The sequence below is a fragment of the Mitsuaria sp. GD03876 genome, from assembly GCF_029840635.1.
Taxonomy (GTDB): Bacteria; Pseudomonadota; Gammaproteobacteria; order Burkholderiales; family Burkholderiaceae_C; genus Roseateles.
Window position 1 is genome coordinate 1 of record NZ_JAOCCU010000019.1, and the last position, 115,343, is coordinate 115,343.

General features: G+C 68.9%; 64 protein-coding genes and 4 pseudogenes (1 of these 68 running past the window's edge). 41 read left to right on the forward strand and 27 right to left on the reverse strand.

What is annotated here, in order from left to right:
• The 8 genes from N5D62_RS13730 to N5D62_RS13765 all read left to right on the forward strand — a co-directional run.
• The coding region (locus tag N5D62_RS13730) for a DUF4157 domain-containing protein (protein ID WP_279758391.1) at nt 1–1,870 on the forward strand (1,870 nt) is incomplete at its 5' end.
• 1 nt (nt 1,871) lies between these two features.
• Nucleotides 1,872–4,490 (forward strand): DUF4157 domain-containing protein, encoded by a 2,619-nt coding sequence (locus N5D62_RS13735; protein ID WP_279758392.1) that lies wholly within the window; start codon nt 1,872–1,874, stop codon nt 4,488–4,490.
• A gap of 8 nt (nt 4,491–4,498) precedes the next feature.
• Nucleotides 4,499–6,700, forward strand: a complete 2,202-nt coding sequence (locus tag N5D62_RS13740; RefSeq protein WP_279758393.1) for a DUF4157 domain-containing protein — start codon at nt 4,499–4,501, stop codon at nt 6,698–6,700.
• Nucleotides 6,697–7,236 (forward strand): hypothetical protein, encoded by a 540-nt coding sequence (locus N5D62_RS13745; RefSeq protein ID WP_279758394.1) that lies wholly within the window; start codon nt 6,697–6,699, stop codon nt 7,234–7,236. Before N5D62_RS13740 ends, N5D62_RS13745 begins: the two co-directional genes overlap by 4 nt.
• A 31-nt stretch (nt 7,237–7,267) precedes the next feature.
• Nucleotides 7,268–8,398 (forward strand): prolipoprotein diacylglyceryl transferase family protein, encoded by a 1,131-nt coding sequence (locus N5D62_RS13750; RefSeq protein ID WP_279758395.1) that lies wholly within the window; start codon nt 7,268–7,270, stop codon nt 8,396–8,398.
• A gap of 28 nt (nt 8,399–8,426) precedes the next feature.
• A complete protein-coding gene (locus N5D62_RS13755; protein ID WP_279758396.1) occupies nt 8,427–8,744 on the forward strand; it encodes a hypothetical protein in 318 nt (105 codons plus the stop codon).
• The gene (locus N5D62_RS13760; RefSeq protein WP_279758397.1) at nt 8,741–12,421 is read left to right on the forward strand and encodes a BadF/BadG/BcrA/BcrD ATPase family protein; all 3,681 of its coding nucleotides are present in this window, start codon (nt 8,741–8,743) and stop codon (nt 12,419–12,421) included. The genes N5D62_RS13755 and N5D62_RS13760 overlap by 4 nt, the downstream gene beginning before the upstream one ends.
• Complete coding sequence (locus N5D62_RS13765) at nt 12,418–13,902, forward strand: hypothetical protein (RefSeq protein WP_279758398.1); 1,485 nt, start codon at nt 12,418–12,420, stop codon at nt 13,900–13,902. Before N5D62_RS13760 ends, N5D62_RS13765 begins: the two co-directional genes overlap by 4 nt.
• A gap of 27 nt (nt 13,903–13,929) precedes the next feature.
• Here N5D62_RS13765 and N5D62_RS13770 read toward each other — a convergent pair.
• Nucleotides 13,930–14,115, reverse strand: a pseudogene (locus tag N5D62_RS13770) (carboxymuconolactone decarboxylase); the annotation flags it as partial.
• On the opposite strand from N5D62_RS13770, the gene N5D62_RS13775 reads away from it, so the two are divergent.
• Both N5D62_RS13775 and N5D62_RS13780 read left to right on the forward strand, forming a co-directional pair.
• Complete coding sequence (locus N5D62_RS13775) at nt 14,060–14,908, forward strand: AraC family transcriptional regulator (RefSeq protein WP_279758459.1); 849 nt, start codon at nt 14,060–14,062, stop codon at nt 14,906–14,908. The pseudogene N5D62_RS13770 and the gene N5D62_RS13775 sit on opposite strands and share 56 nt — an antisense overlap.
• Before the next feature lie 99 nt (nt 14,909–15,007).
• Nucleotides 15,008–16,108 (forward strand): beta-1,3-glucanase family protein, encoded by a 1,101-nt coding sequence (locus tag N5D62_RS13780; protein WP_279758399.1) that lies wholly within the window; start codon nt 15,008–15,010, stop codon nt 16,106–16,108.
• 11 nt (nt 16,109–16,119) lie between these two features.
• Here N5D62_RS13780 and N5D62_RS13785 read toward each other — a convergent pair whose 3' ends face one another.
• Entirely contained in the window at nt 16,120–16,572 is a 453-nt protein-coding gene (locus N5D62_RS13785) for a MarR family transcriptional regulator (protein ID WP_279758400.1), read from the reverse strand.
• Nucleotides 16,573–16,677: 105 nt separating this feature from the next.
• Here N5D62_RS13785 and N5D62_RS13790 point away from each other — a divergent pair, with 105 nt between their 5' ends.
• Nucleotides 16,678–17,784 carry an FAD-dependent monooxygenase gene (locus tag N5D62_RS13790; protein WP_279758401.1) on the forward strand — a complete coding sequence of 369 codons (1,107 nt, stop codon included), beginning with the start codon at nt 16,678–16,680 and terminating at the stop codon, nt 17,782–17,784.
• Here N5D62_RS13790 and N5D62_RS13795 read toward each other — a convergent pair whose 3' ends face one another.
• Entirely contained in the window at nt 17,785–18,273 is a 489-nt protein-coding gene (locus N5D62_RS13795; protein WP_279758402.1) for an Lrp/AsnC family transcriptional regulator, read from the reverse strand.
• 170 nt (nt 18,274–18,443) lie between these two features.
• Here N5D62_RS13795 and N5D62_RS13800 point away from each other — a divergent pair, with 170 nt between their 5' ends.
• Nucleotides 18,444–19,625, forward strand: coding sequence for a monodechloroaminopyrrolnitrin synthase PrnB family protein (locus tag N5D62_RS13800; RefSeq protein WP_279758403.1), 1,182 nt, complete (start codon nt 18,444–18,446; stop codon nt 19,623–19,625).
• Nucleotides 19,626–19,646: 21 nt separating this feature from the next.
• On the opposite strand, the gene N5D62_RS13805 is transcribed toward N5D62_RS13800, so the two are convergent.
• The 16 genes and pseudogenes from N5D62_RS13805 to N5D62_RS13870 form a co-directional block, all read right to left on the reverse strand.
• Entirely contained in the window at nt 19,647–20,651 is a 1,005-nt protein-coding gene (locus tag N5D62_RS13805; RefSeq protein WP_279758404.1) for an alpha/beta hydrolase-fold protein, read from the reverse strand.
• A 147-nt stretch (nt 20,652–20,798) separates the two neighbouring features.
• A complete protein-coding gene (locus N5D62_RS13810) occupies nt 20,799–21,881 on the reverse strand; it encodes a chitinase (RefSeq protein WP_347881813.1) in 1,083 nt (360 codons plus the stop codon).
• A gap of 15 nt (nt 21,882–21,896) precedes the next feature.
• Nucleotides 21,897–22,019, reverse strand: a pseudogene (locus tag N5D62_RS28275) (carbohydrate-binding protein); the annotation flags it as partial.
• 141 nt (nt 22,020–22,160) lie between these two features.
• Nucleotides 22,161–22,385 (reverse strand): annotated as a pseudogene (locus tag N5D62_RS28280) (carbohydrate-binding protein); the annotation flags it as partial.
• Nucleotides 22,386–22,627: 242 nt separating this feature from the next.
• Nucleotides 22,628–23,383 (reverse strand): 4'-phosphopantetheinyl transferase superfamily protein, encoded by a 756-nt coding sequence (locus tag N5D62_RS13815; RefSeq protein WP_279758406.1) that lies wholly within the window; start codon nt 23,381–23,383, stop codon nt 22,628–22,630.
• Nucleotides 23,380–25,797 (reverse strand): penicillin acylase family protein, encoded by a 2,418-nt coding sequence (locus tag N5D62_RS13820; protein WP_279758407.1) that lies wholly within the window; start codon nt 25,795–25,797, stop codon nt 23,380–23,382. The genes N5D62_RS13815 and N5D62_RS13820 overlap by 4 nt, the downstream gene beginning before the upstream one ends.
• Nucleotides 25,794–26,366 carry a GNAT family N-acetyltransferase gene (locus N5D62_RS13825; protein WP_279758408.1) on the reverse strand — a complete coding sequence of 191 codons (573 nt, stop codon included), beginning with the start codon at nt 26,364–26,366 and terminating at the stop codon, nt 25,794–25,796. Before N5D62_RS13825 ends, N5D62_RS13820 begins: the two co-directional genes overlap by 4 nt.
• Complete coding sequence (locus N5D62_RS13830; RefSeq protein WP_279758409.1) at nt 26,363–27,175, reverse strand: formyltransferase family protein; 813 nt, start codon at nt 27,173–27,175, stop codon at nt 26,363–26,365. Before N5D62_RS13830 ends, N5D62_RS13825 begins: the two co-directional genes overlap by 4 nt.
• Nucleotides 27,172–28,152, reverse strand: coding sequence for a TauD/TfdA family dioxygenase (locus N5D62_RS13835; protein WP_279758410.1), 981 nt, complete (start codon nt 28,150–28,152; stop codon nt 27,172–27,174). The genes N5D62_RS13830 and N5D62_RS13835 overlap by 4 nt, the downstream gene beginning before the upstream one ends.
• 21 nt (nt 28,153–28,173) lie before the next feature.
• On the reverse strand, nt 28,174–29,157 hold the full coding sequence (locus tag N5D62_RS13840) for a TauD/TfdA family dioxygenase (RefSeq protein WP_279758411.1): 984 nt from the start codon (nt 29,155–29,157) through the stop codon (nt 28,174–28,176).
• 51 nt (nt 29,158–29,208) lie between these two features.
• Nucleotides 29,209–30,003 (reverse strand): thioesterase domain-containing protein, encoded by a 795-nt coding sequence (locus N5D62_RS13845; protein ID WP_279758412.1) that lies wholly within the window; start codon nt 30,001–30,003, stop codon nt 29,209–29,211.
• 5 nt (nt 30,004–30,008) lie between these two features.
• Nucleotides 30,009–31,913, reverse strand: a complete 1,905-nt coding sequence (locus tag N5D62_RS13850) for an ATP-binding cassette domain-containing protein (RefSeq protein WP_279758413.1) — start codon at nt 31,911–31,913, stop codon at nt 30,009–30,011.
• Entirely contained in the window at nt 31,910–33,238 is a 1,329-nt protein-coding gene (gene ectB / locus N5D62_RS13855; RefSeq protein WP_279758414.1) for a diaminobutyrate--2-oxoglutarate transaminase, read from the reverse strand. Before ectB ends, N5D62_RS13850 begins: the two co-directional genes overlap by 4 nt.
• Complete coding sequence (locus N5D62_RS13860; RefSeq protein ID WP_279758415.1) at nt 33,235–47,778, reverse strand: non-ribosomal peptide synthetase; 14,544 nt, start codon at nt 47,776–47,778, stop codon at nt 33,235–33,237. The genes ectB and N5D62_RS13860 overlap by 4 nt, the downstream gene beginning before the upstream one ends.
• A 35-nt stretch (nt 47,779–47,813) precedes the next feature.
• The gene (locus N5D62_RS13865) at nt 47,814–58,301 is read right to left on the reverse strand and encodes a non-ribosomal peptide synthetase (RefSeq protein WP_279758416.1); all 10,488 of its coding nucleotides are present in this window, start codon (nt 58,299–58,301) and stop codon (nt 47,814–47,816) included.
• Entirely contained in the window at nt 58,298–70,060 is an 11,763-nt protein-coding gene (locus N5D62_RS13870) for a non-ribosomal peptide synthetase (protein ID WP_279758417.1), read from the reverse strand. Before N5D62_RS13870 ends, N5D62_RS13865 begins: the two co-directional genes overlap by 4 nt.
• Nucleotides 70,061–70,780: 720 nt before the next feature.
• Here N5D62_RS13870 and N5D62_RS13875 point away from each other — a divergent pair.
• From N5D62_RS13875 to N5D62_RS13940, 14 genes are all read left to right on the forward strand, one after another.
• Nucleotides 70,781–73,138: a hypothetical protein gene (locus N5D62_RS13875; RefSeq protein ID WP_279758418.1), complete on the forward strand. Its 2,358-nt coding sequence runs from the start codon at nt 70,781–70,783 to the stop codon at nt 73,136–73,138.
• 103 nt (nt 73,139–73,241) lie between these two features.
• Nucleotides 73,242–75,407 (forward strand): phage infection protein, encoded by a 2,166-nt coding sequence (locus N5D62_RS13880; protein WP_279758419.1) that lies wholly within the window; start codon nt 73,242–73,244, stop codon nt 75,405–75,407.
• Between the two features lie 56 nt (nt 75,408–75,463).
• Complete coding sequence (locus tag N5D62_RS13885) at nt 75,464–76,258, forward strand: DUF4145 domain-containing protein (RefSeq protein ID WP_279758420.1); 795 nt, start codon at nt 75,464–75,466, stop codon at nt 76,256–76,258.
• A gap of 111 nt (nt 76,259–76,369) precedes the next feature.
• Complete coding sequence (locus N5D62_RS13890; protein ID WP_279758421.1) at nt 76,370–76,870, forward strand: hypothetical protein; 501 nt, start codon at nt 76,370–76,372, stop codon at nt 76,868–76,870.
• 765 nt (nt 76,871–77,635) lie between these two features.
• Nucleotides 77,636–77,959, forward strand: coding sequence for a hypothetical protein (locus tag N5D62_RS13895; protein ID WP_279758422.1), 324 nt, complete (start codon nt 77,636–77,638; stop codon nt 77,957–77,959).
• A gap of 142 nt (nt 77,960–78,101) precedes the next feature.
• On the forward strand, nt 78,102–78,935 hold the full coding sequence (locus N5D62_RS13900; protein WP_279758423.1) for a WYL domain-containing protein: 834 nt from the start codon (nt 78,102–78,104) through the stop codon (nt 78,933–78,935).
• A complete protein-coding gene (locus tag N5D62_RS13905) occupies nt 78,917–79,144 on the forward strand; it encodes a hypothetical protein (protein ID WP_279758424.1) in 228 nt (75 codons plus the stop codon). Before N5D62_RS13900 ends, N5D62_RS13905 begins: the two co-directional genes overlap by 19 nt.
• 740 nt (nt 79,145–79,884) lie before the next feature.
• Nucleotides 79,885–80,022: a hypothetical protein gene (locus tag N5D62_RS13910; RefSeq protein ID WP_279758425.1), complete on the forward strand. Its 138-nt coding sequence runs from the start codon at nt 79,885–79,887 to the stop codon at nt 80,020–80,022.
• A gap of 168 nt (nt 80,023–80,190) precedes the next feature.
• The gene (locus N5D62_RS13915; protein WP_279758427.1) at nt 80,191–81,507 is read left to right on the forward strand and encodes a metallophosphoesterase; all 1,317 of its coding nucleotides are present in this window, start codon (nt 80,191–80,193) and stop codon (nt 81,505–81,507) included.
• Nucleotides 81,508–81,527: 20 nt separating this feature from the next.
• A complete protein-coding gene (locus tag N5D62_RS13920) occupies nt 81,528–82,565 on the forward strand; it encodes a GTPase-associated system all-helical protein GASH (protein ID WP_279758428.1) in 1,038 nt (345 codons plus the stop codon).
• A 2-nt stretch (nt 82,566–82,567) separates the two neighbouring features.
• The gene (locus N5D62_RS13925) at nt 82,568–83,614 is read left to right on the forward strand and encodes a hypothetical protein (protein WP_279758429.1); all 1,047 of its coding nucleotides are present in this window, start codon (nt 82,568–82,570) and stop codon (nt 83,612–83,614) included.
• Nucleotides 83,611–84,477: a hypothetical protein gene (locus tag N5D62_RS13930; RefSeq protein WP_279758430.1), complete on the forward strand. Its 867-nt coding sequence runs from the start codon at nt 83,611–83,613 to the stop codon at nt 84,475–84,477. Before N5D62_RS13925 ends, N5D62_RS13930 begins: the two co-directional genes overlap by 4 nt.
• A gap of 10 nt (nt 84,478–84,487) precedes the next feature.
• Entirely contained in the window at nt 84,488–86,545 is a 2,058-nt protein-coding gene (locus N5D62_RS13935; RefSeq protein WP_279758431.1) for a hypothetical protein, read from the forward strand.
• 194 nt (nt 86,546–86,739) lie between these two features.
• Nucleotides 86,740–86,946, forward strand: coding sequence for a hypothetical protein (locus N5D62_RS13940; RefSeq protein WP_279758432.1), 207 nt, complete (start codon nt 86,740–86,742; stop codon nt 86,944–86,946).
• 209 nt (nt 86,947–87,155) lie between these two features.
• Here the strand turns inward: N5D62_RS13940 and N5D62_RS13945 are convergent, their stop codons facing one another.
• The 4 genes and pseudogenes from N5D62_RS13945 to N5D62_RS13960 all read right to left on the reverse strand — a co-directional run bounded on the left by N5D62_RS13945 (nt 87,156) and on the right by N5D62_RS13960 (nt 90,834).
• A complete protein-coding gene (locus N5D62_RS13945; protein WP_279758433.1) occupies nt 87,156–87,464 on the reverse strand; it encodes a hypothetical protein in 309 nt (102 codons plus the stop codon).
• Nucleotides 87,465–87,627: 163 nt separating this feature from the next.
• Nucleotides 87,628–88,656, reverse strand: coding sequence for a DNA-binding protein (locus N5D62_RS13950; RefSeq protein ID WP_279758434.1), 1,029 nt, complete (start codon nt 88,654–88,656; stop codon nt 87,628–87,630).
• Nucleotides 88,657–88,955: 299 nt separating this feature from the next.
• Nucleotides 88,956–89,162: pseudogene (locus tag N5D62_RS13955) on the reverse strand (hypothetical protein); the annotation flags it as partial.
• A gap of 280 nt (nt 89,163–89,442) precedes the next feature.
• Nucleotides 89,443–90,834: an efflux transporter outer membrane subunit gene (locus N5D62_RS13960; RefSeq protein WP_279758435.1), complete on the reverse strand. Its 1,392-nt coding sequence runs from the start codon at nt 90,832–90,834 to the stop codon at nt 89,443–89,445.
• Nucleotides 90,835–90,912: 78 nt separating this feature from the next.
• Here N5D62_RS13960 and N5D62_RS13965 point away from each other — a divergent pair, with 78 nt between their 5' ends.
• From N5D62_RS13965 to N5D62_RS13990, 6 genes are all read left to right on the forward strand, one after another.
• Entirely contained in the window at nt 90,913–91,467 is a 555-nt protein-coding gene (locus tag N5D62_RS13965) for a TetR/AcrR family transcriptional regulator (protein WP_279758436.1), read from the forward strand.
• 19 nt (nt 91,468–91,486) lie between these two features.
• On the forward strand, nt 91,487–92,599 hold the full coding sequence (locus N5D62_RS13970; RefSeq protein ID WP_279758437.1) for an efflux RND transporter periplasmic adaptor subunit: 1,113 nt from the start codon (nt 91,487–91,489) through the stop codon (nt 92,597–92,599).
• Nucleotides 92,596–95,796 carry an efflux RND transporter permease subunit gene (locus N5D62_RS13975; protein WP_279758438.1) on the forward strand — a complete coding sequence of 1,067 codons (3,201 nt, stop codon included), beginning with the start codon at nt 92,596–92,598 and terminating at the stop codon, nt 95,794–95,796. Before N5D62_RS13970 ends, N5D62_RS13975 begins: the two co-directional genes overlap by 4 nt.
• Nucleotides 95,797–95,858: 62 nt before the next feature.
• Nucleotides 95,859–96,530: a DUF3313 family protein gene (locus N5D62_RS13980; RefSeq protein ID WP_279758439.1), complete on the forward strand. Its 672-nt coding sequence runs from the start codon at nt 95,859–95,861 to the stop codon at nt 96,528–96,530.
• A 93-nt stretch (nt 96,531–96,623) separates the two neighbouring features.
• Complete coding sequence (locus N5D62_RS13985; RefSeq protein WP_279758440.1) at nt 96,624–96,956, forward strand: SMR family transporter; 333 nt, start codon at nt 96,624–96,626, stop codon at nt 96,954–96,956.
• A gap of 237 nt (nt 96,957–97,193) precedes the next feature.
• Complete coding sequence (locus tag N5D62_RS13990) at nt 97,194–98,414, forward strand: patatin-like phospholipase family protein (protein WP_279758441.1); 1,221 nt, start codon at nt 97,194–97,196, stop codon at nt 98,412–98,414.
• A gap of 259 nt (nt 98,415–98,673) precedes the next feature.
• On the opposite strand, the gene N5D62_RS13995 is transcribed toward N5D62_RS13990, so the two are convergent.
• Both N5D62_RS13995 and N5D62_RS14000 read right to left on the reverse strand, forming a co-directional pair.
• Nucleotides 98,674–99,132 (reverse strand): hypothetical protein, encoded by a 459-nt coding sequence (locus N5D62_RS13995; RefSeq protein ID WP_279758442.1) that lies wholly within the window; start codon nt 99,130–99,132, stop codon nt 98,674–98,676.
• A gap of 37 nt (nt 99,133–99,169) precedes the next feature.
• A complete protein-coding gene (locus N5D62_RS14000) occupies nt 99,170–99,619 on the reverse strand; it encodes a hypothetical protein (protein ID WP_279758443.1) in 450 nt (149 codons plus the stop codon).
• A gap of 247 nt (nt 99,620–99,866) precedes the next feature.
• Here N5D62_RS14000 and N5D62_RS14005 point away from each other — a divergent pair, with 247 nt between their 5' ends.
• The 4 genes from N5D62_RS14005 (at nt 99,867) to N5D62_RS14020 (ending at nt 106,322) form a co-directional block, all read left to right on the forward strand.
• Complete coding sequence (locus N5D62_RS14005) at nt 99,867–100,832, forward strand: LysR family transcriptional regulator (RefSeq protein ID WP_279758444.1); 966 nt, start codon at nt 99,867–99,869, stop codon at nt 100,830–100,832.
• Complete coding sequence (locus N5D62_RS14010) at nt 100,829–102,121, forward strand: site-specific integrase (protein ID WP_279758445.1); 1,293 nt, start codon at nt 100,829–100,831, stop codon at nt 102,119–102,121. Before N5D62_RS14005 ends, N5D62_RS14010 begins: the two co-directional genes overlap by 4 nt.
• Nucleotides 102,122–102,151: 30 nt before the next feature.
• On the forward strand, nt 102,152–105,187 hold the full coding sequence (locus N5D62_RS14015; RefSeq protein WP_279758446.1) for a Tn3 family transposase: 3,036 nt from the start codon (nt 102,152–102,154) through the stop codon (nt 105,185–105,187).
• Between the two features lie 142 nt (nt 105,188–105,329).
• Nucleotides 105,330–106,322, forward strand: a complete 993-nt coding sequence (locus N5D62_RS14020; protein WP_279758447.1) for a DUF4238 domain-containing protein — start codon at nt 105,330–105,332, stop codon at nt 106,320–106,322.
• Between the two features lie 238 nt (nt 106,323–106,560).
• Here the strand turns inward: N5D62_RS14020 and N5D62_RS14025 are convergent, their stop codons facing one another.
• Together N5D62_RS14025 and N5D62_RS14030 are read right to left on the reverse strand one after the other, a co-directional pair.
• Nucleotides 106,561–106,836 carry a hypothetical protein gene (locus tag N5D62_RS14025; RefSeq protein WP_279758448.1) on the reverse strand — a complete coding sequence of 92 codons (276 nt, stop codon included), beginning with the start codon at nt 106,834–106,836 and terminating at the stop codon, nt 106,561–106,563.
• 79 nt (nt 106,837–106,915) lie between these two features.
• Complete coding sequence (locus N5D62_RS14030; RefSeq protein ID WP_279758449.1) at nt 106,916–107,950, reverse strand: DNA-binding protein; 1,035 nt, start codon at nt 107,948–107,950, stop codon at nt 106,916–106,918.
• 107 nt (nt 107,951–108,057) lie between these two features.
• Between N5D62_RS14030 and N5D62_RS14035 the strand changes: the two genes are divergently transcribed.
• The 5 genes from N5D62_RS14035 to N5D62_RS14055 form a co-directional block, all read left to right on the forward strand.
• Nucleotides 108,058–109,314, forward strand: coding sequence for a tyrosine-type recombinase/integrase (locus tag N5D62_RS14035; RefSeq protein ID WP_279758450.1), 1,257 nt, complete (start codon nt 108,058–108,060; stop codon nt 109,312–109,314).
• Between the two features lie 523 nt (nt 109,315–109,837).
• On the forward strand, nt 109,838–110,566 hold the full coding sequence (locus tag N5D62_RS14040) for a hypothetical protein (protein ID WP_279758451.1): 729 nt from the start codon (nt 109,838–109,840) through the stop codon (nt 110,564–110,566).
• 3 nt (nt 110,567–110,569) lie between these two features.
• Entirely contained in the window at nt 110,570–111,571 is a 1,002-nt protein-coding gene (locus N5D62_RS14045) for a hypothetical protein (RefSeq protein WP_279758452.1), read from the forward strand.
• Nucleotides 111,572–111,582: 11 nt separating this feature from the next.
• Nucleotides 111,583–114,552 (forward strand): Tn3 family transposase, encoded by a 2,970-nt coding sequence (locus N5D62_RS14050; RefSeq protein WP_279758460.1) that lies wholly within the window; start codon nt 111,583–111,585, stop codon nt 114,550–114,552.
• Nucleotides 114,553–114,651: 99 nt separating this feature from the next.
• Nucleotides 114,652–115,343, forward strand: the 5' portion of a protein-coding gene (locus N5D62_RS14055; RefSeq protein ID WP_279758453.1) for a hypothetical protein. 214 nt of this gene lie beyond the right edge of the window; 692 of the gene's 906 nt are visible here — the first part of the coding sequence; its start codon is at nt 114,652–114,654; its stop codon lies off the right edge, out of view.

Below are 115,343 nucleotides of genomic sequence, written 5' to 3' on the forward strand. Positions count from 1 at the left end.
CCGGCGCGCGCCGAAGGAGGAAGCGGCCGCGGCGCCGGGAGCGACGTCGGTCCAGGCGCCGGCGCCGGCGCCGGCGCCGGCCTCGGACACGGCGCGCGGCGGCGACCGGTCGGCGGCGCTGCTGACCGACGATCCCGCGACGGCGACGCCGGAGCAGATGCCCAAGGACGCGTTCCTCGCCCGCCTGCGCGCGGAGGTGTGCTCGGCGGTCGACGCGGCGCTGGCGGGCAGCGGCCGGGATTCGCAGGGCTGTCCCTGGATCGATCACTGGTTCGGCCACTACGAGGGCCGCAGCGCGGCGCAGGTCGAGACGGCGCTGCGCCGTTACGCGCCGGAGACCGCGGGCGCGACATCGGTGCAGGTCTACATCGCCGCGGTGGTGACGCGCGTGCGGGCGAGCGCCACGACCTTCCGCGAGACCGGCCAGGTCACCGGGCTCCCGGACGACCTGCCGGACAGCCCGATGGCCGGCGGCGGCGCGCTGGCGGTCTTCGGCGGCATGTTCTTCAAGGCGCGCCCCGGCGGCGCGCGATGGGCGGATCCGGCGTCGGTGCGCGCGGGGCTGGGCAGCGGCGAGCCGATGCCGGGCCCGGTGCGGGGACGGATGGAATCCGCGCTCGGCATGGGCCTGGGCCATGTGCGCCTGCACACGGACGCGACGGCCGCGCAGGCGGCGGACCGCCTCAACGCGAAGGCCTTCACCATCGGCCGCGATGTCGCCTTCGGCTCGGGCGAGTTCCAGCCGGGCACGCCGCGCGGCGACGCGCTGATCGCTCATGAACTGGCCCATGTGGCGCAGCAGGACGGCGCGCGGGCGCCGGACGCGGGCCGCGACAGGGGGGAAACGCCCGGCCTGGAGGAAGAGGCCGACCGCTCGGCGCTGGGCGCGCTGTCGACGCTCTACGGCAAGGGCAGCGCCGGCCCGCCGGTGCGCCATGGCGGCCCGGCCACGCGCGGCGGGCTGCGGCTGCAGCGCTGCAAGTCCGAGTCCGAGAAGGCGCGCGAGGCGGAGATCAACCGCCTGGGCGGCCTGCAGTACGACTTCCTCGAGAAGCAGCGCAAGGAAACCGAGGACCGCAAGCGCAAGGAGGCCGAGGAGGCGGCGAAGAAGTCGGGCCTGCCGCCGCCGGTCACGCCGCCGACGGTGACCGTCGACGACATCATCAAGAGCGAGACCAAGGCCGCCGATCCGCCCAAGCCGGCCGATGCCTGGACCAAGCTGGATCCCAAGGTGCAGGACGACTGGAAGAAGCGCGCCGATGCCGCCTGGAAGAAGGTCGTGGCCAGCGTCGCCGGCACCGAGCTGGAGACGGTGATGAAGGGCAAGAGCCTGAAGTTCGACCCCAAGGACGCGCTGGAGCAGGGCTACTTCGGCGCGCAGTTGGGCGACGAGCTCGAGGTCGGCATGCAATGGGTGGAACTGGCCGAGAAGGACGCGAAGAACGTGTGGCCCAACGTGGCGCACGAGCTCGGCGGGCACTTCGAGTACGGCAAGGCCTACGCGACCGAGATCATGAGCTCGGCGCTGGAGCGCATGCCCGAGGCCGAGCGCAAGAAGTGGAAGACCGATCCGGTGCTGCGGCAGAAGTTCTTCGACACCTACGAGTACGCGGAGACCGAGATCTTCGCGGAGCTGCGCGAGCGGCGTTACGCCCATCCCGAGACCGGCACCGCGCCGCCCAATCCCACCGACGATCCGGACGTGGACGTGCCGCGCCAGCTCAACGTGCTGAAGAAGGCGCTGCATCCGGAGGTCGCCAAGGCCGTGGTGGCGCACCTGAAGGCGCGCGTCGACGCGTCGCCCTCGCTCCTGGAACGCGACAAGAAGTTCTTCGCGGAACAGGTCAAGGCCGTGTTCGGCCCGCCCTGACATGGACGCGACCCGGGCAGCCGCGCAACCGGCGTCGGCCACCGCGCGCGTGCCGTCCCTCAAGGAGACGGTCGCACCGGCCAACGACCCCGCCGAGCACGAGGCCGACCGCATCGCCGACGCGGTGCTGCAAGGCCGGCGATGGCCGCTGCCCGGCCAGTCCGGCTGGTCCGCCGCCACCGATCCTGCCTCTCTTGCTCCCTCTCCCGCGGGGCGGGAGAGGGCAGGGGTGAGCCTCATCCAGCGCGCCGCCAAGCCCGGCGGCGAGCCGGCCGTGACGAGCGCCTCGCCGCTGCTGGTGGCCGACGACGCCAACGCTGCCCCCGGACAGATGCGCAAGGGCGAGTTCATGGCCGCCTTGCGCGCCGGCATCTGCGCCGCGGTCGACGCCTCGCTGGCGGGCACGGGGCGCGATTCGGAAGGCTGCCCGTGGATCGAGCACTGGCTCGGTTACTACGAGACCCGCAGCGCCGTCGACATCGAACGCGCGCTCCTGCGCTACGCCCCCGAGGCCGCCGGTGTCCCGACCGCCGCGCAGTACATCCGCGTGGTCACCGCGCGCGTCAGCCAGAGCGCGCAGCACTGGGCCCGCACCGGCGAGGTCACCGGCCTGCCCGACGAGATGCCCGGCGCAGCCGGCGGCGGCGGGTTGCTCGCCGGCCTCGGCGCGATGTTCTTCAAGCCGCGCTCCGGCGGCGCGCACGCGGCCGACCCGGTCTCGGTGCGCGAGCAACTGGGCCGCGGCGAATCGCTCGGCGGCGGCCTCCGCGCGCGCATGGAAGGCGCTTTCGGCACCAGCTTCTCCGCCGTGCGGCTGCACACCGACGGCACGGCGGCGCGCTTGTCCAACCAGCTCAACGCGCGCGCCTTCGCGATCGGCCCGCACATCGCCTTCGGCGGTGGCGAGTTCCAGCCCGGCACGCCGGCGGGCGACGCGCTGATCGCGCACGAGCTCGCGCACGTGGTGCAGCAAGGGCAGGGCGGCGAAGGTGCCGCAGGTGTCGCCCCCAGCGGCGCTCGCGGGCCCGTGGCCTCCGGCGCGACATCGACGGCGCTCGAGCACGACGCCGATGCGTCCGCCGCCGGCGTGGCGGCGACGCTGTGGGACGCCGGCTCGGTGTCCGGCCTGCATCGCGAGGCCCGGCCGCGCCTGCGTTCGGGGCTGAGCCTGCAGCGCTGCGCGAGCAAGCCCAAGACGGCGGTGCCTGGCGCGCAGGGCGCCCCGGCGAAGGTCAAGCTCACCCCGCTGCAGGAGCGCCAGCAATCGCTGTCCGGCGCCGGCGAGCGCCTGCGCGACGTCAGCGCCTGGGCCACGGGGCAGCAGAAGCAGCAGGGCGTGCCCGACATCAAGGGCGTGAAGGACCTGGCGCCGGCCGAGGCCGCCAAGGTGGCCGAGGCGATCGACCTGCTGACCAAGGCGAACGCGACCTTCGGCATCCAGGCGCTGGACGAGATCGGGCCGCAGCTCGACGAGGTCGTCGCCAAGACGAAGGCGGCGCGCTCGACCAGCGGCGCCACCGGCGGCGACAGCCAGGACCAGCGCCTGGCCGCCAACCAGACGCGGCTGTCGCTGAACCGCGCGATCGACGCGTCCAACGAGGTCAACACGCGGGTGACGGCCTTGAGCCAGACGCTGGACGTCGCCGCGATCAAGGAACACACCGATGCCATCGCCGCGGCGCTCGACGGGCTGCAGAACGACGCGAGCGCCATCGACGACGCCTACGACGCGATCCGCAAGCATGTGCGCTCGGTCAAGGAGCTGATCCGCGACCTGAAGACCCGGTCGTCTCAACTGCCGGCGGCGGTGGGCCGCATCCTCTTCGTGCTGCGCAGCTTCCTGGCGCTGAACGCGCCGGGCCGCGCCGCCGCGCCGACCGACGACGAGATCAAGGCCTACCTCGCCGGCACGCAGGGCAACCTGGGCCAGGACTTCAACCTGGTCTTCGGCGACGGCCGCGAGACGATGGGCTTCGATGTCTTCGTCATCTACGCGTCGGTGCTGGAGCAGCAGCTCGCGGTGCGGGCCAAGATGGCGGCGGCGCAGGTCAAGCCGGCCTCGCCGGTGCCGACGCTGGGCAATGCCGAGGACTTCTTCAAGGCGCTCAAGACCAAGGGCAACGCCGAGGTCATCGACGCCTACGACAGCTACGCCGGGGCCTACTTCTATCACCGCGTCATCGACAAGTTCGACGACATGAAGGTCAGCGGCGTGGCTGAGCTGTACACGCGGCCGCTGTCGATCTTCGGCCTGCGGCCGCTGGTCTGCACCGGCTTCGCGATGCTGGGCGCGCATCTACTGCAACAGGCCGGCGCGTCGCTGAAGGCCTTCCACGTGGCGGTGCGCGCCAGCGACGAGGCGATCGTCGAGAACCGCATCGACGCCGGCCATGCGCTGGCGCACCTGACGCGCAAGGGCCAGGACCTGTGGGTCACCAACGCCACCGTCGAGGCGTCCAAGGCCGATGCCGAGCGCACCGTCGGCTGGGACCCGAAGGACAAGACGCTGCGCGAGGCGACGGGATCGACGGTGCCGGGCGCCAACGCCAACTTGGAGAAGGCGCTGGGCGAGCGCGGCGACGCGATCCGCAACCGCGGCAGCGGCGGGCGGCGCAGATAGGCGGCAGCATGAAACGGACACCGACCGCTTCCAGGACCTCGTCGACCGTCGGCCGCGCGTCGCGCGGCGCGGGTGGACGAGGCCGGTTCACCGAGCCCATGGGCCCGCGCGCCGACGCGTTCGAGGCCGAGGCGGACCGCGTCGCGCGCGCGGTGGTGAAGGGGCCGGGCGGCGGTGCCGCCGCCGGCGCGGGGACGACGTGGTCCCTGGCCGCGCACGCGGCGCTTCGGGAGGGCACGACGATCCGGCGGGCGCCTCAGGAGGGCGCCGTGGGCGCGGTCGAGGCGGCCAAGGTGCCCGCGCCGGCCGAGGCGCCCCGACAGGCGGAAGCACCGTCGCGGGCGGAGCCGTCCTCGCCGACCGCGTCGTCCGGACGTGGCGCCTTGCTGGCGGAGGACGGCGTCGACGTCCAGCCGGGGCAGATGCGCAAGGGCGAGTTCCTCGACGCGCTGCGCGTGGACCTGTGCGCCGCCGTTGACGAGGGGCTGGCGGGCACCGGGCGCGACTCGCAGGGGTGCCCGTGGATCGACCATTGGCTGGGGTACTACGCCGACCGCGGCGCCGCCCAGATCGAGCGCTCCCTGACGCGGTACGCGCCGGAGACCGCCGGCGCGATGGACGCGCGCGACTACATACGGGCCGTGGCGGCGCGGGCCAGGCGCAGCGCGCAGACCTACGCCAAGACCGGCCAGGTCACCGGCGTGCCCGAGGACGTGCCCGACGGTGGCGCCATGGGGGGCGCGATGGGCGGTGGCCTGCTGGGCGCCTTCGGCGGCATGTTCTTCAAGGCGCGGCCGGGCGGGGCCCGCGAGGCGGATCCGGTGTCGGTCCGCACGCAGCTGGGCGGCGGACGCGCGATGCCGGGCGCGGTGCGCTCGCGGATGGAGTCGGCCTTCGGCGTCGACTTTGGCCAGGTGCGGCTGCACACCGATGCCCGGGCGGGCCGGACCGCGGAGCAGCTCAATGCCCGCGCCTTCACCGTCGGCCCGCACGTGGCCTTCAACACCGGCGAGTACCAGCCCGACAGCCTCGTCGGCCAGGCGCTGCTGGCGCATGAACTGGCGCACGTGGTGCAGCAAGGGCGGGGCGAGGCGCTGCAGCGTCACTCGCGCGCCCCCGGCGAAGGCGCCCAGGCGCTGGAGCAGGACGCCGACACCGCCGCCGTGGGCGCGGTGGTCTCGATCGCGACGGGCGCCCGCAAAGGCCTTGCGAAGGTCGCGCAAGGCGCCATGCCGCGGCTCAAGTCCGGACTTCGGCTGCAGCGCTGCGGCCGCCACGACCCAGTGCCCAAGGCCAGGCCGGAGATTCCGATCACGGAGGAGTCCCTCGGCGCGCACGCGGTGTCCTGCATGATCGCCGCCAACAAGGGGCCGCATACGAAGGACTCCGGCGTCTGGTACGCGCAGGGCTACGAGTCCGCCTTCCCCGACGAGTGGGAGAAGGGCTACGCCAAGGGCTACGCCAACCCCGACTACTGGGAGCGGATCGACACCTACCAATGGCGGCTGAAGAAGGGACGCAGCGCCTCGGCCGGCGTGAAGGCCTGGCTGAAGGGCCTGACGATCGCCGAGTGCTACGCCACCGCGATCGTCTCGGAGGTCGACGCGGTGCGCGCCGGCATCGGGGACGCCAAGTTCGACGAGCTCTTCGGATCGGAGGACACGCCCGGCGGGCTGTTGCTGGAGCTCGGCCAGAAGGGCTCGAACGCGCTGTCCGACGGTGTCCTGCGGCACAAGAACGATCCCGACATCGGCACGATGGGCAACCGGCCGGCGGTCGTCGGCGAATGGCACTACTTCTACAACCATCCGCAGTACCTGCTGAAGCATCCGGCCGGCGTCTACCAGGGCGAGAACGCGATGCTGCGCAGCGACCGCGCGCCCAATGGCGACCAGCTGTGGGAGGGTCTCGGCCAGAAGAAGGTGACCGAGCGGCAGATGTACCTGAACATGATGGCCGACTACAACCAGCCGCGGACGCAGTGGGACGAAGCGCGGCTCGACGGCATCCGCAAGGCCAACGGCGGCAAGCTCCCGGCGGCGTACGACCTCAAGAGCGGCGTCTTCCCGGAGACCTTGAAGTCCTACCAGGAGATCCTCGACGCCCCGCCGTACAAGATCCGGGGCACGGAGCGCAAGGGCGGCTACAGCCCCGGCGCCCGCAAGAACCTCGACCCCGAGAAGGTGCAGGAACTGAAGGACATGCCATGAGCGACGCGACCCTGGTCTTTCGCGGTTTCGAGCAGCGGCCCCCGCCGTTCGTCGATGCGCTGCTGGACGTGGCGCTGGCCAACACCGGCGCGCAGCCGCTCTGGTTCGTGCTGCCGCTGATCCTGGAGACGCCGGGCGCGCTTGGACCGCTGTTCGCCTCGGCGGTCGAGGTGATGGAACTGCCGGGCCCGGGCCGCGTGCGGATCGCGCGTTTCCTCGGTCCGGGCAGCTTCCAGCTGCTGCGCCTGGCACCCGGCGTCCGGGTGCGGGTGGCCGGGCTGCCGGTCACGCTGACCGGCGCGCGGCCACGCGACACGCTGACGATCCCGCTGCTGACCGCGCGGGAGCTGCGCCTGGAGGACCGGCTCATCGAGCATTGGCTCGGCATCGACCTGACGACCGCGTCGGACGCCGACGCCGTCTTCGAGGACGGCGGCATCGTGGCGAGCCAGGACACCGAGGGCGTCCAGGCGTTGCCGGTGCGGTCGTCAGGCGTGCAGTCGATGGCTCGGGTGCTCACCCTCGGCGGCAGTTGACGTCCGTCGCCACGCAGGAAGGAGTCGCGCCATGCCCACCCCACGCCCTGGATCCTGGCCCCCGCCACGGTTGACGATCCTCGGCCGCCGCGTGTCGAGCTTCCAGGTCTGCGGCGCCGTCGGGCTGGTGGTGGCCACGACGCTGGTGTCGGTGCTGACCTGGCATTTGCGGCTGCCGCCCTGGATCGTCCCGTGCCTGCTGGCCAGCGGCCTGGCCACCGCCTTCGTGCTGGCGATGGCGACCAAGGTCCTCACCGGCCAGGAGACGCTGGTCTTCTATCACCACGAGATCGCGATCCTGGCCACCAGCGCGTTGCTGCTGCAGGCGCTGGGCGCGCCGGTGCTGCGCGTGCTGGACCTCAACGCGCTGTGGCTCGGCGCCTTCCTGGTCTTCGGGCGGCAGGGCTGCCTGATGGTCGGCTGCTGCCACGGCCGGCCGCACCACTGGGGCGTGCGCTACAGCGAGTCGCACGCGGCCGAGGGCTTCCCCGCCTGCTACGTCGGCGTGCGGCTGTTCCCGGTCCAGGTGCTGGAGTCGGTGCTCGTCGCCGCCATCGTCGTCGCGGGCAGCGCGTTGGCCTGGCGCGGCGCCCCGGCGGGCAGCGTGCTCGCCTTGCACGTCGTCTGCTACTGCGCGGTGCGGATCTGGCTCGAGGAACTGCGCGGCGACGCCGCCCGGCCGTACTGGGGGCGCTTCTCGGAGGCGCAATGGACCTCGGCCGTGTTGATGGCGGCGGTGCTCGCCAGCGAATGGCTGGGCCGGCTGCCGCGCGCCGACTGGCACTTCGGCGTGGGGCTGGCGACGGCGATCGGCCTGGCCGTGCTGGCGCTGACCGGCCGCGCGCGGCATCGCATCCTGGCGCCGCGTCACGCGGACGAGGTCGCGCGGCTGCTGCGGTCGCTGCCACAGGCGCCGCACGGACCGATCGCGGTGCGGCGCACCTCGCAGGCCTTCGGTGTCTCATGCCAGGCACTGGGGCCGGTGGACGGCCGCCCATCGACGCTGTACGCGCTCTCGCACGCGGGACGGGCCCTGGACGACCGGGAGGCCCGCGTCCTGTCCGGATTGATCGCGAACCTGGTCGGCGCGCGCGGCGCGCGGGCCCCGCTGCGCGGCGCGCGTGGCATCTACCACCTGATCGTGCGGGACACCCCGCGCTGATCCCTTTTGCGGCTTTCGAGGAGACGCCATGCCGGACCTCAATCCCGTACCGCTCCGTCTCGCGGCACCGCCCGTGTCGTCGCGCGGCGGCCAGGCCGTCTGGGCCCGTTCGGTGCTGCGGCTGCAGCGCAGCGTGGGCAATCGCGAGGTGGTGAGGATGCTGGGGCTGTCGCAGAGCCTGCCGGTGGTGCCGGCGCCCGACGCAGCGGCGCAGGAAGCACCATTGGCCCTGGTGCCGGCGCCGGCGGCCGGGCCCTGGCGGCGTTGCCTGCAGCTCGCGTGGCGGCGGCTGCGCGGCCTGCCGCCGCCGGACGAGGCCGTCGTGCTGATCGAGGAACGGCGATGACGCGACCCGAGGTGCGACCTGAGATGCGACCCGACGTGCGATCCGAGGCACGGCCGGGGGCGCGCGTCCTGGGCATCGACATCGGCTCCACCACCGTCAAGACGGTGGTCGTCGACGCGGCCAGCCGCGAGATCCTCTGGTCCGACTACCGCCGCCACGAGACGCGGCAGGCCGACGCGCTGGACGCGCAGCTGGCCGCGATCGAGGCCCGCTTCGGCGAGCTGGACGCCGACACGACGCGCGCCTTCGTCACCGGTTCCGGCGGCCCGCCGCTGGCGCCGCTGCTCGGCGCGAAGTTCGTGCAGGAGGTCAACGCGGTCACGCTCGCCGTCGAGGCGTTGCATCCCGACGTCGGCAGCGTGATCGAGCTCGGCGGCCAGGACGCCAAGATCATCATCTACAAGCCGGCGCCGCCCGGCGCCTCGAACGCGGACCGGCGCGTGATCGCGTCGATGAACGACAAGTGCGCCTCCGGCACCGGCGCGACGATCGACAAGTGCGTGCTCAAGGCCGCGCTCGCGCCCGAGGCGCTGAGCGCGCTGGCCTGGGAGCCGGACAAGCTGCACCCGGTCGCGGCCAAGTGCGGCGTCTTCGCCGAGACCGACATCGTCGGCCTGCTCAAGGCGGGTATCCCGTCGGCCGAGGTCATGTGCTCGCTGGCCGACGCGATCGTGGCGCAGAACCTCACGGTGCTGACCCGCGGCCACACGCTGCAGCCGCGCGTGCTGCTGCTGGGCGGTCCCAACACCTACCTGCCGTTCCTGCAGGCCTGCTGGCGCCAGCGCATCGCCGAGCTGTGGGCCTCTCGCGGGATCGCGTTGCCGATGGGCGCCACGATCGAGGACCTCGTCGTCGTGCCCGGGAACGCCGCGCTGTACGCGGCCTACGGCGCCGCGGTGTACGGGATGCAGGAGGCGGCGGACATCGGCCGCTACGCCGGCGCCGGGGCGCTGCGCGCCTCGATCGCGCGCGGCCGCGGCGCGCGCGTGCTGCCGGCGCAAGGGCCAGGGCTCGTGGCCAGCGACGAGGAGCGCGACGCCTTCATCGAGCGTTTCCGCCAGGCGCCGTTCGTGCCGGCGGTCTTCTCGCCGGGCCAGCGGGTGCGCGCGTTCCTCGGCATCGACGGCGGGTCGACCTCGTCCAAGGCGGTGCTGGTCGACGAGGGCGGCGAGGTCCTGTTCAAGGACTACCAGCTCTCGCGCGGCAATCCGCTGGCCGACGTGCAGGAGATCCTGCGCCGCGTGCGCGGCTTCGTGGACGGGCAGGGCGCGGTGCTGGAGGTGCTGGGCGCCGGCGCGACCGGCTACGCGGCGGACCTGCTGGAGGAGACGCTCGAGGTCGACGCCAACATCGTCGAGACGGTGGCGCACATGATGTCGGCGCGGCAGGCCTTCGACGATGTCGACGTGGTCTGCGACGTCGGCGGCCAGGACATCAAGGTGCTGTTCATGGCCGGCGGCGAGATCCGCAACTTCCGCCTGTCCAACCAGTGCTCGGCCGGCAACGGCATGCTGCTGCAGGCAATGGCGAGCCAGTTCGGCATCGCGCTCCCCGACTACGCGGCGCTGGCCTTCCGCGCGCGGATGAGCCCGCGCTTCAACTACGGCTGCGCCGTGTTCCTCGACACCGACCGCGTCACCTTCCAGAAGGAGGGCTACGGCAAGGAGGAATTGATGGCCGGCCTCGCGCTGGTGCTCCCGAAGAACATCTGGCAGTACGTGGTGCAGCTGCCGCGGCTGGCGGAGCTGGGCCGCGTGTTCGTGCTGCAGGGCGGGACGCAGCACAACCTGGCCGCGGTGAAGGCGCAGCACGACTACCTCGTCGAGCGCGTGCCCGGCGCGGTCGTGCGCGTGCATCCGCACTGCGGCGAGGCCGGCGCCATCGGCGCGGCGCTGGAGGCGCGACGCGTCGTCGCGCGGCGCGGCCACAGCCGCTTCGTCGGCGTGGACGCGGCGATCGGCCTGGCCTGGACGTCCCGCAACGACGAGGGCACCGTCTGCCACTTCTGCGCCAACGCCTGCCGGCGCACCTTCATCGACGCGCAGACCCCGCAGGGCCGCTCCAGCCGCTACATCGCCGGTTTCTCGTGCGAGCACGGGACCGTCGAGTCCAAGGACGCGCTCAAGGCGCTGGTGTCGCACCGCAAGTCGCTGAAGGCGCAGTTCCCCAACCTGGTCGACTACGAGGCCGGCCTGGCCTTCAAGGCGGGGGCCGCGCCGCGGCCGCTGCCCGAGGCGGGCTCGCCGGTCGATCCGGGGCGGCGCTCGCGCGGATGGGGCACGGCGGCGCTGCTGCCCTGGCGCGCCCGCGCGGCGCGGGGCTTCGAGCGTTCGGACGGCGCGGCGCGGCGGGCCGGCCTGCGCATCGGCATGCCGCGGGTGCTGAACATGTACTCGACCGCGCCGCTGTGGCGCACCTACTTCGAGACGCTGGGCGTGCCCGCGCGCCAGATCGTGTTCTCCGACGTCACCAGCGAGGAGCTGTGGGAGGCCGGCAGCCGCTACGGGTCGATCGATCCGTGCTTCCCGTCGAAGGTGGTGCAGGCGCACATCCACGACCTGCTGAAGGTGAAGCACCGGGAGCGGCCGCTGGACTTCCTGTTCTTCCCCTGCCTGACGCATGTGCCGAGCTTCGTGCGCGGTCTGCCCGACACGACGGCCTGCCCGATCGTGGCCGGCGTGCCCAAGGTGATGCGCGCGGCCTTCACGCAGGAGGTCGACCACTTCGCGCGCGAGGGCGTGGTCTATGTCGACCCGGCGATCTCGCTGTGCGAGCCCCACTTCATGAAGCAGCAGATGTTCGAGGCCTGGGGCGAGCGCCTGGGCGTGACGCGGGACGAGAGCGACTTCGCCGTCGACGAGGGCTGGGCGGCGCTGCGCGCCTTCGACAGCGAGATGCAGCGCCGCGGCATGCAGCTGCTGGCGCAGCTCGAGGACGAGGGGCGGGTCGGCATCCTGTTGCTGGCGCGGCCGTATCACGCGGACCCGGGACTGCACCATGGCGTGCTCGATGAGTTCCAGGCGCTGGGTTATCCGGTGCTGTCGATCCGCTCGATCCCGAAGGACCCCCAGTGGCTGGCGCGCTTCTTCGCCGGCGAGGGCGGCGAACCGCTGGGCGTGGCCGATGTCTGGCCCGAGGCCTATTCGACCAACAGCGCCGAGAAGGTCTGGGCCGCCAAGTTCGCCGCCCGGCATCCCAACCTGGTGGTGCTGGACCTGTCGAGCTTCAAGTGCGGCCATGACGCGCCGACCTACGGAATGATCGACAACATCGTCGCGGCGAGCGCGACGCCGTATTCGGCGCTGCACGACCTGGATGCCAACAAGCCGTCGGGCTCGCTGAAGATCCGCGTGCGCACCTACGGGCACACGCTGCAGCGCCACGCCGAGCGGTTGCAGGACCTGCATGCGGCGAAGGACGAATTGGCGCGGCGCATCGAGGCGAAGCGGCGCGAGCTGCGCGCGCGGGCCCGGGCACGCGACGGCGAGGTCGACCACGTGGGGACGGGCGGCCTCGATGGCCTCGCGGCGCAGGATCCAGCTTCGGAGCGGGATTACGCGGCCTGGTTGGGCGAGGAGACGGTGCCTCGATTCGCGCCGCTGGAGCCGACCACCGGGCGGGCCTGCGACACCGCCGTGAAGTCGCATCCGATCACCATCTACCGGAGGGCCTCATGAGATCGATGGACGAGGGCGACCGCCCGGTGATCTGGCTGCGCGACGAACTGGCGCGGGCCGCCGAGATCGAACGCGAGCTGGAGGCCTTCGAGCGCGAGGAACGGGCGCGGCTCGGACTGACCGACGGGCCGGTGGCGCAGTGGCGGGATCCGGCGCCGCGGCCCTTCACGCGCGACGAGCGCGCCGGCACGACGCTGCTGTGCGGCGGGCTGACGCAGGCGCAGGACCTGCTGATCCAGGGCGCGCTGCGAGGCATCGGTTATCGGGTCGAGGTGCTCGGCACGCCAGACAACGAGGCCTTGCGCGTCGGACGCGAGTTCGGCAATCGCGGCCAGTGCAATCCCACCTACTTCACCGTCGGCAACCTGGTCCATTACCTGCAGCGGCTGCGCGACGAGCAAGGCCTGACCCCGCGCGAGATCGTCGAGCGCCATGTCTTCGTCACCGCCGGAGCCTGCGGGCCGTGCCGCTTCGGGACCTACGCGACCGAGTACCGCAAGGCGCTGCGCGATGCCGGCTTCGAGGGCTTCCGCGTGCTGCTGTTCCAGCAGCAGGGCGGGCTGCGGCAAGCGTGCGGCGATGGCGACGGGCTGGTGCTGGACCGGCGCTTCTTCTTCGCGCTGCTGCGCGCGGTGGTGGCCGGCGACGTGCTCAACGCGATGGGCTACCGGCTGCGGCCCTATGAGCGCGAGCCGGGCGCGACGGAGGCGGCGCTGGCCCGCTGCAAGGCGGTGCTGCACGACGCGCTGGCGGCGCGCGGCAGCGTCCTGGCGGCGCTGTGGCGATGCCGCCGGATGCTGGGCGCGGTCGAGCTGGACCGCGCGCGGGTCAAGCCCAAGGTGTCGGTGATCGGCGAGTTCTGGGCGATGACCACCGAAGGCGACGGCAACTACCGGCTGCAGGCCTTCCTCGAGTCCGAGGGCGCCGAGGTGCTGGTGCAGCCGGTCACCGCCTGGCTGCTCTACAACCTCTGGCAGATGCGCTGGGACACGCGGCGGCGGATGACGCTCGCGCGGGACGACGGCGGTCGCCACGGGCTGGCCGGCCGGTCGCCCTGGCGGCGGCTGGCGGCGGCGCGCGCGGCGGAGGCCGGCCTGCGCGGCTGCTACGCGCTGTACGCCGCGGTGCTGGGCCTGCCGGCGCGCCGGCTGTGCAACCTCGACGAGATCGCGACCCTGTCGCACCCGTTCTACGACAACCACCTGCGCGGCGGCGAGGGGCACATGGAGGTCGGCAAGCTGATCCAGAGCGTCACCGAGCGCAAGGCCCACATGGTGGTGAGCGTCAAGCCCTTCGGCTGCATGCCGTCGTCCGGCGTGTCCGACGGCGTGCAGGCGCTGGTGACGGAGAAGTACCCGCAGGCGATCTTCTGCAGCATCGAGACCACCGGCGACGGCGCGGCCAATGCCCACAGCCGGGTGCTGCGCGACCTGTTCAAGGCCAAGCGGCTGGCGGCCGCCGAGCGGGCGGCCGGCGCCTGAGGATGCCGCGCCGGCCTGGCGCCGCGCTCACGTCAGCGCGACCTTCGGGAAATCGACCGGCACGTCGAAGGCGACGTTCACGTAGTTCGTGAACAGGTTCAGCGCGACGTGCGCCATCACCTCGACGATCTGCTCGTCGCCGAAGCCGGCCTGGCGCATCGCGTCGACATCGCCGGCCTCCAGCTGGGCGCGCTGCTCGACGATCTTCAGCGCGCTGTGCGGGGTCAGCCACTTCGACGCGGGCGAGGGCCATGGCTACCTGCATGTGCTGCGGCGCGGCGAGTTGGAGGTCTTCCATCCGGTCGCCAAGGGCGTGCCGAAGACCTTGCGCTTCGACGAGCCGGCGCTGCTGCTGTACCCGTGCCCGCTGACGCACCACTTCCGCAACCACCCGGTGGAGGGTTCGGACTTCACCTGCGCGCGCCTGGCCTTCGAGGGCGGCCGCGCGCATCCGCTGGCGCGCGCGCTGCCGCCGTTGATCGCGTTGCCGCTGGCGCGGATACAGGGGCTCGACGCGGCGCTGGAGCTGCTGTTCGGCGAGACCGAGCGCGTGCGTTGCGGTCAGCGGCTGGTGGCGGACCGGCTGTTCGAGGTGGTGCTGCTGAAGCTGCTGCGGTGGTTGCTGGATCACCCGACGGAGGCGGGCGTCGAGCCGGGTTTGATCACCGGCCTGTCGGATCCGCGGCTGGCGCGGGCGCTGGTGGCGATCCACGAGTCGCCGGGCGAGCCGTGGTCGCTGCAATCGATGGCGGAGCGGGCCGGCATGTCGCGCACGGCGTTCGCCAACGCGTTCCGGGACATCGTGGGCCAGACGCCGGCGGACTACCTGACGGGGTGGCGGATGCTGGTCGCGCAGGGCCGCTTGAAGGAGGGCCAGCCGATCAAGACGATCGCGCAGGAGCTGGGTTACGCGAACGCCTCGGCGTTCTCGCGGACCTTCGCCGCGCGGACAGGCCTGCCGCCGCGGAGCTGGTTGGCGGAGGCGGGCGTCGACGACGCGTCGTGAGCGATTCGCCCGCATCCGCCAGCGATTCCACCAAGCGCCGGCAAGGCCGCGATGCCCCAATGGAGGCCCGAGGAACGACCTCGCCACCTGGAGCACCACATGGACGGCACTTTCCCGGTCACGTTCGTCAATGGCACGCAAGGCCAATGGACCGATGACCAGATCTACATCCTTGGCATCGCGGCCGATCCGGCCGGCGGCTATTGCTACCTGACGCCGGCGGGGGCGCTGCAGCCCATGGATCCCGCCGATGCCGACGCGCCCGGGCACCTGACCAGGAACGGCATCAACTACCCGGCGTACTCGTTCCCGATCAGCGCGGCAGGCGGGTTCCGGATGCCCGCCACCATCATCGGCGGGCGGTTCCTGATCTCCGTCGGGTCGCCGATCTACCTCACGGTCTTCCAGGACCGCCAGTACGCGGGGCCGGATCCGATGAACCCGGCCGATCCGAACATCGATACCGTCTACGGCTTGTTCGAGTTCACCTGGGCCTACGGCGAGACCCCGTTCGATTGCGACATCTCCTACGTCGACGGGTTCGGGCTGCCCTTCACGGCGACCCTCACGCGCGACGTCGACCCGTTCGACCAGACCATCGGCATCACCTTGTCGCGGGAGGACGCGGTCAGCCAGTACCAGGCCAGCGTCGGCGCGCCCTTCACCTCGCTCGTGACGGGCACGCAGATCCTGGCGCCGTTCAAGCTGTTCACGCCCGGCAGCCCGGGCGGCGACTACCTGCAACCGGCGATCGACGCGGCCTGGGCCCAGTACGCGTCGACGCCGTTCCACTACGACCTGCACGGCGTGCAGTTCGACGGGACGGTCGTCGATGGGCAGTTCAGGTTCACGAAGAACGGGCAGGGGGCGTTCGCCATCGACAAGCCCACCACCTACGACGTGCTGGCCGGCGCCTACACGATGGCCTCGGGCGACACGACGGAGCTGATGCTGGAGGCGCAGTGGGTCGCGGCCTTCAACCGCGGCGTGGCGCTGGACACCTCGAAGTGGCTGGATTCGACGGCCTATTACCCGCCGGGGACGCTCTGCAACGAGTACGCCGCCTTCCTCCATCGGGTGAGCCTGGATCACCTGGCCTATGCCTTCGGCTACGACGACGTGAACGAGCAGAGCAGCAACCTGAACCTGCCCGGCGCGGACCAACCGCCGACGTCGCTGACGCTGACCATCGGCGGGTGAGGCGGTCGGCGCTACACGCTCTGATCCGACGCGGGCTTGCGCAGGTTCTCGGTCATGCGCTCCAGGAACCGCATCAGGGCTTCGGCCTCCTCCGGCGTGAAGCCCTCCATCGCCAGGGCGTTGTCCTGCGCCAGCAGCGCGCGCGCCTTGGGCAGCAGCCGGGTCGCGTGCGCCGTGAGCTCGACGAATTGGTTCGTCCGGTGGTTGGGGTTTTGCCGCCGCTGGATGAGGCCGTCGCGCTCCATCCTCGCGAGCGCCTGCGCCATCGACGGTTGCTCGACCTTGAGCGCGCGGGCGAGATCGGCCTGCGTCATCGCTTCCCCGTTCTTCACGGCCACCAGGATCGGCAGGGTGGAGAAGCCGAAGCCCAGCGGCCGCAACCGGGCTTCGCCCCGGCGGATGAGCTCGTTGGCCAGCTGCTTGATCACGAACGACGGCATCCGCCGCGGGTCATGCTCGGTCATCAGGTCGCTCCCAGGTCGATGAATGCCCTCATCTTATAGGCGCCTATTGCATAGGCGCCTATTGGCGAGTAGATTGCGCCCATCTCAACCCAGGCGGAGCCCTTCATGTCGTCACGGATCCAAGTCGCCATCGTGGGAGCCGGGCCGGGCGGGCTGCTCCTGGGGCGGATGCTGCGCCAGTACGGCGTGGACTTCACGGTCTTCGAGCGCGAGACCTCCGCGGCGCAGCGCGACCAGGGCGGCACCTTGGACCTGCATGCCGGGACCGGGCAGCACGCGCTGCGGGAGGCGGGGCTCTTCGACGAGTTCCTCCGGTTCGCGCGCTACGAGGGGCAGCACACGCTGATGTACGACCGCCAGGGCGCGCTGATCCACGAGAAGCCGGTGGACGACGCGGAGGACCGGCCGGAGATCGACCGACGCCATCTGCGGGAGATCCTGCTCGGATCGATCCCGGAGCGAGCGATCCGTTGGGGACATCAACTGCAGGGTGTCGAACCCCGGGCATCCGGCGGCTTCGAACTCCAGTTCGCGGGCCGTGAGCCGATGGCCTTCGATGTCGTCGTCGGCGCGGACGGCGCCTGGTCGAGGCTGCGGCCGATGCTGTCGGACGCCGTGCCGGTCTATGTCGGCTCGACCCTGTACGAGCTCTCGATCGACGACGTCGACCAACGGCATCCCGAGATCGCGCGATTCGTCGGGCAGGGGACCGCGCTGATCGAAGGCGAGGACCAGGCGATCATCGTCCAGCGCAATTCGAACGGGAACGTGCGCGTGTACGCGGGCGTGCATCAGCGCGAGGACGTCGACCAGCGCGGGGCCAAGGGATCGACGACCAGCCGCGAGGCGATCGCCGCGCGCTTCGCCGGCTGGGGCCCGATCGTGCCCAAGCTCTTCGCGGCGGCGGGCGCCGCGGTGCGCCCGTGGCCGATCTACGCGTTGCCGGTGGACCACCGCTGGGACCCGCGCCCGGGCCTGACGCTGATCGGCGATGCCGCGCACCTGATGCCGCCGGCCGGGGAGGGCGCGAACCTCGCGCTGCTCGATGCGGTGGAGCTGGCGCGCGCGCTGGCCGGCGGCGCCGACCGGCACGCCGCCGTGCGCGCTCACGAGGAGGCGATGTTCACCCGCTCGGCCGCCGCCGCGCGGCGTGCGATGGCGATGATGTCGGGCGCGGTCGACATGCGGTCCGCGCTCGAACCCAGCGAGTGATCACTCGAGCGCCGCCTTGCGGATCGGCAGCCCCGAATAGGGCTTGATCGTCCGCAGCACGAAGGAGGACTGGATCTCCCGCACGCCGGGCAGCTTGGCCGCGACGCGGTTGACGAAGTCCGCGTAGGCGTCCATGTCCTTGGCCACCACGCGCAGCAGGAAATCGCCCCGGCCCGACACCATGTCGCAGGCGACGATCTCGTCGATCGTCGCCACCGCCTCGGTGAACTCGCGGATGTTGGTGTCGTCGTGCTGGTGGACGCCGATCGTCAGGAAGGCCTCGATGCCCAGGCCCAGCCGCCGGGCATCCACGTGCGCGTGATACCCCTGGATCAGGCCCGACTCCTGCATCTTCTTGATGCGCCGCCACACCGGCGTGTTGGACAGGTGGAGCTGCTCGGCCAGGTCCGCGCTGGACAGGCGGGCATCGCGCTGCAGGTGCTCCAGGATCACCACTTCGATCTCGGTCAGCGCCGTGTCTCGGCTCATCGGTCAGGTCCTTCCACTGGGTGGGGCAGCATAGCCAAACGAAACCGCAATGGTTTTGCCAAACGCGGGGTCGCCCGGGGCTCGAAACGCAAAACAAGTGCGCTGCTGTGTCGGAAGAATGTCGCCTGGACAACCGCCGGATTCCACGGCGAGCAAGAAGGACGTCACCGATGAGCATCCCGAGCGTGGACGACTTCGACCGCTGGATCCGCGACCGCTTCAAGGCGCACAACACCCGGCTCGAGACGCTGTACTTCGAGCAGGCGGACCGGGCGGACGTGGCAAGCGTCGGCGACGACATCAAGGCGCAGTTGCGCGACGAGGGCGCCGCGCTCATCGCGCGGGTGGCCGCGGAGCCACGGCTGCATGCCGACGACGCGCGGAACTACGACCTGCTCGGCAATGTCGGGCTCTACATGGCGGCGATGCGCCGGCACGAGCTGACGAATCCGGCCCGCGAGAAACGCTCGCCGTTCCCGGTTGCCAGTGCGCTCGCGCAGCGGCTGGCGGTGGGGCTGGGCGTGGCGCCGCGTTTCGCCACGGCGCACATCAACCTGAGCAACCTCGCACACGGCGTCGAGCACAAGAGCTTCACCCGGCTCGACGACGAGCTGCTCTTCATCGAATACAACTGCCTGAGCATCCTCGGCTACATCCGGGCCGCGGACACGCTGCGCCGGATCGGGCCGCTGGGCGTCGGGCATCCGGTCACGCTCGCGTTGCTGCGGGATGCGCAGGCGGCGTTGGAGCGCGTGGTCGCGGCGAACGCCGAGCTCGATCGCCGGCTCGATGTCGATCGCTTCTTCTACAACGTCCGGCCGTACTTCAAACCCTATCGGGTCGGGCGGACCGAGTACCGCGGCGCGAATGCCGGCGACTTCGCGGCGATCAACGAGGTCGACCTGATGCTGGGCCTGTGCGGCGTGAAGGACGCGGCCTACACCAGCATGCTGCTGGAGAAGCTGCCGTTCATGCCGAGGCAGGACCAGGGACTGCTCCAGGACGCCTGCCGCCAGGGCAGCCTGCTGGACGGCTTCATCGAGGCGACGGCCGCCGGGCCGCTGCACGACGGCCTGCGCCGGAACATGGCCGCGTTCCTGGACGTGTGCGCGGCCCACGGGCGCATCGCCGCGCAGCATCACGACCTCTTCGTGCGCCGCTTCATCGAGGAGCCGTCCACCGCGATGTCCGGCCGGCATCTGGCGCAGATCACCGCGAGCGGGCCGCCGCTGCAGGTGCTCGTCGGCGCCCTGGAAGTGCTGCGGGACAAGCGCCTGGCGGCGGACCGGCCGGGCATCGAGTCCCGCTTCGCCGACATCGCGCGGCTGAAGGCGGCGGCGCTGGCCTCGTGAGGCCCGCCGCCGCGCCAGGGATCAGGACAGCGCCTTCGCCAGCAGCGGCAGGCTGATGTCCATCCGGTAGTCGACGGCCGTGTGGTCGTCGGGGAACTCCTCGTAGACGTGGGCCACGCCCATCGCGCTCAGCCGCTGGTGCAAGCGCCGGGCGCCGTAGACCAGGCTGTACTGGTCGACATCGCCGCAGTCGATGTAGAGCGCCTTGAGCGCCGCGAGGCCCGGGCCGTGCGACTCGACCAGCGTCAACGGGTCCCAGGCCAGCCAGTTGGCCCAGCGCTCCGGGATCAGCTCGCAGGTGTCGAGGGTCACCGGCAGCCGCACGCCGTAGGGCGCAGTCGGATCGGGATCGAAGCTGGCCGCCTGGGCCAGCATCATGAGGATGTGGACGTCGCTGTCCTTGGGTTTCTTCGCGTTCCAGAACGCGTCCACCCAGCGGCCGATGTCCGGTTCCTTGGCCAGGGCGCGCAGCACCGGCACGAACTCGTGGCGATAGATCAGCTCGAAGCCCACGTCCCCGGAGTGCACCGCCGCGCCGGCCCAGAAGTCCGGATGCAGCAGCGCATGGACCATCGCGCCGTAGCCGCCGCTGGACTTGCCGAACAGGCCGCGCCGGCCGGCGCCGCCGCAGGCGAAGCGCTCCTCGACGAAGGGCACGACCTCGGCGCGCAGGAAGTCGTCCCAGCGGCCCATGGCGGCCGAGTTCACGTACTGGTTGCCGCCCAGCCGGGTGAAGCAGTCCGGGAAGGCGACCACGGCGGGCGGCATCTCGCCGGCGGCGATCAGCCGGTCGAGCCGCTCGGGCACGTTCTCCGAGAAGTTCTTCCAGTTGGTGTGGATCGGGCCGCCGGCGGTGAAGCCGACGATGTCCACCAGGAGGGGCAGGCCGCGGCCGTCATGGCCGTGCGGGACGTAGACGTCGACGAGGCGGCGGGTCGGGGCGCCGACGAGGTTGCCGGCGAGCACCTCGCTGTCGAGGGTCAGGCGGTGCACCGTGCCGGACGGCGTGTGGGGGTCTCTGTGCATGTCGATCCAATGCGGGCGGTGTGGCGAGGGCGCTGATCTTCGCCCGGAGCGCCTCCGCCGAAACGGCCGGGCCCGGGAACACCCTGGCCCCGGCCCCGGGATTTCCAACCCGGGAATCCCGACCCGCCGGCTTCGCGGGCCCCGCGCTCAGGGCAGGGCGTCGAGCGACGACCGGACGCCGCGCGAGAAGCCCAGCCCGTCGTGGCGGTCCCAGTTGATCGACCAGGTCATCACACCGCGCAGCGTCGGATAGGCCTGCGGCGGCTTGATCGCGCCGCACTGCGTCAGCCGGGTCAGGCAGTTGAGCGCCGCGGTGATGGTGGCCAGGCTCGCCTGGCCGCTGTTGGCCGAGGACGGGCCCGACGGCAACCCGAAGGCGACCTGGTCCGGCCGCAGCCCGCGGAACACGAAGGGCCCGGTGCCGTTGTTGGTCGTGAAGCCCTCGATCAGCATGCGGCTCGTCGCGACGAGCATGTCGGCGCTGCCCTCGGCCAGGCCCTGTGTCGCGTACGGCGTGTAGACGGCGCCGTTGTTGTAGTACTGGACGTGCAGCACGTTCAGCTCGTCGCGCAGGCCGTCGATGATGGGCAGGTAGGCGCCCCAGATGCCGCTGTAGGCGACGTAGCCGCCCTGGACGTATGGGTGCTCCGGCGCCATCGACAGGTAGAAGCCGCTGCCGATGCGCGCCTTGAGCTGCTTCACCGCGCTGACCAGGTTGGCCTGCACCGGCGCGCCGGAGGTGACGCCGGCGCCGCTCTCCAGGTCGATGTCGATGCCGTCGAAGCCGTAGCGCCGCATGATGGCCTCGACGCTGTCAACGAAGTTGGTCACCTGCGCCGCGTTGTTCAGCGTCACGGTGCCGTTCTGGCCGCCGAAGGACAGCACGACCTTCTTGCCCTTGGCGCGCGCGGCCGCGACGTCGGCGATGAAGCGGGCCTCGCCGCCGGCGCCCGCGTCGAGGTTGAACGCGATGCTGCCGTTGCCGGCGTCGTCCGCGAAGGCGACGACGATCACGTCGTAGTCGGCGGAGATCTCGCCGATCGGGAAGGTCGCGCCGGCCGGGTTGGTGAAGTTGTGCCAGTAGCCGATCAGCTGGTGCTTGCCGGGCGCGGGGGCCGGGCCCGGCGACGGTGCCGGGGTGGGCGCGGGACCGGGCGCTGGCGTCGGAGCGGGCGAAGGCGCGGGAGTCGGTGCCGGCGACGGGGCGGGCGGCGTCGTGCCGCCGTAGATCGTCCATGGCTGGCCTGTGCCGACCGGGCCGTTGCGCGTCGCGGGGTTGTCGCCTTGCGTCCACCAGTTGGCGCGGTAGATCACGCCTTGATAGCTGACGATGGCGCCGCCCGAGTAGGCGGTCGCCGCGTTCCACGCGCCCTGCGGAGCGGGGGCTGGGGACGGAGCCGGCGTGGGCGCTGGCGCGGGACTGGGGGCCGGGCTCGGCGTGGGGGCGGGGGACGGCGCGGGCGAAGGCGCCGGGCCGTTGGCGGGACCGACCAGCGTCCACAGCGACGCGTTGGTCGGGTTCCAGCCCGTGCTGGCGTAGTCGGTCTGGTTGACGGTGGCCCGGTAGAGCTGGCCGTTGTAGCTGACGACGGTGCCGGCGGCGTAGTAGGTGTCGGGTTTCCAGGCCGCGGCGGTCTGCGCGACCGCCTGCAGCGTGAGCGCGGCGGCGCCGAGGGCGACGATCAGGCGCAGCGGGGCGCGGGAGGCGGCGGGGCGTCGGACGGAAGAGGTCATGGCGAGGGTTCCAAGGTCGAGGGCCGATGCGGCATCCCGAGCCCGCACCCACGCCGCCGGAGGCCCGGAATTCGGGCCGGCCGGCGGGTCGCGTCGTCGGTGGATCTCAACTGGTATTCGAAAGAGTCCGTTTTATGACCACCGCTTGGATACCACTTTCCGAAATCCAGCCGATCGGACGCAGCGGGAAAACCCTGGTCGTGGTGACAAAGCGTGTGGGGGTCGATCGGCCCGCGGCGTCGTCAGCGCGCCAGCGCGGTGGCCGTATGCACCCGGACGCCCTCGCGGCGCACGTTGACGGTGAGGTCGTCGAACACGTCCGCGAGAGCGCTCGTGGACGCCGGCCGCAGCCGCAGCCATCGCAACTGCTCGCATCGATCGACCATCTCGACCTCGGTGAAGTCGACGAAGCGCCGGACCCGGGGATGGAGCGCCTTGTACAGGCTCTCCTTGGCGGAGAACAGCGCGGTCGCCAGTTCCGCCGCCGTCTCGGTTGGACACGATCGAAACCATCGCTCGCGTTCCCCAGGCGTGACGCAGACGGCGAGGATGTCGGCGAGGCCGGCGGCATCCACCACGACCTCCGTGTCGAGACCGAGGGTGCCGACCTCCGCCGATCGCCCGACGGCCGCCCAGGCCCCGCCACCCGCGTGCGTGATCGACCCGGAGACGCCGCTCGGCCAGAGCGGCTCGCCGGCCGGGCCCGTCGGCACCTCGCCGTCGGTGCCGGTCAGGGCCAGCAGTCCCAGCTCGGCGCAGTACCGACCCGCGGCATGGCTGAGCTGCCGTGGGCGCACCGCGTCGCGCAGCCGCGCCGGCAGCGCCGGCGGCGTCAGGCCGTCGAGCACCGCTTCCAGCGCCGCGAACTCGAGCCCGTGGCCGATCGCGCCGCCAGGCAGCGGATGCGGGGCCTCGCCGATCAGCCGCAGGACGCGCGCGTGGCGCTCCGGCGCGGCCCGGCTCAGCGCCGCGAGCAGGCCTCCCTGGCCCGCGCTCATCCCGGCGTGAAGGTCAGGACGTGGCGCGCCGGCCCCGGCAGCAAGGGCAGCGGCTTGCCCGCCACCCAGTCGGCATGTCCGGCCAGGAAGTAGTCGCTCAGCGGATGCCCGCTCTGCCCGCCGGGCATGTTGAACAGCCCGCGCTCCTCGCGACCCGGCGCGACGACCAGCCGCTCCGACTGCCCGAAGGCGGCGCCGCTGACGCGCGGCAGGTACTCGTCGCCCGGCATCTCGGTCTGCGGCGCCCGCAGCCACGCGTCCAGGCCGGGCAGCGCCATCGCGAGCGGGTGCTCGATGCGGCTGCGGTTGTAGTCGCCCCAGCGTCGCTCGGCCATCGGTCCCTCCTGCCGCAGCGTGGCGATCGCGCGATCCACCGCCGCCAGCTGGACGCTGTCCCAATCGACGCCCGGCCGCAGCCAGCCCGCCGGCCGCTCCGCGATCAGGCGCTGGGCCACGGCCGGCCAGCGGGGGACGGCCATCTGGTAGTCGAGGCTGCCAGGCAAGCGGGCCAAGGCTTCGCTGCCTCGCCCGAACAGCTCCACCCCCAGCGCGTCCATGTAGGCCCGCGCGAGGCGGTAGCCGACCGACGACGCGTCGGCCCGCCCGGTCCAACCGGTCTGCAGCAGGGACCGGAACTCGGCGCGCGGCGAGCCGGCCGGCGCCTGGCGCTCGTCCAGCACGGCCAGGGCCTGGGCGCGCCAGAGGGCCATGAACTCGGCGCGGTCGTCGAGCTGGAGGGCATGCAGCGCGGCTTCGTCGGGCTTCGACGTGGCGCGGAGCGCCGTCCGGATCTGGCGACCACGTGGTCCGAGGTCGGCGCCGCCGTCGCCGATCAGGGCCTGCGCCGGTCCCGCGAGCTGGCGCTGGTTCCCCGACGAGAGCACGCCATCGCCCGGGTCGACGCGCCGTGGATGCGCGTCGGCGGGCAGGCGCGCGAACGGCACCGCGTTCGCGGCGGCGCCGGCCTCGGCCCAGCGGTCCGGCAGCGCACCCGCCAGCGTCCATCCGACGCGGCCGTCCCGCGCGGCGATCAGGATGTTCTGCGCGGGAATGCCGGCAGTCGCCGCGCGGCTCAGGGCGTCGTCCAGCCCGGTGGCGGATTCCAGCCGCGACAGCCCCAGGTCCACGGCGCCGGGCAGCAGCGCGGTCCAGCGGACGACGACCTGCCGGCCCTCGATCTCCCGCAGGGGCAGGCCGTCGATCTCGCGGGTCGTCACCGTCACGGCGTCGCCGCCGCGGACCTCGATGCGTTGCTCGCGCGGCGTGGCCACGACCTCGCGGCCGGCCACCCGGAATCGTCCGGCCCCGGCATCGACCGGGGTGGCGTCCACGAGGTCCACGTAGCGGCCGTAGCTGTTGGTGAATCCCCAGGCGACGTCGCCGTTGCTGCCGGCCACCAGCATCGGCACGCCCGGCAGCGTCACGCCGACGAGTCGGCGGTCGTGTCCCGACGCGGGATAGCTCAGCGACAGCCGGTACCAGGTGTTGGGCAGGCGCAGTGTCAGGTGCATGTCGTTGGCCATGACGGCCGCGCCGGTGCTGGCGCGCGATCCCGCCACCACCCAGCCATTGCTGCCCACGGCCAGCGGACGGTCCTTGCGGACCAGCCACGGCGCCACCGGCGGCACCGTCGGCGGCAGGGCCGCGCGGGCCATCGGGCGCGGCGCGTCGCCGCCCGCCGGACCGAACCACGCGGGACCGCTGGCGGGCATGGCCGCCGGCACCGCCGCGACCTCGTCGGCATCCATCGGCGCGTCGAACGGCGACGACGGCGGCATCAGCACCGCGAGCTGTTCCGCCGTGGCATGGTCCCGCAGCCAGCGCAGCGCGACTTCCCGCGGCTCCTGCTCGCCCTGCAGGTCCAGGTACATCGCCCAGATCACCAGCAGGCTGTCGGCGGCCGTCCAGGGCTTGGGCGCCTCGCCCAGCACCAGGTACTCGAAGGGCCGCGCGCGCAGCGACGCGAGCCCGGCGTTGACGCCGCCCACGTACCGCGCCAGCAGCTCGCGCTCGGCCGGCGCCAGGGCGGCGACCGCCGCCTCGGCCCGGTCGCGGAAGCGGTACACCCGCGACGCGCGGTCCTGGTCCAGCAGGTTCTCGCCGAACAGCGCCGCGAGTTCCCCCGCCGCCGAACGCCGCAGCAGGTCCATCTGGAAGAAGCGGTCCTGCGCATGCAGGAAGCCGGTGGCGTAGGCCGCGTCCTCGCGGCTGCGCGCGACGATGGCGGGCACGCCGTGATCGTCGCGCGAGGCCACGACGGGCTGGGTTACCCCGGGCGATCGCAGCTCGCCGTCCAATTGCGGCAGGCTCGCGCGCATCAGCGCGACACCGGTCAAGGACAGCGCGAGCGTCAGGCCACCCGCGCCGAGCAGCCCCGCGACGCCGAACCGCCGCCAGCTCGACCAGCGCCTCATGCGGACCTCGCGCCGACCGTGCCGACCGTGCCGACCGCGTCCGCCGCTCCGGTCACCGCCACGTCCGCCGGTCCGTCGTTGACGATGAACTCGTGCAGGTCCGGGTCCTCCGACGGCACCTCTTCGCGCACCGACGAGAACGGCAGGCGCTCGAACGCCCGGCGCCAGAAGTCGAGCGCCTGGCGGTCCTCGCGGAACACGCAAATCAGCCACGGCTCGTTGGAGTCCAGCACGACCTGTTGGACCACCTCGCTGGCGATGCCGCGCCCGCGATACCGGGGCAGGATGTACAGGTCGGCGAACTCCATGATCGAGCGGCCGCGCAGGTTCTGGTGGCCCACCAGCAGCAGGCCGGCCAGCCGGCCCTCGTGCCGGATCAGGTAGGCCCAGTCGAAGCTGTCGGGATCGCCCAGCCGCTCCAGGAAGTCGGACAGCGAGTTGAACCGGGCCGACTCATCGATGTCCTCGCCGGACCAGAACGAGGATTCGAGCTCGTAGAACTGCCAGAGCCGGTCGAGGAGCGTGGCGTCGTCGCGCGTCACGCGGGAGAGGGTGATGGGGGCGCTCATGGCATGTCCTTGTACTTGATCAACGTGATGAAGCCGTCGCGCACGGCGAAGACGCGTTCCTGCTGCATCGAGGGGACTTCCTGGCCGGGGGCCAGGCCGTGCGGGTGGGTCCAGCCGTGCAGCTCGTCGACCAGCAGCAGCCGGTCGCCGTCCCGCAGCACCACCCCGTGGCCGTGGAAGGCGCGCGACATCCGCGTCGCCTGCGCCACCGAGCCCGCCAGGTCCAGCGTCCGGTCCGCGTCGACCGGCATGCGCCAGTAGGTGCCCGCGGACTGGGCCGCGCGCCGCTCCCATCGGGCCGGCAGGTCCGCCAGCACCGCGCCGATGAACGCCGCGGCGTGGTGCCGGGACTTGACCAGCAGCGTCGTCAGATTCTCGTCCGGCGCGAGGTCGAACCCTTGCCGCGCGACCACCGCGCCGCCGTCCCACTGCGCGGAGAGTTCATGCACGGTGATCGCCGATTGCGTGAAGCCCTTCAGGATCAGGTGGGGCAGCGGCGCCGGGCCGCGGCCCTCCGGCAGCGGGGAGGGATGGATGTTGATGCCGTAGGCGCAGTGGCCGCGCCAGTCGGGCACCTTGTGCGAGTAGGACGCCGACAGCACCAGGTCCACGCCCTTGGCCTGGAGGCGCGCCATGTCCTCGGGTCCGATCGGATCGAACTGGACCGGCACGCCGAGCGACCCGGCCAGTGCCGCGACCTGCTCGCCGTCGTCCTCCTCGGTGAAGAGCTCGACGAGCTCATGGCCGTCGCGCAGCGCGGCCGTCAGGACGTCGCCGAAGCTGTCGTCTCCCAGGTAGGCGAATCTCATCGGCCTTCTCCCGTCACGGCCTCGAAGCGCAGCATGCGCGAGGTGGGACTGGCGCGGTAGGCCATGGCCTCGGCCAGGTCCACCTTCACGTTGAAGCGGCGCAGCCAGCGATCGGCGCCGTCGAAGCGCGGCTGGAAGGACTTGCGGCCGTGCAGCCACTTGTAGTTGTCGATGAAGCACAGGTCGCCGTCGGCCAGCGGCACCTCCCGGCTGCGCGCCTGCAGTTCCTGGACCAGGCGCGACATCACCTGCGCGGCCTCGTCGTCGCCGGCGGCGGCGATCGTGAAGTCGAGGTCGAAGCGGATGTAGGGGGTCGTCGCGTGGCCGACCAGGATCGACTCCGCCGGCGGGCGCGCCACGTCCTCGGTGTGCGAGTCGTCGGCCAGGTGATGGAAGCGGGGTTGCGCCAGCACCGCCAGGTCGCGGTCGGACAGGCGCAGGTCGCGCACGGCGGCGATCAGCGTCGCGGTGTGGTCGGGATTGCGCACGCAATGCAGGCAGATGAAGTCCGCGCGCATCGGATGGAAGGTGTCCTCGGTGTGGAAGTTCAGCATCTGCAGGCTGTTGGCGCCTTCCTGGGCGTACTCGCGGCCCTTCATCGGCAGGATGTCGTGGATCAGCTTGCCGGCCTGCTGCGTCTCGAAGCCGAACGGTTCCCCGAACACCGAGGCCATCAGGATCGCGAGGTAGTCGCAGTCGAAGTCCGGGTGGTAGCTGTCTTCCTTGAACCAGGTCCGCGGCGTGGCGGGCATCGGCGCGCCCGGCGAGAAGCCGCTGACGACCAGCACGCCGGCATGGTCCTGCAGGTCCCGCAGCCGGTACAGCTCGCGCAGCAGTCCTTCGGGCAGGCGCGCGGCGACCAGCGGGGCGTCGCGGACGAAGTCCTCGTCCTCGGCCGACGGATGGGCGCGCCGGCATTCGTCGAGCAGCGCGCGCACGTGCTGGAGCTCGGAGGCGGTCAATTGGTACTTGTTCATGAGGTCTTCCGATCTGGCGCGTCAGCCGATCACGCGGGACTCGAGGCCCGCGCGCGTGGCGGCGGACTTGCGCAGGTTGGTGGTGATGTTGATCCGCTTGAGCCAGCGGTCCTGCCCGTCGAAGGCGGGGTCGAAGCGCCGCCGGCCGTGCACGACCTTGCGGTTGTCGATCAGGCAGAGGTCGCCGGCCCCGATCACGGTGTCGCGGGTCTTGCGCTCGATCTCCGCGCGCAGCAGGTCGTAGGCCTCGAGCGCGGCCGGGTCCATGCCGGCGAAGTCGGTGTAGGCGGGGTCGTAGCGCAGGAAGGGATGGGCCCGGTTGCCATACAAGGTCCGGATGCCGGTGGCTTCGTCCGCCGTCGCGCGCAGCGCCGCGTCGGACTGCTGCGCGGTGTCGAGGTGGGTCTCGTCGGGCTTGAGCGGGAAGACCGCGTCGAACAGCAGCGCCTGCGTCGCCGGCGGGAGCTCGAGTTCCCGCATCGAGGCCAGCGTCGTCGGCACGGCGGCATGGTTGCGGATGCCGTACATGCAGACGAAGTCGGCCCGGAAGTCGTGGAAGGAATCCTCGGTGTGCATCAGCAGCTCCGACGTGCTGCCGTAGCTGGTCTGCGCGCCGCCGCGGTGGGGCTGCGGAATCAGGTCGTGGACGATCTTGCCCTTCTGCTGGGTCGACCAGCCGAAGACATGGCCCAGGCAGGCCGACGCCAGCACCGCCAGGAAGTCCATCGCCAGGCGCGGGCGGTAGGACTCGGGGTAGTTCCAGGAGGACGGGGTGTCGCCGGGCGCCTCGAACGGGAAGCCCGTCACCAGCGTCATGCCCGTGTGTTCATGCGACACCCGGAGCTGGTGATAGAAGGCTACCAGCCGGGGCGGCAGCTGGCGCGAGAGGAAACCGGCCTCCTGCAGGAAACCGGGGTCGTCGGCGGTGTCGCAGACGGCCATGACGCGATCCAGCAGGGTCTGGATGTGGGCCACCTCGGCGGCGGTGAGGGCGAGTTGTTGCATGCGGTGCTCCGCGATCGGTTCAGGGTTCTGGAGGAGGAAAGGGCGGGCGCGCTAGCCGCGCGCGGTCGCCGCGGCCAGGGCCGTGGCGAGATGCGCGTCGATCAGCGCGGCCAGCGCGTCGAGATGCGTGTCGATGAAGAAGTGGCCCCCGTCGATCCGGTGGTGCGACACGGGCCCGTGGAACTCGCGGCGCCAACCGAGCAGGGCGTCCTCGCCCATGCAGGGGTCGTCGCGGCCGGCCACGGTCACCAGCGTCGTGGCCAGCGGCTCGCGACGGCGGTAGCGGTAGGTCTCGCTCAACGAGAAGTCGGCGCGCAGGACCGGCAGGTACAGCTCGACCAGGTCCGGATGCTCGAAGAACTCGGGCGGCGTGCCGCCCCGCTCGCGCAGCGCGTCCAGGAAGGCGGCGCGCGGCAGGGCGTGCAGGGGCGACCGCTCGTCGACGAGCCCCGGCGCGTTCTTGGCCGAGGCGAAGAACAGCGCCGGCAGGTGCCCGCGGTCGCGGAGCCGGTGAGCGATCTCGAAGGCCATCAGCGCGCCGTTGCTGTGCCCGAACAGCGCGAAGGGCCGGTCCAGCCAGGGCAGCAGGGCCTCGGCCAGCGCGTCGGCCAGGCGATGTGCGTCGCCCAGCGCCGGCTCGCCGAAGCGGGCGCCGCGGCCGGGCGGCTCGACGGCCACCACCTCCACCGGCGTGCGCAGCCGGCCGGGCCAGTCGCGGAACAGGGACGCGGCGCCGCCGGCATAGGGCAGGCAGAACAGCCGCATCGGCGCGTCGGGACGGGGCCGGGGCGAGAAGGCGGCGGCCGATGCGATGGCGCGCGGCGGCAAGGAGGCGGTCGGGGTCATCGTCATCACGGCGCGGAAGGGGCCTTCTCGGTGCCCGGGGTTGTTGCAGGGGCCGGTGCGACTGCGGCGGCGGGAGCCGGCCGGACCGGGGCCGGCGGGGTGGCCGGAGGGATGGCGGGAGCGGCGTTGGCGTTGGCGGCGACGTTGGCGGCGACGGGCGACGGCTGCAGCACGCCGGACTCGAACCGGCAGACGCGATCGGCCAGGTGGAAGTAGCGGTCGTCGTGGCTGACGACGACCAGCGTGCGGCCCTGCCGGCGCATCTCGGGCAGCAGGTGCTCGTAGAAGTGGGCGCGGAACTCGGGGTCCTGCTCCGCCGCCCATTCGTCCAGGATGACGACGGGCCGTTCGTCCAGCCAGGCCTGGATCAGCGCCAGGCGCTTGCGCTGACCCTGCGACAGCGCGATGTCGGACCAGCGCCCGTCCTCGCGCAGCGACACCCGGCGCGACAGCCCCAGCCGCTCCAGCGCCTCGGCCACCCGCGACGGGTCCGGCGGCTCGCCGTCGGCGTCGATGGGGGCCTCGAACACGTGCTGGTCCGCGTAGAGGGTGGAGAACAGGTCGCGATAGGCCATCGGCGCCTGGGCCGGGATGGGGATGCCATCGACGAGAATCCCGCCGCCGCTGCGTTCGACCAGGCCGTTCATCACCCTGGCGAAGGTCGACTTGCCGCTGCCGTTGCCGCCGACCAGGAAGAGCACCTCGCCGCGCCGCAGGGTCAGCGTCACCGGGCCGAGCACGAAGGCCTCGGGGTCCGCCGCGTCGGCGTGGTATCGGATCTCGTGGAAGTGGATCTGCCGCCAGTCCGGGAAGGCCGGGGGCGGGGGCGGCTCCTTCGCGCGCATCTCGTCCACGAATGAGAGACCGCGTGCTGCGCCGGGCGCCTCCGTCACTCCGGTCACTCCGGTCGCGGCGGTCACTCCGGTCGCGGCCGTCGCGGCGGTCGAGCCCGTCGCCCGCGTGTCGTCGGCCGTGACGCCGGAGGTCGTCAGGCGCAGCGACAGCGCGCCGATCGTGCGGGCCGACGTGGCGGCCTTCCAGAGCGCGGCCTGCGTGTTGACCACGAACTCGACCGACCCGGCCAGGAAGGTGATGCCGACGACGTAGCTCACCGTCAGCGCCTGGCTGCCGGCATGCAGCGCCTGGATGGCGCCGAGCGTGACGCCCAGCGCGATCATCAGCAGGGCCCGCATCCAGGTCTCGCTCAGGTGCCAGGACATGTCGTAGCCGAGCTGCGAGACCCGCAGCCGCGCCAGCGCCGGCGCCATCTCCCGCTCGCGGAAGTGGCGGCGGCGCTGCCGGTGCGTGGCCAGGTCGCGCGAGCCGTCGAACAGCGTCTGCAGGTGCTGGTAGTAGGCCGACTTGAGGCGGCGGTAGCCCTCGTAGGCCTGGCTGCCGCGGCGCGAGAACACGACGGCCAGCGTCACGCCGGCGGCGACGGTCGCCGCGAAGCACAGGAAGGCGGACGGTGACAGCCAGGCCAGGTAGACGCAGCAGCCCAGCACCGTCACGGCATGCAGCAGGAACTGCGGCGCGATGCTCAGCCCCTCGGACAGGTTGTCGACGTCGTCGGTCAGCACCGCCGTCATCGCGCCGCGGCCGGCGCGCTGGAAGTCGTCGTGGCGCATGGCCAGCAGCGCGGCGGTCAGGTCGGCGCGCAAGCCCGCGACGACCCGCGCCGAGACGCCTGCCAGCACCCGGTTGCCGGCCATCAGCAGCGCCAGCATCACGCCCACGCCCGCCAGGAACACCGGCAGCCAGCCCACGCCGGCGCCGGGCGCGGCGCTGGTGACGCGGTCGTTGAGGTAGGCCAGCAGCGCCACGTTCGCGGCCGAGGCGAGCGCGCCCAGCGCGCCCGCCGCCATGAGCGGGCCGCGATGGCGGCGCAGCAGGTCGGGGACCATGCTCATGCCGCCGCGGACATCGCGCTGGCGAGGCCGGCCTCCGGCACGCCGGCGTCGGCACCGGTGTCGGCGCTGGCCTCGACGGCCTGGCGGATCAGCCGCAGGGCCAGGGCCAGTTCCTCGTCGCTGACGGTGAGCGGCGGCAGCAGCTTCACCACCTCGTCGTTCGGGCCGGCGGTCTCGATGATGAGGCCCAGGCGATAGGCCTCGCGGGCGATGGCGTCGGCGCGCGCCGGGTCGCGGGCGTCGATGCCCACCATCAGGCCGCGGCCCTTGACCGTGGCGCCGGGGATGCCGGCCGCGATCGCGCGCAGGCCCGCGGCGAGCTCCCGGCTCACGGCCTGGACGCGCTCGCCCAGGCGCCGGTCGGCCCAGAACTTCTCCACCGCGACGGTGGCGGTGACGAAGGCGTGGTTGTTGCCGCGGAAGGTGCCGTTGTGCTCGGCCGGTCGCCACTGGTCGTGGTCCGGCCGGATCAGCAGCAGCGACATCGGCAACCCGAAGCCGGAGATCGACTTGGACAGCGTCACCAGGTCGGGCAGCACGTCGGCCGCTTCGAAGCTGAAGAAGTCGCCGGTGCGGCCGCATCCGGCCTGGATGTCGTCGACGATCAGCAGCGCGCCATGGCGGCGGGCGAGCGCCGCGACGCGGCGCAGCCAGGGCGCGCTGGCGACGTTCAGGCCGCCTTCGCCCTGCACGACCTCGAGCAGGATCGCCGCCGGCGCGTCGAGGCCGCTGGACGGATCGCCGAGCATGCGCTCCAGCAGGTCGGCCGTGTCGACCGACGCGCCCAGGTAGCCGTCATAGGGCAGCCGGGTGATGCCGGGCAGCGGCGCGCCCATGCGGTGGTACTGGTTGCCGGTGGCGGCCAGCGCGCCCAGCGACACGCCGTGGAAGCCGTTGGTGAAGGCGATCACGTTGTGGCGGCCGGTCACCTTGCGCGCGAGCTTGAGCGCCGCCTCGATCGCGTTGGTGCCGGTGGGGCCGGTGAACTGCACGCGGTAGGGCAGGCCGCGGCCCTGCAGCACGTGGCGGGCGAAGACCTCCAGGAAGGTGCGCTTGGCGTCGGTGTGCAGGTCCATGCTGGTGGCGACGCCGCCGCGACGGATGTGCGCGACCAGGGCCTCGCTCATGTCGGGGTCGTTGTGCCCGTAGTTCAGCGCGCCGCAGCCGGCGAGGAAGTCCAGGAAGCGGCGTCCGTCGCTGTCGTGCAGCCAGCTGCCGCCGGCCTGCGAGAAGACGGCGGGGATGCGCCGGCAGTAGCTCCGGGCGACGGATTCATGGCGGTCGAAGACCGTGGCGTGCGGGGTGTCATGCGCTGAGGTGTTCATGGGTGATCTCCCTGTCGGTCGGTGGGGGCGGCCACGGCCGCCGGGTGGGCGGTCCGCGCCGCGAGGGCCTCGCCGAGATGGGCGAGGACTTCGGGTTCATGGGTCTGGACGAAGAAATGGCCGCCGGGCAGCGCGGCGAAACGGGTGGCGCCGGTGACCTCGCGTGCCCAGGCGTCGCGCTGCGCCGCGTCGAGGCAGGCCTCGTCGCGTCCGTCGAGCAGCAGCAGGTCGCAGCGCAGCGGATCGCCGCCGCGCGGCCGGTAGCCGTCGACCAGCGCCAGGTCGGCGCGGAAGGCCGGCAGCACGCGCCGCGCGAAATCGGGACTGCGCAACGACGCCTCGCTGGCGAGGCCTTCCGCGCGGATCAGCGCGATGAACGCGTCGTCGTCGATGCCGTGTTGGTGCGCCAGCGCGTCCACGTCCTGGTGGACGAGCGAGGGCGCGTGGCGCGCGGCCGCGATGAGCAGGCTCGGCACGGCGCCGCGCGCCTGCAGGCGGCGGGCCACCTCGAAGGCGACGAGCGCGCCGTTGCTGTGGCCGAACAGGCTGAAGGCGCCGCTCGCCTGGGGCAGCAACTCGGCGGCCAACTGGTCGGCCAGGACGTCCATCGCGTGCAGCGCCGGTTCGTCGGCGCGGGCGCCGCGACCGGGCAATTCCACCGGCACGACGTCGACATCGGGCAGGCCGGCTGGCCAGCCGAGGTAGACATCGCTGCTCGTGCCCGCGGGCGCGAAGCAGAACAGGCGGTGCCGCGGCTCTGCCGCGGCGGCCAACGCAGTTACTTCAGTCGCGGTCGCCGTCGCCGTCGCTGCGGACGCGGACGCTGCGGACGTGGTGGCGATCGCCGGTGGCGCCGTCCGCGACGTGACCGAGGCCAGGGCGCGCAGCGTCGGCTGGACGAAGACGTCCCGTGGCGAGAGCGCCAGGCCCGCCTCGCGGCAGAGCGTCAGCAACCGCATGGCCAGTAGCGAATGGCCGCCCAGCGCGAAGAAGTTGTCCTGCGCCGAGACCGGCCGCGCGGGCTTCAGCAAGGTGGTCCAGAGCTCGGCCAGCGACTGTTCGACGCCCTTGGCCGGAGGATCGAAGGCCGCGGTGGGCGCGTCGTCCACTGGCGGCAGCGCGCCGGCATCGAGCTTCCCGTTGGGCGTCAGCGGCAGCGCGTCCAGGCGGACCAGCGACTGGACCCCCATGTAGTCGGGCAGGACCTGGCGCAGCGCGTCGCGGATCCGCTCGGGGTGCCAGTGCGCGGCGTCGGCGACGACGTAGGCGGCCAGCCGCCGATCGTCCGGCCTCGGCTCGTGGACCCGCACGACGGCCTCGCGGACACCGGGCTGGCCGCGCAGCGCGGCCTCGATCTCGCCGAGTTCGATGCGGAAGCCGCGGATCTTCACCTGATGGTCGCGGCGCCCCACGTACTCGAGCTCGCCGTCGTTGCGCCGGCGCGCGAGGTCGCCCGACCGGTACAGGCGGCCGGCATGAGCCGGGTGCTCGACGAAGCGGGCCGCGGTCAGCGCGTCCTGGCCGAGGTACCCCGCCGCGACACCGGGACCGCCCACGCACAGCTCGCCCACCACGCCGACCGGCACCGGTTCGCCGTGCGCGTCCAGCAGCCAGAGCGTCAGGTCGGGGATCGGGCGCCCGATCAGGCTGCCGGTCGCGGCCTCCGCGTCCTGCCGCCGGATGGGTCGGTAGGTGACGTGCACCGTGGTCTCGGTGATGCCATACATGTTGACCAGCTGGATCGCCTGGTCGTCGTGGCGCTCGAACCAGGGCCGCAGCCGGTCCAGCGCCAGCGCCTCGCCGCCGAAGATGACGCTGCGCAGCGCCAGCTCGCCCGGCGACTGGCGATCCTGCTCGATGAAGGCCTGGAAGGCCGAGGGCGTCTGGTTCAGCACGGTGACCCGCTCCCGGCGCACCAGCGCATGGAAGTCCGGCGTCGACTGCGCGACCTCGCGCGGCACGATCACCAGCCGGCCGCCGTGCAGCAGCGCGCCCCACATCTCCCAGACCGAGAAGTCGAAGGCGAACGAGTGGAAGAGGCACCAGCAGTCCCCCGGGCCGAACTGGAACCAGGGCTGGGTGCGCTCGAACAGCCGCATCACGCTGGCATGCGACACCATCACGCCCTTGGGCCGGCCGGTCGAGCCGGACGTGTAGATCACGTAGGCCAGCGCGGCCGGCGAGACCGGCAACCCAGGGGCCGTCGACGGCATTCCATCGAGGGCGCCCGCCGCGTCGATCGCCAGGAGGCGGTGTCCCGCCATCCCCGGCGCCGTGCCGGCCTGCACGACCACCAGGTGGACACCCGCGTCGTCGACCGTGCCGCGCAACCGCTCGGTCGGATGGACGGGATCCAGCGGCACGTAGCTCGCGCCGGCCTTCAGGATCGCCACGATGGTCATCACTACCTCGGCCGAGCGCTCCAGGCACAGGCCGACCCGCGCGCCCGGCACGACGCCTTCGGCTCGCAGCCGGTGGGCGAGCTGGTTGGATCGGTCCTCGAGCTCGGCGTAGGTCCACTGGCGCGCGCCGTCGACCAGCGCGATCGCCAGCGGCGTGGCGGCGGCCTGGCGGCTGAAGACCTCGTGCAGGCAGGCTTCCGGGGCGGGGAAGGACTGGCCGCGCCCGTCCTCGAGCAGGCGCTCGCGGGCCTCGGGCGACAGCAGCGGCAGCTCGTCGAGGGGTCGGTCCGGCGCGGCGATCGCCGCCTCCAGCAGTTGCTCGAAGCTTTCAGCCAGGCGCGCGATCGTCGCGGCGTCGAACAGGTCGGTGCTGTACTCCCAGTTCAGGTCGAGGGCATCGCCGTCCTCCTCGACATCGAGCAGCAGGTCGAACTTGGCCGTGCCGCCGGTGCCGTCCAGCGCCGTCACCTCGATGCCGGGCAGCGCCAGCGTCCCGTCCCCGGTGTTCTGCAGGACGAGCATGACCTGGAACAGCGGCGTGTGGCTCATCGAGCGCCGCGGCTGCAGCACCTCGACCAGCCGGTCGAAAGGCAGTTCCTGATGGGCCTGGGCGTCGATGGCCGTCTGGCGGCAGCGGGCCAGCAGCGCGCGCAGGCCGGGCCGGCCCGACAGGTCGGTGCGCAGCACCAGCGTGTTGACGAAGAAGCCGATCAGGCCGGCGATCTCCGCCTGCTCGCGATTGGCGCTCGGGGTGCCGATCACGATGTCGAGTTCGCCGCTGTAGCGGGAGAGCAGCGCGCTGAAGGCCGCGTGCAGGCCCATGAAGAGCGTGGCGCCTTCCTGCAGGCACAGGGCGCGCAGGCCGCGCGTCGCCGTGGCGCCGAGCCGCCGCTGGTGGGTGGCGCCGGCGAAGCTTTGCGCCGGCGGACGCGGGCGGTCGAGCGGCAGGCCATGGACGTCGGGGATGCCGGCGAGCTTGCGGCGCCAGTAGTCGAGCTGCGCGTCCTGGATGGCGCGCTGCGCTGGCAGGTGCTGCCAGGTCGCGTAGTCCGCGTACTGGATCGGCAGCGACGCCCGGTCCGGCGCGAGGCCGCGGCTCAAGGCGCCGTAGGCCTGGCAGAGGTCCTCCACCGCGATCGATCCGGACCAGCCGTCCGAGGCGATGTGGTGCAGCACCAGCACCAGCACGTGCCGGTCCGCCGAGCGCCGCAGCAGCCGGGCGCGCAAGGGCAGGTCGCGACGCAGGTCGAAGGGGCGGGCGATGTCGGCGTCGACGATCGCGGACAGGGCGGTTTCGTCGTCGCCGACCTCGGTGACCGGCAGGGCCACGCGGACCGACGCGTGGACCTCCTGCCAGGCGGAGGACGCGTCGCTGCCGTAGGTGGTGCGCAGGACCTCGTGCCGCTGGACGACGAGGTTCAGCGCGGCTTCCAGGACCTGGGCGTCGATCGGGCCGTCGAGCGCCAGGACCGTCGGCATGTGGTACTGGACACTGCCGCCGTCGCCCATCTGGTCGATGAGCCACAGACGCTGCTGACCATGCGACAGCGGGGCGCGCGAGGCGCCGGCGGGTCGTGCCTCGATGGGCGGCCGGGCGACGGCGCCTGTGGAGCCGTCGATCCAGGCGGCGAGCGCCTGCAGGGTCGGGGTTTCGAACAGCGCGCTCATCGGGCAATCGATGCCCCGCTCGCGCAGGCGCGCCACGAGCCGCATCGCCAGCAGCGAGTGGCCGCCCAGGGCGAAGAAGCTGTCGGTGGCCGAGATCGCGCGAGCCGGCGACAGCAGGTCCATCCACTGCGCCGCCAGCAGTCGTTCAGTCGGCGTGGAGGGCAGAACCTGCACCGAGGCGGGTGCGAGGGTTGGCGCGGGCAGCGCGCCGCGGTCGAGCTTGCCGTTGGGGGAGGTGGGCAGTTGCGGCAGGCGCATGAAGGCCGCAGGCACGAGGTGCTCGGGCAGGTGGCGCCGGGCGTGCGCGGCGACCGCGGCCTCGTCGGCCTCGCCGACGTGGTAGGCCACCAGCGCCTTCTCGTGGGCGTCGCTGCCGCGCACGACGACGACGACATCGCGTACGCCCTCGCACCGCGCCAACACGGTTTCGACCTCACCGGGCTCGACCCGGAAGCCGCGCACCTTGGCCTGGAAGTCGGCCCGTCCGATGAACTCGAGTTCACCGTCAAGGCGCCAGCGCACGAGGTCGCCGGTGCGGTACATGCGGGCCTGCGGCTCGCCGGTCAAGGGCGCATCGGTCAAGGGCGCATCGGCCGATGGCTCGTCGGCCGAGGAGTTGCCGGCCAAGGGATCGGTGACGAAGGGATCGGTGACGAAGCGCTCGGCGGTGAGGTCAGGGCGGTTCAGGTAACCGCGCGCCACGCCGACGCCGCCGACCCACAGCTCGCCCGGCACGCCTGCCGGCACTGGCGACATCGCCGCGTCCAGCACATACAGACGCGTGTTGGCGAAGGGCCGGCCGATGCTCACGCGCGCGCCTTGCTCGGCATGGCGCACGTAGGCGGCGCTGCACGAGACCGTGATCTCGGTCGGACCGTAGGTGTTGACCAGGCGAGGACGCAGCGAAGGCTCGTCCCACAGCGTCGCCAGCAGCGCCTCCCACTGCGCGAGCTTGTGCAGCGAGATCGCGTCGCCGGTGACGTTGACGGTGCGCACGCCGCGCAGCTGCACGGCCGCGCGCGACGGCGCCTGGCTCCATTCACCCACCAGCGTGTGCCAGTGCGCGGCCGTGAGGTGCACCATCGACGCGATGCCGGGTTGCTCGCGGGTGCCCAGCGGCTCGCGTCCCGGCGTGAGCGCGGCGCCCGCCAGCAGGGCAGGGACGATCTCCTCGATAGAGAGGTCGAAGTTCAGCGAGTTCTGCTGCAGGACCACTGAATCGGCGTTCAGGTCGAACCAGCGCGCGGCGTCCAGCGCGTAGTTCAGCAGGCCGCGATGCTCGACCATCACGCCCTTGGGCCGGCCGGTGGAGCCGGAGGTGTACATGACGTAAGCGAGCCGGGACGGCGCGGGAGCGGCCAGATCAGGTTCGAGCGACCAAGACTCGAGTGCTGCGAGGACCGCGTCGTTCGACGCGTTGGACGGGGCACGGACTAGCGCATCGGCCGGAGTACTCGACGACTTGTTGGCCTGCGCGTTGTTCAGCGCGTTGTTCAGCGCACCGGCCCGGACGTCGGTCTGCGCGTCATCTGCAAGCGCTCCGTCAGCCAGCAGTTCCGCCAGGTCGAAGCTCGCCACGGGCCAGTCGCGCACCGCGGCGGGCACCTCGCCCAGGCGCAGCACCGCGCGCGGTTCGGCGTCCTCCAGCATCTGCGCCAGGCGCTCGGCGGGATAGCCGGGGTCCAGCGGCAGGTACGCGCCGCCGGCCTTCCACACGCCCAGCAGCGCGGCAATGAGCTCGGGCGAGCGCCGCGCACAGACGGCCACGCGGTCCTCGGCGCGCACGCCGGCACGGCGCAATGCCAGCGCCACGTGGCGGGCGCGGGCCTCCAGGTCGGCGTAGCTCCACCGCAGTTCGCCGTCGATGACCGCCGGCGCGTCCGGGCGAGCTGCCGCCACGCGGGCGATCGCACGGTGCACCAGGCCATCGGCCGGCAGCTCGAACGATGCCGGCTCGGCGGCGATGAGGGCTTGGCGTTCCTCCTCCGTCAGGACCGGCAGCAGCGCCGGCGTGCCGGCGCCTGCGTCGTCCGCTTCCAGTCCGTGCAGCAACTCCGCGAGCGCGCAGTCCAGATGCGCCATCACGCGCGCGGGGTCGATCTCATGCAACGCCTGCACGGTCACCAGGAACTCCTGGCCGTCGTCATCCACGTCGACGCTGAGCGGGTAGTTGGTCCGCTCCTCGCTCTTCAAGGCCTGCACGCCTGGCCACAGATCGGTCTGGGTGTCCGCGCCGCGCGGACCCAGCAGATTGGCGTGGCGGTAGTTCAGCAGCGCGGTGAAGAGCGGCAGCGACGCTTCCAGCCCGGTGGCCCGGCGCACCGTCTCCAACGTGGCTTGCTCGTGGCGCATCAGCGCGGCCAGGCCGGCGGCGGTCTGCGTGACCGCCTGGTCCAACGTCTGCCCGTGCAGGGCGACGCGAAGCGGCAGCGTGTTGATGAACAGGCCCATGGCCTCGGACAGGCCGGGCTCGTTGCCCTGGCGACCCGAGACGACGGTGCCGATCACGGCATCGGGCGTGGCGCTGGTGCGCGCGACCAGAGCCGCGAAAGCGACGTGGAAGAGCGCGGCGGGCGAGACCGAGAGCCGGCGCGCCGCGTGGCGCAGTCGGGCGGAGCGGGCTGCATCGAGCGTGAGTTCGGCTTGGCCGATGTCCTCGGCGCGGCACTGCACGTCGAGCAGCCCGTAGGGCGCGGTCGGGGCCTCCATCGGACCGATGGCGTCGCGGAAGTAACGTTCCTGCGCCGCGGCATCCACCGCCAGCGCACGGGCGACCTGGCGCGAGTAGGGCCATACGCGTGGGGACAGCGGCTGGCCGTCGAGCTGGCGCCGGATCTCGTCGGAGATGAGTTGCAGGGTGTAGTTGTCGGAGATCAGGTGGTGATCGACCAGCGCGAGCAGCCAGCGGTTGCGGGGGGCGTCGTGAATGGTCCAGGCACGCAGCAGCGGCGCGGCGCTGAGATCCAGGCGCAACTGGTGCGGGTCGCTGGCGGCCTCCAGCGCTTCAAGCGGATCGACGGTCCCGAAGGACTTGTCGCCCGATCCGACGCCCGATCCGACGCCCGATCCGACGCCCGATCCGACGGTCGATCCGACGATCGGGTTGTTGTGAGCATCGGTGTTCGAGTCGTTTGAGAGCTCAACGATCGGCACGACCGCGCGGCGCATCACGACTTGCTGCGGACGGTCCAGCGCTTCCCAGTGGAAGGCGGTGCGCAGGATCGGATGGCGATCCACGACGTGCTGCAGCGCGGCGAGGAACCGCTGCATCAGGGCGTGGTCGTCGAAGGCGAACACGGCGCGGTTCAGGTACACGTCACCGGCGTCCTGCAGCGTGTGCTGCACGAGCATGCCGGTCTGAAGCGGCGTCAGCGGGTAGATGTCCTCGATGACGGCGGCGCCACCCGGAACGCGAGCCACGAGGCGATCCAGTTCGTCCTGATCCAGCGCCGCCAGGAGCACCATCTCGGGCGTGATGCGCTCGCAGCCCGGCGGGATCGCCGTGACGCCGGCACCTTCAATCGCGCGATCGAGGCCATCGCGGCCGTGGGTACGGCCATCGATGCCGCCGGCCACCTCGCCGGTCGCAGAGGTCGAGCCATCCGCTGGCGTCGCGGCCGTCGCGGGCCGCAGCGAGGCCGCCATCTCCGCGAGCGTGCGAGCGGCGTAGACGCTGCTCAGGTCCAGCAGCCAACCGTGCTCGCGCAGCCGCGCGGCCATGCGCACCAGCAGCAGCGAGTGACCGCCGCGCTGGAAGAAGTTGTCACCGCGGCCGACGCGGGGCAGCTCCAGCTCCTCGCGCCAGACCTCCGCGAGCATCTCCTCGCGCTCGCCCACGGGCGGCTCATGCGCGTGCTCTTCAAGCTCGGGAGCCGGCAGCGCCGCGACGTCCAGCTTGCCGTTGGTGGTCAGCGGCCAGGCCGCCACGCGGGTTACGGTGGCTGGCACCATGTACTCGGGCAATTGCCGCGACAGCGCGTCGCGAATCGCGGCGATGTCGAGCACCTCGGACGACTCTTGTCCTTCGCCTACCACCACGTACGCAGCAAGCCGGGTGGGGCGCACCCTCGGAACGCCCAGCACGCAGGCGTCCTCGATGCCGTCCATCCCGCGCAGGAGCGCTTCGATCTCTCCGGCCTCGATGCGGAAGCCGCGGATCTTCAGCTGATGATCGCCACGCCCCAGGTACTCCAGCTCGCCGTCGTGGCGCAGTCGCGCCAAGTCGCCGGAGCGGTACAGCCGCTGTGACTCCGGCAGCGCCGGGTGCGCCACGAACCGCTGCGCGCTGAGCTCGGGGCGGCGCCAGTAACCGCGCGCCACGCCGGGTCCGCCCACGCACAACTCGCCCACGACGCCGCGCGGCACGGGCTCACCGGCCGCGTCCAGCACCCACAGGCTCAGGTCCTCGATGGCGCGGCCGATGACGCTGCCGCTCTCGCCTAGCGCGTCGCCCGGCGTCACGTCGCGATGCGTGACATGCACCGTGGTTTCGGTGATGCCGTACATGTTGACCAGCCGCGCGCGCTCGCCGTGGCGCTCGAACCACGGGACCAGGCGGCGGAGGTCCAGCGCCTCCCCGCCGAAGATCACCAGGCGCAGCGCCAGCGCGCGCGGCGAGCGGCGGTCCTCCTCCATGAAGGCCTGGAAGGCCGAGGGCGTCTGGTTGAGCACGGTTACGCCGTGCTCGGCCACCAGCGCGTGGAACAGCGGCGTGGAGCGCGCCGCGTCGTGGTCGACTACCACGAGGCGTGCGCCATGCAGCAACGCGCCCCACATCTCCCACACGGAGAAGTCGAAGGCGAAGGAGTGGAACAGCGCCCACACGTCGCCGGCTCCGAAACGGAACTCCCCGTCGGTGCGCTCGAACAGGCGCAGCACATTCGCGTGCGAGACCATCACGCCCTTGGGCTGGCCCGTCGAACCCGAGGTGTAGATCAGATAGGCCAGGTCTTCTGGGCCTGCGTCGACTTCGTCGACCGCCTCAATCTCGCTGGAGTCGCCAGTGCCAGTGCCAGCATCACTGGCTCCGACTCCGCTCTTGGCATTGGCATTGGCATTGGCGTCATTGCCGGCATCGAGGTTGATGTCGATGTCGAGAACCACATCGGCCCGGACGTGCTCACGTGCGCCAAGCCGCGGAGCGGTGACCGCATCCGCGACCACCGTGCGCACTTGCGCGTCCTCGAGGATGCCGGCAACGCGCTCGTCCGGATACATCGCATCCAGCGGCACGTAGGCCGCGCCGCGGCGCAGCACCGCCAGCAGTGCCACCACCACGTGCGCCGAGCGAGACATGAACACGCCCACGCGATCGCCACGCCCCACGCCGCGCTCGCGGAGCCGGGCTGCCAGCGCGGCGCTGGCCTTTGCCAGCTCGTCGTATCGCCATTGCCGCTGGCCATCGACCAGCGCGACTGCCTCGGGCGTGCGCGCGGCCTGCGCCAGGAAGCGCTGCGCCAGTGATCCCTGAACCGGCGTGGGCGCCACGCGCGCCTGGCCCAGCGCCAGCAGCGCCTGGCGTTCCTGCGGCGACACCAGCGCGAGCGCCTGCACCGGCCGGTCCGGCGCCTGCACCGCCGCGGCCGCGAGCCAACGCAGTCCCTGGGCGAAGCCCTGGATGCTGGCCTCGTCGAAGAGGTCGGTGTCGTAGCGCCACAGCAGCTCCAGCGCGCCATCCGCGCCGCGATCCGCCTCCAGCGCCAGGTCGAACTGCGCCGACTCGACCGGCACCTCCAGCGCGTCCAGCTGGACCCCGTCCAGCTGGGCGGGCGCTTGATCGTCCTCCTGCATCGCCAGCAGGATCTGGAACAACGGCGAGTGGCTCAGCGAGCGGGCCGGACTCAGCGCTTGAACGAGCCGCTCGAAGGGAAGCGCCTGGTGCGCTTGCGCCTCCAGCACGGTGCGCCGGCTTTGCGCCAGCAGCGCTTCGAAGTCCTGCTCCCCGTCGACGCGCACTCGCAGCACCAGCGTGTTGACGAAGAAACCGATGAGGTCGGACAGCTCGGGCCGCTCGCGGTTCGCGCTGGGCGTGCCCACGACGATGTCGGACTCGCCGCTGAAGCGCGCCAACAGCGCGGAGAACACCGCGTGCAGTCCCATGAACAGCGTCGCGCCGCGGGCGCGGCACAGCGCCTCGAGCGAAGCTGTAAGGGATGCGTCCAGCGTGGTGCGCAGTGCGGCACCGCGGTGGCGCCGGCGGGCCGGGCGGGGCCGGTCCAACGCCAGGCCGTGGATCTCGGGCAGCTGCGCGAGCTGCCGTGTCCAGTAGGTCAACTGGTCTTGCAGCCGCGCCTGCTGCGTCGGTCCGTGCTGCCAAGCCGCGTAGTCGGCGTACTGGATGGGCAGCGCCGGCCATGCGGGCGCCTCGTCGCGCCCCAGCGCGTCGTAGGCGGCCAGGAAGTCGCGCACCAGCACGCCGGTGGACCAGCCGTCGCTGGCGATGTGGTGCAGCACCACCACCAGGACGTGCTCGCGCGGGGACAGCCGCAGCAGCCGCGCGCGGATCGGCAGCGCGGACGACAGCGCGAAGGGCTCGTCAACGACGCGGGCCACCGCTGCGCGTATCGCTGCCTCGCGTACCGCGGCTTCGGGCGTCGAAGCGCCGTGCGGGGCGTCCCGCTGCGCGGTCTTGCCCACCGGGGTGGCACGCTCCCCGTTGTCGACATCGCCGGCGTCCACCGGCACGTCCTCACGCTCCAGCGCAAAGGACTCATCCCCGCGCACGCGCTGAACCGGCTCACCGTCCACCTCCGCGTACACCGTGCGCAGCACCTCGTGACGCCGCACCACCTCCCGCAGCGCGGCCTCCAGCCGCGCGTCGTCGAGCTCGCCGGTGAGCGTCAGCGCCACCGGCATGTGGTACTCCAGGCTCCGTCCGCCGCCCAGTCCATCGATCAGCCACAGCTGTCGCTGGCCGAAGGACAGCGGCGCGGGATCCGTCGTGCCCCTCGGCGGGATGACCTCCAGGCCATCCTCGCCGCCGTCGCCCAGGCGGGTCTCCTCGACCGCGCGCGCCAGCGCCGCCAGCGTCTGGCTGTCGAAGATGCGCCACATCGGCAGCGCCACCCGCATCTGCTGCTGGATCGCCGTGGCCAGCCGCATGGCTTGCAGCGACTGGCCGCCGAGCGCGAAGAAGTTGTCCTGCCGCGACACGGCGCGTCCCGGCGCCAGCAAGGCCGTCCACAGCGCGGCCAGGACCGTCTCGACCTCGCCCCGCGGTGCCTCGAACGCGTCGATCGCCTGGACAGCGTCATCCGCCCGCGGCAACGCGCGGCGGTCGATCTTGCCGCTGCCGGTGCGAGGCCAGTCGTCCAGCCGCACGATCGCGGCGGGCACGAGGTGGCCGGGCAGGCGGGCCGCCAGTTGTTCGCGCGCCGCGGCGGCATCGAGCGCCGCCGCCACCACGTAGCCGACGAGGCGCTGACCCGCGGCGTGGTCGTCGCGAAGGACCAGCGCGTCGCGCACGCCCGGCAGCTCGCGCAGCGCGTGCTCGATCTCGGCCGGCTCGATGCGGTGCCCATTGACCTTGAGCTGCTCGTCGCGTCGGCCGACGAAAACCAGCGCGCCATCCGCGCGCCGATGGGCCAGGTCGCCCGTGCGGTAGAGCGGCGTGTCGTGCCGCTCGAAGCGCACGAAGCGCTCCGCCGTCAGCGCCGGCTGGTCCAGGTAACCGATCGCCAGCGGCCGGCCACCGATGCAGATCTCGCCGGTGACGCCGGCGGGCACCGGCTCGCCGTGGCGGTCCAGCAGATGCACCGCCGCGTTGTCGATGGCCTGGCCGATCGGCGTGGCCAGCAGCCCGAGCTCGGCATCGGAATCGGCACCTGCATCGCCGGCGTCCTCGGCCGCGCCGCGGCAACGCCAGCTCGTGGCGTCGATGGTGGCTTCCGTGGGGCCATAGAGGTTGACGACGGCCTCCGTCGCGACGGCGCGCGCACGGCGGACCAGGTCACCGGACAGCGGCTCGCCGCCGCAGAACAGCAGGCGGCATTGGAATGGCGCGGTGTCCGCGCCGGTGCCTTGCAGCAGCACGTCGAGCAGGCTCGGAACGAACTGGGCGATGCTGACGCTTTCCTCGCGGATCAGCCGGCAGATCGCCGCGGGATCGCGGTGCGAGGCCGCCGGCAGGATCACCATCCGGGCGCCCAGCGCCAGCGGCGTCCACAGTTCCCAGACCGATGCGTCGAAGGCCAGCGAGGTCCGCTGCAGGAAGACGTCGTCCGCGCTCAGGTCGAAGCGACGGGTCTGCCAGCCGATGTGGTTCACCAGCGCCGCATGGGGCACCACCACGCCCTTGGGCGTGCCGGTGGATCCCGACGTGTACAGCACATAGGCCGGGTGCTCCGGCGTCACGCCGGTCGTTTCGACGGCCAACGGGTCGGACGATTCGCCATCCCACGCCCGCGTGTCGTCGAGGGCGAGGATCTGCGCCTCGAGCGCGACGCCCGCGATGCCCGCGATACCCGCCACGACGGCGGCTCCGGCCGGATCAACGAGGACGACTGCCGGCTTCGCGTCACCCAGTTGCCAAGCGACCCGCGCCGGCGGATAGGCCGGATCGACCGGCACGTAGGCGCCGCCGGCTTTAATGACGGCCAGCATGGCGATCAGCGCCTGGGGGCCGCGCTCGGCGCACACCGCCGCGCGGGTGCCAGGCCCGATGCCGCGGGCACGCAGATGCCGCGCCAGGCGGTTGGCGCGGGCATGGAGCTCCGCGTGGCTCAGCGACTGCCCGCCGAAGCGTGTGGCGATCCGTTCCGGATGCGCCGCGGCGGCGGCCTCGGCCAGCTCATGCGTGCACAGCGGCGGCACGTCCACCACCGGGCCGCGGCCCAGGTCCAGCAGGCGCTCGCGCTCCTGGGCATCGAGCAGCGGCCAGGCGTCGCACGGACGGTCCGGCGACTGGAGGGCGCCGTCGAGCTGCGCGAGGAACGCATCGGCCATCCGCGCCACCGACGTGGCGTCGAACAAGGCCACGTCGTACTGCCAGGTCAGCGCCAGGCCGTCCTCATCCTCGGCGATGTCCAGCAGCAGGTCGCATTGCGCCACCGTCTGGCCCGAAGGCAGCGGCCGCACCGTCAACCCGGGCAGCGCGACGGGCGCGTCCTCGGCCTGGTGTACCGACAGCATCACCTGGAACAGCGGTGTGTGCGCCGCCGAGCGGCGCGGCCTGAGCGCCTCGACCAGGCGGTCGAAGGGCAGGTCCTGGTTCGACAAGGCGTCCGTGCCAACGGCGCGCGCCCGGCTCATGAGCTCGTCGAAGTCCGGCGCGTCCGACAGGTCCAGCCGCAGCACCAGCGTGTTGACGAAGAAGCCCACCAGCCCGGCGAGTTCCGTCCGGTCGCGGTTGGCCACCGGGGTCCCGACGACGATGTCCGTCTCCCCGCTGAAGCGCGACAGCAGCGCGGCGAACAGCGCGTGCAGGCCCATGAACAGGGTCGCTCCGCGACTGCTGCAGGCGGAGCGCAGCGCCGCGGCGCGGCCGGCGTCGATCCTGCGGCTGACCAAGGCGCCGACGAAACGCTGTCGCGCCGGGCGCGGACGGTCCAGCGGCAGGCCATGCAGCTCGGGCAGGTCGCGCAACTGCTCGCGCCAATAGGCGATCTGGCGCTCATGGACGCGCTGCTGCGCCTCGGAACGCTGCCAGGCGGCGACATCGGCGTACTGGATCGGCAGCGGCGTCCAGTCCGGCGAAGCTCCGCCCGCCAGCGCCGCGTAGGCCTCGCAGCACTCCTCGACGATCACTGCGTTGGACCAGCCGTCCGAGGCGATGTGATGAAGGATGAGGATGAGCACGTGGCGCTCGGGACCGCGGCGCACGAGCAGCGCGCGCACCGGCGGTTGCGCGTCCAGCGCGAACGGCCGGGACTCTTCCGCCGCGATCAGCGCGGCGAGCGCTTCGTCCGGCGCGCGGCCGTCGTCGCCACGGGTCTCACCGTCGGCGTCGGCGTCGGCGTCGGCGTCGGCGTTGCTGTTGCCACCGACGGCCTCGGGTGCTGGCAAATCCAGCACCGGCAGCGGCAGGTCGACCCGCTCGAGGATCTCCTGCCACGCCTGCGTGCCGTCGCTCCGATAGATCGTGCGCAGCACCTCGTGGCGATCGATGACCGCCGCGAGCGCGCCGCGCAGATGTCCGGCGTCGAGCGGTCCATCGAGCGCGAGGACGGTGGACATGTGGTACTCGGGGCTCGCACCGCCGCCGAGCCGGTCGATCAGCCACAGCCGCTGCTGCCCGAACGACAGCGGCGGCCGCGGATCGGCGGCGCGCCGGGCGATGCCCTCGGTCGAGGCGGACGCCGCCGTCGCGGCCTCGATCAGTCCGACGATCTGGTCGCGATGGGCGCGGATCGCCGCGCCCAGCTGGTCGTCGATGACGCCCGGACGCGCCGCGGTCTTCAACCGCCCGTTCTCCACCGACACCTGGACCCCACGGCCACGCAGTTCGCTCAATACCTGGATCGCGTCATTCATGTTGCTGTCGAAGATGTGTTCTGGGGAGGACCGGCTCACCACTCGGTCACCGTCAGGGCCTCGTCGTGCGCGGGGCCGTCGTCGTCCCGGCCGTCGGGGCCGACGCGCGGGCCGGATCCGGCGGCGGGCTCGCCCGCGGCCGGCGCCAGCGTCCGCGCCAGGTCGATCACCGCCGCGATCTGGGCGACGGTCCGTTGCGTGAAGACGTCCCGGATCGCCGGCGCCAGTCCGAGGCGCTCCCGGCACTGGGTGACGAAGCGCGCCGCGACCAGCGAATGGCCGCCGATGTCGAAGAAGTCGGCGTTGCGCTGCGGCTCGAAGTCCAGCCGCAGCAGCTCGCGCCAGAGCGCGGAGACCTGCGCCTCGGTCGGGGTGGCCGGCGGGCCGCCGTCGTCGCGGGTGTCCTGCTCGGGCGGGGGCAGCGACCTGCGGTCGACCTTGCCGCTCGCCAGCTGGGGCAGCTGCGGCGACAGCATCACCACGGTCGGCACCATGTGCTCGGGCAGCCGGTCGCGCAGGGCCTGCCGGATCGCGCGCGGCGTGGCGTCGTCGCGCGCCGCGGCGGCCGGCAGCAGCTCCACGTGCGCGACCAGTTGCCGGTCGCCCGGCGCCCGCTCATGCGCGACCACCGCCGCGCATCGCACCTGCGGCAGCGCCAGCAGGGCGGCCTCGACCTCCTGCAGCTCGACGCGGAAGCCGCGGATCTTCACCTGGCTGTCCGCCCGGCCCAGGAAGTCCATGCCGCCGTCGGGCATCAGCCGGGCCAGGTCGCCGGTGCGGTACAGCCGCCCGGGTCGCGCGCCCGGCGCGGCTTCCAGGAAACGGGCCGCGGTCTGCTCGGGCAGGTTGCAGTAGCCGCGCGCCAGGCCAGGTCCGCCGATGTGCAGTTCGCCGGTCACGCCCCAGGGCAGCACCGCGCCGCGCCGGTCCAGCACCAGCAGCTGCGTGTTGGCCAGCGGGTCCCCGATCGGTACCACCTCCGCGCGTTCCACCGCCAGGGCGGTCACGTCGCAGATGCTCACGTCGACCACCGATTCGGTCTGGCCGTAGACGTTGTAGCAACGCGCCGACGGCGGCAGCACCGCGCGCAGGGCGTCCAGGTCCGCGCCGTACCAGGCTTCCGAGCCGACCATCACCTGGCGCAGGTGCCGCAGCGTCTGGCCGGTGCTTCGCGCATGGCGGGTGAGCTCGCGCAGGACCGCGGGCACGAAGTCGCCGAAGCTCGCCTGCGAGCGGTCCAGCAGCTCGAACAGCAGGGCCGCGTCGAGCAGGTGCTCCTCCGGGCACAGCACCACGGTGCCGCCGGTGCTCAGCGCCTTGAGCAGGTCGCCCAGGCAGATGTCGACCGACATGCGCGCCATCTGCAGCACGCGCGGCGGCTGCTCGTCGAAGCCGAAGCGGCGGATCCAGCCCTCGACGCGGTGCTGCATCCCCAGGTGCTCGACCTCCACGCCGCGGGGCATGCCGGTCGAGCCGGAGGTGTAGACGACATAGGCCAGTTCGCGCGCCAGCGACGCGTCGTCCGGCAACGCAGCGGCGGCCGCGGCCGGCTCGTCCAGCAGCCGGTCGATGCTCAGGCGGTTCAGCGTCGCGAGCGGTCCGGTCACGGGCGAGCCGTCCGCCTCGTCGGCGAGCACGACCGCGGCCGGCCTGGCGTCCTGCAGCACGAAGGCCAGGCGCTCGTCCGGCAGGTCCGCGTCCAGCGGGACGTAGGCCGCGCCGGCGCGCAGGATCCCCAGCATCGCCGCGGGCAGGCGCCAGCCGCGCGGCAGGCGCAGGGCGATCCGGTCGCCGCGGCCGAGGCCCAAGGACGCCAGGTTCGCGGCGATCCGGCCGGTCATCGCGTCCAGCTCGGCGTAGCTGAAGGTCCGGTCGCCGTCGACCAGCGCGGTCGCCGTTGGGCGCACGCGCGCCTGCCGGCCGATGCGGGCGTACAGGCCGCCCGGCTCGACCGGGAGCGACTCGCCCGTGCCCTGCGCGACGATGCGCGAGGCCATCGCCTCGGGCAGGATGGCCAGGTCGGTGACCAGGCCGGCCCCGCCTTGCGCCATCGCCGTCACCAGCGACTCCAGCGCGGTGCGCAGCAGCGCGAGGATCATCGCGGGGTCGTGCGGTCGCGCGACCTGCACGGTCAGCGACCATCCGCCGCCGTCCTCGCCCGCGACGCGGGGGCCGTGGTCGTCGATGTCGACGTTGAGCGGGTAGTTGCTGAACTCGTCGGAGGACAGCGCCGCGATGCCGGCCATCTCCCGGTCCCGGATGCCGTTGTCGGCCGAGTGCCGGTAGTTGAACAGCGCGGAGAACAGCGGTGTCTGCGCCGGCACGCGGCTGTGGCGGCGCGCTTCGGCCAGCGGCGTCAGGTCATGCGCCAGCAGCCCGGTCAGGCGCGCCTGCACTTGGGAGAGGGCCTCGCGCACGCTGCGTCCCGACAGCTGCACATGCAGCGGCAGCGTGTTGACCATGAGGCCGACCGCTGTGGCGTCCGCCAGCGTCGAGCGGGTGCGGCCGATCAGGACCGTGCCGAACACGACGTCGTCGCGGTCCGCCAGGGTGGCGAGGACGCGCGCCCAGGCGAGGTGGAAGAGCGTGCCGGCACTGACGCCGGCGTCGATCGCGGCGCCGCGCAGGCGCGTGTCGAGTGCCGCGTCCAGCGGCGCGGTCGCGACCCGCAGGTCGCCGATGTCGTCGACCTCGGCGGGCAGGCCCAGCGGCAGGGTCGGCTCCGTCACCTCGCCCAGGAGCTCGTCGAAGGTCCGCGCGCGCTCGACGGAGTCCGCCGCCGCATCGCGGGCCGCGGCCACCAGGTCGCGGTAGGGCAGGGACGGCGGCAGCTCGGCCTCGCGTCCTGCGAGGATGGCGCCGACCTCGTCCATCACGATGGCCAGCGTCGAGTGGTCCAGCACCAGGTGATGCGCGAGCAGCAACGCGAGCCAGCGGCCCCGTTCCGGATCGAACGCCGTCCAGATGCGCACCAGCGGGGACGCGGTGATGTCGAGCCGGCAATGGGCCGGATGGAAACGGGCGCGCAACTGGTCGGCGGCGTCGCCGGCCTGCAGGTCGGTCACCGGCTCGACGACCAGGTCCACCTGCCGGTGCACGACCTGCACGGGGTGCGGGAGATGCTCCCAGTGCACCGAGGTGCGCAGCGCGTCGTGACGGGCGATCACTCGCCGCAGCGCGCCGAGGTAGGCCTCCAGGCGCTCGGGGCCGTCGAAGGCCAGCACCGTCTGGAGCAGGTAGGCATCGCCTTGCTGGTCGGCCAGGTGGTGGTAGAGCAGCCCTTCCTGCAGGCCGGTCAGGGGCAGGATCTCCTGCACGTTGTCCTGGCCGCCGGGCAGGCTGGCGACCAGCCGGGCGACGGCGGCGTCGGGCAGGCCGCCATTGCCGTCCATGCCGGGCGCCTCCGGACGCTCCGCCGCTGGCGCGCTGTCCAGTGCATCGTCCAGCACGCGGGCCAAGGCGGCCGGCGTCGGGTGCGCGTACAGCTGAGCCACGGAGCAGGGAATGCCCCGCGCGGCCAGGCGCGCGACGACGCGGATCGCCTGCAGCGATTGCCCGCCCAGGCGGAAGAAGTGGTCGTCGCGCGAAACGGCGGCCAGGCCGAGGAGCTCCGCCCAGGTCTCGGCGATCGCCTGTTCCAGCGGGGAACGGGGCGTCGCCTGTTCGGCCTCGGGCCGGGCCTGCGCGCGCGCGGGGCGTGGCAGACGGGCACGGTCGAGCTTGCCGTTCGGGAGCAGTGGCAGTTGGTCGAGCACCAGGAGATGCGCCGGCACGAGCGCGGCCGGCAGGCGGCTGGCGAGGATCTCCCGCAAGTGCTCCTCGGCGGTGTCTCCGGTCTGCTGCATGTCGTCACCGGCTTCCGGCGCATCGTCGGGATCGAGGCACAGGTAGCCGACCAGGACGGACGGTCCGTCGGGTTGGGCGATGCATTCGGCGGCGGCCTGGCGGACGCCGGGCAGCGCGCGCAGTTGGTCCTCGACTTCGCCGAGCTCCAGCCGGATGCCGTTGACCTTCACCTGGCGGTCATTGCGGCCCAGGAAGAGCAGGGCGCCGTCGGCGCGCTCGCGCACCCGGTCACCGGTCCGGTAGAAGCGGACCGGCGGCTGGCCAATCTCGATGAAGCGCTCCGCGGTCAGGTCGGGGCGATGCAGGTAGCCGCGCGCCAGGCCGGCGCCGCCGATGTGGAGCTCGCCTTCGGCGCCAGGCGGCACCGGATCGCCCGCCGCATCCAGCACGGCGAGGACGGTGTGGTCGATGGGCCGGCCGATCGGCACGCTGCCGGAAGCGTCGTCGGCGCAGCGCCAGAACGTGGCGTCGATGCAGGTCTCGGTCGGGCCGTAGAGGTTGACGAGCGCGTCGGTGGCGAGCGCGCGGGCGCGGGTCGCCAGCGCGGGGCTCAGCGCTTCGCCGCCGCAGAAGAGCAGCCGGCATTGGAAGGGCGGCGGGTCGCCGGCAGGCGGCAGCAGGGCCTCCAGCAGGCTGGGGACGAACTGCGCGATGCTGACGGACTCCGAGCGGATCAGCGCGGTCAGCTGGGCCGGTTCCCGGACGCTGCGTTCCGGGACGAGGACCAGCCGCGCGCCGGTCGCCAGCGGGGTCCACAGCTCCCAGACCGAGGCGTCGAAGGACATCGGCGTGCGTTGCAGCACGGCGTCGTGTGCGTCGATGGCGAATTCGCGGATCTGCCAGCGCAGGTGGTTCAGCAGCGCGCCGTGCGACACCATGACGCCCTTGGGGCGGCCGGTGGAGCCGGAGGTGTAGATGACATACGCCAGGTCCCGAGCCTGCACGGCGCGGAGGGGGGGCTCGCGGTCAACGGTGGCTTCGGCGTCGGTGCTGATGCGGTCATCGACGCGGGCGTTGGAGTTGGCGTTGGCGCGAGCGTCGAGGTTGCTGGCGGCAGCGGCGCTCGAGGGATCGCGTTGTCCGGCCGGCGTCAAGTCCGCCAAGGTCCGCAGCGACAGGTGCTCAAGGCCTCCGACAGGCTCGTTGGGCAGTAGCCCGGCGAGCGCCTCGTCACCCGCCGCGTCCGTCACGATGAGGCGTGGGCGCGCGTCGTCGAGCAGCAAGCGCAGGCGCTCGGCCGGATACGCCGGATCCATCGGCAGGTAAGGCGCGCCGGACTTGAGCACCGCGAGCAGCGCGACGATCTGCGCGACGCCACGGGTGGCGCAGACGGCGATCGGCTCGTCGGTGGAGGCGCCGTGACGGTGCAGCAGGGCGGCGACGCGATCCGCGCGGACGTTGAGGTCGGCGTAGTCGACCGAGGTCCCCTCGAAGCGAAGGGCCGTCGCGTTCGGGCGCAGGCGGGCCTGGCGTTCGAACAGTTGGTGCACGGCGGTGGCCGACTCGTCCCAGTCCGCCGGGGCTGGCGCGCGGTCGGTGGCGGCGAGGCACGCGGCGCGCTGCGCCTGCGTGAGCACCGGCAGCAGCGCCGGCGTGCCGGCGCCCGCGTCGGCTGTCTCCATTCCCTCCAGCAGGTGCGTCAGCGCGCAGTCCAGGTGCGCGGTCACGCGCGCGGGGTCGATCGCATGCAGCGCCTGCACGGTCAGGAGGAAACCTTGGCCGTCGTCGTCCACGGACACGGCAAGCGGGAAGTTCGTGCGTTCCTCGCTGCGCAGCAGGTGCACGCCCGGCCACAGATCGGCTTGGGTGTCCGCGCCGCGCGGACCTAGCAGGTTGGCGTGGCGGTAGTTCAGCAGCGCGGTGAACAGCGGGAGCGAGGCCTCCAGCCCGGTGGCCCGGCGCACCGTCTCCAGCGTGGCTTGCTCGTGGCGCATCAGCGCGGCCAAGCCGGCCGCGGTCTGCGTGACCGCCTGGTCCAGCGTGTGCCCGTGCAGGGCGACGCGCAACGGCAGCGTGTTGATGAACAAGCCCATGGCCTCGGACAGGCCGGGCTCGTTGCCCTGGCGACCCGAGACGACGGTGCCGATCACGGCATCGGGCGTGGCGCTGGTGCGCGCCACCAGAGCCGCGAAAGCGACGTGGAAGAGCGCGGCGGGCGAGACCGAGAGCCGGCGTGCCGCTTGACGCAGCCGCGCGGAACGCTCGGCATCGAGCGTGAGTTCGGCTTGGCCGATGTCCTCGGCGCGGCACTGCACGTCGAGTAGCCCGTAGGGCGCGGTCGGGGCCTCCATCGGTCCGATGGCATCGCGAAAGTGCTGCTCCTGCGCCGCGGCGTCCACCGCCAGTGCGCGAGCCACCTGGCGGGAGTAAGGCCAGACCCGAGGGGACAGCGGCTGGCCGTCGAGCTGGCGCCGGATCTCGTCGGCGATGAGCTGCAGCGTGTAGTTGTCGGAGATCAGGTGGTGGTCGACCAGCGCGAGCAGCCAGCGGTCGGACGCGGCGTCGTGAATCGTCCAGGCGCGCAGCAGCGGCGCGGCGGTCAGGTCCAGACGCAGCTGGTGCGGGTCGCTGGCGGCTTCCAGCGTTTCGAGGGTCTCATCGTGCTGGTCGCTCTGGAGCTCGACGACCGGCACGACCGCGTGGCGCATCACGACCTGCTGCGGCCGATCCAGTGCTTCCCAGTGGAAGGCCGTGCGCAGGATCGGATGGCGATCCACGACGCGCTGGAACGCAGCGAGGAATCGCTGCATCAGGGCGTGCTCGTCGAAGGCAAAGACCGCGCGGTTCAGGTACACGTCACCGGTGTCCTGCAGCGTGTGCTGCACGAGCATGCCGGTCTGAAGCGGTGTCAGCGGGTAAATGTCCTCGATGACGGCAGCGCCACCGGGAACGCGCGACACGAGGCGGTCCAGCTCGCCCCGCTCCAGTGCCGCCAGTGGAACCATCTCGGGAGTGATGTGCTCGCAGCCCGGCGGGATCGCCGAGGCGCCGGCACCGTCAAGCGCGCGATCGAGACCATCGGCGCCGTGGGTACGGCCATCGATGCCGCCGTCCACCTCGCCGGTCGCAAAGGTCGAACCATCCGCTGGCGTCGCGGCCGTCGCGGGCCGCAGCGAGGCCGCCATCTCCGCGAGCGTGCGAGCGGCGTAGACGCTGCTCAGGTCCAGCAGCCAACCGCGCTCGCGCAGCCGCGCGGCCATGCGCACCAGCAGCAGCGAGTGACCGCCGCGTTGGAAGAAGTTGTCACCGCGGCCGACGCGGGGCAACTCCAGCTCCTCGCGCCAGACCTCCGCGAGCATCTCTTCGCGCTCGCCGATGGGCGGCTCATGCGCGTTCTCTTCAAGCTCGGGCGCGGGCAGCGCCGCGACATCCAGCTTGCCGTTGGTCGTCAGCGGCCAGGCGGCCACGCGCGTGACGGTGGCCGGCACCATGTACTCGGGCAATTGCCGCGCCAGTGCGTCGCGAATCGCGGCGGCGTCGAGCACCTCGGAGGCCTTGTACGCAGCGGACGCCTGATGCGCTTCGCTCATCACCACGTAAGCGGCCAGCCGCGTCGGACGCACCCGCGGCACGCCCAGCACGCAAGCGTCCTCGATGCCATCCATCCCGCGCAGCAGGGCTTCGATCTCGCCCGCCTCGATGCGGAAGCCGCGGATCTTGAGCTGATGGTCGCCGCGTCCGAGGTACTCCAGTTCGCCGTCGTGGCGCAGCCGCGCCAAGTCGCCGGAGCGGTACAGCCGCTGTGACTCCGGCAGCGCCGGGTGCGCCACGAACCGCTGCGCGCTGAGCTCGGGGCGGCGCCAGTAACCGCGCGCCACGCCGGGTCCGCCCACGCACAACTCGCCCACGACGCCGCGCGGCACGGGCTCACTGGCCGCGTCCAGCACCCACAGGCTCAGGTCCTCGATGGCGCGGCCGATGACGCTGCCGCTCTCGCCTAGCGCGTCGCCCGGCGTCACGTCGCGATGCGTGACATGCACCGTGGTTTCGGTGATGCCGTACATGTTGACCAGCCGCGCGCGCTCGCCGTGGCGTTCGAACCACGGGACCAGACGACGCAGGTCCAACGCCTCCCCGCCGAAGATCACCAGCCGCAGCGCCAGCGCGCGCGGCGAGCGGCGGTCCTCCTCCATGAAGGCCTGGAAGGCCGAGGGCGTCTGGTTGAGCACGGTCACGCCGTGCTCGGCCACCAGGGCATGGAACAGCGGCGTGGAGCGCGCCGCCTCGTGGTCGACCACCACGAGGCGTGCGCCATGCAGCAGCGCGCCCCACATCTCCCAGACGGAGAAGTCGAAAGCGAAGGAGTGGAACAGCGCCCACACGTCGCCAGCCCCGAAGCGGAACACGGAGTCGGTGCGCTCGAACAGCCGCAGCACGTTGGCGTGCGTGACCATCACGCCCTTGGGCTGGCCCGTCGAGCCCGAGGTGTAGATCAGATACGCGAGATCTTCTGGGCCTGCGTCGACTTCGTCGGAAGCCCAATCACCGTCGGCTCCCGCAGTCGTCCCAACGTCGGAATTGGCTTCGCCATCGCCGTTGGCACGAGCTCCACCCTTGGCGTTGGCGTTGGCGTTGGCGTCAGTGCGGGTATCGAGGTTGATGTCGATGTCGAGATCCACGTCGGCTCGGACGTGATCACGTTCGCCCAGGCGCGGAGCGGTGACCGCGTCCGCGACCACCGTGCGCACTTGCGCGTCCTCGAGGATGCCGGCCACGCGCTCGTCTGGGTACATCGCGTCCAGCGGCACGTAGGCCGCGCCGCGCCGCAGCACCGCCAGCAGCGCCACCACCACGTGCGCCGAGCGCGACATGAAGACGCCCACCCGGTCACCGCGACGGACTCCGCTCGCGTGAAGTCGGTTCGCCAGCGCGGCGCTGGCCTTTGCCAGTTCGTCGTATCGCCACTGCCGTTGGCCGTCCACCAGCGCCACCGCTTCGGGCGTGCGCGCGGCCTGCGCCAGGAATCGCTGCGCCAGCGATCCCTGAACCGGCGTGGGCGCAACGCGCGCCTGGCCCAGCGCCAGCAACGCCTGGCGCTCCTGCGGAGACACAAGCGCGAGCGATTGAATCGCACGGTCCGGGGTCTGCACCGCCGCGGCCGCGAGCCAACGCAACCCCTGGGCGAAGCCCTGGATGCTCGCCTCGTCGAAGAGGTCGGTGTCGTAACGCCACAGCAGTTCCAGCGCGCCGTCCGCGCCGCGACTCGCCTCGAGCGCCAGGTCGAACTGCGCCGATTCCACCGGCACCTCCAGCGCGTCCACCTGGACCCCGTCCAGCTGGGCGGGCGCTTGATCGTCCTCCTGCATCGCCAGCAGGATCTGGAACAACGGCGAGTGGCTCAGCGAGCGGGCTGGACGCAGCGCTTGAACCAGCCGCTCGAAGGGCAAAGCTTGATGCGCTTGTGCCTCCAGCACGGTGCGCCGGCTCTGCGCCAGCAGGGCTTCGAAGTCCTGCTCGCCGTCCACGCGGACCCGCAGCACGAGCGTGTTGACGAAGAAGCCGATGAGATCGGCCAGTTCGGGCCGCTCGCGGTTGGCGCTGGGCGTGCCCACGACGATGTCGGACTCGCCGCTGAAGCGCGCCAGCAGCGCGGAGAACACCGCGTGCAGTCCCATGAACAGCGTCGCGCCGCGAGCGCGGCACAGCGCTTCGAGCGCGCCGGTGAGCCCGCTATCGAGCGTGGTGCGCAGCGCGGCACCGTGATGGCGCCGGCGGGCCGGGCGCGGCCGGTCCAACGCCAGACCGTGGATCTCGGGCAGCTGCGCGAGTTGCCGTGTCCAGTAGGTCAACTGGTCTTGCAGCCGCGCCTGCTGCGTCGCGCCGTGCTGCCAGGCCGCGTAGTCGGTGTACTGGATGGGCAGCACCGGCCACGCGGGCGCCTCGTCGCGCCCCAGCGCGTCGTAGGCGGCCAGGAAGTCGCGCACCAGCACGCCGGTGGACCAACCGTCACTGGCGATGTGATGCAGCACCACCACGAGGACGTGCTCTCGCGGGGACAGCCGCAGCAGCCGCGCGCGGATCGGCAGCGCGGACGACAGCGCGAAGGGCTCGTCAACGACGCGGGCCACCGCTGAGCGTATCGCCGCCTCGCGTACCGCGGCTTCGCGTACCGCGGCTTCGTGCGTGGAAGCGCCGTGCGTCGGGGCGTCCCGCTGCGCGGTCTTGCCCACCGCGGTAGCACGCTCCCCGTTGTCGACATCACCGGCGTCCACCGGCACGTCCTCGCGTTCCAGCGCGAAGGACTCATCCCCGCGCACGCGCTGAACCGGCTCACCGTCCACCTCCGCGTACACCGTGCGCAGCACCTCGTGGCGCCGCACCACCTCCCGCAGCGCGGCCTCCAGCCGCGCGTCGTCGAGCTCGCCCGTAAGCGTCAGCGCCACCGGCATGTGGTACTCCAGGCTCCGTCCACCGCCCAGTCCGTCGATGAGCCACAGCTGCCGCTGGCCGAAGGACAAGGGCCAGTCCTCGCGGTCCCGGGGCAATGCCGGGATCGCTTCGGCCTGGCCGGCGCGCATGCGGAAATGAGATTCCAGCGCCGCCTTGTGCGCGCGGAGCTGGTCCATCAGTTTGGCACCGAGGGTCTCCGGCCGCGCGCCGATGAAGAGCCGGTCCTCACGCAGGCCGATGGCGACATCGCGGGCGTCGAGCTCGCGCAGCAGGTCGTGGAGCGTCACAGGAAGAATCCTTCGTTCATGTCGTCGGCGCGCGCGGCGAGCCGGTCGGAGAGGCGGGCCGTCGTCCGGGCTTGCGTGATGGCGGCGGCCTGGGCCTGCAAGGTGCTCGCGGTGAACAGCGTGTCCAGCGGCAGTTCGGCGCCCATCGCGGTGCGGATCCGCGTGAGCAGGCGCATGGCCAGCAACGAATGACCGCCCAGCAGGAAGAAGTCGTGCTCGCGCCCGATCGCGTCGACGCCGAGCAGGTCGCGCCAGATCGAGGCGAGCTGGCGTTCATCGGCGCCTTCGGGCGGCGTGGAGGTCGCCGCGTCGGCCTGTGTCGGCGCGGGCAGTGCACCGCGATCAAGCTTGCCGTTCGGGGAGGTGGGCAGCTGGGGCAGGCGCATGAAGGCCGCGGGCACGAGGTGCTCGGGCAGATGGCGCCTGGCATGCGCGGCGACGGTGGCCTCGTCGGCCTCGCCGACGTGGTAGGCCACCAGCGCCTTCTCATGCGCATCGCTGCCGCGGACCACTACGACGACGTCGCGCACGCCTTCGCAGCGCGCCAACACGGTCTCGACCTCGCCAGGCTCGACGCGGAATCCGCGCACCTTGGCCTGGAAGTCCGCTCGTCCGATGAACTCGAGCTCGCCGTCCAGCCGCCAGCGCACGAGGTCGCCGGTGCGGTACATGCGGGCCTGCGGCTCGTCGGTCAAGGACCCGTCGGTCAAGGACCCGTCGGTCAAGGACCCGTCGGCCGAGGACCCGTCGGCCGAGGAGTTGCCGGCCGAGGAGTTGCCGGCCGAGGGATCGGTGACGAAGCGCTCGGCGGTGAGGTCGGGGCGGTTCAGGTAACCGCGCGCCACGCCGACGCCGCCGACCCACAGCTCGCCCGGCACGCCTGCCGGCACTGGCGACATCGCCGCGTCCAGCACGTACAGCCGGGTGTTGGCGAAGGGCCGGCCGATGCTCACGCGAGCGCCTTGCTCGGCATGGCGCACGTAGGCGGCGCTGCACGAGACCGTGATCTCGGTCGGACCGTAGGTGTTGACCAGCCGGGGACGCAGCGAAGGCTCGTCCCACAGCGTCGCCAGCAGCGCCTCCCACTGCGCCAGCTTGTGCAGCGAGATCGCGTCGCCGGTGACGTTGACGGTGCGCACGCCGCGCAGCTGCACGGCCGCGCGCGCGGGAGCCTGACTCCATTCGCCCACCAGCGTGTGCCAGTGCGCGGCGGTGAGATGCACCATCGAGGCGATGCCCGGCTGCTCGCGCGTGCCCAGCGGCTCGCGTCCTGGCGTGAGCGCGGCGCCCGCCAGCAGGGCAGGGACGATTTCCTCGATGGAGAGGTCGAAGTTCAGCGAGTTCTGCTGCAGGACCACCGAGTCGGCGTCCAGGTCGAACCAGCGCGCGGCGTCCAGCGCGTAGTTCAGCAGGCCGCGATGCTCGACCATCACGCCCTTGGGGCGGCCGGTGGAGCCGGAGGTGTACATGACGTAGGCCAGCCGCGAGGGCGCGGGGCCGGCCAGGTCGGGCTCCAGCGACCAAGGCTCGAATGCTGCGAGGACCGCGTCGTTCGACGCGTCGGACAGGGCAGGGGCTGGCGCATCGGCCGGTGAATCCGCCGACGCCTTGGCTTGCGTATCGGCTTGGTCTTCGCTCAGTGCAGCGCTCCGGACGTCGGCCTGCGCGTCATCTGCAAGCGCTCCGTCAGCCAGCAGTTCCGCCAGGTCGAAGCTCGCCACGGGCCAGTCGCGCACCGCGGCAGGTACCTCGCCCAGGCGCAGCACGGCGCGAGGTCCGGCGTCTTCCAGCATCTGCGCCAGGCGCTCGGCGGGATAGCCGGGGTCCAGCGGCAGGTACGCGCCACCGGCCTTCCACACGCCCAGCAGCGCGGCGATGAGCTCGGGCGAGCGTCGTGCGCAGACCGCCACGCGGTCCTCGGCGCGCACGCCGACGCGGCGCAGCGCCAGTGCCACGTGGCGGGCGCGGGCCTCGAGCTCGGCGTAGCTCCAACGCAGTTCGCCGTCGATGACCGCCGGCGCGTCCGGGCGAGCCGCCGCCACGCGGGCAATCGCGCGATGCACCAGGCCATCGGCCGGCAGGTCCCGTTCAGTGGCGTTCCAGCGCGCCAGCAGTCGCGCCTCGCTGTCGGGCAGCGCCGTCAGCGCGCGCACGGGCCGCGGGTCGGCGCTTTCCAGCGCCAGGGTCAGGCCTTCCAGCGCCCCGACGACGAAGTCCAGCATTCGTGGCGCGCCGACCTCGGCATCCGTCTGCATGACCAGCTCGAAGTCCTGCCCGAGGTCGTCCACCGACAGCGAGAACGGATAGTTGGTCCGCTCCTCGCCGTCGAGGATCCGAAGTCCGGTCCCGCTCGACGCCGACGCGGGCGCGGTGTGGCGGTAGTTCAGCAACGCGCTGAACAACGGCAGCCGCGCGTCGACCCCGCTGCACCGCTGGGCCAGCGCGAGCGAGGCCTGCTCATGCGCCACCAGCGCGCGGAGCACGCCGCTCATGGTCTCCACGGCCTCTTCCGCGCTCGCCTGCGCGAGACGGGCGCGCACCGGCAGCGTGTTGATGAACAGGCCCATCGTGGACTCCACGCCCGAGCGGCCATGCAGCCGTCCCGACAGCACGGTCCCGAAGGCCACGTCGTCGCGTCCGGAGCAGGTGGCCAGCACCATCGCCCAGGCCACGTGGAACAGCGCCGCGGGGCTGATCCCGCGCTCACGCGCCGCTTCGCGCAGACGCCTCGACAGCGCCGGATCCAGCGCGCGCTCGGCCTGCGCGATGTCCGTGCCGTCGCCCCGAACCTCCAGCAGGTCGAAGGGCGCGGTCGGCGACGCCAGGTCGCCGAGCTGCGCGCGGAAGAACGCCTCCGCCTCCGGGCCGGCCTGGCGGTGCAGCGCCTCCGCGACGAACTCGCGGTAGGGCACCGGCACGGGCAATTCGTCCTGCCGCCCCTGCTCATGGAGCCGCCATTCGGTGTCGATGATCTCCAGCCCCACGTGGTCGAACACCAGGTGGTGGCAGCTGAAGACGACCAGGTGGGACCCGTCCTCGCGCTCCGCGATCTCCATCCGCATCAGCGGCGCCTCGTCCAGCGGCAACCACTGGCGCTCGCGCGCGCACAGCTCACGCATGCGCGCCATCACGTCCTCACCGGGCCCGAAGCGGCGCCAGGTCACCGACAGCGTCGCCTCGCGCCACACGACCTGCACCGGCTGGGGCAGCGCGTCCCACAGCACCGCCGTGCGCAGCGCGTCGTGGCGGGCCACCAGGTGCTGGACGGTCCGCGCGAAGCGTTCGGTCTCCTCGCGGCCGCCCAGGGCCAGCAGCACCGGCGTGACATACGGGTCGCTGCGCTGCGTGGCGGCCATGTGCAGGAAGAGCATCCCTTCCTGCAGCGGCATCAGCGGGTAGATGTCCTGGATGTTGGCCGCGCCTCCTGGGGTGCGGGCCGCGATGTGGTCGATCTCGTCCTGCGACAGCGTCACCAGCGGCAGCATGTCCGGCGTGATGCGGGCACAGCCCGGCGCGATGAGGTTGGGCGGCGCCTGGAAGGCCGCGCCGGCCGCGGGGCCTGCAGCCTCCATCGCGCCAGCCAGCGCGCCGAGGTCGGCTGCCTCCAGGATCTGGTGGATGGACACGTCGGCGCCGTGCTCGCGCAGCCGCGACAGCAGCCGCAGCGACAGCAGGGAATGGCCGCCCAGCGCGAAGAAGTTGTCGCGCGTGGACACCGGGCGTCCCGGACTCAGCAGTTCCTCCCACAGCGTGGCCAGCAGGCGCTCAGCCGCCGTGGCGGGCGGCACGTGCCTGCCGCGTGACCCGACCACGGGCGCGGGCAGGGCCGCGCGGTCCAGCTTGCCGTTGACGCTCAGCGGCATCGCCTCGAGCACGATGAAGGCGGCCGGCACCATGTACGACGGCAACCGTGTCGCGAGCTTCGCGGCCCAGTCGTGGCCCGTCGCATGCGCCGCGTCCGGCGCCGCCGCTTCCGTCAGCGTGAGGTAGGCCACGAGCCGCGCATCCCCGGGCGAGTCCTCGCGCAACACCGTCACCGCCTCGCGCACGCCGGGCAGCGCGGTCAGCGCAGCCTCGATCTCGCCGAGCTCGATGCGCTGGCCGCGCAGCTTCACCTGGAAGTCGTTGCGGCCGAGGTACTCGATCTGTCCGTCCTCGCGCCATTGCCCCAGGTCGCCGGTGCGGTACATGCGCGCCGCGGGATCCGTGGAGAACGGGTCGCGGACGAAGCGCTCGGCGGTCAGGTCGGGCCGGTTGAGGTAGCCGCGCGCCACCTGCACGCCGGCGATGTGGATCTCGCCGGGCACGCCCACGGGCACGGGCCGGCCGTGGGCATCCAGGACGTGCAGCCGGGTGTTGTCGATGGGAGCGCCGATCGGCACGGTGCCCTGCGGCGAGCCCAGCACGCAGGCGTGCCAGCTCACGTCGACGGCGGCCTCGGTCGGCCCGTACAGGTTGTGCAGGCCGGCGTGGGGCCAGCGGCGCAGGAAGCGATCCCGCTGGACCGGCGCGAGCGCCTCGCCGCTGCAGAAGACGAGACGCAGCGAGGCATGGGCGGTGGACGCCGGCACGCCGTCGAGATAGGCCTGCAGCATCGAGGGCACGAAGTGCAGCGTGGTGATGCCTTGCTCGTCGATCAGCCGCGCGAGGTAGTCGGGCGAGCGATGTCCCTGGGGACGCGCCATGACCACGCGCGCGCCGGTGATCAGCGGCCAGAAGAACTCCCAGACCGAGACATCGAATCCGAACGGCGTCTTCTGCAGGACGCGGTCGTCGGCGTCCAGCGCGAAGACGCGCTGCATCCACAGCAGCCGGTTGACCACGCCGGCGTGTTCGTTCATGACGCCCTTGGGCCGGCCGGTCGATCCCGAGGTGTAGAGCGTATAGACCAGATGACGCGGACCCAACGCTGGCTGCGCGGGAGCGACCGGCGGCAACGCGTCGAGCATCGCGCGTAACGGAACGGCATCGAGGACCAAAACCTCGGGCGGCGGCGAGCCGCCGGCATTCGCTTCGGCTTCGGCTTCGGCGTCGACGACGGCCGTTGCGTCGGCGAGGCGGCTGGCGATCGCCTGCTGGGTGAGCACGAGCGCGGGACGCGCGTCACGCAGGATCCAGCCCAATCTGGCCGGCGGCAGATCGGGATCCAACGGCACGTAGGCGGCGCCGGCCTTGAGCACGCCCAGCAGCGCGACCACCAGGTCCGCCGATCGTTCCATGCAGACGCCGACCAGTTGGTCCGGACCCGCGCCGCGCGCTGCCAGTGCCTGGGCCAGGCGGTTGGATCGCGCCTGGAGTTCCGCGTAGGTGAGGGTGCCGTCCTCCGCGCTGACCGCGATCGCTTGCGGCGTGCGTTCGACCTGGGCGTCGAAGAGCGTGTGGACCAGTTCGTCCGCGCCCGGCAGCTCGCGTGCCGTGTCGTTCCAGCGCGCCAGGCGCTGCTGCTCCGCGGCGGGCAGCGTGGCGAGGGCGAGCAACGCGTCGCGGCTCCCCGTGTCGAGCGCCTGGATCAGCTGCTCCAGCGCGGTGGCCGTGGCGTCGAGCAGCCGCTCGGCGCCCACGCGATCGTCCACCTGCATGACCAGCGTGAAGTCCTGTCCGAAGTCGTCCACGGACAGGGTGAACGGGTAGTTGGTGCGTTCCTCGCCGGCGATGACCGGCAGGGCGCCGGTGTCCGCCGAAGTCGGCGCCACGCTGTGGCGATAGTTCAGCACCGCGCTGAACAACGGTGTCGGCGCGGTCACGCCGCTGCAGCGCTGAGCCAGGGCCAGCGGGGTCTGCTCGTGCTCGACCAGTCCATGCAGCGCCATGTTCATCGCCGACAGCGCCTGCTCCGCACCCACGCCCGCGAGCCGCGCCCGCACTGGCAGCGTGTTGATGAACAGGCCCATGGTGGCGTCGATGCCGGCCGCGCCGCGCAGCCGGCCCGACAGCACGGTGCCGAACACCACGTCGTCACGACCCGCGCAGGCGGACAGCACCATCGACCAGGCGACGTGGAAGAGCACCGCGGGGCTCATGCCCCGGCGTCGCGCGGCCTGCCGCAGCCGTTCCGACAGGGCCGGCGACAGCGGGCGTTCGGCCTGGGTGATGTCGCTGCCGTCGCCTTGCGCGTGCAGCAGCCCGAAGGGCGCGGTCGGGGTGTCGACATCGCCGAGCACGGCGCGGAAATGCGCGGTCGCGTCGCCGGTCTCCTGTTGATGCAGCGCCTGCGCGACGAAGTCCCGCAGCGGCACCGGCTCGGGCAGTTCGTCCTGCCGGCCCGCCTGGTGCAGGCGCCATTCCGCGTCGATCAGGTCCAGGCCGACGTGGTCGAAGATCAGGTGGTGGTGCGTGAGCAGCACCAGGTGCGCGCCGCTGGGTTCGGCGGCGATCTCGAGCCGCATCAGCGGCGCCTCGTGCAACGGCAGCACGTGGCGGCCTTGCTGGCAACTCGCCAGCATGCGCGCCAGGACGTCCTCTTCCGGCTCGGCCGCGCGCCAGTTCACCGACAGCGGCGCCTGCCGCCACACGACCTGGACGGGCCGGGAGAGTCCCTCCCAGAGCACCGCCGTGCGCAGCGCGTCATGGCGGTCCACCATCTGCTGGACCGTGCGCACGAAGCGCTCGGCTTCGGCGCGATCCGCCAGGCGCAGCAGGGTGGGCGTGACGTAGGGATCGCCCGAGCCCTGCGCGGCCATGTGCAGGAACAGCAGGCCCTCCTGCATCGGCAGCAGCGGATAGATGTCCTGGATGTTGGCCGCGCCGCCGGACACGCGGCCGACGATGCGGTCGATCTCTTCCTGGCCGAGCGCCACCAGCGGGAGCAGCGACGGGACGATGCGCGCGCAGCCCTCGGGAATGAGGTTGGGCGGCGCCTGGAAGACGGTCCGCGGCGACTGGTCGCGTGCGTCGAGGATCCGCGCCAGCGACGCAAGGTCGGCGGCGCCCAGCAGGTCCGAGACCGCGACCTGGCGACCGCTTTCGCGCAGCCGGGCCATCAGGCGCATGGCCAGCAGCGAATGGCCGCCGAGGGCGAAGAAGTTGTCGCCGCAGGAGACGGCGCGTCCGGGCTTCAGCAGCTCCTCCCAGAGCGAGGCCAGCAGCCGTTCCGTGTCGGTGGTGGGGTCGACGTGGGGGCGGACGGCGTTCTCGACCGTCGGCGTGACCGTCGGATCGAGCGCGGCAGCGGTAGCGATGGTGATGTCGGAGGCCGGCGCGGGCGCGCTCGTCCCGCGCACCTCCGACGTACCGCCCAGCGGCCAGTCGCCGACCGGCGTGCCGGGCAGCGTCAGGGCCGTTTCCAGCAGGCCATGCAGCTGACGGTCCAGGGCCGCGATCGTGGCGGCGTCGAAGACGGCGGTGGCGTACTCCCACGACAGGCGCAGACCGTCCTCGCCTTCGGTCACGTCCAGGCAGAGCTCGAACTGCGTCGTCCGCCGCTGCGGCTCGCGCGCTGTCACCGACAGGCCGGGCAGAGCCAAGGACGCCCGGCGGTTGTTCTGCAGCGACAGCATCACGCGGAAAAGCGGCTCATGGCGGCCCGTCGAGGCCGCGATCGCGTCGGCCAGCACGTCGAAGGGCAGGTCCTGGTGCGCCTGCGCCTGCGCGCCGACCTGGCCGCAGCGCGCCAGCAAGGTGGGAAAGTCCTCGTCCAGCCGGACCGGCACGCGCAGCACCAGCGTGTTGACGAACAGGCCGATCAGCGGCTCGAGTTCCGCGCTGTGGCGATTCGCCACCGGCGCGCCCAGCACGATGTCGTGGCTGCCGCCCACGCGGGCCATCAGCAGGGCCAGGCTGGCGTGCAGGACGCTGAAGAGCGTGGCGCCCGAATTGCGGCGCAGGGTCTCCAGCCGCGCGGAGGTCGCGGCATCGAGCCGCGAGTGATGGACCGCGCCCCGGACGTCGGACCGCGCGGGACGCGGACGATCCAACGGCAGCGGATCCGCGGCCGGCAGGTCCGCGAGCTGGCGCATCCAGTACGCGAGATCGCGCGCGCGCGCCGCCTCTCGCGCGGGCTGGCGGTCCCAGTACGCGAAGTCGCCGTACTGCACGGCAAGCGGCGCGGGCGGCGTCTGCCCGTCGTCGGCATAGGCCTGGCGCCACTCGTCGACCGCGATGGCGGCGGACCAGCCGTCGGAGGCGATGTGGTGGATCACCACGGCCAGCACGTGATGGTCGGCGGCCAGGGACCAGACCCGGGCGCGCCAGGGCGGTGCGGCGGCGAGGTCGAACGGCTGGTCGACGAAGGTCGCGATGAGCTCATCGAGGGCCTCGTCATCCAGGCCGGGACCTTGATCGGCCACTTGCAGGTCGACGGGCGTCGGCGCCTGCACGTCCTGCCAGGCCTGGCCCGCTTCCTCGCGCACCACGGCGCGCAGCACCTCGTGCCGGGTCGCCACCTGCGTCAACGCGCGCCGCAGGCGATGCAGGTCCAGCTCCCCGCGCAGGTCGAGCACCAGCGGCAGGTGGTAGTGCGGGCTGTGCCCGCCATGCATCTGGTCGATCAGCCACAGGCGCTGCTGCGCATGCGACAGCGGCGCCTTGTTGCCCGCGGGACGAGCGGAGATCGCGGCGGGCGCCGGCGGCGCGGCTGCCACGCGGGCAGCGAAGTCCGCCAGCGTCGCGGCCTCGAACAGCGTCGCCAGCGGCACCTCGGCGCGCAGCCGACGCCGGAGCTCGGCCACCACGCGCATCGCCAGCAGGGAATGCCCGCCGATGTCGAAGAAGCGGTCCTCGATCGACGGCAGGTGCGCGTGTCCGAGCACGTCCTGCCACACCTGCGCGACGGCGCGTTCGGTGTCGTCGCGCGGCGCCGTGCGCAGCGTGGCATCGCCCAGGGTAGGGCGGGGCAGCGCGGCGCGATCGATCTTGCCGTTGGCGGTCCGCGGCAGCGCCTCGAGCCAGGTCACGGTCGCGGGGACCATGTAATCCGGCAAGGTGACGGCGAGGTCGGCGCGGATGCCCAGGGCGCGTCGCGACGGTTCCGCGACGACGAAGGCCGCCAGCGTCCGCTCGCCGTTGCCCGACGCGAACGCGTGCACGACGGCCTGATGGACGCCGGACAGGCGCTGGATGGCCGTCTCGATCTCGCCCAGTTCCACGCGGAAGCCGCGGATCTTGACCTGATGGTCGGCCCGGCCGGAGAGCTCCACCACGCCGTCGTCGCGCCACCGCGCGAGGTCGCCGGTGCGATACAGGCGATCGCCGGGCGCGCCCCACGGATCCGGGACGAACTTGTCGCGGTTGAGCTCGGGACGTTCGAGGTAACCGGGGCCGACACCGAGCCCGCCGATGCAGAGCTCGCCGGTGACGCCGGGAGGCAGCGCGCGCAAGCTCGCGTCGACGACATGCAGGCGCATGCCGGGGAAGGGCCGGCCGATGGGCATCATGCCGTCCGCGGGCGCCGCGGCGTCGTCAGGCTCGTGATAGCTCGAGTCGATGGCGGCCTCGGTCACGCCGTAGGTGTTGATGATCCGAGGCACGGGTCCGCAAGCGGCGCGCAGCCGCGCGTGATCGACGGCGTACCAGCTGTCGGAGCCGACGACGACCAGCCGCATCGATGCCAGGCCGTGCGCGCCGTCCTGCGGCCAGGCGGCCACCTCGCGCAGCAGCGCCGGCACGAACTCCGCGGCGGTCACCCGATGGCGACGCAGGTGCGCGAGCAGGGCACCGGGATCCAGCAGCGTGTCCCGCGGGCACATCACCAGCGCGTTGCCGGTGCCGATCGACCGCAACAGGTCGCCGGCGAAGACATCGAAGTTCGCGTTGGCCAGTTGAAGCCACCGGTCGCGCTCGGGGCGCAAGTCGTAGACCTGCTCCCAGGCCGAGGCGATCGCCTCCAGGTTGCGATGCGCGATCTGCACGCCCTTGGGCTTGCCGGTCGTGCCCGAGGTGAAGGTGATGTACGCCAGCTCGTCCTGCCCAGCCGACGGCACGGCCAAGTCGTCGTTGCCCCCGCTCGTGGTCTGGTCCTCATACGCCCCGGACACGAGGTGATCGATCCGCAGGACCTGGACGGCGGTACCGTCGCCGCCGACCGCGTCGGCATGGGCCTGGGTATCGGCGTCGGCCAGCAGCAGGCGCGCCTTGGCGCCCACCATCGCCTCGCCGATGCGCGCGGGCGGCATCTGGGGCGTCAGCGGCAGGTAGACCGCCGCGGCCTTCATCACGCCGAGCACGGCCACCGGCAGCAGGTGGGTCCGCTCGAGGCAGAAGCCCACCACCTCGCCGCGACGTACGCCGGCGTCGATCAAGGCGCGGGCCACGCGGTTGGACAGGCGCTCCAGCGCGGCGAAGTCGAGTTGCCGGTCGTCGTCGATGACCGCCGGCGCGCGCGGGCGCTCGAGGGCATGGCGGCGGACCCGGTCGGCCAGCGTGCGCGCCGGGAGCGCCTCGGCCGTTCCGGCCTTGGCCAGGCCGGAGAACGTGGCCAGCAGCGCTTCCTGCTCGCTCGTCAGCAATGCCAACTCGGCCACTGGGGCGTCCGGCGCCTGCAGGGACTGCGCCAGCAACTGGAACCACGCGGTCTGGAACGTGCCCGCGGACGCCTCGGTGAAGTAGCCGACGTGGTGGTCCAGCTGCAGCTGGATCGGCTGGCCCGCGCCGTAGTCCCGGAAGGTCAGCGTCAGCGGCGTGAGTTCGTGCCCGTTGGGCAGGAAATGGGTGTCGGCTTGCAGGCCGAGCTCGGCGAAGTCGAAGTCCAGCTTCTGGTAGTTGACGTTGACGTCGAACACGCTGGCTCGCGGCGCGGCGCCACGTGCCGCGTCGTTCATCTCCTGCTGGATGGCGCTGAGCGGGTAGCGGCCGTGGCGATAGTTGCGGCGCAGCGTCCGGCCGATGTCGCTGGCGATGCGGCTGATGCCCGCGTCGTTGCCGGCGCGCACGCGCAGCGGCATGACCTGCATCGTCAGGTCGATGGCCTTGCGGCTGACCGCGTCGCGGCGGTTGTGGATCGGCGTGCCATACAGCGCGTCGTCGCGGCCGTGCAGGCGCTGGAACGTGGCGTGCGTGACCGCGAGCAGCCAGGCGAATGGCGTCACGCCGCGGGCCTCGCACAGCACCTGCAGGCGGGTCCAGTCGTCGGCGCCGAGGTCGCGCGTCAGGCGGCGGGTGGTCTCATGGCCCTCACGCGGCGCGTGGCCGAGGGGCGCGCAGAGCAACTCCGGCGGGCAGAGCAACTCGTCGCGCCAATGCGCTTGCGCCGCCGTCCGTGCCTGCTCGTCCAACGCATGGAAGGACGTGGGCATCGCCACCGAGCCCGGCCAGGCACCGGTCAGCCGTCCGAAAACCTCGCGCAGCCAGTTCGCGAAGCCCCAGCCATCCACCAGCAGGTGGTGCGCGATCGTGAAGTACCAATGGCGCGACGCGTCCAGCCGGATCAGGCCGGCCGAGAACAGCGATTCCCGCTCCAGGTCGAAGGGGCGCTCGAACAGCTCGCGCAGCAGGTCGCGCGCGGCGTCCTCGGGCGACGGTGCCGCGCTGACGTCGACGAAGCGGAACGCCGCCGGCCCGGAGACCGGCGCGTCGGGGACGTCGGCCATCGCCGGCGCGGCATCGACGAAGCGCACGCGCCGCAGCAGCTGCGGGTGCGTGACCAGCACTTGGCCGAAGGCCTCGGCCATCCGCGGGAAATCGATCGGCTGGCGCAGGTCCACGTAGCCGCCGATGTTGTACAGCGGCGATCGGGGAATCCGGAGCTGATGGAAAAGGATTTCCTGCTGGGCGACGCTCAGCGAATGCATACCAGCGGGGGACACGATTTCAGCGGGAATCGACATGACGTTTTCGAATATGGCCAATATCTGGACGAGCGCCATCTCACCAGTCCCCGAAATAGGGTGGCGGATGAAATCGGATTCCCGGTGGATCAATGAACAGGCGTGCGAACGCCCATCCGCTGATTACCCAGCGAATATCGAAAAATGGGGATTACCGGTCTCGAGCCGGCTCAGCGGGGCCGCTCAGTGTGGGCAAGCCGGCGCGACGTTTGAATCGCGACGCTGCGGGAGACCGTGGAGGCTGTCGACGCCAGCACAGAGGGGCCGCGCAAGGGCGCGCGCCGGCTGTCGCGATCGAGAGGGGAGAGGGCGGACGCCATGGCATCCGCGGCCCTGGGGGCCTGGGGTGAACTTCATTTAACTTCGCTTCCCTGAATGAACGGTCGCCGGTTGCAGTATCCCGAGTTGGCGCCATTCAATTGTTTGGGGGCGATTCTTAGAGATCCGACTTCCGCCGTCAAGTGACGTTGTCGTGACGCCGCGGCGTGATTCCAGCAGTGCCGAAGAATCACTTCGGATAATCCGAAGGCGGCCATCGGAATGGGGTGCGCAATCCCACCAACGGGGGTGGGTTTTGAGTGGCTTCGTCCCCGTATCGCGCGACAGCTGCGGGTCGCTTGAATTTCCTGCGCTTGAACTGCGCGAAACGCATATCGGGGAATGACATACTCCCGGCCGCGCGAGGAGCGCAATCGCATCGGGAAGAACAACGAACAAGGGGTGTCTGTGCGTCGTCGCACCGTGTTGACCATCGTGCGCCGCGGCGCCAGGAGCGGATTGGAGGCGTGGCTGGCCGGCGGCCTGCTCGTCGCGGGTGCACTGCCCGCGGGAGCCTTCACGGTGCAGACGACGTCCGCGGACGAGCCCCCGGTCGTGATCGACGGACGGCTGACGGAGGACGTCTGGCGGCGCGCGCCGGTGCATGCCGCGTTCGCGCAGCTGCAGCCGACGGCCGGGGCGGACTACGCCAGCGGCATCCGGACGCAGGTTCAGGTGGTGGCCGACGGCAGGGCGCTGATCATCGGCATCCGCGCCTGGTGCGATCAGCCGCCGCATGTCGTGCTGTCGCGGCGCGACGCCGTGCAGCGGGACCAGGACATGGTCGGCGTGTGGATCGACACCGGCGGGCGAGGGGAGTCCGCGATGTTCCTCAAGGCCAGCCTGGCCGGCGTGGTGACGGACGGCCTGTACCGCGCCTCGGACGACGAGGAGGACCTTGGTCCCGACTTCCCGGTGCGGGTCGCCACGGCCCTGCTGCCCGATGGCTACAGCATGGAGATCCGCTGGCCGTTGTCGGCGTTGCGATACCCGTTCCAGCCCGCCGCGCCGTGGCGCATGGTCGTCGCCCGCGCGGTGCCGGGGGCGGGCAACCTGCTGCTGGTGAGCGGCAAGGCCGATGCCGAGGCGCTGAGCTTCCTCCATGCGAGCGAGCCGCTGACCGGCCTGGAGCCGGTGCTCGGCGAGCATCGCCACCGCCAGGAAGGGGACGTCAGCGTCGAATGGACGGGACGCAACGTGCGCACCGGCGAGCACGCGGCGAGTCGCGGCAGCGTGGGGGTCGAGGGCTGGTGGCGGCCGCGCGCGGACTGGCTCGTGAACGCGACGCTGAATCCCGATTTCGCGCAGGTGGACATCGACGCGCCGCAGACCAACGGCAACCGCGCGGTGGCGCTCGCGCTGCCGGAGAAGCGGCGCTACTTCCTGGAAAGCGCCGACGTGCTGGGGTTGCCGCTGTCGGGCTTCTATTCACGCACGATCGCGGATCCGCGCTGGGGGCTGCGGGCGACGTGGCGCGGCGTCGGCGCCGACGCGACGATGCTGGTGTCGGAGGACCGGGCCGGCACGGTGGTCACGCGGGGACGTCCTTGGGGGACCGACGAATGGACGCTGGCGGCGCCCAGCACGTCGGAGGTGTTCCGGGGGCGTTGGCAGCCGGGGTTGCCGGGGCCGGGAGCGTCGGCCGATGCAGAGGAGGGCGGAGAGGACAGCGCGTTGACGCTGGGCACGCTGCTCTCGCGCCGCAGCTTGGGCGATGGCCGGCGCGGCCAGTTGGCGGGCATCGACGGGCTGTGGAGAAGCAGTGCCGACGGACATCACTGGCAGGCACAGTGGAGCGTGATGGCCAGCGAGAACACGCTGGCGACCGATGACGAGGGCGAAGTCCAGCGGCGGGCAGGGCCGTCGCGACGCGATGCGTCCGGGTGGGCGAAGCTGCTCTACAGCGACGACCGGTGGCTGAATTCCGCCGAGGTCACGCGGGTCGGGCCGGAGTTCGTCAACCTGCTGGGGTTCGTCGACCAGGCGGGCTTGTGGCGGGCGCAAGGCGAGGTGAACCGGCGCCTGGGCGAGATGTCGCTGCCGGGTGGCGGGCTGCTGCATCAGACGGAATGGCACTTCGCCGCGTCCGAGGCGCGCAGCCTGCGCGATGCGGCGCGCGGAGAGCCGGGGAACGAGGTCATCCGCCGCGAGTTGCGCACGGGTTTCTGGCTGTCCACGGCGCGGCGCACGGCGGCATGGCTGCACGCGGGAATGGACCGGCAACGCGCCCATAGCGGCGGAAAACTTCATGAGACGCCGGCGTGGCATGGCGGTGTCGAGACGACGCCGTTCTCGTGGCTGGCGAGGCTGACGGCCGAAGGCAGCGTGGGCCGGCAACTGGACACCGACTTCGATCGCGTCGGCCAAGGCGGCTGGTGGTCGATGCAGGCGAGCTCCCGATGGGCGTTGCCGCAAGGACGCAGCGTGGAGTTCGATCCGGTGTTCACGGGAACGCGCATCCGGGGCGATGGGCCGTATCCATCGCTCAACGAGACGGGCTTGAGGCTGCTCGGCGTGCTGCACTTGAGCGCCGAGGAAAGCATGCGCGTGATCGTGCAGAACGAGCGCTCGGCGCGCGGCGCGGCGGGGGCTGAAGCGGCGCACACGCTGAGAAGCCAACACCGGTCGGTGATGTGGAAGAAGCGGTTCTCGTCGCGCTATCAGGTGGCGCTCGGGGCGCAGTGGGACTCGCGGTCGGAGAAGGCGTCGACGCGGGAGGTGTTCCTGAAGCTGGAGGCTGCGTTGGGGGATGGGGGCTGAGCTCAAGGGTCGCAGTCCCCCACGCTTGCGGGGGAGCAGCGTCCGATCCGTTTCCAGGTGATCTGGGCGGCGATACCCTTCGTGAAGGAAGGGAGTCAAAAAGATGAAATCGTTGAAGCTGGAGCTTGCCAACTGCTACGGCATTCGCAAGTTGGACGTCGTGCTCAACTACGACGGAGAGAGCACCGTTGGGATCTACGCGCCGAACGGCGCGATGAAGAGTTCCCTGGCCGCAACCTTTCAAGACGTTGCGGAGGGGAAAGACTCTCGCGATCGCATCTTTGCGGATCGCGTCACTACGCGCGTCATCCAAGACGAGACAGCCACCGATGTGCCCGCGGTCGGTGTATTGGTGGTGCGACCGTATGACGAGGCCTCGCCCAGCGGCGACGCATCGGCGGCGCTGCTACTGAACGCGACGCTCAGGCAGGAGTACGAGACGTTGCATGCGGACGTCAACGCTGCGCGTTCCTCGCTCCTGGGCGCGCTTAAAGCGACCTCTAAGTCCAAGCGGCCGGTGGACCGAGAAGTCTCGACGGCGTTCGCAGAAACCGCCGATGAGTTCGACGCAGTAATCCGGAACCTGAAGGCCGAACTCGAAGGCTGGGAGCCCGTGTTCAAGGAGGTCCCGTACGACCTGCTGCAGGACGACAGGGTGAGCGCCTTTCTCGCAAACGGCGAATTCCGCAGGGCGTTGGATGGCTACGTCAAGAAGTACAACGAGCTGCTTGCGGCCTCCAAATACTTCAAGAAGGGCGGCTTCAACTACTACGAGGCTGCGAATCTGGCCAAGGCACTCAAGAGCAGTGGCTTCTTCGTCGCCAAACACACGGTGGCTCTGCATTCGGACGAGCAGAACGAGGAGCTCACATCGGATGCCCAGTTGCAGGAGCTGATCAACGCGGAGAAGGCCAAGATCAGCGAAGACGCGGCGCTGCGCGCCAAGTTTCAAGAGCTCGAGAAGGAAATTCAGCGCAACGCTCAGCTACGCGAGTTTGAGACCTTCCTGCACAGCAATGTCGAGCTCATCCCTGAGCTCGTCGACATGGCAGCTTTCCGCCGCAAGCTGTGGCTGTCGTATCTCAAGGCCAATCACGACCTGTGCTTGGACTTCCTTCAGAAGCTCGATCAGGCAGCGGCTCGTTCAAGCGAGATCGAGGAAGAGGCGAAGCAGCAGCACACGCTGTGGGAAGAGGTGATCGACATCTTCAACGATCGGTTCATGGTGCCGTTCCACCTCCAGATCGCCAACAAGTCGCAAGTGGTGATCGGCAAGGAGGTTCCGAGGCTGGGCTTCGTGTTCAAGGAAGACCAAGATCATCGCGTTGTGGAGCGGGACCAGCTGTTGACGGCGTTGAGCACCGGCGAGCGGCGGGCGTTTCACGTCCTGAACATGCTGTTTGAGATTCACGCGAGGCGAGTAGCCGGCCAGACAACACTCCTGGTGATCGATGACATCGCCGATTCGTTCGACTACAAGAACAAGTACGCCATCGTCCAATACCTATCGGATCTGGCCGAGGACGCCCATTTCAAGCTGCTGATCCTCACGCACAACTTCGACTTCTTCCGCACCATCATCAGCCGCGGCCTGGTATCGCGCAGGAACAGCTTCATGGTGACGAAGACCAACGCAAGCGTGGAGCTCGTTCAGGCAGAAGGGGTGCGAAACATCTTCCAGCTCGTTTGGAAGCCACGATTCTTCGCGGAGAACAAGAGGAAGATCTGCTGTATCCCGTTCATGCGCAACCTGATCGAGTTCACGAAGGGCGAGGGCGACTCGGACTATTTGCGCCTGACCTCGTTGCTCCATTGGAAATCCGACTCCAATCAGATCTCGGTTGCGGATCTCGATGGCATCTACAACCGGCTGTTCGGCACGGCGGGACAATCATCCGATGACGGAGCGAAGGTCGTGGACTTGATTGACGCCGAAGCAGCGATTTGCCTCCAAGCGGCAGACGGCCTGAATTTCGAAAACAAGGTAGTGCTTTCGATCGCGATCCGGCTGAAGGCCGAGCAGTTCATGACCGCGAAGATCAATAACGCTCCGCTGGTCGCCTCCATCACATCGAATCAAACGCCGGAGTTGTTCAAGCTCTATCGCGCTCAGTTTCCGAGCGAGGCTTTGAACATCGCGGTCCTGAATCGGGTGCTCCTCATGACTCCGGAGAACATCCACTTGAACTCCTTCATGTATGAGCCGATCCTTGACATGTCGGACCTTCATTTGCGGCGCTTATATGGCGAAGTGCAGCGACTCCAGTAGCTGATATTCGACGACGAGCCGCGAGAACGATAAAATAACAACTGGAGGGAGTCCCAATGAAAAGCGAAGTCGTTGCTTCTGTTGCCGCCGCCGCATTCAATTGTCCCCACTGCGGGGCCTTTGCAAGCCAGAAATGGTATTCAGTGGCCGCCGCCGCTATCGCGAGGCTGCCCGCGATTCATTCACCAGAGGACCTGGCAAACGTCAGGACGTTTGGGGCGTCGCTCGGCGACACCTTGGTTCGTACGATGCGAATATCGCGTCCAGGTTATGGCTCCGAGCCATTTCTCGGCCTAACGAGGCGAGTGGATGAGGTTGTGGACGTCGAGAACCTGCATCTCAGCGAGTGTTTTCACTGCAAGAAACTGGCGGTATGGGCGCAACGTCAACTGGTTTCACCGAGCGCCAAGTCGGGGCCGGCTTCCAATGATGATCTCCCGGACGAAATTCGTCGGGATTATGAGGAAGCCCGATCCATCGTGGGCGACTCGCCGCGAGGTGCCGCCGCTCTCCTGCGCTTGTGTGTGCAGAAGCTTTGCAAGCATCTGGGGGAGTCTGGCTCTGACATCAACAAGGACATCGGCTCGCTTGTCACGAAAGGGCTAGACCCAACGGTGCAGAAGGCGCTGGATATCGTGCGGGTGATTGGCAACGAGTCTGTCCATCCCGGTGAACTGGATCTTCGCGATGATCAGGAAACTGCCTTGCTGCTTTTCGAACTGATCAACGCAATAGCGGATCGGATGATTACGCATCCGAAGAAGGTTGAGGCGATTTACTCTAAGCTGCCGGAGAAAAAGCTCCAGGGCATCATGATCCGAGATGCTAAGGCTAATGGGTCTACCACGTAGTGCCAATGCACCAGACGGGAGCTTAATGTAGCCGATAGCCTCCTCAAATATTAGACTGATGCCGTTTCCGGTTTTGGAACAATCGAGTCAACTGATTAATCAGGAGGGAGCATGAATATTCACGACGATCACATGTATCACGGTGCGGCCCTTATCCAGGTCGCAGAGCATCCGCAATTCACAGCAATCAACTCTCTAAAGATCAACGGGACTATTGTTCCGGTCGCCTACAAGATCAACGACGAGACTGCGCTCTATCTGAAATATGCAACCAAGCCTAAGCTCGCGCATCAGGAGTATGTTTTCACATTCACAAGTGAGCACCTTGCCGATCTAAAGACGATTCAGGCCAAGAACAGCAAAACGTTCATTGCCCTTGTCTGCATTCACGACCGGGAGATCTGTTGCCTCTCATATGACGAACTCGACGCTCTGGTCACTCGTCGGCGAGAAGCAAAGGGTGAAGAGGAGGAGCAGTATGCTGTTCTGGTCACCGCTCCAAAGGGGAAGGAACTTCGCGTGTATGTCAATGCTCCGGGAAAGAAGAACGCCATGCTGGGCAAAGAGATGAAGGTGCCTCGCAAAGCATTTCCCAGCATGGTGTTTGGCTGACTATCGGCCGGAATCATGGGACCTCCGGGGGGTCTCGGGAAGGAGTTGCGTTCATCGGGCCTGAGTTCTGTGCAGGTATGCGATCGAGGTTCACTTGGCATCCTGTGCACTCGAGTGATCGTTCATTCGCCGATCACGCGTCCGAATAATCACATAATGCACATTGTCAATTGTCCGCATTGGTCAGCCAGGGCCAGGATCCCGAAACAGACGGCGCTGACGGAAGTAAGCGTGATCGCCGCCCCGCCATGAACAGGTCGCAGGCAGATGGTTGATACATCCACCCGCAGCCCCGTCGTAGTTCGAAGCATGTGGGGAATGTTTAAACGAACTGCGACCGCAGGATGCGCAGATCGTTGAGACTTTTCGGGCGTGGACGCGGGTCGGTTAAACAATTTTTCAGCTCGATGAGTTTCGCCTTGAATCGCATGGAGACGACCTCGACGAAGTTCCAGGCCATGAGGTCGGCGAGCGACAGCGACGAGTGAGAACGTCCCGGTCTGCCCGAGCCCGTAGTCGCGCGGGGGTTGAGCCCAACCTCAACCCTCAATCTAGTAGAATATTCATTGAAATCAAGCACTTAGCAACATGCTCGCGTAATGCATCGAGTATCGATCCAATACCGGCTGCTCAGGACGGAATGCACCGAGCGAAAGCTGCGGCATCGAGGAACTGGAATGACGCAAGGGGCCAAAGCCTCAGTTGACTGCCTCGTGCAAGTCGCAACCCCTCGTGCAAGTCGCAACCTGAAAAGCAGGCTTTGAGATGCATGTGCTGGCGCCAATCGGCTATCCGTCACTACCCTCGGCCGCCGAGTTGCGGCAGTGGTCGGTGTTGGAGGTCGAAGACGACGATGGATCACAGGTGCGGTTGTTGGCCGGTCTGCTGGACGGCAGTGCAACCAAAGTGCGACTAACAAGCCAGATTGAGCAAGTCGAAGGCGGCCAGGTGCTCACCCGTTCTGGGAGCGTCTACACGCTGGCGGGCCCACCCGCCACCGCGGAACAAGCTCGCTCCCAGGCAAGCCGCCGCAACGCGTTGCTCGCCGGGCGATTGGCGCAAGACGTGACGCACGAGTACCTCAGGTAGTCGAGAGACGTATCCGTATCGTGTAAGCGTCGAAGGGCCGCTTGACCGCTCATTGCCGTCCGCCCAGACATCAAGAGATATGGTTTTACATATCGTATGTTCCTTCATATGATCGGGAGGATCAATACGACGCGACGTCACCATGTCCATCGAGGGCCGTCAGGCGAGGGATGCGAAGGTAGGCCGAATCCTTCTCTGGGAAGGACGGATCAGCCGCAGCCGGCTCATTGCCGAATACGGCCTGAGTCCCATCAGGGCCAGTGAATGGTTGCGGGACTTCAGGGAATCCTTCCCTGAGTGGGTGGCTTGGGACAGCAAGCTCAAGGCTGACCTGGCCACATCGAAGGCCTACGCCGATGCCGAGCGCGCCGCGAAGTCCTCTCAGCCGAGCGCCATCGACGACATGCTGGTGCCCTATGCGCCGGACACGCCGGGCCGGCCACTGTCGGTCTCCTGGGACTTCGTGCATACATCGCCCCGCACGTTCTCCCGTTTGAACCTGGCGATCACCGACCGCCAGCGGGTGAAGTTCCTCTACTGCTCGATGAACAACCCGGAGCTGCACGAGCGGACCATCGAGCCCCACAGTCTGGTGCGGGCCGGCCGCCGGTGGCACGTCCGCGGCTTCTGCCTCTTGCGGCAGGACTTCCGTGACTTCGTGTTGGGCCGCATGACCAAAGCCCAACTGTTGGCGGAACCCTGCACGGCCGACGCTTCGGCCGACGCCAGCTGGTCAACGGTTCTCAAAGTCAGGCTGGTCGCACACCCTAGACTCAGCCCTGCACAGCAACTGGTCGTTAGAAACGAATACTTCAACGGGGCCTCAGCGCGCGTCGAGAGCTGCAGGGCCGCCCTCCTGAACTACATGGTGCAGGAGCTGATGGCGGCGACGGACGTGAAGCGGCAAGTGCCTCCCGACTACCAGTTGGCGATTGAGAACACGGAGGAGTGCGGGCAATGGCTGTTCAGGACCTGACCGACCAAATTCGCCAGGAGAAGGTGGCCGAGCGCTACCCTCCCCTGTTCAAGCGGCTGCCGGATCGGCTGTTCACGCCACTGGCTTCGGCCAACCGCTTCCAGTACTGGACCTTGTTGTGCGTGCTGCACGCCAAGCGTTTCGGCCCGGAGGCCCCGCTGCCGCCCAGCGCCGGTTTCCTGATGGAGGGTCGGCCGGGATTCATGTGATTTCACGCCAAAAATAGCTTAAGTGACTGTCGGAAAATAAGAAATCGGAAATTTGGCTTAGCCTGAGACTGCTCAGCCGCTCAGCCGCTCAGCCGCTCAGCCGCTCAGCCGCTCAGCCGCTCAGCCGCTCAGCTGGTCAGGTGGTCAGCTGGTCAGCTGGTCAGCCGCTCAGCTGGCTATGTGTGCAAAAGCAGTCGTTGAACGTCAAACTCGGCTGCAATGACTGGAAATCCATTCATTGGCCTCCGACGCGACTCCCTCCCCTGCTTGTCACAGGAGGGCCTTCACCGGCGGCGGTACTGATCCGCGCCAGGCGCAGCCCGCATCGGCCCTCGTTTCTGCAGCGATCAAAATCGGGGCATGAAGCGAATTCGAGTCGCCCCGGGCAGGTTCGTCGTCGTCTCCTCGGAGATGGCGGAGAAAGCAGCGCGCGTGACGGCGACCGGTCTCACACGCGAGCAGGTCCTTGAGCTCAAAGCGGCCGAGCCCAAACGCGCAGCCGGTCTGATTGCAGGCTCGCCCAAGCCGTTGGGCATCGCCAGGCCTAGGCGGCCTGTTCGCTGAGCTACATGGGTGTGTATCAACTGCGTGTGATGCCGTAGCTTGGTCAGAGTGGCCGGAATAGAGGCTCTCCTCCCGGTTTCAAGCACTTGATCCCGAGCATTGCACGGCACGCTGCCGAGCGGCTAAATCGACGTCGCAGCCGATTGATGCTGCGCCAGAGAAGGGAAATCCGACCCATGACTACGCACATCAAGGCGGGCCCCAAGCCCAAGAAGGAAGACGGCACTGACGACCGCCGCCGCCACGTTGACGAGGAGAACTCGAAAAAGCATCCCACACTGCCGATCCACAAGCACGACCCGAAAAAGAAGTAGGCCCTCTGCAGTCCGATCTGTGCGGCGCCGACTGCGCATGCCGTCGGCGCTTGTGGTAAGCCGCAGTGACGGCCCAAGAGTCGACCTACCAACCGGACGCGGTCGCCACCTTGGCGCCCTGGGAATCCTCCCCTCGGGCACCCCCAAATGTGTCGTTACGATTTGTGAATGCGACTGCTGCATCTCTCCGACATTCACTTCCAGGAGCCCGACTGCCTGGAGCCTCTGACCGATCCGGAGCGCCCCTACAGGACGCGTCTGAAAAACGACCTCGAGACGCTGTGCGCCGAGAAGACCGTCGACGCCATCCTGGTCAGCGGCGACATCGCCTTCAAGGGCCATCCCGCCGAGTTCGAGGTGGCCGACGCCTGGCTGAAGGAGCTGGCAGCAGCATCAGGCTGCCGTCCTGACCGCATTTACGTGGTGCCGGGCAACCATGACGTGGACCGTTCCATCTGCCGCGGTTCGATGGCAATCTCCAACGCACAGGCTGCCATCGCCAATGCGCCTCACTTGCGCCGCGAAACCGTGCTGCGCACGCAGCTCAGGGACGCCGAGTCTGGCGCGGCGCTGTTCAAGCCCCTGGCCGCCTACAACGCCTTCGCCTCGCCCCTGGGCTGCTTTGTCAGCCCAGCGCAGCCGTACTGGGTCTACAACCTGGACGATCTTGGTGGCGGCGTGACTTTGCGCCTGCACGGCCTCACCTCGACGTTGATCTCCGGCTTGGAAGATCGCGACAACCAAGCCGGCCGGCTCTATCTCAGCCCGCTGCAGACGGTGCTTGACCCCGAGCCCGACGTGCTGAACCTGGTCATGTCTCATCATCCGCCTCGATGGTTCCTCGATGAACACGCCGTCGATGACGCCGTCAACGACCGGGCGCCGCTGCAGTTCTTCGGCCACGAGCACCGACAGCGCTGCATCCCGACCGACGGGTACATGCGTTTCAGCGCCGGCGCGGTGAACCCCGAGCGGCACGAACCCGACTGGAAGCCAGGCTACAACGTCATCGACATCGAGGTCGTCGGCGCCGGCAAGGAGCGCGTGGTGCGGGTACGCGCGCACGTGCGCCAGCTGCAGAAGAATCCGGAGCGGTTCATCGCCGTAACCACCAAACAAGGGCAGGATGTGTGGACCCAGGACATCCTGTTCCCCAGCCATGCCACGCACGTCGTCCGTCCGGCCGAAGCCCAGCCCGCCCAGGCGACCGCTCCAGCGCCGGCCGCGCCTGCGGCACCAGTGCACGTCGCAACGCCCGCGGAGGTGGCCATGAGCAGCCCGAACACCAAGGGGTTGGTCTTCCGGTTCTGGAACCTGGCCGACAGCCAGAAGCGCGAGATCATGTTCAAGCTCAAGCTCATCACCCAGGAAGACTTGGCGCTGAGCGATGAGGAACTCTATGACCGCGGGCTGCGTCTAGCTGCCAAGCAAGGGCTGCTCGAAGCGCTGGCCCGTGAAGTCGATGCTCTGCAACAACAAGGCTGACTGCCAGCCAAGGGAGGCATATGAAAGCTGAATTCCAGGGTTGGTACGAGGCGGTGCAGCTGAAGCTGGACCCGCAAGTCATGGAAGCTCGGTGGGCGGCCGTCCAGGCGCTGGCCGCATCGGTCAGCGACGAGGAACTTGAAGCCCTCGCGCGTGCAGCCTTCCGCTCCGACCAGACGATGGCCGCCACAGCCACGGTACGCGCCAAGCTGGCCGACAAGGGCGGCGCGATGCCCGACGAAGAGTTCGCGCTGCTTGCCGCGGCCACCCTGGTTGTCATCCTTCAGGAAGACCATCCTGCTGCAGCACGTGCGGCCACCATGATTTGCACGGCTCATTTCATGAACCTGCGCACGCTGCGCCAGCCGATGGATCTCGTCGGCCTGGGGGCGACTGCCAGGGTTGGGCTGGCCCGCACCTCGCGCCGGCGTCCGCCACTTGAGTTGGAAGCGATGCCTTCGCTGGAGATGGACACGACCTCGGCCGAAGAGACCCAGGACTGCAATGAGAGCATCAGGCTGCTCGCCAGCGCAATCACCGAGGCCATGCAGCAGCTCGCCGACCGGCAGGCTGAGTTCGAGGAGCGGGCCCTGCGCTACATCAGCATCCAGGACGAAGAGCTGAACATGCTGTGGTGGCTCCAAGGCGGCCGTACCCGGGCCGGCGAGGTGTTTGGGAACGTCCCACGGGAGCAGCAGCCCTTCGTGCTGGCGCGCGATCTCGCCGAGGCCACCTTCGACTTGCCCGGTGCGTCCGCCATCGGCTCGCTGCTGGATAGGGCCGGCATCAAGGACGACGAACCGCTGGAGATCGCGGCTGCCATCCAGGCCTTGCCGATTGACTGGCTCAGGATCGCGCTGCCGGAGGCCGACAAGCACAAGGCCTCGCCCGTCACCTCACCGCTGCACGAAGGGATCAGGCGGCGGCTGGAAGTTCGTGGCGAGAACTCGTGGGTCGCCGGTTGGGCGGGTGTCTGCGACGTCGCCCCCGCAGCGCGCCTGAGCCCGCTGCAGCTGGCGGACCTCTTCTACTGCGAGCAGCTCCTGATCCACAAGTAGCCATGGCAGACCCCGAACCGCAAGAAGACGCCGCGCCGCCCCGCTGCGCCAACCCGGACTGCCAGGTGGCGGTGGACGGCCGCTGCATTGAAGGCTTTCCCAACACGGCCGAGTGCCCGCAATTCGGACGCATCCCGACCATCCCGGTCGCCCCTGCGCCCGGCACCTATCCAGCACCGCGCAATGGCGTGGCCATGGAGGCTTCGACCACCTTGTCCGTCGACGAGGCCGACCACGTCGTCAAGAAACGACCGTCGCGTGTCATCGCCATCGCAGGCCCGCAGTCCGCGGGCAAGACCAGCCTGATCGCCGGCCTGTACGACCTGTTCCAGCTCGGCCGGGTCGGAAACGTGGCGTTCGGCCAGTCGTTCTCCCTGCACGCCTTCGAGCAGGCCGCGCACTACTCGCGCGCGGCGTCTCGCCGCACGACGCCCAACACGCCGCGCACCGAGCGCGGCGAGGTGCGCTTCTATCACCTGGAGTTGGTCGATACCGATTCCGGCGCCACGCCCAGCGTGCTGCTGGGCGACCGGGCGGGCGAGGAATACCTGGAGACGCGAAGCAACCCGCTGTCGGCGCAGGAGTTTCTCGAACTACGGCGCGCCGACGTACTGACCTTGCTCGTTGACGGCGAACGGCTGTTAGATGCCGGCCAGCGCCACAACCTGCGCTCTGAGGTCCGCCAGACGCTGCACGCCTTCGTCGAGGCCGGCGTGGTCAGGCCCACCCAGCGCCTGGCACTTGTGTTGACGAAGCTGGACGTCATCCGCAAGGCAGCCGATGGCGGCGAGCGGAGCTTCCAGGGATTTGACACGCTGGTGGCAGGCCTGCGCGCCGACTACGGCTCGAACTTCGCGGCCGTCGAGTCCTTCCAGATAGCGGCGCAGCCCAGCACTGACGGCGCCAAGCACGGCGAAAACCTGGATCGCCTGCTGGCTTACTGGATGGCCGAGCCGCTGCGCTACCGCCCGGGCCCAATGGTCTTCCAAGTGCCGGAGGCGGAGCGCTACTTCGACCGCCTCACGCCTGTGCCGAAAGACGTCCAATGAGCAAACATTCCGTCGTTGTCATGGGCCTGCCGGGCTCCGGCAAGACCACCTTCCTCGCCGCGCTGTGGCACCTGGTCAGCGAGAAGGAAGTGCCGTGCAAGCTGACCTACGTATCGCTGCAGACCGGCAACGTCGAGCACCTGCACGAGATCGCCTCCCAGTGGCGGGCGGCCAAGAAGCAGGAGCGCACCGCCCAGGGCGGCGACAAGCTGGTTTCGATGATCCTCAAAGCCGAAGGTGGTGATCCGCAGACCGTCACCTTCCCCGACATCGCCGGCGAGGCCTTCCTGCAGATGTGGGGCCTGCGCGAGTGCGACGAAACCGTCGCGGGCTGGCTCAAAGAACCCGGCGTGCTGCTGTTCATCCACGCCGACAAGATCACTGTGCCGAAATGGGTGATCGAAGAGAAGCTGCTCATGGAAGACATGGGCATCCCGGTCGAAGACCAGGCTAAGGCGGAGGAAGTGATCGACTGGTCGCCAGATTTGGCCCCTACCCAGGTGCAACTCGTCGACCTGCTGCAGTCGATGCAGGCCGACCCGTTGGACGTCGGGCCGCGACGCCTGGCCATCATCCTCTCGGCCTGGGACAAGGCGGCGGGCCGTGGCCTTTCGCCCGAGCAGTATCTGGCCAGGCGCATGCCGTTGCTCGACCAGTTCCTGAAGCACGGACTCAACCCCGACTGGGAGACGCGCATCTATGGCGTCAGTGCCCAGGGCGGCGACTATGACGATGACCAGACCAAGCTGCCGGATGCGGAGCGCCTGCGGGACATCGACGTGCCGTCGGAGCGAATTTCGGTCGTCTATGCTGGTGCCAAGTCCAACGACCTCACCGAACCCCTGCAGTGGCTGCTGACGTAGTGCTTCCCTCGTGATCATCAAAGTTCATCAAGCGCTGCACGGATATTCCGAGGGACATCGCCAGCTCGCCTGCTCGGCCAGACTTTCCCCGCAGGACGCCAAGCTGGTCCTCGTGATGAGCGATGTGTCGGGGTCGGGGGTCGCATCCGAAGGCAGCAGCTACCTGACCGGCTACCCGCTTATTGAGAGCGGCTTGTACGCGCTGGCCAGAACCTGGTCGGCGCCGGAGATGCCGCGGCCAGGCTGCGTCTGGACCCACACGCTCTTCATCGACTTCCCTGACTTGGCTGCCATCGGCACCCCGTCGCGGCTGGCCAAGCTGTTCGCCCGGCCGGACTCCCCATCCTGGTCCGCCTACGGCATGCCCGGGACCCTCGACATGCTGGACGTTGTCGAGCCCGAGCCACGCATGTCGATGCTGGAGGAAGATTGGCTGGCGGCCGTGCTCAACGGCCTCTACGAATCGGCCGGAAGCCGCGTGGTCGCCAAGCGCGATCCGGCGGTGCCGGTGGACGATCTGACGCTGCGGATCTGGGACCAGCAGTGGCCCCGTCTGCGTCGCTCTTTCAGGTTCTGCACCTTCACGACCAAGGACCGCTCGACGCCAGGTGCGTCTTTTGATCTGCAGATCCTCCCTGGCGCCGACATGTCGAGCCGCGCGCGCCTGCCGAACACGCGCGAGGTGTCGCCGATGTCGGATGGGTGCCAGCCCGATTGGCTGATGACGCTCATGGACGACGCCCGGCAGCCCAACTACGGCGGGCTGCGGGACACGCTGAAGCGGCTTGGCGCCGACATTCTGGGCGGCCGCGAGGCCATGCCGGTCTTCTGCGCCTTCCACCGCCTCACCAGCGGCCCGGTGTCGCCGACTCAGCTCCACGACGCGATTGAGATGGTCAACGAGCCCGGTCCGCTCTCGACCTCGGACCTCGCCCGCGCCCAGATCGCCGACCACGTGCTTTCCAACGTCGAGGACGCCGATCGCATGGCGTTGGACTACCTCTGGGACCAATGGCACTACATCGAGCCATCGCGCCTTCAGCAGCGCTTGCCGCAGGTGGCTGCGCCGCTCTGGCGGGCATCCCAGCGACGACTGCTGGCGGCCTTGCGCAATCCTACGGACGATGCATCGGGATGGGCGGCGCAGGTGCTCAAGGCGGTACCCACCGATGAGTTGCTGGCCGACTGGCCCGAGCGCGACGTGCCGCTACGTGAATTGCTGCAGGCGCGTCCCGACCTGGTCGAGATCCCTGCCTTCTGGTCGGTGGCCGACATTCGCTCCGCCCACGACCTCCACGCCCTGCCGATAACGGACACGGCCGCCGTCGCGCTGGTGCATGGCATGGAGAGCGAGCCGGGCATGCGCGCCGCTGTCCAGTCGCTCGGGCGCGTGCACGTCCTCAAGATCGTGCAGTTCTTGTGCGGGATGAATGAATCGGACGTCAGCCAGCTGCGCTGGGTCGGGTATTGCGTCGACGACGCGTCGGCGGTTGCAGAGTTCTTGAGCCAGGTGCAGGCACCGTCGCAGGCGCTGCTGTTGGAGTTCGCACGCACGATGGCGCCCGATTCAGTGCCCAACCAGTACGGCGACGATCCTTGGTACACCGCCTTGCTGAAGCTCAGGAATGCCAAGGGGGCCTTGCCGCATCGGCTTGCCGCCTACGCCTTTGCCCGCGCACTGGGCCGTAGCACAAGAAGCATCGGCGAGTTGCTGCAGATGACCTTCGAGCAGCTCCACGCGGCGCTGTCCAGCTCCTCGCTAGCGGACGAAGACTGGCGGGTGATTGAGCCGCGGCTGTCGTGGGTGTCCGACGACAAGCGTTGGAACCGAGCCGGTCGGCTGAGGAACGCGGTTGCCAGCGCGTACCTGGACCGGCACCTGTGGCCGCGCGGTTTTGCGTGGATGGCAGCTGACAACAACGTCTTTGTCGCCTTGATGGAAGAGACGGCAGAGCGCTGGGGTGGCAAGCGCTTCCTGAAGACTGTCGAAGAGTCCCTGGAGCAAGAGACCGACCCCTTCTGGCGGGCCCGGCGCGAGCTGATCCACTGGTTCCTCAAGCGCAAGTAGTTTCGGCAGGATGGCCCTTCTCTCTGATGACGGATCAGGGTCGCCGCCAACACACCGTACAAACCCTAGGTTTGCATCGGAAATTCGTCAACGTTCCCACGGACGGAAGTCGGACTTCCCGCGAGTGAGGGTGGCGAGTGCACCGCCCGCTGCTAAAACTGGTGCCTGGACTTGCTGTCGAGAGGTCTCACACCGTGAACGCCGAACGCGCCTTCGTCTCCATGTTGCTGGTTGCCACCGTTGTCGGCTTGGCGTTCCTCGGCTTGGCCGTGGGCCAGGCGATCAAGCTTGGCGAGATCACCGCGGTGCTGCGACACCCGTTGCTGGGCTCCGGAACCGCCTACCTGGTCACCGCGGCCCTCGGCGGCCTGCTGCTCCTGACGTTGCGGCCGCAACGTTGAGGCCTTCGAGGGCCAGGGCCTTTGGCCTGGCGGTGCTACTTTTCTGGGCAGACTGACCCTCGCCGACGGGCGACAACGGCTTAGCGCCGGCCGCCAGCGGTTATCAACAGAGTTGCCCACCAATCGGTCGAACAACCTGTTGGCGCCGACTTCACGCCCACCATGGTCTGACATGAGTTGGCTCCGCTTGTCGATCAGGTTTCAGGTTTTCAGGACCCCAGGCGAAAAGCCAGGGCCTGCTTCAACACAGTCCCTCTCGGAGGATCGCCTGCCTTCCACTCGCCATCGGACAAAACGTAAACAACATCGACCTCGCCCGTCCCGCCAACCGCCACGATGATGTGGCGAACATCAGGCATCACGGAGGTCGCAACCTTGATCGCACCCTCCATATCGGTGCTGTTCACCGGCTTGATCAGCAGCACCACGTGACCCGGCTCCGGCACGAGCAAGCCGAACCAGTTGCACATCAGGTCGTCGTTCCAAATAGGTTCAGGCGTCTTCTCGTTGAGGGCCATCTGGCGTTCCTTAAGGCTTGCACTGGAGGGACCGGCACAGCAGGTCCCGTCGCAAGCATATTCGCCAGGCGAACTGCACGGTCCGGCTCGGCCTAGCTGATGCCGCCAGAGCCCCTGAGCGGCGCCCTAAAGCTCTCGTGCCAATGGGGGCTCGTCGCCGCGGTCAGCCTGCCGCGGAAGCTTTGCTCTTGGCTTTGCCAGCAGGCGCTGGCTGGCTGATCCGGGCCAGCAATTCCTTGACCATTTCGCTCTGCGACTGCGCCGTAGCGGTGGCACCCGCCAGCGAGCGCTCCAGCTCCGCATTGCGCTGCTCCAGGTCGCCGGCCCGGGCGCGCAGGGTTTCGTACTGCTGTGCCGCCTGCTTAGCGTGGCCGCGCATGTCCTCGACCAGCTGGTTCTGGACGGCCAGGCGTTCGGCCGCTGGCTTCAGCTCGCGCAGCTGCTCGTCGACCTGACGCCGTTCTGCCCGGGCCGCGGAGAGCTGCGCCAGGGCCTCCGCCTTCTCCTGCAGCGCTGAGCGCAGTTCGGTCTGCTTGGCCGTCAAAGCCTCGGCGGCGGTGGCCACTTCGCGCTGCAGGTACTGGAGCTGCTGTTCGTGCTGCCGGGCCTCCCGGTCGCGCTGCTCGCGGGACGCGTTGCGGAAGTGTTCGAGGGCCTCGCGTGCGTGGGTGTGCTTCTCCTCCAGCGAGGCCACCTGGGCCTGGGCGGCGCGGATCTGCTCCTGGGCGCCTTCGAGCTGGGCAGTTAGCTGCGTGGTCAGCCGGCCATGTTCCAGGCGCAGCGCAGCCAGCTCGGCCTCCACCCGCTGGCTCGCGGCGCGCTCGGTCGACAGCTCGACCTGGCTGCGTTCCGCTTCCGTCCGGCCTGAGCGGGCTTCGCCACGGGCCTTCTCCAGCTGTTCTTTGAGGCCTCGGACCTCTTCAGCGTGGCCTGCCTTGAGCACGTCGAAGCGCTCCTGCGCCTCGAACTCCAGGCGGCCGGCCAAGTTGGTGACGAAGGCCAGCAGCTCCTCGCTGACCGATCCCTGCGGCACGCCGGCGCCACCCTCGTCGGCCTCGATGTCCTTCAGGTGCCGAAAGATCGTCGCCTTCGACCCGGTGTTGCCGAGTTCGATGCGGATGGCGTCGATCGACGGGTGCTTGCCCGCCTTGATCAGCGCCAGCCTGGCCCGTTGGACCTCGCCCTTCGTCACGCCTGCTCGTGCCATGTCTGCCACCAATTTCGTACGTATTACGTAATATCAGTATTACGTACCACGATACAGGTGTCAAGGCTTCGAAATCGCGCCGTTTGTCAGAAGGCTTAATATCGAATTATTCCTTCTGATGCCAATATAGGCGTGTCAAAGCCATCCGACGGCGCACGAAACCCCGGAAGTCCACGCGGGTTGTCTTACCGTCGCGCCTGGCTGCTCGTGGACGAGTTGAACCGCTCGCTCGAGGAGCCCGCCGTCGAACTGCGGCAGGGGGCGCTGGCGGCGGCGGAACAGCCTTAACCCCGATGGGCGTGAGGTTGATGGGGCCGTACCGGGGCATCGAGTCGAAGGTCAGGAGGCTTGTGCCCGGCACCGCACAGCAGCGCATGCAGTGCGTCGCCTTCTGCACCCTTGAGCCAGTTCTTGCCGAGTAGACCGTCGGCCTTCATGTGCCCGATCATGGGCTCGACCACCTGGCGCCGCTTGAGCAGCTTCTTCAGCCGCTGGGGCGCCCGAGCACCAAGTCCGGCAGGTCCTGCGTACGTCGCCCAATTGAGCACTCTGTCTGGTGATGACGAGCACGACGATCAGCCCGGCCGCGTGGGCGGCAAGTTCGGCTACCGCAGTGACCATTCCGCCGACTTGTGCACCTGTTCGGCACGCTGTGCAGGGCTTCGATGCTCCTGCGCAGCGTACTGGCCCCTCAGATGGACTCCTGCCGACTGCTCTACCAGGGCCGTGTTCTGCTCTGTCTACTCAGAACGCAGAGCGAGCCAGCAGTTCTCATATCCTCCCGGCAAAAGCCCGTCGCACCGCCACCGCAGCCGCCCATTGGGCGCCTTGCCCCTGTAGCATGCCGTCCCGTGCCTTCAGGTAGATGCGGCGCGCATCGAGCACCGTGTTCAGATCTACCAAGCCGGAGTCGAACAGTCGCTGGCTTCTGGACGCAGCGTCGGCGCCTGCCGTCTGCGTGCGCGAAAGCGCTGAGACCCCAGCCTGCGCTGCCTCCAGCTGCACGGCCGCCGCTTCAGCATCGGCGAGTGCGCTCAACATGGCCTTTTCATAGGACAGCATCGCCTCCTGGGCCTTGGCCTCGTGAATCTCGATATTGGCCCGGATGCGCCCGCCGTCGAAGATGGGCAGAGACAGCGCCACGCCGTAACCGACCACGGTCGTGGGCGATGCGCCGGCTCCCGCAACACTCTGGCGCTCCCGGCTTCCTGCCCAATCGAGCGAGATGCGCGGGTACAGGTCGCGTTTGGCAATTCCCAAACGAGCGACGGCGGCCTCCACGGCGCGCGCAGGCCCTCGTACGTCAGGCCGACGCTCCAGCAATTCGATGGGGAGCAAGACGGCCGGCATGGCGGCGGCACTGTCGGGAATTGGAGGAAAGCGCAAACCCAGCGGGGCTTGCGAGGCGCCCAGCAAGACCGCCATCTGCCGCAGGCGCACCTCTCGCGCCCCGCGTAGTTGAGCGGCGTTGGCTCGCTCCTGTCCAAGTTCGGCCGTCAGCCGGTCGACGTCGAGCCTGCTGACTTGGCCGGCCTGAAAGCGCCGCTGGGCCACCTCGATCTGACGTTCCAGGGTGGCCGCGACTTCGCGCGCGATGGCCTCCCGCTGCGTCGAGGACTGCGCGTCGAAGTAAGCCGTCATCACCTCTGCAGCGATGACAACACGCACGCTCTGACGGGCCAATTCTGCGCTTTCAAGATCCTTCTCTGCTGCAAGACTCGCCATCCGCTTGTCTCCGAAGAGGTCCAGCTCCCAGCTTGCCCGGAAGCCGCCGCGGGCGACCCGGGCCTTGGGATCCGCGCCCGACTCACGACCGCTTCGCATTCCGGCCTCCAAGCCCAGTTGGGGCACGCGGTCGGCATCGGCGATGTCCACCAACGCACGCGCCTGTTCGACCCTGGCCGCGGCCATGCGCACGTCCAGGTTGGCACGCAGAGCGGTCTCAACGAGCTCATTAAGTTCCTGGTTGCCGAAATCCCGCCACCACTCCGCGGTGGCCAGCGGCGTTGCCTGGGCACCACCTCGAACGTCGAAGGCCCATGCCGGCGGCACGGAGAGCGCTGGGGGAGTAGCGGGCGGCGAGGTGGCGCAGCCTGCCAGCAATGAGGTCAGAAGGGCTGTGATGGCGGCGCGGGACGGGACGCTCGGGGTCAGAACTTGCATGTGTGCTTTCGTCGTTGACAGTTGTCGATTCAAAAATGTACTATACGTACAGTACAGTTTCAACGCCACATCATCGTCATGCCTCACTCCTCACAGCGCTCCAGCGCGAAGCAACGCCTCATCGATGTCGCCTCTGGGATCGTCGCGGCACAAGGTGTTCAGGAACTCACCATTGAGGGCGTTGCCGCCGCTGCCGGCGTCACCAAGGGCGGGCTGATCTACCACTTCAAGACCAAGGACGAGCTGCTTGCGGCCGTCGTGCAGGCCCTCATCCAGGAGTGGGAGCAACGCAGCCGCGAAAAGGCCACGCAGGCTGGCAACACGGCCGGCGACATGCTCAGAGCGATGATCGACGTCACCTTCGACATGCCGCCTGAGGAGAAGCAGTTGATCAGCAATCTGCTCGCGGCGGCTTCCAGCTATGCCCACCTGCTGGGGCCGGTGCGCGACCTGTACAGCCGTCTCTACCGCGACTTCTCACAGACGGGGCCGCAGTCCGGGCAAGCGCTGGTGATCGCTGCGGCTCTGGACGGGCTCTCGATGCTGGAGCTGCTGGACTTCCATCACTTCACCGAGGCTCAGCGAGAAGCCATGCGCCACGCACTTCACGCGATGGCCAAAAAGATCACCTAACCCCCGCCACTGGAGTCCCATGTCCTCAACGATCTCTAAGGTCGCGGCCGCTGCATTGCTGGCCGCGCTGATGGGCGGCTGCGCCCGCACATCCCCGCCCGCCCCCCCCGCGCCTCGCCCCGTTAAGGTCGAGGTCATCGGCAGCGCAAGCGCGCGGCTGACAGAGTCCTTCCTCGGCACCGTTCGGGCGCTCCAACGCTCCGAACTCGGATTCGAATCATCTGGGCGCGTCAGCGCCATCCTGGTGGATGTCGGAGACCGCGTGCGCTCGGGCCAGGTGCTCGCCCGTCTGGATGAAGCGCCCGCGCTGCGGCGCTTGGAGAAGGCTGAGGCAGACCGAGCTGCCGCAGCCGCGGCATTGGCTGAACGCACCACGCTGCTCCGGCAGAACGAGTCGCTGGCCAAGGATCAAATCGTCTCGCAGGTGACGCTGGAATCCGCGCAGACGCAGCACCGTATCGCTCAAAGCCAGCTCCAGTCCGCAGAAGCAGCACTGGCGCTGGCTCGGCGGGAGCTCACGTTGTCTCGCATCACGGCGCCGTTTGACGGCGTCGTCGTGGCGCGCAACACGCAGCCGTTCACCGACATCAGCGCCGGTGCCCCCGTCTTCCAGATCGAGGCCGGCCAGGCTCTGGAAGTGGTGGCCATGTTGCCCGAGGCGGTGGCGGCCCGGCTGTCGCCCGGACAGAGCGCACAGGCTGTCCTGTCTCAGACGGCGCCAGCCGTCACCACGCTGCCGCTGAAACTGGAACGGATCTCCAGCCGCAATGACAGCGGCTCGCTGGTGCAAGCCATCTTCCGCATCGACGGCGCCGCACCGACGTTGCGCAGCGGTGCGATGGTTTCTCTCGAACTGCCAGGCGCCGCCGAACGGAGCGTCTCGGTTCCTGCGGCGGCACTCCTGCCCGATGCGGCACCGGGACGCGGCCAGGTCTTCGTTCTCGAACAAGCTCACCTCGTCGGGCGGACGGTCCAGCTCGGACAGGGGCTCCTTCCCGATGGGCGCATTCCCGTGACTTCCGGCCTGAAGCCAGGCGATCAGGTGGTGGTGGCCGGCGCGGCCTTTCTGAGTAACGGACAGGCGGCAGTCGCTCACGCCCCCACGACGCTGCTGCACGGAGCCACCCCATGAAGCTCACCGAATCAGCCCTGGGTTCCAGCCGGCTCACGCTCTTCGTGGCGGTGCTGGTGCTCCTGGCGGGCGTTCTCGCGTTCCTGCGATTTCCTTCCCAGGAGGAGCCGTCGACCACCATTCGCGACGCGATGATCTTCGTCTACAACCCGGGGATGCCGGTTGAACGGATGGAGCAACTGGTCGCCCGGCCGTTGGAAGCCCGGCTGCGTGAGTTGCCGGAAATCAAGCACGTCGTGAGCACCGTGCGCACCGGGTCGGTCATCGTGCAGGTCACGATCCTCGAGCGCTACGCCGACCTCGCGCCCATCTGGCAGAAGGTCCGCGCCAAGGTCACGGAGGTGTCGCCGCAGTTTCCAACCGGCACGTTGCCGCCTGTGGTCAACGACGACTTCGGACGCGTGGCGGTCGCCTCGATCGCGGTCACTGCGCCGGGGTTCTCCATGAGCGAGATGCGCGAGCCGCTCAAGCGGGTGCGCGATCGCCTCTACGCGCTTCCCGGCGTGCAGAACGTTAGCTTTCATGGCCTCCAGGACGAACGTGTCTACATCGAGTTCGATCGGGCGCGTCTGGCAGGGCTCGGCCTGGCTGTCCCCGCCGTCCTGCAGCAACTGCAGCAGCAGAACGTGGTGCTCTCAGGCGGCCAGATGGTGATGGGCGGGCTCAACAGCGCCGTGGTCGCTTCCGGCGAGATCCGATCGCTGGCCGCGCTGCGATCGTTCGTGCTCAGCGTGCCGGACCGAAGCGGCCAATCGGAGAACACCCTGCGCCTGGGCGACATCGCCCAGATCAAGGTGTTGCCCGCCGATCCTCCCGACGCTGCAGCCATCTACAAAGGCGATCCGGCCGTGGTGCTCGGCGTCTCGATGAGCGCCGGCCAGAACATCAAGGCGTTCGGCAAGAACCTGAAGTCGCGCATGGGCGAACTCCAAGAGCTGTTGCCCGCCGGCTTCACGCTCGACTACGTCACCTTCCAGGCCGACGTGGTGGAGCGCGAGATGGGCAAGATGAACCGGGTGATGGGCGAGACCATCGTGATCGTCATGACGGTCGTGGTGCTCTTCCTTGGCTGGCGTGCCGGCATCATCGTCGGCAGCATCGTGCCCCTGACCATCCTCGGGACCTTGATCTCGATGCAGTTCCTGCACATCGAGCTTCACAGCGTCTCGATGGCCGCCATCATCATCGCCTTGGGGCTGCTGGTGGACAACGGCATCGTCATCGTCGAAGACGTCGAACGGCGCCTGGCCAGTGGCGAGGCCCGCCGGGAAGCCTGCATCCAGGCGGGGAAGACGCTCGCGATCCCTTTGCTCACTTCGTCGCTGGTGATCATCTTCGCGTTCTCGCCGTTTTTCTTCGGAGACACCTCCATCAACGAGTACCTCCGCCCGTTGGTGGTGGTGCTGGCGATCGCCTTGCTGGGGTCGTGGCTGCTGTGTCTCACAGTGACGCCTCTGCTGTGCTTCTACTTCCTGAAGGCCTCGCATCACGCGGCGAGCGCCACGGCAGTCCCGGGGGGCGCAGACGCGCAGGCGCAGGCCCACGCTCATTCCGACGCGCGCGCCGACGAGGAGGCCATGACCGGGAACGCCAACGAGGCCCGCTTCTATCGCGCCTACCGTCGCGTCATCCATGCCGTTCTCGATCACAAGCTGATCTTCTTCGGCTCCATGGCCGCACTGCTTGCGCTCGCGCTGCTGTTGCTCTCGACTGTGCCCGCCGGATTCCTACCGAAGTCCGATCGTCCCCAATACCAGATCTCGATCGAACTCCAGCCCGGCAGCGATTCACGCCTCACGCTGGCGACGGTGCAGGAAATCAGTCGGTGGTTGTCGGACAAGAAGATCAACCCTGAGGTCACGACCAGCATCGGCTACGTCGCCGACGGCGGACCTCGGATCATCCTCGGGCTGAACCCGCCGCTGCCGGCTTCGCACATCGGCTACTTCACGGTTGGCGTGACGTCGAAGAAGGAACTGGACACGATGATTGCGCGCACCCGCGATCACTTGGCACAGCGCTATCCCGAACTGCGCGCCGAGGCCAAGCGGTTCTCACTCGGCTCCAGCGACTCGGGCACGGTGGCCTACCGCATCTCGGGGCCTGACGAAGTCGTCCTGAAGGGCCTGGGCGAGCAGATCAAGAAGGAACTGCGCGAGGTGCCGGGTGTCGTGGGTGTCCGCGACGACTGGAACAGTCGAGTCCCGCGGGTCAACGTGCAGATCGACCAGGCGAAGGCGCGCCGGCTGGGTGTGACGAGTGAGGATGTCGCCACTTCCTTGGCCGCACGGTTTTCCGGCATCGATGTCTCGATGCTGCGCGACGGCGACACGTTGGTGCCCGTGGTCGTTCGCGGCACCCCGGTTCAACGCCAGCGGACGGAGGATGTGGCCAACACGCTCATCTATCCGGCGGGCGCCGCACCCGTCCCCTTGTCGGCGATCGCCGCTGTCTCGCTGGGATCTGAACCCTCCGTCATCCGGCGGCGCGATCTCTCCCGCACTCTCACGGTGGAGGGCCGCAGCGAGACCGAAACAGCGCAGCAAGTGGTAGATCGGTTGGCTCCCGTCGTCTCGGCGCTCCAACTGCCGCCGGGCTATGCCATCGAACTCGGCGCGGAGATCGAAGAGGCCGCCGAAGCCAACGCGGCGCTGAGCGAATACCTGCCTCATGCGGCTATCGCGATGCTCATTCTGTTCATCTGGCAGTTCGGCTCATTCCGGAAGCTGCTGCTGATCCTGTCGATCATCCCGTTCACCCTGATCGGCGTGGCCCCCGCGCTGAAGCTGGCCGGCGAGCCCCTGGGCTTCATGGCGAACTTCGGCTTGCTCTCCCTGGCCGGGATCATCGTCAACAACGCTGTTCTTCTCCTGGAACGCATCGAGGCAGAGCTTCACGAGGGACGCAGCTCGCGACAGGCGGTCATCAATGCGGCCGTTCAGCGCCTGCGTCCCATCGTCATGACCAAGCTGACCTGCGTCGCGGGCCTGGTGCCCTTGCTGCTCTTCGGCGGCCCGCTCTGGTCGGGCATGGCTATCACCATCATCGGCGGCCTGGCGCTGGGCACGCTGGTCACTCTCGGCATGGTGCCTGCGCTGTACGAAACGCTGTTCGACAGCAAGCTCTCGAAGTGGATCGCCACCAAGACGAAGGAGCGACCGATGCCGGCCCCCGACTCCTCAGCGACCCACGCATGAGTTCGCCTTCAACCTTTCACACAAGCAACCTGACGAGAACGTTCAACTCTGCAAGAACCATCATGATCAAGCTCCCATGTTTCTCGAGACCCGCCCAGAGCGTCGACCTTCTGCGTTACGCCAGCACGACGCTGCTCGCTATGGCGTGTGGTCTGCTGCTGGTCGCCTGCGCGTCGACAACGCCCGTCCGCTCCAACCATGCGGTGTCCTACCAAGGACTGGAGAAGCGTAACGACCAGTCCATGGTGATTGCGCCCAAGCCGTCCGACCTTGGTCGCTATGGCGTGGCGATCATCGAAGCCGTTCAGATCGACGATGCCGTCGCCTCGGGCGTGTCTGCGGACACGTCCAAGCAGGTGATCGATGCTCTGCAAAACACTCTTGACAAGGAGGTGCGTCAGACCTTCAAGTTGAGTGATCGATCAACCGGAGGCGCTGCGGTTGTGCTTCGCGTACGAATCACCCGTATCACGGAGGCGTCTCCCGCTCTCAACGCGCTCACCACCGCACTGGTAGGGCCGCTTCGCAACGGCGCGCTTGCCGCAGAACTGGAAGCCGTCGACGCCGAGACTGGCCGGCAGTTGGCGCTGATGCTGTGGGCCGACTCCGGCGGCGTGGCCAAGGACTTCCTCGGCAGCTTCAACCGAAGCGCGCATGCGCGTGCGCTCGCCACGCGATTCGCCACGGACGCCAGCGCGTTCCTGGCTCCGTTGAACAGCGCGAAGAAACTTTAAGGTCGACACAATGCGGATGCCGCGCCTGGCGCCATCAGGCACGTCAACACAGGCGCCGCAACGCTCTGTCTGACTCACCGAACGGAAATACTCATGACCATCTACCTGTATCTCGGCGCCGCGATCGTCCTCGAAGTCATCGCCACCTCGTTTCTCAAGGCCTCCGAGGGGTTCACTAATCTGTGGCCGAGCCTGGCGACCGTCGCGGGGTACGCTGGCTCGTTCTATCTGCTGTCCTTGACGCTGAAAGTCTTGCCGGTGGGCATCGTCTATGCGCTCTGGTCCGGCACTGGCATCGTGCTCACGGCCATCGTGGCCTGGATCGTTTTCAAGCAGCGACTCGATGCAGCTGCGATCGTCGGCATGGCGTTGATCGTGGCCGGGGTGGTGGTGCTCAACGTGTTTTCCAAAAGCACGGCGCACTGATTGGTTTCGTCATCGGGATGGTCTGGTGAGGTTCTGCCGTGATGTGCAGAACGCCATCAGAGCCGAACTGAACTTGAGAGAGCGACGGCGGTGGTAACTCGACAACTGATGGCCGCACTGCTAGCCGTGTCCTTGACTGGCTGTTCGAGCTACAAGCCCTGGGTAAATCGCGTGCTCCCGGTTAGCAGATCCGATGCCGGAGTTGAGGTGAGGCAGGCGACGGCGCCGCGCCCCGTCATGGTGGCCGTTACCTTGTCCGGCGGCGGTGCCCGTGCGGCCGCGTTTGGCCTTGGTGTCCTGCGAGAGCTAAAGGCCACGCAGTTTCAGCTGGACGGTCATCCGACCACGCTGCTGGATCAAGTAGTGCTTGTCAGTGGTGTCTCCGGCGGCAGCATCCTGGCGGCGCATTTCGCTGCGTTTGGCGACGACACGCTGAGCCGATTCGAGCCGGACTTCCTGATGGTGCCTTTTGAAAGTCGATTGATCCGCGAGGCCCTCTGGCCCACGAGGCTCTACCGGATGACCTCCCCCTGGTATGGCCGGACCCAGGTCCTCGCACAGCGGCTCGACGAGCTCTATGGGGGACGGACCTTCGCAGACGTCAAGCGACGTCCAAGGGCCCCTGACCTGATGATCACGGCCACCGATCTCACCACTGGCGCACCGTTCGACTTCACGCCCGAGCAGTTTGACCTGATCTGCTCGGATCTGTCGCAGACGCCCTTGTCGTTCGCCGTCGCAGCCTCCTCGGCGGTACCGCTGCTGCTATCGCCCGTCACCGTGCGCAACTACGCCGACGATTGCGCCAGTCCGATCGCTACAAACGCGCAGACCGGCACCGACGAGGAGTACCGAGCCCGACTGCTGCGCCGCAATGCTGAGGGATATCGCAACGCCAAGGAGCGCCCCTTCATTCATCTGGTTGACGGCGGTGTGACGGACAACTTGGGGGTGCGACTCCTGCTGGACAGGCTGATTGTCGGCGGGTCCATGACGTCCAACTTCGCGGACGCCCCGGAAGGTTCGATACGTCGCCTGATCTTGATCACGGTGAACTCGGAGCGAGGGCTTGCGGAGCGTATCGACGGCAGCGACCGCATTCCGACGACGACCCAGGTGATGGAGTCCTTGATCTTCGGCGCTGGGTCGCGCGAGACGCAGATCACGCTGGCGATTGTCAACGACGACCTGCGGCGGTGGAGAGAGGAACTGGCGCGCACACGCGGCCGCGGCGGCAGTCCGTTCTCCGCAGATGCCGAAATGCATGTGGTCAGCGTCAGCCTCGATGATGTGCCAGACGACAAGATTCGGCACAGCCTGCTTCGAGTGCCCACCGCTTTCACCATCGAAGCGCGGGATGTTCGGCAACTGCAGGATGCCGGCGCCGAAGCGCTGCGTCGCTCGCCGGAGTTCCTTCAGGTGCGGCAGTCCCTAATACGGAATATGAACTTCCCGTAAAGCCGCCAAGCAGGTGAATCCTCCTGCGTTGACGCGCTCAAACGCCGAAGGCCTCGTACCCGGCCGTCTCCGGCGAGTCGGCGAAGTAGGCGACGCGCCGGTCGGGCAGGCAGAAGCAGCCGGTCAAGGCGCCAGGAAGCGGGCCGATGGCGCGGTCTCCGGCGCGTGATCGCACACGCTGGATCCTGAAGAGCTGTCGGGCTGGGGGCAGCCGATAGGGTGGGAGTTCATAAAAGGCATTGAAGTTCATCGTGGAGGGTCAGAGACCCTCCGCGCTGGCCAACGCCAACACCCGATCTGCCTGGCCCTGTTCGAGCGCCTGGCGGGGGGTGAGCCCGCCGAGGCCGCCGTGAGGGGTCTCCAGAAAAGCCAGCAGGGTCCAGCCATCGAGGGTGCCCAACGCCTTGGACAGCTTGGGGATCGCGTCCCACAGCGTCGGCTCGAACTGCCACACCGGCAGCCGGAAGCCGCGTTGCATGCGGGGCAGGCCGATAGCGCGCCCCTTGGCAATCCATGCGTTGATCGTCACTCGAGTGGTCCCGGCCAGCTTGGCCGCTTGTTCGGTGTTCACCATGTCGTTGGCCTCCAGGCGCGCGTTGCGCGCGGCCAGGCTGCTGCGTAGCAGAGCTTGGGTTTCAGAGGCCGAGACATAGGGTGTTGCTTGTTCGCCGGGCGCCACGTCAGGGCGCCGCGCGGAGGTTGTTGAGGGGTACGTCATCGTTTAGTCGCGCAATGCGTGCCAGCTAAGTGAACCCTCATGGGAGATTCCGGCCATCAACCTTCGCGGCGCTGAAAAAGCCGAGCGCTCGGCGGACCAGCGAGATGCTTCGGACCCGCCGTGGCGGCCTCAACCTCACTGATCGGTAGAACGTGTCCAGCAGACTGACGAGGTTGCGCAGGCGCAGCCGTCGGCTCAGCAGGAAGCGCTGGCAGCCGGTCAACAGCTCCAGCGTGGCGGTCCGGTAGGCCACCAGCCAGCGCTGCTGTTCCAGCGCAGCACTGATCTCGTTCAGAAAATGGGGCGGCAGCGAAACCGTCGCCGACTTGATGCGCTGCACCTCGCGCAGCACTTCCAGCATCGTGTCGTCGATGCCCAGTCCGCGCATCTCGCGGGCATGGCGAACCACCTCGTTCCAGCCGGCGGCGCCGGCCAGCCGCTCGCGCTCGGACACGCCATACCGGCGCAGCTGGCGCATCTCCGCCATGACTGAGTCCAGTCCGGCGTCGTGCACTGCAAGCAGGTGAAGGTTGTCCCAGGTCAAAACGGATAACTCAGTGAAGTTCGTTAAGTTCGATTATAGAAGCCGCCTCGCAGGACGCAAGTCCCGCGGCCGACTGGCGGCATTGGCGGTCTCCGGAGAACCGGAAGGAGATCAGGCACCAGTAGACATCCGGTTGAAACTCAATATCATTTACAACCAATCGTTGTAGATGGCTAGTACGCCAAGCCCCATGCGCGAACTCAGAGCACTTGCCACGCTGTTGAAGGCGGCCGAACTCGGCAGCCTCACCAACGCCGCCGCCGACCAGGGAATCACGCCGCAGGCGGCGAGCAAGACGCTGGCGCAGCTCGAAAGGCAGCTCGGCGTGAAGTTGCTAGAACGCACGACGCGGCGGCTGGCGCTGACGCCCGAAGGGCAGGTGCTCGTCGACGCGTCCCGGCCGGCGCTCGAAGCGATGAACGCGGCGCTGGACGCCGTGCGCAAGGCCTCGTTCAAACCGCTCACCGGCAACCTGACCATCGCCGCCCCCCGGATGGTGGTGTCGTCCGTGCTGGCGCCGCTCGTGGACGCCTTCAGTGCACTGCACCCCAAGCTGACCTTGTGTGTGAGGTCGGTCGACCAGGCCACGCCGGCGATTCATGGCGACGACGAGGTTTGCTTCAGCTTCGGGCCGGTACTCGAACCCGACGTCACCAGTTCAGCCCTGATGGAGGTGCTGATCCTGTACTGCGCTTCGCCGGGCTATCTGGCCAAGCATGGGGTGCCACCGTCCGTGGAGGCCCTGGCCGCGCGCCAGGCAGGCGCGCTGGCCCATGAGGTCCGCGAGGTGGCGGACGGCACGCAGCCCACGCCGATGCTGTCGACCAATGACGACCAACTGGAGTTGCAGATCGCCCGGTCCGGCCGGATGGCCATGGAGCTGATCTCGCTGCTGGCCATGCCCTACATCGAGGACGGCACCCTGGTGCCGCTTCCGTCGCTGGGGGTGAACGCCACCCACTTGTTCTTGTGCCGGCACAACGACGAAGTGCTGCCGCAGGTCGGGGCCTTCGTCGAGTTCGCGCTCGATCGGCTGGAAGGCAGCCAAGCCTTCGCACCCACCGAGACCCGCTTGGCCGCGCTGGAACGAGCCGCAACGCGCCGTCGGCCAGCGCCGAAGTCATTCCGGCGGCTGGAAGTGATCCCAGCGCAATGAGCAACGCCGTCGAGCAGTACGTCCTCGCGGCCGACCGTGACAACACGGTCAAAACCTATGCCGCTGCACTGCGCAACTTCGAGGAGGTCTGGAAGGGGCTGCTGCCGGCCACCGCCGACACGGTGGCGCGCTACCTCGCCGAGCACGCCGAGATCTACCGCCTCAGCACGTTGCGGCTGCACCTGGCCGCGCTGGCGCGCTGGCATGCCGACAACGGCTTTGCCGACCCCACGCGGTCGCCCCTCGTGCACAAGGTGCTGCGCGGCATCCGCGCCAAGCATGCGGTCCCTCAGAAGCGGGCGCGGCCGCTGCAGCTCGATGTGTTGGAGGGCGTGTCCGACTGGCTGCTGAAGGCGCAAGCCTCGGCACTCAAGCATGGGCGCAGGACCGAGTCGCTGCGCCGCAGCCGCGACCGGGCAATGCTGTTGCTGGGCTTCTGGCGAGCCTTCCGGTCGGACGAGCTGGCCAACATGCGCATCGAGGAGGTCGAAGCCCTGCGCGGCAAAGGGCTGACCTGCCGTCCGCGCAAGACCAAGACCACCGGCGAGGGCGAAGACCGGGCCTTCCACTGTCCGGCCCTGTCGCGGCTGTGTCCGGTGGACGCATACCTCGACTGGATGGAGCTAAGCGGGCTCAAGACCGGCCCGGTTTTCCCGGGCATCGATCGCTGGGGCCATGTGTCCGGCGAGCACATGCTCAGCAAGGCCGTGCTGCCGCTGCTGCGCCGCATCCTGCACGAGGCCGGCGCCGAGGAAGCGGCCAGCTACTCTAGCCATTCGCTGCGGCGGGGCTTCGCGAACTGGGCCAGCGGCAATGGCTGGGACCTGAAGGAACTGATGGAGCACGTGGGCTGGCGGGACGTCAGTTCCGCGTTGCGCTACGTCGATGTGTCGCAGGACACCCTGAAGTCGAAGTTCGAGCGCGGCTTGGCCGCCAGCGTGCCGCCGGCGCCTCAGGTGCCGGAGCAGGCGCCCGCCGCGGCCCCGGCCGCAGACCGGCAGGTCGCAACGATTCACCTGCGCCTGTTGCTGACAAAGCCGGGCGGATCCCGGCGCGGCACGGAGCGCGCCCAGAAGCAGATCGAGACAGTGCACCTCGCGAAGTTCGGCGTGCGCCAGATCGACCGAGACGGCAAAAGATTCGAACTCCAAGTGCCTTTCCATGACCGCGACAACCTGGACGACACGCTACTGGAACTTCTCGACGAGCTCTATCGCGTGGCGCTGGCCTGCGAATGCATGCTCGAAGCCTCCCTGCACGAGCCCGCGACCGACAGCACCTGGGACTGAGGCCCAGGTCACCGGCCATGGGGTGGTCGCATGACCACCGCCAAGGACACTGCCTATCCGTCCTTCAAGCCTGAGATCTCGACCGTCGAACTGGAGCGGAACTACACGCCGACGGAAGACGAGCTGAAATTCGTGCAGGGTCTGGTGAGCGGCCCGGCGCCGCAGACGGCCATGATGGTCCACTTGAAGATGCTTCAGGTCATGGGCCGACTCATGAAGGTGCCTGAGGTACCGCAGGTCATCCGCAGTCACGTTGCGCACTGCTTGACCTTCCCGCGAGCGCCGACCTTGAAGGAGATGGGGCGGTTCGAACGCGGCGGCAACCGGGCGACCAAGATCCGCAAGCTCCGGGAGTTCCTGGACATCCGGCCGCTGCAAGAGAAAGGCTTCGCCTGGCTCAAGCACGTCGCCGAGGAAGCCGCCGAGATCCAGCACTCGGTCGCCGACATCATCAACGTGATGCTGGAGGAACTGGTCCGGCACCGCTACGAGCTGCCGGCCTTCGACACCCTCAAGCGGGCCGCTTTCGCCGCTCGCGAGAAGAGCAACGACCAGTACTTTCACGCCATCACTTCCAAGCTCGGGCCTGAGACCAAGGCTCAGATCGACCGCCTGATGAAGGTCGAGGCCGGCGCGCAGACCAGCGCCTGGCACTCGCTGAAGCGCGAGCCCAAGAAGCCGACCAACAAGGAAACCCGCATCTACCTGCAGCACATCGAGATGCTGAAGGCGATCGTCGAGACGCTGCCCAAGCCGGCGATCCCCATCCCGAAGCTGCGCCAGTTCAGGTACATGGCGCGGGCGCTGGACGCCTCGGAGATGGCCGAGCTGAAGCCCCAAAAGCGCTACGCGCTGGCCGTGGTCTTCATCCGGTCGCAGTATTCGAAGTCGCTCGACGACGCGGCGCTGCTGTTCATCAAGATGTTCGGCGGCCTGGAGAACCTGGCCCGCAACAAGCTGCTGGTCCACCAGGAGGGGCGCGCGGAGAAGGTCGACAGCCTGATCGAGCTGCTGTTGAACGTCATGCAGGCGTACAAGATCGACGGCACGTCGGAACAGCGCGTCACCGCCATCGACAGCTCCCTGACCTGGGAGGTCGACGACGTCATCAAGGAGTGCCTGGACCATCTGGCCTACGCCGGGAAGAACTACCTGCCGTTCATGGCGGAGCCCTACAAGTTCATCCGCGCCCAGTTACTGAACTGCTTGCTGATCGCGGATCCGCAATCCAGCAGCGACGACCGTGTCACCGACAGGCTGCTGTCGGCGCTGCGGCTGCTCAAGAACAGCCGGGCCGAGCGAGTCACGCTGGAAGAGCTGCAGTTGGTCGAGAAGCGCGACTTCGCCTGGATGCCCCAGCAGTGGAAGAAGCTGGTGTTCCTCAAGTCGGCCGAGGCCGGCAAGCCCGACGTGCTGCACCGGCGCTTCTTCGAGATCGCGGTCCTGCAGATGATCCGCGACGAGTTGAAGTCCGGCGACTTGGTGGTGCGTTTCGGGGAGCAGTTCGATGACTACCGCGAGCAGCTGGTCGACGAGGAGACCTATGAGAGGGAGCTGCCGCGATATGCCGAGGTCACGGAACTCGATACCGATCCCAAGGCCTTCTGCGAGGCCCTGCAAAACGAGTTGCTCGCTGTCTCACGTGAAGTCGACCTGGCCTGGCCGGAGAACGCCCATGCGGAAATCGTCGATGGCCGCCTGTCCCTGAAGAAGCCGGCGAAGGTGTCGGCGCATCCCGATGCGACGCGGCTGCAGGAGGAACTCGACAAGCGCTTGAGGCCCGTGGGCATCATCGATGTGCTGATGGCCGTCGAGAGCTGGTTGGACCTGCACAAGATGTTCAAGCCGCTGGCGGGCACCGAAAGCCGCCTGGAAGACCTGCGCGTGCGGGTCATCATGGTGCTGTTCTGCTACGGCTGCAATCTCGGGCCTGCACAGCTGTCGCGGTCCATCCGCAGCCTCAGCGCCAAGCAGTTGGCTTGGATCAACCTCAAGTACGTCACCGAGGATCTGCTGGACAAGGTCACCGACAAGGTCATCAACAAGTTCAGCGAGTTCGAGCTGCCCGGCTACTGGGGCACCGGCGAGCACGCGTCGGCCGACGGCACGCGGTTCAACCTCTATGAGCGCAACCTGCTCAGCGAGTACCACATCCGCTATGGCGCCTACGGCGGCATCCAGTACACACGGGTGTCCGACAAATTCATCGCGCTGTTCAGCCACTTCATCAGCTGCGGCACCTACGAGGGTCTTTTCATCCTCGACCATCTGAACGTCGACGAGTCCGAGCAAGTCTCGATCCGGCCCAGCAAGCTGCATGGCGACACCCACCAGCAGAGCTATGCCGCGTTCGCGATGTCCAAGCTGATCGGCGTCCAGCTAATGCCACGCATCCGCGCCATCCACAACCTGGACTTCTTCCGTCCGACCAAGTCGGCCAGGTACGAGAACATCGACAGCCTCTTCAAGGGCACGATCGACTGGAAGTTGATCGAGACCCACTTGCCGATGATGTTCAAGATCGGCGTGTCCATCAAGCTGGGCCGGCTGACGCCTTCGACCATCCTGCGGCGCCTGGGCACCCACAGCCGCAAGAACAAGCTGTACTTCGCGTTCCAGGAGCTGGGCAAGGTCCTGCGCACCATCTTCCTGCTCAAGTACATCAGCGACGTCGACCTGCGCCGGTTCATCAACGCAGAGACCAACAAGAGCGAGCAGTTCAACGACTTCTTGAAGCTCGTCTTCTTTGCCAACGCCGGCCTGATCGCCGAGAACGTGCGCCACGAGCAGCAGAAGGTCATGAAGTTCGGTCACCTGATAGCCAACATGGTGATCCTCTACAACGTCCACGACATGGAGCGGGTCATCCGCGAGCTGCGGGACGAGGGCTTCCCGATATCGCCGGATGTGCTCCGCCACCTCACTCCCTACCGGCTCGGACACGTCAACATGCTGGGCGACTACGCGGTCGACCGGCGCCGGCGCGTCACGGACCTCATCGTCGAGCCGATCCTGGGAAAGAACGTCAATGGCGCAAGCAAGGATCTGGGCGGTGGCGATGGCTAGCCAGTCACTGCGGAACCATCGACGACACTGCGGTGATGTCGGCCTGCGCCGACGCCGTTGAAACCAGAACTCGCCGCAGTGGAGGCTTGAATCCTGAACGTTTTTCCGATGAAGGACGACGTCGTCGCGCTGGGGCGCCGCCATGGCTGACAACGGCATCGCCAAGGTGCAGCACTATGTACCGCAGTTCCTGCTCCGGCAGTTCGGCACTGGCAAGAAGGACCAACTGCAGGTCTTCGACAAGGCCACCGGCCGGACTTTCGTCACCAATGCGAAGAACGTCGCGAGCGAAAGCCGCTTCTACGACTTCCAGGTTGAGGAGGCCAAGCTGACCATCGAGCCAGCCCTGTCAAAGTTGGAATCGACGGCCAAGCCGCTGCTCGAGAGGATCGCCAAGGAAGACACGGTGGCCGGCTTCACCGCCATGGAGCGGGCGCAGCTGTGCGGGTTCTTCGCGGTGCAGTTCACCCGCACGAAAAACTACCGCGAGCGGTTCAAGTCCCTCAGTGACCTGGTGCTGGAGCGCGTCAAGGAGATGTCCCCGTCGGAGGAGGCGTTCGCCGAGTTCGCCAAGGGCGTCCCGGAACAGAACGAAAACGAGCTGAAGTTGATCACGGCCGAGTCGGTCATGGCGGCGCCGCGTGAGTTCGGGCCGATGTTCAACAACAAGACCTGGCACGTGCTGACGACGACCACGAAGCGGCCGTTTCTTCTTGGTGACAACCCGATCACGCTTCAAAACGCCACGGATATGCGGCCCTATGGGAACCTGGGCCTGGCGGTCAAGGGCATCGAGATCTATTTCCCGCTCACGCCCACGCGTGCGCTTGCCATGTGGTGTCCCAGCATTTCGGAGGGGATCATCAAGAGCGGCGAGCAGCTGGAGTTGCTTCGCAGCCGGGCACCTGAAATGCTGAAGGGCCTCAAGGATCAAGAGGGGCTTGAGCGTCTAGCCGCCGCGGTGACCAACGGCACGCCGCTGGCCTATGAGCCCGTGCACATCGAGAATTTCAATTCGCTGCAGGTCGCCAACGCCGAGCGCTATGTTTTCTCGAACGGGGAGAATTTTGAACTGGCCCGTCGGATGCTCTCCACGCATCCCCACCTGAGCAAGGGCCCTCGGATGAAGGCCTGACCAGGGGAGGGCTACCGCCGGTGAGCGGGCGAATGCGGCAATGTCTTCAGCCGGCCGGTAGTGCCCGATGGACTTGGTGGCCGCCGCTCATGGAGCCCTGCATCGGATCCTGGCTACCCTCAAGAAGAATTTTGGATTTCCTCTACGCCGACAACAACTTAAGTCGCTTTTGGCGTGAATTCACATGAATCCCGGCCGACCCTCATGTAGCTGCGAGGCCGTCAATGAGTCGATCGGATCAACCGAGCCGCTCGCCCAGCACCTTGCGAACCTGCTCGGCGAGGTCGCCCACGAGCATGACCGCCTTACGGGTTGTCGGATCCGCGCGCGTGCCGGCGAGCACTGCGCTCGACAACCGGCATTCCCTGAGCAACTGCTCTGGCGCCACGGCGAGTTCCGCGCCGGGTCTGTCCATGGCAATGGTGAGGCGCAACACCTGCAGCTGATGCTCGACGTCTCCCAGATGTCCGGCAAGCTGGCGCTGCCAGGGTTGCGCGCGCGCGAGACCCTTCAAAAGTAGCGAGCCAGCTGCTGCAGATCCAGGATGTGCTTGGCCAGCTTCTCTACGCGGGCCTGATCGGGCTCGTCCTGACTCACGCCCTACTCGCTTTGCGGCGCCTCTCGCGCGCGGCCGGCCCCGGCGCCGAGGTCGGCGGCGTCAACCTCTCGACAAGCGTCCTCAGCGTAAGTGCTTCAGCCGCATGGCTGGCCGCTGCCTGCCGGGCCTCGTCCACTGCGAGGCGCAGTGCTGAGCCTTGCTTCTGCAGTTCTTCCTGTGCCTCCAGGGCGCGTTGCAGCGCGGTCGTCTTGGCGGTCAGCTCCATCTGCGCTCGGGTGGCGGTCTCCGCGTGCTCCAGCGACTGACGTCGCTCACGCGCCTCTACCTCGGACAGCTTGTCGCGCAGCCCGTCGGCAGCCTTGTCTGCGCGGGCACGCGCCTGACGCTCCTGCTCGATCTCCAACAAAGCCCGCCGCTCGGCAGCAGCTGCTCGTTCCTGGGCGACCTCAATGTCACCGCGGGCCTTGGCCAAGTCGGCGCTGAATGCGTCCTGCTGCCTTTGCTGCTGCGTGCGCGCCTGCTCAAGCTGGTCCTGCATCTCATGCGCACGCCCCTGGGTGGCGGCATGGGCGCGCCGCTCAGCCTCAAGTTCGGCTTGACCCTGGCGGATCGCTTCGTCGCGCTGGGTAAGTTGCTCACGCAGGGTCTCCGTGGTTTCCTGCGCCTGGTGGGCGGCGTGCTCTGCACGGGCCTGTGCCTCGCGCGCCATTTCACCCTCGGCCTGTAGCGCCAACCGCGCGCCGGCAAGCTCTGTCCTTGCAACCTCGGTCGCCTGACGCCAGAGCGCCGCAATGGCCTCGGCCGCCGTTGCCTTGACCCCTTCAGGCAGATCGGGATGCTCGACGTCCACCCGGGCCTTGTGACGCAGGTCGTCCCAGAACTTGGTGAGTTCCTCAGTCGGCACGTTCATCGAACCGCGCCGGACGTACTGGTACAGCTTGTTGCCGGTCGGCGTGATGCCGTGCCGAAAAAACAGCAGCACGCAGACCTCGCGGTACAGCGCACGCGTGTCGCTGAATTTGGCTTTCAGCAACTCGATCTCGGTAAGGATCTCTGATTCAATGCTCATGGTGTTGATACTACGCCGTAATACGTTATGAATTCAACATCATGTTTTGAAAGTTTGACATTATTGGTATAGTGTCAAATTCTTGGAAAGTGCGGGCTGGAAAATCCATGGAGACCACGCGGCACGACGAAACGAGCGCTCTGGCGCCCGCCGGACTCGCCGCAGTCGGTGAAATCGTCGTCGCTGATGCCCTTTCCGGCCGGCACGGCTCGAATCGGTCGCGCGCCGGCAATCGGCAACTCGACGCGGACACCGATCAGGAGGCGGTAATGGCCTGGCTGGCGCGGTTCGCCGATAGCCCAAACACACTGGCCAACGCCCGGCGCGAAGCAGAGCGCCTGCTTCTGTGGTCCTTGACCGAGCGGAGTAAGCCGCTGTCGTCGCTGGCCCACGAGGACCTGCTGATCTACCGCCGCTTCCTTGCCAACCCCCAGCCCGCCGAGCGGTGGGTGATGGCGCCCGGGCGCAAGGCTGGTCGACGTGATCCGCGCTGGCGTCCGTTTGCCGGGCCGCTGTCCGAGGCCAGCATCCGCCAGTCCATGGTGGTGTTGAACTCCATGATGTCGTGGCTGGTCGAGGCAGGATATTTGGCTGGCAACCCTCTCTCGCTGAGCCGAACACGCCGCAAGGCGCCTCCGCCGCGCGTGGTGCGCTTCCTGGAAGGCGATCTCTGGGAAGCCGTGCGGCAGACCATCCTGGCGCTGCCGCGGGTAACGCCTCGGCAGCGTGCCGTCTATGCCCGCGCCCGCTGGCTGTTCAGCCTGATGTTCCTCGGTGGGCTGCGGATCTCGGAGGTCGTCCGCAACGGCATGGCGAAATTCTTTGTGCGCTCGGACCCCAGGAGTGGCGAGCAGCGCTGGTGGCTGCAGGCCACCGGTAAGGGCGACAAGGAGCGGCTGATCCCCGCTACGACGGAGCTCATGGTCGAGCTGATGAGCTACCGACGTTCTCTGGAGCTGAGCGATCTGCCTCAGGCATCCGAGCCGTCGCCGCTAGTCTTCCCAGTCGCTTGGCGCCGTTCCGCCAGTTCGGTTTCGGCCTGGCCAGAGCCGCTGACCCGCAGCGCCATCCACGGCATCCTCAAGGAAGTCTTCGCGCTCGCTGCCGAGCAGTGGCGGCGCAGCGGCCGCGGGGACGCCCAGGCGGAAAAGCTCGAGGCCGCCTCCGCCCACTGGTTGCGGCACACCGCTGGCTCTGCCATGTCCAACCAGATCGACTTGAAGTACGTGCGCGACACGCTCGGTCATGTGTCGATCGCCACCACCAGCATCTACGTTCACGGCGAAGACGACGCTCGCCATGATGCAGTCAGCGGCGCGCACCGCATGAGTTGGGATGCGGTCGGCAGCGCTCGCCAAGCCTGACTGATGAATCAGACGCGATGTCACTCGCCTTTGTTGCGTCCAGCGTGACCTCGCATCGATCGGCATGTTCAGCCGCAACCTGGGCACCCGGTTCAGTGACTCTTTGAAGCCGGCTCGGCGCATTCTGAGCGCCAGACAGACTGGCGGAATGGCGGCCGACAATTGTCTCGAGCGGCGTTCAGCGACAACTATGGTGAGCAGCGGCAGCGCAGGATAGTTGGCGCCGGGCAGGCCGCGCAACACGTTGGGGCACCTTGATCCCCGTCTTGGTGGCCCGATGCCGTTCGGGGCGCCCAGCAATGAGTGTCCCCACCTGTCGATTGGGGCGACAGCCGGTTGCTCAAGCGGCATATCCACGCCGACGCAATCCCATACACGGACTGTTCGGCGTCGATGGCTGCGGCATTGACGAGCAAAGAACCGGCATTTTCGCCAGCAACTAGTTAAATCCACCCGGAAAACATGTGCATGTCAATGGGAAAAATAACAGAGCCAATGCCCCCTGGGGAATTCACCAATCATCATGGCCACAGATTGGCGCCCAAAATCGGCTTGCCTTGGTGGCGGGAAATTCGCTGACATGGCTGTTGCTGCAAACACATCTTATTTAGAAAGTGCAATCATGAAACCATCTAAAGCTGCCAGCATTCTTGCATTTTGCGCTGGACTAGTCGTTGCAAGCGCCTCCGATGCAGCGGTATACACATGGTCTTCAGTGCCGAGAATTCAGGATGGGCAAAATGTCCTGGAGCCGGTTCTAGTGACTGGATCGCGCATCTATTGGGGGACGGGTCGATTTGATTTGTCATGGCCCGCTCTTACGACCATTCAGTTTGACGGATCTGGCGGTGTGGGGACCGTTTCTAGCTACACACTTAGTGTTCTTGATCGCCAGGCAACTCTTGCATTCATCAAGCGCGCAAACGTCTGCACAGCACCAGGCCTCAGCCAAGCTGCCAAGGACACAACCGGTGGACATGATGTGCTTGACCGCTGGCAAACAGCCAATGAAGTCTTTACGAAGGGATATGCGCTGGATGCCATGGCCATGTTTTACTACGACAAAGCCGTCCCTCCCATTTCTATAATTATTGATGGCAAGGCCTACAAGGGATTCAAGATGTGGTACAAGGATGGCTACAGTGAAACCTGGGTGATGATGCCAAACTGGTCGACTGCATCGGTGAAGCTGTTCCCGGATCCGGCGCCGGGTTCTCTGAAGCCTGACGGCCCTGGATGCATGGAGTCTTGACTTATGACTGAAATTCGTCTTCGGCCGATGTATCGCTGGCTTCTTGGTCTCGGCCTTGCTGGTGCATTGATTCTTATGCTACCGATACGCGTTGCAGAGCCGGAGTCTGAAGCGCCGAAGACGATTCGTTCAAATGATGCGGCTCAGGTGGTGGTTCCAGCTTCCGTTGCTCAGCTCGTTGGCGATCCCCTTGGTGGCAATGATCTGGAGTCGAACGCAAATCGCGGACGGTCTGCGGATAATTTGCATGCAGCGCTCCTGAATGATTTCAACAATCTGACAAACGGCAGGGCTTTCGCGGAGAAGCATTGGCAGAATCGCGATCATGGCGGATCGCTGTATGTTCGGACTCTTCTCAAACAATGTGAATTGGCCGCCGATTCTGGCGATGTGCTGAAGAAGGGTGACATTGATTTTTCGAAGCTCCCTCAAGAGGAATTTGTCGCCGCCAGCAAGGCGCTGGCAAGTCTTCAGGCGAGATGCTCCCAATTTACGACGGATGACTATCAGAAATACATCGTCGCGAAGGCATCGGCGCCAGGTGATTCGCATGACCCCTACAACACCTTGCTGCGCGACTTTTTGAAGGCGGCTCGACTTGACCAAGATGCCAAGCGCGGAGCGGTTGCCAGTTTGGTCGAGAGACCTGATCCGTTGATTTTTGAAGAGATCGGTGCGCGCCTGTCGATGACAAAGTTATCCGGCGAGGGTGTAATATTTTTTGACGGCATCAACTATCCAATACGCGACAATCCAGAGATTTTGTCTGCATACAAATTGGTCCCTTGCGGCTTGGGATTGCGTTGTGATGATAGTGATTTTGAAGTTGTCTTATCCTGCGCAACAGGGCGAGGTTGCTTTGCAAGTCGATTTGAAATGATCAAGCGAAATGATCTTGGGAACGACCCAATCCGCTACCAGAAAGTTATCGGGCTATATTCTCAAATGATTGAGGCCATCAATAAGAAGAATATTGGAGCGTTCGTGACCGAGCCTCACAACTGAGCTGAGTGCAGGTGAAGCAAAACTGGACCGCCGCTGAGTTGGCCGTCTCATGGACGTTGTTGCCACAGGAGCTGACCGCGGTGCGAGCCAAGAGCACGCGCTGGCGCCTGGGATTCGCCCTGCAATGGAAGTTCTTCGAGCTGGAACATCGCTTTCCGGAAGAACGAGCCGAGTTGCCGGATGCCGTGGTCTTGCATGTCGCCGCCCAGTTGGGTGCCCACCGGCGGCATTTTGACGACTACCTGCTCGACAGCCGCACTTCACGCGAGCACCGCAGCGAAATCCGCGTACTGTGCGGCGGCTGGCGTCCGGCCACGGTCGAAGACGGCGAAGCACTGATCCAATGGCTGCTCGACGAAGGCCTGGACAAGACGGCAGCCGCCGACCTCGAATCTGTCGCGCTGCAGTGGTTCCGTCAGCGTCGCATCGAGGCGCCGACCCCGGGGCGACTTGATCGACTATGCCGTAGCGCCGTCGCGCAACACGAGGAACGCTTTTTCACGTCCAGCGCCGCGCGACTGAGCGATCAGACCCGCCAGGCGATGGACCGATTGCTGGAGTCCTCGGCCGACACGGCCGCCAGCCCGGAGGAAGGCAAGGAGCCTGCCGTCGATTTCAATGCCCTGAAGGCCGACCCGGGCCGCGTCGGCCTCGAAAGCGTGCTCACCGAAGTGGCCAAGCTCAAGTGCATCGAGCGCCTGCAGCTACCGAAGGACCTGTTTCCGATCAAATCGTTGAAGACCGTGCAGGCGCTGCACCAGCGTGCGGCCACGGAGCCACCCAACGAGCTGCGTCAGCGGGTCGAATCGGTGCGCTACACACTGGTGGCCGCGTTTTGCTGGCAACGGCGCCGCGAGATCATCGACGGGCTGATCGAGCTTTTGCTGCAGATCGTCCACCGCATCGGCGTTCGCGCCGAAAGCAAAGTAGAGAAGGAGCTGCTGGCCGACTTCCGACAAGTGCGCGGCAAGACGGGCTTGCTGTTCCGGCTTGCCGAAGCCGCCGTCGATCAGCCGGAGGGCATCGTCAAAGACGTCGTGTTTCCGGTGGTCGGCGAGCAGACGTTGCGCGATCTGGTCAAGGAATTCAAGGCATCAGGCCCAGGCTATCGCAAGGTCGTGCACACCGTCATGCGTGCCTCGTACAGCAGCCACTACCGCCGGATGATGCCCGTCTTGCTCGACAGCGTGGTCTTTCGGTCGAACAACGAGCACCACGCGCCGGTGATCGACGCGTTGGACCTGCTCAAGGCCTACCGGACCAGCCGTGCCCAGCATTTTCCCGACCACGAATCGGTGCCGATCGAGGGTGTCGTGGCACCGAAATGGCGTGAGATCGTCGTTGACACCGACAAGCAAGGACGGCCCCGCGTCAATCGCATCAACTACGAGATCTGCGTCCTGCAGTCCTTGCGTGACGGCCTGCGATGCAAGGAGATCTGGGTCGAAGGTGCCGACCGCTTCCGCAACCCGGATGACGATCTGCCGCAGGACTTCGCCGAGAACATCGGGGGCTATTGCGACGCACTGGACCTGCCGCACGAGGCGGCGCCGTTCATCATGGACTTGCAGCAGGAAATGACGCAGGCGCTGCAAATGCTCAACGACGGCATGCCGAACAACGGCAAGGTGAAGTTCCTCGCCAAGGGTCCCCATCGGATCGTCCTGACGCCCCTGGATGAGCAGCCAGAGCCGAAGAACCTGGCCGCCCTGAAAGGCGAGATCCATGGACGATGGGGCACGATCACGCTGTTGGATGTCTTGAAGGAGACTGAACTTCGCTTGGGCCTTGCTCAGCATTTCGAAAGCGCCGGATCCCGCGAAGTGCTCGACCGGGACACATTGCAGCGAAGGCTACTGCTGTGCCTGCATGCGCTGGGCACCAACACCGGCCTGCGGCGGGTGCTCAACGACGATTCGAAGGACACCTACAAGGAATTGCTCTACACGCGCCGCCGCTATGTCCAGAAAGCCTTCCTGCGTAAGGCGATCGCCGAGGTGGTCAACGCCACATTCGCCGCGCGCCGCCCGGACATCTGGGGCGAAGGCACCACGGCTTGCGCCTCCGATTCCAAGAAGTTCGGCGCCTGGGACCAGAACCTCATGACCGAGTGGCACATCCGCTACGGTGGCCGCGGCGTGATGATCTACTGGCACGTGGAGACCCGCTCCGTGTGTATCTACTCTCAGCTCAAACGCTGCTCGTCGTCTGAGGTCGCGTCCATGATCGAAGGCGTGTTGCGCCATTGCACGGACATGGAGGTCCAGCGCAACTACGTCGACAGCCACGGCCAGAGCGAGGTGGCCTTCGCGTTCTGCCGGATGCTGGACTTCGAACTCATGCCTCGGCTCAAGGGGATCAATCGGCAGAAGCTGTACCTGCCGCACGCGGGGGATGCCGGGCAGTTCCCGTACCTCTCGGCGGTGCTCACGCGTCCCATCAACTGGGAGCTGATCGCGCAGCAGTACCTGGAGATCATCAAGTACACAACCGCGCTGCGCCAGGGCAATGCCGAGCCGGAGGCGATCCTGAGGCGCTTCACGAAGGAGAACTCTCAGCACCCGACCTACAAGGCGCTGATCGAGCTGGGCAAGGTCATCAAGACGATCTTCCTGTGCCGGTACCTGCATTCAGAGGAACTGCGCCGGGAGATCCACGAGGGACTGAACGTCGTCGAGAACTGGAACAGTGCCAACAGCTTCATCTTCTACGGCAAGGGCGGCGAGGTGGCGTCGAATCGGCTCGAAGACCAGGAGTTGTCGGTGCTGGCGCTGCACCTCGTGCAGTCTTGCCTGGTCTACGTGAACACGCTGATGATCCAGCGGGTCCTTGAAGAGCCGCGCTGGCTCAAGCGCATGAAGGCGGAGGATCGTCGCGGGCTGACGCCGCTCTTCTACCTGCACGTGAATCCGTACGGACGATTCGATCTCGACATGGCCCAGCGGCTCGATATCGGAGAGAGCGATGCTGTGCCTGCGTGACAGCCAGCTATCCTGGGGCCGACTGCGCGGCCTCCCGCCGCCAGGCGTGATCGCTTTTGAGCGTATCCGTTTGAATGGCTCCGACCCCAGGTTGACCAGATGAATGCCTCGCCGCGCCGATCACCCTTGGTCCCCCCGGAGATGCTGCGGCGGCGAGCCTCGCCGTTGGCCATGGTGGTCGCCACGCTGTGCGAAGAGGTACTGCGCGAATTGCGCCAGCCCGCGCGCAGCGCCGACGCAGATGCCCTGGGTCGAATGCTGAACCTCTCGGAGTGGGGAAGGTCCTTGGCGCAGGCCCTTGAAGGTGGCGAACTCGACGACCCGTTTGTCGGCCTCGAGCGCGTCCAGGAGGCGGCGCGGCACCTCGGGCCGAAGTACGTCGCTTTGCTTGACACGCTTCTCGCTGGGCCGGAAGGAAGAGATGCGCCCCCCGGCCCGCTGCCGCCCTTGAGACTCCATCGGGATCTTGTCGACACCCTACTCGACGCCGAAGCTCCGGCGCTGGCCCTCGGCGCAATCGAAGAGGGCGATGTGCGCGGCGGTATGTTCGCACTCTTGCTTGATGGCCAACTGCCGCCTTCAACCAGCGGATTCCGCCTGGGCATCGGCATGGCGTCCGTAGAGGGCCTTTCGGTGCTGCACTTGGTGTACGAGTTCTATGGATTTGCGCGCTACGAGTGCGTCCTGCGCCCGACGGCACCGATCGTCCGCCAGTGCCTGCGCCGAATGCTCGACGCAAGTGCGATACACATCCTGACCTTCAACCCGCAGGGCGCGGTCTCCGTCTTCAA

Coding starts and splice junctions, on each gene's coding strand:
- N5D62_RS13975 (WP_279758438.1), top strand. CDS start 92,596: ATGAAGCTCACCGAATCAGCCCTGGGTTCCAGCCGGCTCACGCTCTTC.
- N5D62_RS13760 (WP_279758397.1), top strand. CDS start 8,741: ATGACGCGACCCGAGGTGCGACCTGAGATGCGACCCGACGTGCGATCC.
- N5D62_RS13785 (WP_279758400.1), bottom strand. CDS start 16,572: ATGACCGAGCATGACCCGCGGCGGATGCCGTCGTTCGTGATCAAGCAG.
- N5D62_RS13945 (WP_279758433.1), bottom strand. CDS start 87,464: ATGGCCCTCAACGAGAAGACGCCTGAACCTATTTGGAACGACGACCTG.
- N5D62_RS14020 (WP_279758447.1), top strand. CDS start 105,330: ATGGCTGACAACGGCATCGCCAAGGTGCAGCACTATGTACCGCAGTTC.
- N5D62_RS14035 (WP_279758450.1), top strand. CDS start 108,058: ATGGAGACCACGCGGCACGACGAAACGAGCGCTCTGGCGCCCGCCGGA.
- N5D62_RS13790 (WP_279758401.1), top strand. CDS start 16,678: ATGTCGTCACGGATCCAAGTCGCCATCGTGGGAGCCGGGCCGGGCGGG.
- N5D62_RS13980 (WP_279758439.1), top strand. CDS start 95,859: ATGATCAAGCTCCCATGTTTCTCGAGACCCGCCCAGAGCGTCGACCTT.
- N5D62_RS13830 (WP_279758409.1), bottom strand. CDS start 27,175: ATGAGATTCGCCTACCTGGGAGACGACAGCTTCGGCGACGTCCTGACG.
- N5D62_RS13835 (WP_279758410.1), bottom strand. CDS start 28,152: ATGAACAAGTACCAATTGACCGCCTCCGAGCTCCAGCACGTGCGCGCG.
- N5D62_RS13905 (WP_279758424.1), top strand. CDS start 78,917: ATGGCTGTTCAGGACCTGACCGACCAAATTCGCCAGGAGAAGGTGGCC.
- N5D62_RS14005 (WP_279758444.1), top strand. CDS start 99,867: ATGCGCGAACTCAGAGCACTTGCCACGCTGTTGAAGGCGGCCGAACTC.
- N5D62_RS13765 (WP_279758398.1), top strand. CDS start 12,418: ATGAGATCGATGGACGAGGGCGACCGCCCGGTGATCTGGCTGCGCGAC.
- N5D62_RS13850 (WP_279758413.1), bottom strand. CDS start 31,913: ATGAGCATGGTCCCCGACCTGCTGCGCCGCCATCGCGGCCCGCTCATG.
- ectB (WP_279758414.1), bottom strand. CDS start 33,238: ATGAACACCTCAGCGCATGACACCCCGCACGCCACGGTCTTCGACCGC.
- N5D62_RS13795 (WP_279758402.1), bottom strand. CDS start 18,273: ATGAGCCGAGACACGGCGCTGACCGAGATCGAAGTGGTGATCCTGGAG.
- N5D62_RS13735 (WP_279758392.1), top strand. CDS start 1,872: ATGGACGCGACCCGGGCAGCCGCGCAACCGGCGTCGGCCACCGCGCGC.
- N5D62_RS13925 (WP_279758429.1), top strand. CDS start 82,568: ATGGCAGACCCCGAACCGCAAGAAGACGCCGCGCCGCCCCGCTGCGCC.
- N5D62_RS13755 (WP_279758396.1), top strand. CDS start 8,427: ATGCCGGACCTCAATCCCGTACCGCTCCGTCTCGCGGCACCGCCCGTG.
- N5D62_RS13895 (WP_279758422.1), top strand. CDS start 77,636: ATGCATGTGCTGGCGCCAATCGGCTATCCGTCACTACCCTCGGCCGCC.
- N5D62_RS14030 (WP_279758449.1), bottom strand. CDS start 107,950: ATGAGCATTGAATCAGAGATCCTTACCGAGATCGAGTTGCTGAAAGCC.
- N5D62_RS13740 (WP_279758393.1), top strand. CDS start 4,499: ATGAAACGGACACCGACCGCTTCCAGGACCTCGTCGACCGTCGGCCGC.
- N5D62_RS13930 (WP_279758430.1), top strand. CDS start 83,611: ATGAGCAAACATTCCGTCGTTGTCATGGGCCTGCCGGGCTCCGGCAAG.
- N5D62_RS13960 (WP_279758435.1), bottom strand. CDS start 90,834: ATGCAAGTTCTGACCCCGAGCGTCCCGTCCCGCGCCGCCATCACAGCC.
- N5D62_RS14040 (WP_279758451.1), top strand. CDS start 109,838: ATGGCCACAGATTGGCGCCCAAAATCGGCTTGCCTTGGTGGCGGGAAA.
- N5D62_RS13870 (WP_279758417.1), bottom strand. CDS start 70,060: ATGTCGATTCCCGCTGAAATCGTGTCCCCCGCTGGTATGCATTCGCTG.
- N5D62_RS13970 (WP_279758437.1), top strand. CDS start 91,487: ATGTCCTCAACGATCTCTAAGGTCGCGGCCGCTGCATTGCTGGCCGCG.
- N5D62_RS13805 (WP_279758404.1), bottom strand. CDS start 20,651: ATGCACAGAGACCCCCACACGCCGTCCGGCACGGTGCACCGCCTGACC.
- N5D62_RS13900 (WP_279758423.1), top strand. CDS start 78,102: ATGTCCATCGAGGGCCGTCAGGCGAGGGATGCGAAGGTAGGCCGAATC.
- N5D62_RS14045 (WP_279758452.1), top strand. CDS start 110,570: ATGACTGAAATTCGTCTTCGGCCGATGTATCGCTGGCTTCTTGGTCTC.
- N5D62_RS13885 (WP_279758420.1), top strand. CDS start 75,464: ATGAAAAGCGAAGTCGTTGCTTCTGTTGCCGCCGCCGCATTCAATTGT.
- N5D62_RS14000 (WP_279758443.1), bottom strand. CDS start 99,619: ATGGCGGAGATGCGCCAGCTGCGCCGGTATGGCGTGTCCGAGCGCGAG.
- N5D62_RS13860 (WP_279758415.1), bottom strand. CDS start 47,778: ATGAATGACGCGATCCAGGTATTGAGCGAACTGCGTGGCCGTGGGGTC.
- N5D62_RS13890 (WP_279758421.1), top strand. CDS start 76,370: ATGAATATTCACGACGATCACATGTATCACGGTGCGGCCCTTATCCAG.
- N5D62_RS13985 (WP_279758440.1), top strand. CDS start 96,624: ATGACCATCTACCTGTATCTCGGCGCCGCGATCGTCCTCGAAGTCATC.
- N5D62_RS13965 (WP_279758436.1), top strand. CDS start 90,913: ATGCCTCACTCCTCACAGCGCTCCAGCGCGAAGCAACGCCTCATCGAT.
- N5D62_RS13845 (WP_279758412.1), bottom strand. CDS start 30,003: ATGACCCCGACCGCCTCCTTGCCGCCGCGCGCCATCGCATCGGCCGCC.
- N5D62_RS13780 (WP_279758399.1), top strand. CDS start 15,008: ATGGACGGCACTTTCCCGGTCACGTTCGTCAATGGCACGCAAGGCCAA.
- N5D62_RS13915 (WP_279758427.1), top strand. CDS start 80,191: ATGCGACTGCTGCATCTCTCCGACATTCACTTCCAGGAGCCCGACTGC.
- N5D62_RS13825 (WP_279758408.1), bottom strand. CDS start 26,366: ATGAGCGCCCCCATCACCCTCTCCCGCGTGACGCGCGACGACGCCACG.
- N5D62_RS13750 (WP_279758395.1), top strand. CDS start 7,268: ATGCCCACCCCACGCCCTGGATCCTGGCCCCCGCCACGGTTGACGATC.
- N5D62_RS13920 (WP_279758428.1), top strand. CDS start 81,528: ATGAAAGCTGAATTCCAGGGTTGGTACGAGGCGGTGCAGCTGAAGCTG.
- N5D62_RS13745 (WP_279758394.1), top strand. CDS start 6,697: ATGAGCGACGCGACCCTGGTCTTTCGCGGTTTCGAGCAGCGGCCCCCG.
- N5D62_RS13910 (WP_279758425.1), top strand. CDS start 79,885: ATGACTACGCACATCAAGGCGGGCCCCAAGCCCAAGAAGGAAGACGGC.
- N5D62_RS13880 (WP_279758419.1), top strand. CDS start 73,242: ATGAAATCGTTGAAGCTGGAGCTTGCCAACTGCTACGGCATTCGCAAG.
- N5D62_RS13840 (WP_279758411.1), bottom strand. CDS start 29,157: ATGCAACAACTCGCCCTCACCGCCGCCGAGGTGGCCCACATCCAGACC.
- N5D62_RS13990 (WP_279758441.1), top strand. CDS start 97,194: ATGGTGGCCGTTACCTTGTCCGGCGGCGGTGCCCGTGCGGCCGCGTTT.
- N5D62_RS14010 (WP_279758445.1), top strand. CDS start 100,829: ATGAGCAACGCCGTCGAGCAGTACGTCCTCGCGGCCGACCGTGACAAC.
- N5D62_RS13820 (WP_279758407.1), bottom strand. CDS start 25,797: ATGAGGCGCTGGTCGAGCTGGCGGCGGTTCGGCGTCGCGGGGCTGCTC.
- N5D62_RS13995 (WP_279758442.1), bottom strand. CDS start 99,132: ATGACGTACCCCTCAACAACCTCCGCGCGGCGCCCTGACGTGGCGCCC.
- N5D62_RS13800 (WP_279758403.1), top strand. CDS start 18,444: ATGAGCATCCCGAGCGTGGACGACTTCGACCGCTGGATCCGCGACCGC.
- N5D62_RS13815 (WP_279758406.1), bottom strand. CDS start 23,383: ATGAGCGCGGGCCAGGGAGGCCTGCTCGCGGCGCTGAGCCGGGCCGCG.
- N5D62_RS14015 (WP_279758446.1), top strand. CDS start 102,152: ATGACCACCGCCAAGGACACTGCCTATCCGTCCTTCAAGCCTGAGATC.